Annotated in this window: 116 protein-coding genes and 1 pseudogene (1 of these 117 only partly in view); 43 read left to right on the forward strand and 74 right to left on the reverse strand. The window is 66.2% G+C overall.

The window, feature by feature from the left end; genetic code table 11:
• Window positions 1–175 precede the first annotated feature (175 nt).
• The 14 genes from NFW30_RS09120 (at window position 176) to NFW30_RS09185 (ending at window position 15,540) form a co-directional block, all read left to right on the forward strand.
• Window positions 176–1,924 carry a flagellin gene (locus NFW30_RS09120; RefSeq protein WP_295354482.1) on the forward strand — a complete coding sequence of 583 codons (1,749 nt, stop codon included), beginning with the start codon at window positions 176–178 and terminating at the stop codon, window positions 1,922–1,924.
• An 88-nt stretch (window positions 1,925–2,012) separates the two neighbouring features.
• Window positions 2,013–2,384 carry a flagellar protein FlaG gene (locus tag NFW30_RS09125; RefSeq protein ID WP_295354484.1) on the forward strand — a complete coding sequence of 124 codons (372 nt, stop codon included), beginning with the start codon at window positions 2,013–2,015 and terminating at the stop codon, window positions 2,382–2,384.
• Between the two features lie 40 nt (window positions 2,385–2,424).
• On the forward strand, window positions 2,425–3,852 hold the full coding sequence (fliD, locus tag NFW30_RS09130) for a flagellar filament capping protein FliD (RefSeq protein ID WP_295354487.1): 1,428 nt from the start codon (window positions 2,425–2,427) through the stop codon (window positions 3,850–3,852).
• Window positions 3,853–4,266, forward strand: a complete 414-nt coding sequence (gene fliS / locus NFW30_RS09135) for a flagellar export chaperone FliS (protein ID WP_295354490.1) — start codon at window positions 3,853–3,855, stop codon at window positions 4,264–4,266. It begins immediately after the preceding gene.
• Complete coding sequence (locus NFW30_RS09140; RefSeq protein ID WP_295354493.1) at window positions 4,263–4,577, forward strand: flagellar protein FliT; 315 nt, start codon at window positions 4,263–4,265, stop codon at window positions 4,575–4,577. The genes fliS and NFW30_RS09140 overlap by 4 nt, the downstream gene beginning before the upstream one ends.
• A 12-nt stretch (window positions 4,578–4,589) precedes the next feature.
• A complete protein-coding gene (locus NFW30_RS09145) occupies window positions 4,590–5,726 on the forward strand; it encodes a flagellar hook-length control protein FliK (protein ID WP_295354496.1) in 1,137 nt (378 codons plus the stop codon).
• Window positions 5,716–8,661, forward strand: coding sequence for a tetratricopeptide repeat protein (locus tag NFW30_RS09150; protein ID WP_295354499.1), 2,946 nt, complete (start codon window positions 5,716–5,718; stop codon window positions 8,659–8,661). The genes NFW30_RS09145 and NFW30_RS09150 overlap by 11 nt, the downstream gene beginning before the upstream one ends.
• Before the next feature lie 16 nt (window positions 8,662–8,677).
• Window positions 8,678–9,400, forward strand: coding sequence for a WbqC family protein (locus NFW30_RS09155; protein ID WP_295354502.1), 723 nt, complete (start codon window positions 8,678–8,680; stop codon window positions 9,398–9,400).
• A complete protein-coding gene (locus NFW30_RS09160) occupies window positions 9,397–10,500 on the forward strand; it encodes a class I SAM-dependent methyltransferase (protein WP_295354504.1) in 1,104 nt (367 codons plus the stop codon). The genes NFW30_RS09155 and NFW30_RS09160 overlap by 4 nt, the downstream gene beginning before the upstream one ends.
• 4 nt (window positions 10,501–10,504) lie before the next feature.
• Window positions 10,505–11,518, forward strand: a complete 1,014-nt coding sequence (locus tag NFW30_RS09165) for a methyltransferase domain-containing protein (RefSeq protein WP_295354507.1) — start codon at window positions 10,505–10,507, stop codon at window positions 11,516–11,518.
• Complete coding sequence (locus NFW30_RS09170) at window positions 11,519–12,310, forward strand: TylF/MycF/NovP-related O-methyltransferase (RefSeq protein ID WP_295354510.1); 792 nt, start codon at window positions 11,519–11,521, stop codon at window positions 12,308–12,310. It begins immediately after the preceding gene.
• Window positions 12,311–12,324: 14 nt separating this feature from the next.
• Window positions 12,325–13,272 carry a hypothetical protein gene (locus tag NFW30_RS09175; RefSeq protein ID WP_295354513.1) on the forward strand — a complete coding sequence of 316 codons (948 nt, stop codon included), beginning with the start codon at window positions 12,325–12,327 and terminating at the stop codon, window positions 13,270–13,272.
• Between the two features lie 27 nt (window positions 13,273–13,299).
• Entirely contained in the window at window positions 13,300–13,977 is a 678-nt protein-coding gene (locus NFW30_RS09180; RefSeq protein ID WP_295354515.1) for an acetyltransferase, read from the forward strand.
• Between the two features lie 9 nt (window positions 13,978–13,986).
• Window positions 13,987–15,540: an amino acid adenylation domain-containing protein gene (locus tag NFW30_RS09185; RefSeq protein WP_295354518.1), complete on the forward strand. Its 1,554-nt coding sequence runs from the start codon at window positions 13,987–13,989 to the stop codon at window positions 15,538–15,540.
• A gap of 13 nt (window positions 15,541–15,553) precedes the next feature.
• Here NFW30_RS09185 and NFW30_RS09190 read toward each other — a convergent pair whose 3' ends face one another.
• Genes NFW30_RS09190 through NFW30_RS09200 form a run of 3 tightly spaced genes read right to left on the reverse strand, consistent with a single transcriptional unit; the run spans window position 15,554 to window position 17,700 of the window.
• A complete protein-coding gene (locus tag NFW30_RS09190; protein ID WP_295354520.1) occupies window positions 15,554–16,297 on the reverse strand; it encodes an SDR family oxidoreductase in 744 nt (247 codons plus the stop codon).
• Window positions 16,287–16,526 (reverse strand): acyl carrier protein, encoded by a 240-nt coding sequence (locus NFW30_RS09195; protein ID WP_295354523.1) that lies wholly within the window; start codon window positions 16,524–16,526, stop codon window positions 16,287–16,289. Before NFW30_RS09195 ends, NFW30_RS09190 begins: the two co-directional genes overlap by 11 nt.
• 22 nt (window positions 16,527–16,548) lie before the next feature.
• Window positions 16,549–17,700: a DegT/DnrJ/EryC1/StrS family aminotransferase gene (locus tag NFW30_RS09200; RefSeq protein ID WP_295354525.1), complete on the reverse strand. Its 1,152-nt coding sequence runs from the start codon at window positions 17,698–17,700 to the stop codon at window positions 16,549–16,551.
• 222 nt (window positions 17,701–17,922) lie between these two features.
• Here NFW30_RS09200 and NFW30_RS09205 point away from each other — a divergent pair, with 222 nt between their 5' ends.
• A complete protein-coding gene (locus NFW30_RS09205) occupies window positions 17,923–18,252 on the forward strand; it encodes an EscU/YscU/HrcU family type III secretion system export apparatus switch protein (protein WP_295354528.1) in 330 nt (109 codons plus the stop codon).
• A gap of 122 nt (window positions 18,253–18,374) precedes the next feature.
• Window positions 18,375–19,178 (forward strand): flagellar brake protein, encoded by an 804-nt coding sequence (locus tag NFW30_RS09210; RefSeq protein ID WP_295354531.1) that lies wholly within the window; start codon window positions 18,375–18,377, stop codon window positions 19,176–19,178.
• Between the two features lie 63 nt (window positions 19,179–19,241).
• Here the strand turns inward: NFW30_RS09210 and frdD are convergent, their stop codons facing one another.
• The 11 genes from frdD to gmk form a co-directional block, all read right to left on the reverse strand.
• Window positions 19,242–19,610, reverse strand: a complete 369-nt coding sequence (frdD, locus tag NFW30_RS09215; RefSeq protein WP_295354534.1) for a fumarate reductase subunit FrdD — start codon at window positions 19,608–19,610, stop codon at window positions 19,242–19,244.
• Window positions 19,607–20,005: a fumarate reductase subunit C gene (locus tag NFW30_RS09220; protein ID WP_295354537.1), complete on the reverse strand. Its 399-nt coding sequence runs from the start codon at window positions 20,003–20,005 to the stop codon at window positions 19,607–19,609. The genes frdD and NFW30_RS09220 overlap by 4 nt, the downstream gene beginning before the upstream one ends.
• On the reverse strand, window positions 20,002–20,757 hold the full coding sequence (locus NFW30_RS09225; RefSeq protein ID WP_295354540.1) for a succinate dehydrogenase/fumarate reductase iron-sulfur subunit: 756 nt from the start codon (window positions 20,755–20,757) through the stop codon (window positions 20,002–20,004). The genes NFW30_RS09220 and NFW30_RS09225 overlap by 4 nt, the downstream gene beginning before the upstream one ends.
• The gene (gene frdA, locus NFW30_RS09230; protein WP_295354542.1) at window positions 20,750–22,537 is read right to left on the reverse strand and encodes a fumarate reductase (quinol) flavoprotein subunit; all 1,788 of its coding nucleotides are present in this window, start codon (window positions 22,535–22,537) and stop codon (window positions 20,750–20,752) included. The genes NFW30_RS09225 and frdA overlap by 8 nt, the downstream gene beginning before the upstream one ends.
• Window positions 22,538–22,642: 105 nt before the next feature.
• Window positions 22,643–23,386: a rhodoquinone biosynthesis methyltransferase RquA gene (rquA, locus tag NFW30_RS09235; RefSeq protein ID WP_295354545.1), complete on the reverse strand. Its 744-nt coding sequence runs from the start codon at window positions 23,384–23,386 to the stop codon at window positions 22,643–22,645.
• A 203-nt stretch (window positions 23,387–23,589) separates the two neighbouring features.
• The gene (locus tag NFW30_RS09240) at window positions 23,590–24,378 is read right to left on the reverse strand and encodes a TatD family hydrolase (protein ID WP_295354548.1); all 789 of its coding nucleotides are present in this window, start codon (window positions 24,376–24,378) and stop codon (window positions 23,590–23,592) included.
• Between the two features lie 9 nt (window positions 24,379–24,387).
• Window positions 24,388–25,182, reverse strand: a complete 795-nt coding sequence (locus NFW30_RS09245) for an enoyl-CoA hydratase-related protein (RefSeq protein ID WP_295354551.1) — start codon at window positions 25,180–25,182, stop codon at window positions 24,388–24,390.
• Window positions 25,183–25,197: 15 nt separating this feature from the next.
• Window positions 25,198–26,433, reverse strand: a complete 1,236-nt coding sequence (locus tag NFW30_RS09250; RefSeq protein ID WP_295354554.1) for a D-amino acid dehydrogenase — start codon at window positions 26,431–26,433, stop codon at window positions 25,198–25,200.
• A 52-nt stretch (window positions 26,434–26,485) separates the two neighbouring features.
• Window positions 26,486–28,588, reverse strand: a complete 2,103-nt coding sequence (locus NFW30_RS09255) for a bifunctional (p)ppGpp synthetase/guanosine-3',5'-bis(diphosphate) 3'-pyrophosphohydrolase (protein ID WP_295354813.1) — start codon at window positions 28,586–28,588, stop codon at window positions 26,486–26,488.
• A gap of 365 nt (window positions 28,589–28,953) precedes the next feature.
• Window positions 28,954–29,160, reverse strand: coding sequence for a DNA-directed RNA polymerase subunit omega (gene rpoZ, locus NFW30_RS09260; RefSeq protein WP_287463122.1), 207 nt, complete (start codon window positions 29,158–29,160; stop codon window positions 28,954–28,956).
• 16 nt (window positions 29,161–29,176) lie between these two features.
• On the reverse strand, window positions 29,177–29,785 hold the full coding sequence (gene gmk / locus NFW30_RS09265; RefSeq protein ID WP_295354561.1) for a guanylate kinase: 609 nt from the start codon (window positions 29,783–29,785) through the stop codon (window positions 29,177–29,179).
• 178 nt (window positions 29,786–29,963) lie between these two features.
• On the opposite strand from gmk, the gene NFW30_RS09270 reads away from it, so the two are divergent.
• Window positions 29,964–30,320: a hypothetical protein gene (locus NFW30_RS09270; RefSeq protein WP_295354564.1), complete on the forward strand. Its 357-nt coding sequence runs from the start codon at window positions 29,964–29,966 to the stop codon at window positions 30,318–30,320.
• Window positions 30,321–30,456: 136 nt separating this feature from the next.
• Window positions 30,457–30,936 (forward strand): DUF456 family protein, encoded by a 480-nt coding sequence (locus NFW30_RS09275; RefSeq protein ID WP_295354567.1) that lies wholly within the window; start codon window positions 30,457–30,459, stop codon window positions 30,934–30,936.
• Between the two features lie 56 nt (window positions 30,937–30,992).
• On the opposite strand, the gene mobA is transcribed toward NFW30_RS09275, so the two are convergent.
• Window positions 30,993–31,631 (reverse strand): molybdenum cofactor guanylyltransferase MobA, encoded by a 639-nt coding sequence (gene mobA, locus NFW30_RS09280; protein ID WP_295354570.1) that lies wholly within the window; start codon window positions 31,629–31,631, stop codon window positions 30,993–30,995.
• Window positions 31,632–32,031: 400 nt separating this feature from the next.
• On the opposite strand from mobA, the gene NFW30_RS09285 reads away from it, so the two are divergent.
• Window positions 32,032–33,195 (forward strand): CaiB/BaiF CoA-transferase family protein, encoded by a 1,164-nt coding sequence (locus NFW30_RS09285; RefSeq protein ID WP_295354573.1) that lies wholly within the window; start codon window positions 32,032–32,034, stop codon window positions 33,193–33,195.
• 155 nt (window positions 33,196–33,350) lie between these two features.
• On the opposite strand, the gene NFW30_RS09290 is transcribed toward NFW30_RS09285, so the two are convergent.
• Window positions 33,351–33,584 carry a hypothetical protein gene (locus tag NFW30_RS09290; RefSeq protein WP_295354575.1) on the reverse strand — a complete coding sequence of 78 codons (234 nt, stop codon included), beginning with the start codon at window positions 33,582–33,584 and terminating at the stop codon, window positions 33,351–33,353.
• A gap of 432 nt (window positions 33,585–34,016) precedes the next feature.
• On the opposite strand from NFW30_RS09290, the gene NFW30_RS09295 reads away from it, so the two are divergent.
• Window positions 34,017–36,758 carry a M16 family metallopeptidase gene (locus NFW30_RS09295; protein ID WP_295354578.1) on the forward strand — a complete coding sequence of 914 codons (2,742 nt, stop codon included), beginning with the start codon at window positions 34,017–34,019 and terminating at the stop codon, window positions 36,756–36,758.
• 66 nt (window positions 36,759–36,824) lie between these two features.
• On the opposite strand, the gene mscL is transcribed toward NFW30_RS09295, so the two are convergent.
• On the reverse strand, window positions 36,825–37,265 hold the full coding sequence (mscL, locus tag NFW30_RS09300; protein ID WP_295354581.1) for a large conductance mechanosensitive channel protein MscL: 441 nt from the start codon (window positions 37,263–37,265) through the stop codon (window positions 36,825–36,827).
• Between the two features lie 362 nt (window positions 37,266–37,627).
• The gene (locus NFW30_RS09305; RefSeq protein WP_295354584.1) at window positions 37,628–38,785 is read right to left on the reverse strand and encodes a pyridoxal phosphate-dependent aminotransferase; all 1,158 of its coding nucleotides are present in this window, start codon (window positions 38,783–38,785) and stop codon (window positions 37,628–37,630) included.
• 177 nt (window positions 38,786–38,962) lie between these two features.
• Between NFW30_RS09305 and NFW30_RS09310 the strand changes: the two genes are divergently transcribed.
• Complete coding sequence (locus NFW30_RS09310; RefSeq protein WP_295354587.1) at window positions 38,963–40,033, forward strand: poly(3-hydroxybutyrate) depolymerase; 1,071 nt, start codon at window positions 38,963–38,965, stop codon at window positions 40,031–40,033.
• Window positions 40,034–40,081: 48 nt separating this feature from the next.
• On the opposite strand, the gene lysM is transcribed toward NFW30_RS09310, so the two are convergent.
• Entirely contained in the window at window positions 40,082–40,594 is a 513-nt protein-coding gene (gene lysM, locus NFW30_RS09315; protein WP_295354590.1) for a peptidoglycan-binding protein LysM, read from the reverse strand.
• Between the two features lie 40 nt (window positions 40,595–40,634).
• Between lysM and NFW30_RS09320 the strand changes: the two genes are divergently transcribed.
• Both NFW30_RS09320 and NFW30_RS09325 read left to right on the forward strand, forming a co-directional pair.
• Window positions 40,635–40,811 (forward strand): hypothetical protein, encoded by a 177-nt coding sequence (locus NFW30_RS09320; protein WP_295354592.1) that lies wholly within the window; start codon window positions 40,635–40,637, stop codon window positions 40,809–40,811.
• Window positions 40,812–40,864: 53 nt separating this feature from the next.
• Complete coding sequence (locus NFW30_RS09325; RefSeq protein WP_295354595.1) at window positions 40,865–42,730, forward strand: 5'-nucleotidase C-terminal domain-containing protein; 1,866 nt, start codon at window positions 40,865–40,867, stop codon at window positions 42,728–42,730.
• 24 nt (window positions 42,731–42,754) lie between these two features.
• Here the strand turns inward: NFW30_RS09325 and NFW30_RS09330 are convergent, their stop codons facing one another.
• The 15 genes from NFW30_RS09330 to NFW30_RS09400 all read right to left on the reverse strand — a co-directional run bounded on the left by NFW30_RS09330 (window position 42,755) and on the right by NFW30_RS09400 (window position 55,134).
• Window positions 42,755–43,924 (reverse strand): VWA domain-containing protein, encoded by a 1,170-nt coding sequence (locus NFW30_RS09330; protein ID WP_295354598.1) that lies wholly within the window; start codon window positions 43,922–43,924, stop codon window positions 42,755–42,757.
• 56 nt (window positions 43,925–43,980) lie between these two features.
• A complete protein-coding gene (locus tag NFW30_RS09335; RefSeq protein ID WP_295354601.1) occupies window positions 43,981–44,823 on the reverse strand; it encodes a MoxR family ATPase in 843 nt (280 codons plus the stop codon).
• 93 nt (window positions 44,824–44,916) lie between these two features.
• On the reverse strand, window positions 44,917–45,345 hold the full coding sequence (locus NFW30_RS09340) for a DUF1841 family protein (RefSeq protein WP_295354604.1): 429 nt from the start codon (window positions 45,343–45,345) through the stop codon (window positions 44,917–44,919).
• Window positions 45,326–46,459 (reverse strand): FIST C-terminal domain-containing protein, encoded by a 1,134-nt coding sequence (locus NFW30_RS09345; RefSeq protein ID WP_295354607.1) that lies wholly within the window; start codon window positions 46,457–46,459, stop codon window positions 45,326–45,328. The genes NFW30_RS09340 and NFW30_RS09345 overlap by 20 nt, the downstream gene beginning before the upstream one ends.
• Window positions 46,456–47,142: an endonuclease III gene (gene nth, locus NFW30_RS09350; protein ID WP_295354610.1), complete on the reverse strand. Its 687-nt coding sequence runs from the start codon at window positions 47,140–47,142 to the stop codon at window positions 46,456–46,458. The genes NFW30_RS09345 and nth overlap by 4 nt, the downstream gene beginning before the upstream one ends.
• Complete coding sequence (locus tag NFW30_RS09355; protein WP_295354614.1) at window positions 47,135–47,833, reverse strand: electron transport complex subunit E; 699 nt, start codon at window positions 47,831–47,833, stop codon at window positions 47,135–47,137. The genes nth and NFW30_RS09355 overlap by 8 nt, the downstream gene beginning before the upstream one ends.
• Complete coding sequence (rsxG, locus tag NFW30_RS09360; RefSeq protein ID WP_295354617.1) at window positions 47,830–48,498, reverse strand: electron transport complex subunit RsxG; 669 nt, start codon at window positions 48,496–48,498, stop codon at window positions 47,830–47,832. The genes NFW30_RS09355 and rsxG overlap by 4 nt, the downstream gene beginning before the upstream one ends.
• Window positions 48,495–49,514 carry an RnfABCDGE type electron transport complex subunit D gene (locus NFW30_RS09365; RefSeq protein ID WP_295354620.1) on the reverse strand — a complete coding sequence of 340 codons (1,020 nt, stop codon included), beginning with the start codon at window positions 49,512–49,514 and terminating at the stop codon, window positions 48,495–48,497. Before NFW30_RS09365 ends, rsxG begins: the two co-directional genes overlap by 4 nt.
• A complete protein-coding gene (rsxC, locus tag NFW30_RS09370; protein WP_295354816.1) occupies window positions 49,514–51,301 on the reverse strand; it encodes an electron transport complex subunit RsxC in 1,788 nt (595 codons plus the stop codon). Before rsxC ends, NFW30_RS09365 begins: the two co-directional genes overlap by 1 nt.
• Window positions 51,302–51,311: 10 nt before the next feature.
• On the reverse strand, window positions 51,312–51,854 hold the full coding sequence (gene rsxB, locus NFW30_RS09375) for an electron transport complex subunit RsxB (protein WP_295354623.1): 543 nt from the start codon (window positions 51,852–51,854) through the stop codon (window positions 51,312–51,314).
• Window positions 51,851–52,435 carry an electron transport complex subunit RsxA gene (gene rsxA, locus NFW30_RS09380; RefSeq protein WP_295354626.1) on the reverse strand — a complete coding sequence of 195 codons (585 nt, stop codon included), beginning with the start codon at window positions 52,433–52,435 and terminating at the stop codon, window positions 51,851–51,853. The genes rsxB and rsxA overlap by 4 nt, the downstream gene beginning before the upstream one ends.
• A 97-nt stretch (window positions 52,436–52,532) precedes the next feature.
• Complete coding sequence (locus NFW30_RS09385) at window positions 52,533–53,579, reverse strand: quinone-dependent dihydroorotate dehydrogenase (RefSeq protein ID WP_295354819.1); 1,047 nt, start codon at window positions 53,577–53,579, stop codon at window positions 52,533–52,535.
• 88 nt (window positions 53,580–53,667) lie between these two features.
• Complete coding sequence (locus tag NFW30_RS09390; protein ID WP_295354628.1) at window positions 53,668–54,141, reverse strand: DUF2846 domain-containing protein; 474 nt, start codon at window positions 54,139–54,141, stop codon at window positions 53,668–53,670.
• Window positions 54,138–54,572, reverse strand: a complete 435-nt coding sequence (locus NFW30_RS09395) for a hypothetical protein (RefSeq protein ID WP_295354632.1) — start codon at window positions 54,570–54,572, stop codon at window positions 54,138–54,140. The genes NFW30_RS09390 and NFW30_RS09395 overlap by 4 nt, the downstream gene beginning before the upstream one ends.
• A gap of 136 nt (window positions 54,573–54,708) precedes the next feature.
• Window positions 54,709–55,134: a c-type cytochrome gene (locus NFW30_RS09400; protein WP_295354635.1), complete on the reverse strand. Its 426-nt coding sequence runs from the start codon at window positions 55,132–55,134 to the stop codon at window positions 54,709–54,711.
• Between the two features lie 293 nt (window positions 55,135–55,427).
• On the opposite strand from NFW30_RS09400, the gene NFW30_RS09405 reads away from it, so the two are divergent.
• Together NFW30_RS09405 and NFW30_RS09410 are read left to right on the forward strand one after the other, a co-directional pair.
• Window positions 55,428–56,315, forward strand: coding sequence for a substrate-binding domain-containing protein (locus tag NFW30_RS09405; RefSeq protein ID WP_295354639.1), 888 nt, complete (start codon window positions 55,428–55,430; stop codon window positions 56,313–56,315).
• Window positions 56,293–56,454, forward strand: coding sequence for a hypothetical protein (locus NFW30_RS09410; RefSeq protein WP_295354642.1), 162 nt, complete (start codon window positions 56,293–56,295; stop codon window positions 56,452–56,454). Before NFW30_RS09405 ends, NFW30_RS09410 begins: the two co-directional genes overlap by 23 nt.
• On the opposite strand, the gene truB is transcribed toward NFW30_RS09410, so the two are convergent.
• From truB to NFW30_RS09470, 12 genes are all read right to left on the reverse strand, one after another.
• A complete protein-coding gene (truB, locus tag NFW30_RS09415) occupies window positions 56,444–57,370 on the reverse strand; it encodes a tRNA pseudouridine(55) synthase TruB (protein WP_295354645.1) in 927 nt (308 codons plus the stop codon). The two genes, NFW30_RS09410 and truB, sit on opposite strands and share 11 nt — an antisense overlap.
• A gap of 1 nt (window position 57,371) precedes the next feature.
• Window positions 57,372–57,767, reverse strand: a complete 396-nt coding sequence (gene rbfA, locus NFW30_RS09420) for a 30S ribosome-binding factor RbfA (protein ID WP_295354648.1) — start codon at window positions 57,765–57,767, stop codon at window positions 57,372–57,374.
• The gene (gene infB / locus NFW30_RS09425; RefSeq protein WP_295354650.1) at window positions 57,768–60,563 is read right to left on the reverse strand and encodes a translation initiation factor IF-2; all 2,796 of its coding nucleotides are present in this window, start codon (window positions 60,561–60,563) and stop codon (window positions 57,768–57,770) included.
• A gap of 2 nt (window positions 60,564–60,565) precedes the next feature.
• Window positions 60,566–62,056, reverse strand: a complete 1,491-nt coding sequence (gene nusA, locus NFW30_RS09430; protein ID WP_295354653.1) for a transcription termination factor NusA — start codon at window positions 62,054–62,056, stop codon at window positions 60,566–60,568.
• Window positions 62,053–62,538, reverse strand: coding sequence for a ribosome maturation factor RimP (rimP, locus tag NFW30_RS09435; RefSeq protein WP_295354656.1), 486 nt, complete (start codon window positions 62,536–62,538; stop codon window positions 62,053–62,055). Before rimP ends, nusA begins: the two co-directional genes overlap by 4 nt.
• A gap of 139 nt (window positions 62,539–62,677) precedes the next feature.
• Entirely contained in the window at window positions 62,678–63,565 is an 888-nt protein-coding gene (locus NFW30_RS09440; RefSeq protein WP_295354659.1) for a pseudouridine synthase, read from the reverse strand.
• A 55-nt stretch (window positions 63,566–63,620) separates the two neighbouring features.
• Window positions 63,621–64,229 (reverse strand): SMC-Scp complex subunit ScpB, encoded by a 609-nt coding sequence (gene scpB, locus NFW30_RS09445; RefSeq protein WP_295354662.1) that lies wholly within the window; start codon window positions 64,227–64,229, stop codon window positions 63,621–63,623.
• The gene (locus tag NFW30_RS09450) at window positions 64,207–65,052 is read right to left on the reverse strand and encodes a ScpA family protein (protein WP_295354665.1); all 846 of its coding nucleotides are present in this window, start codon (window positions 65,050–65,052) and stop codon (window positions 64,207–64,209) included. Before NFW30_RS09450 ends, scpB begins: the two co-directional genes overlap by 23 nt.
• A gap of 26 nt (window positions 65,053–65,078) precedes the next feature.
• Window positions 65,079–66,281 carry a tryptophan--tRNA ligase gene (locus NFW30_RS09455; protein ID WP_295354668.1) on the reverse strand — a complete coding sequence of 401 codons (1,203 nt, stop codon included), beginning with the start codon at window positions 66,279–66,281 and terminating at the stop codon, window positions 65,079–65,081.
• Window positions 66,282–66,296: 15 nt separating this feature from the next.
• A complete protein-coding gene (locus tag NFW30_RS09460) occupies window positions 66,297–66,950 on the reverse strand; it encodes a site-2 protease family protein (RefSeq protein WP_295372024.1) in 654 nt (217 codons plus the stop codon).
• A 10-nt stretch (window positions 66,951–66,960) separates the two neighbouring features.
• The gene (locus tag NFW30_RS09465; RefSeq protein ID WP_295354674.1) at window positions 66,961–67,587 is read right to left on the reverse strand and encodes an L-threonylcarbamoyladenylate synthase; all 627 of its coding nucleotides are present in this window, start codon (window positions 67,585–67,587) and stop codon (window positions 66,961–66,963) included.
• A gap of 17 nt (window positions 67,588–67,604) precedes the next feature.
• Complete coding sequence (locus tag NFW30_RS09470) at window positions 67,605–68,435, reverse strand: 3',5'-nucleoside bisphosphate phosphatase (RefSeq protein WP_295354677.1); 831 nt, start codon at window positions 68,433–68,435, stop codon at window positions 67,605–67,607.
• A 216-nt stretch (window positions 68,436–68,651) separates the two neighbouring features.
• On the opposite strand from NFW30_RS09470, the gene NFW30_RS09475 reads away from it, so the two are divergent.
• From NFW30_RS09475 to NFW30_RS09515, 9 genes and pseudogenes are all read left to right on the forward strand, one after another.
• Window positions 68,652–72,092, forward strand: a complete 3,441-nt coding sequence (locus NFW30_RS09475) for an NERD domain-containing protein kinase family protein (RefSeq protein WP_295354680.1) — start codon at window positions 68,652–68,654, stop codon at window positions 72,090–72,092.
• A 151-nt stretch (window positions 72,093–72,243) separates the two neighbouring features.
• Window positions 72,244–72,747, forward strand: a complete 504-nt coding sequence (locus NFW30_RS09480; protein ID WP_295354683.1) for a hypothetical protein — start codon at window positions 72,244–72,246, stop codon at window positions 72,745–72,747.
• Window positions 72,744–73,700, forward strand: a complete 957-nt coding sequence (locus NFW30_RS09485; RefSeq protein WP_295354686.1) for a hypothetical protein — start codon at window positions 72,744–72,746, stop codon at window positions 73,698–73,700. The genes NFW30_RS09480 and NFW30_RS09485 overlap by 4 nt, the downstream gene beginning before the upstream one ends.
• Window positions 73,672–74,703 (forward strand): hypothetical protein, encoded by a 1,032-nt coding sequence (locus NFW30_RS09490; RefSeq protein ID WP_295354688.1) that lies wholly within the window; start codon window positions 73,672–73,674, stop codon window positions 74,701–74,703. The genes NFW30_RS09485 and NFW30_RS09490 overlap by 29 nt, the downstream gene beginning before the upstream one ends.
• Window positions 74,704–74,787: 84 nt before the next feature.
• The gene (locus tag NFW30_RS09495) at window positions 74,788–75,345 is read left to right on the forward strand and encodes a nucleotidyltransferase domain-containing protein (RefSeq protein WP_363322086.1); all 558 of its coding nucleotides are present in this window, start codon (window positions 74,788–74,790) and stop codon (window positions 75,343–75,345) included.
• Window positions 75,299–75,725, forward strand: a pseudogene (locus NFW30_RS09500) (DNA-binding protein). The gene NFW30_RS09495 and the pseudogene NFW30_RS09500 overlap by 47 nt, the downstream one beginning before the upstream one ends.
• Window position 75,726: 1 nt before the next feature.
• Entirely contained in the window at window positions 75,727–76,635 is a 909-nt protein-coding gene (locus NFW30_RS09505) for a hypothetical protein (RefSeq protein WP_295354694.1), read from the forward strand.
• 102 nt (window positions 76,636–76,737) lie between these two features.
• Window positions 76,738–78,582: an IS1634 family transposase gene (locus NFW30_RS09510; protein ID WP_295372027.1), complete on the forward strand. Its 1,845-nt coding sequence runs from the start codon at window positions 76,738–76,740 to the stop codon at window positions 78,580–78,582.
• Window positions 78,583–78,700: 118 nt separating this feature from the next.
• A complete protein-coding gene (locus NFW30_RS09515; RefSeq protein WP_295354699.1) occupies window positions 78,701–79,477 on the forward strand; it encodes a hypothetical protein in 777 nt (258 codons plus the stop codon).
• Here NFW30_RS09515 and pssA read toward each other — a convergent pair.
• The 5 genes from pssA to NFW30_RS09540 all read right to left on the reverse strand — a co-directional run bounded on the left by pssA (window position 79,461) and on the right by NFW30_RS09540 (window position 84,501).
• Complete coding sequence (gene pssA / locus NFW30_RS09520; RefSeq protein ID WP_295354702.1) at window positions 79,461–80,852, reverse strand: CDP-diacylglycerol--serine O-phosphatidyltransferase; 1,392 nt, start codon at window positions 80,850–80,852, stop codon at window positions 79,461–79,463. The genes NFW30_RS09515 and pssA overlap by 17 nt on opposite strands.
• 89 nt (window positions 80,853–80,941) lie before the next feature.
• Window positions 80,942–81,130, reverse strand: a complete 189-nt coding sequence (locus NFW30_RS09525; RefSeq protein ID WP_295354705.1) for a DUF5668 domain-containing protein — start codon at window positions 81,128–81,130, stop codon at window positions 80,942–80,944.
• 84 nt (window positions 81,131–81,214) lie between these two features.
• Window positions 81,215–82,657: a bifunctional 2-methylcitrate dehydratase/aconitate hydratase gene (locus NFW30_RS09530; RefSeq protein WP_295354708.1), complete on the reverse strand. Its 1,443-nt coding sequence runs from the start codon at window positions 82,655–82,657 to the stop codon at window positions 81,215–81,217.
• Window positions 82,658–82,690: 33 nt separating this feature from the next.
• On the reverse strand, window positions 82,691–83,866 hold the full coding sequence (gene prpC / locus NFW30_RS09535) for a 2-methylcitrate synthase (protein ID WP_295354711.1): 1,176 nt from the start codon (window positions 83,864–83,866) through the stop codon (window positions 82,691–82,693).
• Between the two features lie 146 nt (window positions 83,867–84,012).
• Window positions 84,013–84,501 carry a septal ring lytic transglycosylase RlpA family protein gene (locus NFW30_RS09540; protein WP_295354714.1) on the reverse strand — a complete coding sequence of 163 codons (489 nt, stop codon included), beginning with the start codon at window positions 84,499–84,501 and terminating at the stop codon, window positions 84,013–84,015.
• Window positions 84,502–84,735: 234 nt separating this feature from the next.
• Between NFW30_RS09540 and NFW30_RS09545 the strand changes: the two genes are divergently transcribed.
• On the forward strand, window positions 84,736–85,254 hold the full coding sequence (locus NFW30_RS09545) for a hypothetical protein (protein WP_295354717.1): 519 nt from the start codon (window positions 84,736–84,738) through the stop codon (window positions 85,252–85,254).
• Between the two features lie 28 nt (window positions 85,255–85,282).
• Here NFW30_RS09545 and lipA read toward each other — a convergent pair whose 3' ends face one another.
• Genes lipA through NFW30_RS09565 form a run of 4 tightly spaced genes read right to left on the reverse strand, consistent with a single transcriptional unit; the run spans window position 85,283 to window position 88,364 of the window.
• A complete protein-coding gene (gene lipA / locus NFW30_RS09550; protein WP_295354720.1) occupies window positions 85,283–86,263 on the reverse strand; it encodes a lipoyl synthase in 981 nt (326 codons plus the stop codon).
• The gene (lipB, locus tag NFW30_RS09555; protein ID WP_295354723.1) at window positions 86,260–86,874 is read right to left on the reverse strand and encodes a lipoyl(octanoyl) transferase LipB; all 615 of its coding nucleotides are present in this window, start codon (window positions 86,872–86,874) and stop codon (window positions 86,260–86,262) included. The genes lipA and lipB overlap by 4 nt, the downstream gene beginning before the upstream one ends.
• 38 nt (window positions 86,875–86,912) lie before the next feature.
• Window positions 86,913–87,182: a DUF493 domain-containing protein gene (locus NFW30_RS09560; RefSeq protein ID WP_295354726.1), complete on the reverse strand. Its 270-nt coding sequence runs from the start codon at window positions 87,180–87,182 to the stop codon at window positions 86,913–86,915.
• Window positions 87,183–87,230: 48 nt separating this feature from the next.
• Window positions 87,231–88,364 (reverse strand): D-alanyl-D-alanine carboxypeptidase family protein, encoded by a 1,134-nt coding sequence (locus tag NFW30_RS09565; protein WP_295354728.1) that lies wholly within the window; start codon window positions 88,362–88,364, stop codon window positions 87,231–87,233.
• Between the two features lie 253 nt (window positions 88,365–88,617).
• Between NFW30_RS09565 and NFW30_RS09570 the strand changes: the two genes are divergently transcribed.
• Window positions 88,618–89,481, forward strand: coding sequence for a GAF domain-containing protein (locus NFW30_RS09570; protein ID WP_295354731.1), 864 nt, complete (start codon window positions 88,618–88,620; stop codon window positions 89,479–89,481).
• Between the two features lie 3 nt (window positions 89,482–89,484).
• On the opposite strand, the gene NFW30_RS09575 is transcribed toward NFW30_RS09570, so the two are convergent.
• The 6 genes from NFW30_RS09575 to NFW30_RS09600 form a co-directional block, all read right to left on the reverse strand.
• Window positions 89,485–90,549, reverse strand: coding sequence for a septal ring lytic transglycosylase RlpA family protein (locus tag NFW30_RS09575; RefSeq protein ID WP_295354734.1), 1,065 nt, complete (start codon window positions 90,547–90,549; stop codon window positions 89,485–89,487).
• Entirely contained in the window at window positions 90,546–91,649 is a 1,104-nt protein-coding gene (rodA, locus tag NFW30_RS09580) for a rod shape-determining protein RodA (protein ID WP_295354737.1), read from the reverse strand. Before rodA ends, NFW30_RS09575 begins: the two co-directional genes overlap by 4 nt.
• A gap of 3 nt (window positions 91,650–91,652) precedes the next feature.
• On the reverse strand, window positions 91,653–93,548 hold the full coding sequence (mrdA, locus tag NFW30_RS09585; protein ID WP_295354740.1) for a penicillin-binding protein 2: 1,896 nt from the start codon (window positions 93,546–93,548) through the stop codon (window positions 91,653–91,655).
• A gap of 81 nt (window positions 93,549–93,629) precedes the next feature.
• A complete protein-coding gene (gene mreD / locus NFW30_RS09590; RefSeq protein ID WP_295354742.1) occupies window positions 93,630–94,154 on the reverse strand; it encodes a rod shape-determining protein MreD in 525 nt (174 codons plus the stop codon).
• A 4-nt stretch (window positions 94,155–94,158) separates the two neighbouring features.
• The gene (mreC, locus tag NFW30_RS09595; RefSeq protein WP_295354745.1) at window positions 94,159–95,082 is read right to left on the reverse strand and encodes a rod shape-determining protein MreC; all 924 of its coding nucleotides are present in this window, start codon (window positions 95,080–95,082) and stop codon (window positions 94,159–94,161) included.
• Between the two features lie 48 nt (window positions 95,083–95,130).
• Window positions 95,131–96,174 (reverse strand): rod shape-determining protein, encoded by a 1,044-nt coding sequence (locus NFW30_RS09600; protein WP_034937949.1) that lies wholly within the window; start codon window positions 96,172–96,174, stop codon window positions 95,131–95,133.
• Window positions 96,175–96,277: 103 nt separating this feature from the next.
• On the opposite strand from NFW30_RS09600, the gene gatC reads away from it, so the two are divergent.
• From gatC to gatB, 3 genes are all read left to right on the forward strand, one after another.
• Window positions 96,278–96,574: an Asp-tRNA(Asn)/Glu-tRNA(Gln) amidotransferase subunit GatC gene (gene gatC / locus NFW30_RS09605; protein ID WP_295354822.1), complete on the forward strand. Its 297-nt coding sequence runs from the start codon at window positions 96,278–96,280 to the stop codon at window positions 96,572–96,574.
• On the forward strand, window positions 96,571–98,040 hold the full coding sequence (gatA, locus tag NFW30_RS09610) for an Asp-tRNA(Asn)/Glu-tRNA(Gln) amidotransferase subunit GatA (RefSeq protein WP_295354751.1): 1,470 nt from the start codon (window positions 96,571–96,573) through the stop codon (window positions 98,038–98,040). The genes gatC and gatA overlap by 4 nt, the downstream gene beginning before the upstream one ends.
• Before the next feature lie 109 nt (window positions 98,041–98,149).
• Complete coding sequence (gatB, locus tag NFW30_RS09615; RefSeq protein WP_295354753.1) at window positions 98,150–99,604, forward strand: Asp-tRNA(Asn)/Glu-tRNA(Gln) amidotransferase subunit GatB; 1,455 nt, start codon at window positions 98,150–98,152, stop codon at window positions 99,602–99,604.
• Window positions 99,605–99,639: 35 nt separating this feature from the next.
• On the opposite strand, the gene NFW30_RS09620 is transcribed toward gatB, so the two are convergent.
• Together NFW30_RS09620 and pyrE are read right to left on the reverse strand one after the other, a co-directional pair.
• Window positions 99,640–100,266 carry a hypothetical protein gene (locus NFW30_RS09620; RefSeq protein ID WP_295354756.1) on the reverse strand — a complete coding sequence of 209 codons (627 nt, stop codon included), beginning with the start codon at window positions 100,264–100,266 and terminating at the stop codon, window positions 99,640–99,642.
• Window positions 100,256–100,903, reverse strand: coding sequence for an orotate phosphoribosyltransferase (pyrE, locus tag NFW30_RS09625; protein ID WP_295354759.1), 648 nt, complete (start codon window positions 100,901–100,903; stop codon window positions 100,256–100,258). Before pyrE ends, NFW30_RS09620 begins: the two co-directional genes overlap by 11 nt.
• Window positions 100,904–100,945: 42 nt before the next feature.
• Between pyrE and NFW30_RS09630 the strand changes: the two genes are divergently transcribed.
• From NFW30_RS09630 to NFW30_RS09645, 4 genes are all read left to right on the forward strand, one after another.
• On the forward strand, window positions 100,946–101,746 hold the full coding sequence (locus NFW30_RS09630) for an exodeoxyribonuclease III (RefSeq protein WP_295354761.1): 801 nt from the start codon (window positions 100,946–100,948) through the stop codon (window positions 101,744–101,746).
• Between the two features lie 95 nt (window positions 101,747–101,841).
• Window positions 101,842–102,162 carry a DUF883 family protein gene (locus NFW30_RS09635; protein WP_034894649.1) on the forward strand — a complete coding sequence of 107 codons (321 nt, stop codon included), beginning with the start codon at window positions 101,842–101,844 and terminating at the stop codon, window positions 102,160–102,162.
• Between the two features lie 14 nt (window positions 102,163–102,176).
• Complete coding sequence (locus NFW30_RS09640) at window positions 102,177–102,587, forward strand: phage holin family protein (protein WP_295354768.1); 411 nt, start codon at window positions 102,177–102,179, stop codon at window positions 102,585–102,587.
• Entirely contained in the window at window positions 102,568–102,888 is a 321-nt protein-coding gene (locus NFW30_RS09645) for a YqjK family protein (RefSeq protein WP_295354770.1), read from the forward strand. The genes NFW30_RS09640 and NFW30_RS09645 overlap by 20 nt, the downstream gene beginning before the upstream one ends.
• A 76-nt stretch (window positions 102,889–102,964) precedes the next feature.
• On the opposite strand, the gene NFW30_RS09650 is transcribed toward NFW30_RS09645, so the two are convergent.
• From NFW30_RS09650 to NFW30_RS09700, 11 genes are all read right to left on the reverse strand, one after another.
• Window positions 102,965–103,696 carry a uracil-DNA glycosylase family protein gene (locus NFW30_RS09650; protein WP_295354773.1) on the reverse strand — a complete coding sequence of 244 codons (732 nt, stop codon included), beginning with the start codon at window positions 103,694–103,696 and terminating at the stop codon, window positions 102,965–102,967.
• A complete protein-coding gene (locus tag NFW30_RS09655; RefSeq protein ID WP_295354825.1) occupies window positions 103,663–104,925 on the reverse strand; it encodes an AmpG family muropeptide MFS transporter in 1,263 nt (420 codons plus the stop codon). Before NFW30_RS09655 ends, NFW30_RS09650 begins: the two co-directional genes overlap by 34 nt.
• A complete protein-coding gene (metW, locus tag NFW30_RS09660; protein WP_295354776.1) occupies window positions 104,925–105,548 on the reverse strand; it encodes a methionine biosynthesis protein MetW in 624 nt (207 codons plus the stop codon). The genes NFW30_RS09655 and metW overlap by 1 nt, the downstream gene beginning before the upstream one ends.
• Window positions 105,545–106,672, reverse strand: coding sequence for a homoserine O-acetyltransferase (locus NFW30_RS09665; RefSeq protein ID WP_295354779.1), 1,128 nt, complete (start codon window positions 106,670–106,672; stop codon window positions 105,545–105,547). Before NFW30_RS09665 ends, metW begins: the two co-directional genes overlap by 4 nt.
• Before the next feature lie 13 nt (window positions 106,673–106,685).
• The gene (gene ptsP, locus NFW30_RS09670; protein WP_295354781.1) at window positions 106,686–108,428 is read right to left on the reverse strand and encodes a phosphoenolpyruvate--protein phosphotransferase; all 1,743 of its coding nucleotides are present in this window, start codon (window positions 108,426–108,428) and stop codon (window positions 106,686–106,688) included.
• 7 nt (window positions 108,429–108,435) lie between these two features.
• The gene (locus NFW30_RS09675) at window positions 108,436–108,705 is read right to left on the reverse strand and encodes an HPr family phosphocarrier protein (RefSeq protein WP_295354784.1); all 270 of its coding nucleotides are present in this window, start codon (window positions 108,703–108,705) and stop codon (window positions 108,436–108,438) included.
• The gene (locus NFW30_RS09680) at window positions 108,706–109,119 is read right to left on the reverse strand and encodes a PTS fructose transporter subunit IIA (RefSeq protein WP_295354787.1); all 414 of its coding nucleotides are present in this window, start codon (window positions 109,117–109,119) and stop codon (window positions 108,706–108,708) included.
• 75 nt (window positions 109,120–109,194) lie between these two features.
• A complete protein-coding gene (locus NFW30_RS09685; RefSeq protein WP_295354790.1) occupies window positions 109,195–110,235 on the reverse strand; it encodes an FAD:protein FMN transferase in 1,041 nt (346 codons plus the stop codon).
• Window positions 110,217–111,170, reverse strand: a complete 954-nt coding sequence (gshB, locus tag NFW30_RS09690; RefSeq protein ID WP_295354793.1) for a glutathione synthase — start codon at window positions 111,168–111,170, stop codon at window positions 110,217–110,219. Before gshB ends, NFW30_RS09685 begins: the two co-directional genes overlap by 19 nt.
• Window positions 111,161–112,471, reverse strand: coding sequence for a glutamate--cysteine ligase (gene gshA / locus NFW30_RS09695; protein ID WP_295354796.1), 1,311 nt, complete (start codon window positions 112,469–112,471; stop codon window positions 111,161–111,163). Before gshA ends, gshB begins: the two co-directional genes overlap by 10 nt.
• Before the next feature lie 50 nt (window positions 112,472–112,521).
• A protein-coding gene (locus tag NFW30_RS09700) for a class I SAM-dependent methyltransferase (protein ID WP_295354798.1) crosses the window boundary here: on the reverse strand, window positions 112,522–112,569 show its final stretch. Its footprint extends 1,185 nt past the window's final position; the window shows 48 of its 1,233 coding nt (coding positions 1,186–1,233); the start codon falls outside the window, past its right edge; its stop codon occupies window positions 112,522–112,524.

Genomic DNA, 112,569 nt, shown 5'->3' on the forward strand with positions numbered 1-112,569 from the left:
CCGTGACCAGATCTGCTCAGGAAATGTAAAGATCTGAGTCATAAGTGACTAAAGTTCCTTCGCGGCACGTCGTTACAGGAAATGTCAGCGGGCAAAACTCGCTACCGGGGATGAGCCGGAAGACGTAGAGGTCACCGGCAACCGAAGTCAATCTGATCTCGACAGGAGAAGGAAAATGCCGCAAATCATCAATACCAACGTCGCGTCGCTCAACTCGCAACGCAGCCTCAACAGCTCGCAGAACTCGCTGGCCAGCTCGCTGCAGCGCCTGTCGTCGGGCCTGCGCATCAACAGCGCCAAGGACGACGCCGCCGGCCTCGCCATCTCGGCGCGCATGACCTCGCAGATCAACGGCCTCAACCAGGCCTCGCGCAATGCCAACGACGGCATTTCGCTGGCGCAGACGGCCGAAGGCGGCCTGCAGAGCGTCACCGAGTCGCTGCAGCGGATGCGCGAACTGGCGGTGCAGGCGTCGAACGCGACCAACACCGCGACCGACCGGGCCGCGCTGCAGCAGGAAGTCGATCAGCTCGTGCAGCAGATCAACACGGTCGCCAGCCAGACCGCTTTCAACGGCGTCAAGCTGCTCGACGGCACCTTCAACTCGCAGTCCTTCCAGATCGGCGCCAACACCGGCGAACAGATCTCGATCAACACCATCGCCAGCGCCAAGGCGGATTCGTTGGGTGTCGGTACCAACTCGTCGTACGTGACCTCGCTGTCGGCAACGGTCAGCAACGGCGCCATCTCGACTGGCGGCATCACCGTCAACGGCTACGGCGTTGGCCCGTCGCTGACCGACGGTGTGTCGAGTTCTGTGAGTTTCGCAGGAGCCCTGGTCACCGCCACCGGCGGACTGGCGGACGGCGACCTCAAGATCAACGGGACCTCGGTCGGTTCCGTCACCGCTGGCGCGGATGCCACCGCACAGGCCGCCGCCGTGGCAACGGCGATCAACGGCCAGACGGGAACCACCGGCGTCGTCGCATCTGCCAGTGCCGGCGTCCTCACGCTCGCTTCGCTCGACGGCCGCGACATCAAGGTCGAGCTCACCGGCACCGCCACCGCCACCGAAACGGGGCTCACCGCCGGAACGACCAAGGTCGGTTCCGACAGCGCGATCGCCAAGGCGGCCGCGTTCAACACCGTCACGGGGCAGACCGGCGTTTCCGCGGTCGCAACGGCGACCACCGTCTCCGGTGGCGCGATTGCGGCCCAGGCCGCAATCGCCGGCGACGGGACGGACTACATCAAGATCAACGGCGTCAAGCTCGGCGCCATCGCCGCCGGCGCTGACGATTACGCCCAAGGAAACAACGTCGTCGCAGCGATCAATGCCGTGTCGAACCAGACCGGTGTCACCGCCACCTTCGACACCAGCAGCAAGAAGGTCAACATGACGGCCGCCGATGGGCGCACGATCACGGTCCAGGCTGCGGGTACGGCGGACACGACCAACTTCGGCTTCGCCACCGGTTCGGTCACCAATACGTACGGCGGCATCAAGCTGAGCTCGACCAGCAGCAGCGGCATCAACCTCGGTGGCGCCAACATCGCGGCGACCAACCTGACAGCCGGCTACACGGCGGCAACGGCGACCTTCGGCGCCGGTGTCGCGAGCGTTGATCTGCGCACCGCCAGCGGCGCCCAGAACGCGATTTCGACGATCGACTCGGCCCTGGCCAACATCAACTCGAGCCGCGCGAACCTGGGGGCAGTGCAGAACCGCTTCAGCAGCGTCGTCAGCAACCTCGCCGCGACGTCCGAGAACCTGTCGGCATCGCGCAGCCGGATTCTCGACGCCGACTTCGCGACTGAAACCGCCAACCTGTCGCGGGCGCAGATCCTGCAGCAGGCCGGCACGGCGATGCTGGCACAGGCGAATGCCCTGCCGCAGAACGTGCTCTCACTGCTGCGCGGCTAAGCATCCACCGTCAATTGGGGGTAAGATCGGGGGCGTGGACGTGGCAACACGACGACGCCCCCGAAGTCACTTGCCGAAGGAGTGAAAGATGAACATCCAGCCTAGCGGCGCTTCGCTGCCCACCCAGGCACAACCGATGCTCAACCTGGCAGAACGTGAAACGAGGAGGGCCGGCGAGCGCGCCGGCATCGGCGTCGACCGCGCGCGGTTGCCGGTGGAGAAACTGCAAGCGACGACACGCGAGCAACTCGAGACGGCAACCGCGAGCGTGCGCAGCTTCGTTCAGCCGATCAACAGAGACATCGAGTTCAGTGTGAACGATGACACCGGGCAACTGGTGGTGAAGATCATCGACCGCAGCACCAAGGAAGTGATTCGGCAGATGCCGTCGGCCGAGATGATCGCCATCGCCAAGACGCTCGACAGCATCAAGGGGCTCTTCGTCAAGCAATCGGCCTGAACGCGCTTCGGGCAGCCACTGAGCAGCACGGGAGAAACCGATGGCGATTTCATCACCGGGTCTGGGCTCGAATCTCGACGTCAACACCATCGTCAGCCAACTGATGGCGCTCGAGCAGCGCCCGCTGACCGCATTGGCAAAGAAGGAAGCGGGGTTCCAGGCCAAGATCTCGGCCCTCGGATCACTGCAGAGCGCCGTCGCGGCGCTGCAGACGGCGGCCGGCAATCTCGTCCCGGCGACCGGCTCGACCGCGTTGCAAAAGTTCTCGCTGCTGCGCACGGCGCTCAGCGACACGACGATCGCTGCGGCGAGCGCTTCGTCCAGCGCCGTCGCCGGCACATATCGCATCGAGGTGACGCGCCTCGCCAGCCAGCACGTCATCGCCAGCGCGACCGGCGCGGCGAGTCCTTTCTCCGGCGCAGGCACGACGCTGCCAACCGGCGGCACGTTGACGATATCGCTCGACAGCGCCGGCGGCAGCAGCCCTCACAAGAGCACGGCGATCACGATCGCCGACGGCGCCACACCCGAAAACGTCCGCGACGCGATCAATTCCGCCAGTGCCGGCGTCGCGGCGGTCGTCATCAACGGCACCGCCGGCAAGCAACTGGTGCTCACCAGCGATGCCGCGGGCAGCAACCAGATCATCACGTTGGCCGGGGTTGCCGGCCTCGCCTACGACCCGAATGCGACGCCGGTACCGGCCACCGATCCCTTCGCCCAGACGCAGGCCGCGCAGGGTTCAGCGTTCAAGCTCAACGGCATCGCCGTCGAGGCCAGCAGCAATACCGTGACGACGGCCCTCGACGGCGTGACGCTCAACCTGCTCAAGGGTCCCGAGCTGCCGGCGACTTCAGTCAGCACGACGCTGACGATCAGCCGCGACACCACCAGCATCAGCAGTGGCGTCAACGCGCTCGTCAAGGCCTTCAACGAATTCCACACCACCGCCAGCAGCCTCGGCAGTTACGACGCAGCAAGCAAGAGGGCTGGCGCGCTCAATGGCGACAGCACGCTGCGCACGGCGCAGGAGAGCGTCCGTGCGGCACTCGGCAAGGTGCCGAGCGAACTGGCGAGCGCCAGCCTGCAGCGCCTGACCGACATCGGCGTCACGCTGCAGAAGGACGGCAAGCTGAGCATCGACTCGACAAAGCTCGGCAAGGCGATCGGCGATGATCTGGCCGGCGTCGCCAACCTCGTCTCTGCGTATGGCAAGGCGTTTCGCACGGCCACCGAAGGGCTGACCGGCAGTGGTGGCCTGATCGCCGCGCGCAGCGAGGGACTGAGCGCTTCGATCAAGGGTCTCGGACAGCAATCCGAGATCATCTCGGCCCGTCTGACGCAGATCGAGGCCCGCTACCGCAAGCAGTTCACCGCGCTCGACACGCTGATGGCCGGAATGACCAAGACCAGCAGCTTCCTGCAGCAGCAACTCGCCAACCTGCCCACCTATAACCAGGGGTCCTGAATGTTCGCCAATGCCCGCACTGCGATATCCGCCTACCGCAAGGTCGGCGTGGACGCCGCCATCGAGGTTGCCGATCCGTATCGCCTGATCCTGCTGCTCTTCGCTGGTGCCCAGGCGGCGATCGGCAACGCGCGCGCCGCGATGCAACAGCAACAGATCGCCGCCAAGGGCGAAGCCATCTCGAAAGCCATCGACATCATCGGCAACGGCCTCAAGCTGAGCCTCGATCTGGAAAAGGGGGGCGAGATCGCCGAGCGGCTGGACGCTCTTTACGACTACCTGGTCCTGCGCCTGCTGCGCGCCAACATCGAGAATGACCTGCCGGCGCTCGAGGAAGTCGCCAGCCTCCTCGAGGAGATTCACAGTGCCTGGCGTGAAATCTCGCCCGATCGCCGGCAGCAGTCGGTGGCATGAACCCCGATCTGGGAGCCCTGCAGCAACTGTCCTCACTCTCGCAGGTGATGCTGGCAGATGCCCGGAGCAGTGACTGGGAGTCGCTGCTGCAGCATGAGGCGCAGCGGCGGACGCTGATCGAGGCTCTTCCCACCGACCTCGCCGCCAGACTGCCGGCGGCTGCCGCGGACGAGGCCCGGACGCTGATCGAAAGCTGCCAGCGATGCGACACCGGCATCCGCGCTCTCGTTGCCTGCCGGCAGGCCGAACTGCGCGTCGTGCTCCGCCAGCCGGCAGGCGTGATGAGCGGCCCGGAACACTCCGAACCCTGACTCCCGGCGGCGATGATTCGCACTGATTTCGCCAACCGCCTGCAACCGGCAGCCGACCTGGCGCTGCGGCCGACGCCACCGGCGCAGGAGATCGCCGACCGGCTCACCGGGCTGGTCGTCGGCCAGAGGCTGCTGGCCGAGATTCAAGCGCTGCTGCCGAACGGTAGCTACCGCGCCATGATCAACCAGCGCAGCGTGACGCTGGCGCTGCCCTTTGCCGCCCAGACCGGCGACGCGATCGAACTCGAGGTGGCCGAGACCGATGGCAGGCTGACGCTGGCAGTCGTGGCCGGCGGCAGGACGGCGGCGGCCGATGGCGAATCGGCGGCAACCACGCTCAGTCGCACCGGGCAACTGATCGGCAACCTGCTGGTCGACGGCAGCCGCTCCGGCAGGAACGGTGGTTCGCAACCTCTGCCGCTGAACGAGAACCAACCGCTTGCTCCGAGTCCGCCGCGCCAGGGCCAGGACTTGCTGCCGCTGCTGCAGCAGGCGATCAGCCGCAGCGGGATGTTCTACGAGGCACACCAGGCACAATGGATCGACGGACGCCATGCGAAGGCACAACTGCTGGCCGAGCCGCAGGGCCGGCTCAGTCCGTTGCAGGCCGACACGGCCACACCGGCGCATGTTGTGCTCGCCGAGGAACCTGCCATGCGCACCGCCAGCGGCATCCCGCCGGCCCTGCCGGCACGCGAGGCAGGCAATGCGCCCCCGCTCGGCCAGGCATCGACGCCCGCACCGTCGCCAGTGGCGCCACAGGCGCAGGCGATCGTGCAGCAGCAACTCGAGGCCTTCGCCACCCAGGTCTATTCGTGGCAAGGCCAGGTCTGGCCCGGGCAGGACATCCGCTGGGAGATCGGGAACCCGCCTGAGCGTCAGGGCGCCGCCGCTGCCGATGACGATGCCCCCTGGCAGACCCGCCTGCTGCTCAGCATGCCCCTGCTCGGCGAACTGGATGCCCGGCTGTCCCTCGTCGGGGAACGACTCAGCATCGCCGTCACCGCCGCCAGGCCCGAGGCGATCGCCCTCCTGCGCGACGGATCGACCGTCCTCCGGCAGCAGATGGAGCAAGCCGGCATCGCCCTCACCGGGGTTTCCTTCGCCGAGCGGACGGCGACTGGCGAGGATGCAAGGCTTGTCCGCTGAACCGGACAGCACGGCGCCAGCGGCCATCGGCCTCGACGAGACGCTGTCACGAGCCCTGGCAAAGGCCCACCAGTGTCATCAGTCAGGGCTCCTGCCTGAAGCCGAGGAGCTTTACCGTGCGATCCTGCAGGCGCAACCCGCGCATGCAGCCGCCAACCACGGGCTTGGCGTCCTGCTGGTCGAACGTGCGCAGCCAGCTGCGGGTCTGCCACACTTCATCGCTGCGCTGACAGCGGACCCGCAGTCCCGCCACCACTGGCTGAGTTACATCGACGCACTGCTGCGCAGCGGCCAGGCTTGCCAGGCGCGCGAGGTTCTCCGGCTCGGTGAGCAGCATGGACTCGAGGGCGCCGAAGTGGAGGAGCTGCGACGGCAACTGGCGACAACCCCGGTCAGCGGTGGCGAACGAAAGGAAGCCCGGCGCGGGCGAGGCGAAGCGACCGCAGCGCGCGCTGTCGCACGGTCACCAGCCGGATCAGACGCCGCCGACGGGTCGAGCGCGAGGCTGGCCGATGCGGCGATCGATCTCTACCAGCGCGGCGAGTACGCCGCCGCCGAGGTTGCCGCACGCCGTCTGACGGAAACCCATCCGCAGGATGGTCCCGGCTGGAAGATTCTCGGCGCCCTGCTCAAGGCGCAGGGCCGCGATGCGGACGCATTGGTCGCGATGCAGTGCGCGGCCGATCTGCTGCCGGCAGACGCACAGGTTCTCAGCAATCTCGGTCTGGTGCTCGCTGATCTCGGCCAGCTGGCGGAGGCCGAAGGCTGCCAGCGGCGCGCGCTCGCCGTCAGAGACGACTTCGCCGAAGCGCACTACAACCTCGGAAATGCCCTCCTGGCGCAGCGGCGCTACGAGGATGCCGTGATCAGCTACCGGCGCGCAACGGAGTTGCGCGCCGACTTCGCGCTCGCCCACTGCAACCTGGGCAACGCCTTGATGGAAATCGCCCGCCCGCAGGATGCCGAGGGGGCGTACCAGCGGGCACTGGCGCTGCAGCCGGATCTCGCCGAGGCGCACAACAACCTGGGTCGCAACCTGAAGGCACAGGGCCGCCTGCAGGAGGCGGAAACCTGCTACCGGCGCGCGCTGGCACTACAGCCGGACTATCCCGAAGCGTACTGCAACCTCGGCGAAGTCCTGACCGTCCAGGGCCGGCTCGGCGACGGTGAGGCCGCACTGCGCCAGGCATTGCTGCTCAGGCGGGATCTCGCCGCCGCCCACTACAACCTAGGCAACAACCTGGACGAGCAGAAGCGGACCGAAGAGGCGGAAAGCGCCTGGCAATCGGCAATCACCTGCCAGCCGGACTTCGCCGAAGCCATGGTCGTCCTCGCGGCGTCACGGCGCGCACGGAATCGGCTCGAAGACGCCGAAGCGGACCTGCGACGAGCGATCGCCTGCCGTCCGGACTTCGCCGTGGCGCATTACAACCTGGGCAACGTACTCAACCAGGCCGATCGACTCGACGAAGCCGAAGCGAGCTTCCGCTCGGCGATCGCCCTCGCACCCGACCTCGCGCATGCGCATCTCAATCTGGGCGTCGTCCTGACCGCACTCGGACGCTACCCCGAAGCCGATGCCGCGCTGCGGCAGGCGATTCAGCTCAAACCCGATTCGCTGCTGGCACGCAGCAACCTGCTCTATACCCTGAGTCACCATCAGGCGATCGACGCCGCAGCACTGTTCGCCGAGCACCGGCAATTCGGCGAGATGATCGAGGAACCCCGGCGTGACAAACGCCGACCGCACGACAACCGGCGCGACCCTGACCGCTGCCTGAACATCGGTCTGGTCTCCGCCGACTTCCGCAACCACGCCGTCGCCAGCTTCATCGAGCCGGTTCTCGTCGAGCTGTCCGGCTACCCTGGCCTGGCGCTGCATGCCTACTACAACCATGCGCAGGAGGACCACGTGACGCAGCGGCTGCGCCGGCACTTCGCGCACTGGCAACGGGTGGCCGACCTGGGCGACGCCGATCTGGCGGAGCAGATCCGCGCCGATGGCATCGACATCCTGATCGACCTCAGCGGGCACACCGCGCACAATCGTCTGCTCACCTTCGCCCACAAGCCGGCACCGATCCAGGCGAGCTGGATCGGCTACCCCGGGACCACCGGCCTGCAAGCGATCGACTATTTCCTCGCCGACCGCTTCTTCCTCCCGCCCGGCGAGTTCGACGACCAGTTCACCGAGAAGATCGTCCGCCTGCCGGCCAGCGCGCCCTTTCTGCCATTCGCCGAGGCGCCGGACATCGCGCCGCTGCCCGCGCTCACACGCGGCCACCTCACCTTCGGCAGCTTCAATCGGCCGACCAAGATCGGTCCGCCGGTCGTCGCTCTGTGGAGCGCCCTGCTGCGCGCCCTGCCCGACGCCAGCATGCTGCTCGCCGCAATGCGGCCGGACCGGAATGCCGAGCGTCTGGCGGACGAGTTCGCCAGCAATGGGATCGCCCCTGATCGACTGGTCTTCCACCCGCGTTGCGAGATGCGTACCTATCTCGCGCTGCATCAGGAAGTCGACATCTGTCTCGACACCTTCCCCTACACCGGCGGCACGACCACCCTGCACGCCTGCTGGATGGGCGTGCCGACGTTGACCCTCGCCGGCACGACGGTTCCCGGACGCGCCGCGGCCTCGACTCTCGGACATGTCGGGCTGCACGGTTTCATCGCCCACGACGCCGACGACTTCGTCAGACGCGGCTGCGAATGGGCAGGCCAGCTCGAGCAACTGGCGGATCTCCGGAGCGAACTGCGCACGCGACTGCGGCAGTCGGCACTCGGCCGGCCGGCGCTGGTTGCCGCCGGCCTCGAGCGCGCCTGGCGGACCATCTGGCAACGCTGGTGCAAGGGGCTGGCACCGTGCTCCTTCTCTGTCGACACGCAGGACCTGTCGCTTCGCGCCGCGGCACGAGACGCAAGGCGGCCGCACTGAAGAGGGCAAGAGCGACGTGCGACTGGCGATAATGCAGCCCTACTTCATGCCCTACATCGGCTACTGGCAGCTCGTCGCCGCGGTCGACCGCATGATCGTGCTCGACGATGTCGCCTTCATCCGTGGTGGCTGGATCAACCGCAACCGGATACTCGTCGCTGGCGCGGCACATCGCTTCAGCCTGCCGCTCCGGCTGGCGTCGCAGAACCGCCTGATCAATCAGATCGAGCTCGCCACCGACGCCGGCTGGTGGCGGCGCTTCCGCTCGACGCTCGCGCAGAGCTATCGCCGTGCCCCTTTCTGCGAGGAGACGCTGGCCATACTCGAGCCGATCGTGAGCGAGGGGCGCGGTCCCCTGCTCCCCTTCCTGTTGCACAGCGTCAGATCGGTCAGCGCCCACCTCGACATCCGCACGCCGCTGATTGCCTCGTCGGAGGTCGATCCCGAGCATCGCCAGCGTGGCCAGGAGCGCATCCTGGGCCTCTGCCGACACCAAGGTGCGGCGGAGTACCTCAACCTTCCCGGTGGTCGCACGCTGTACGATCCGCTCCGGTTTCGTGACGCCGGCATGGAGCTGCGTTTGCTCGTGCCGCACGAACGGCCCTATTCCCAGCTGGGCGGCGGCTGGCGCCCGTGGCTGTCGATCATCGACCTGTTGATGCACCTGGGACGACAGGCGACGCGCGCGGAACTGGCACGATGCGACATCGAGACGCCGCTCGCGACACGTCCATCATGAACACGCCGACTGCTCGACCGTCAACACTGCTCTTCCCGGCCGTCAACGGTCTGGCGTCCGAGTACTGGCGCACGGCGCGACAACTTGGCGAACCTCTGGTCCTCGCCGCCTCGGTGGCCTGCGATCCGGCGGATTTCGGCGGGGAGGCGGTATTGCGCCTGCCGATGGTTCATGACGACAGCTTCACCAGGGCGTTTCTCGCCCTCATCGAGCAGTGCTCGATCCGCCGCATCTTCTGCCCGGTGGCCAGTGTGTACAGCCATCTTCAGGCCTGGCTTCCCGGGCACGCGGCAGGCGTCGAGCTGGTAGGCGATTCACCGATACGCCGGCAGGTCGAACAGCACCGTGAACTCATGCTGCGGGCCCGCTCCCTGCGCGCCTGGATGTCCACGTGTGCGGGCGCCGAGGTCCTGCCCGAGATCGAAGTCGCCGCACTGCTGCGCCAGGCGGGTCTGGTACACGGCGAGTCAAGCGATGAGAAGCTGGCAGCCATGATCGCGATTGCCGCCAGTGCGCCAGCCGGCGACCTGGTCGAGATCGGCGCTCTGATGGGGCGGACGGCACTGGTGCTGTTGTACCTTGCCCGACGCTACCAACTCGGCCCGCTGTTGACCGTCGACCCCTGGCTGGCGGCGCACGCGATCCATCAGGAATCGCCGGCAAACATCGGCCGGCTGGTTGACGAGTGGGACTACGAGGTGCTTGCCGAGTCCTTCTTCGTCAATCTGGCGCCGTGGCCCGGCGATGATCACGCGCATCTGCGCCTGCCTTCCGCGCAGGCGCATGCGATCTACGCGGCAGGATTGCCGCTCGCCAACCGCGAGTCGGTGGTCGTGCCATTTGCACGTCGAATCGCCATCCTGCATGTCGACGGCAACCATGATCACGCCGCTGTCAAGCAGGACTGCGAACTGTGGCTCAGCCACATGCTGCCCGGTGGCTGGCTGGTTCTCGACGACTACCAGTGGGCACATGGGGATGGCCCGCAGCGTGTCGGCGACGATCTGCTTGCCGCCTGCAGCCAGAGGATCGAACGGGCGTTCGTCTGCGGCAAGGCGCTGTTCATCAGGCTGGGCAGCGACCCGGCACGCGAGGAATGAGTTGATGAGACCTGAGGAAGCTGAAGTGTATGTCTGTCCCGCCTGCAAGCGACCGATGCAGTTGCGGATCAGGCAGCAACGAGACGACGAAATCGTCGACGGGGCGCTGGCATGCCCCTGCGGCGAGGAATTCCCGATCGTGGACGGCATCCCCGATCTCGTCTTTCCGCGTCAGCTCGCTGCCAGCGACCTCGAGGCGAAACTCTGGTACGACGCCAACGCCGACACCTACGACGAGAACCTGCACCTCACCTTCGACACCTTTCGCGAAGACGAGAGCCGGGTACGCAGCCGCCTGGTCGACCGGCTCGAGTTGCAGCCGACGCACCGAGTTCTCGAACTGGGTGCCGGCTCCGGTCGCGATTCGATCCTGATCGCCGACCGTCTGGGCGCGCAGGGTCGTCTCTACCTGCAGGATCTGTCGCTCGCCATCCTTCGCCACAGCTTTCCCAAGATGATGGCGAAGTCGGTGCCAAGCGAATTCCATGTCGGCAACGCCTGCCATCTCCCGTTTGCCGATGGCGTCTTCGATGCGGTCTTCCATTTCGGCGGTCTGAACACCTTTTCCAACATTGGCGCTTTCTTCAGCGAGATCAACCGGGTGACCAAGGTCGGCGGCAAGGTCGTTGCCGGCGACGAGAGCATGCCGGTCTGGCTGCGCAACAGTGAATTCGGCCGCGTGCTGATGAACTCGAATCCCCTCTACCGCTACGAACTGCCGCTGCAACACCTGCCCGTCTCGTGCCGTGAAGTGAAGCTGGAATGGATCATCGGCGGCGTCTTCTACGTCATCGAGTATCGTGTCGGCGTCGGTGAACCCTTCGCCGACCTCGATTTCGAGATCCCCGGCATCCGCGGCGGAAGCCATCGCACGCGCTACTACGGACTGCTGGAAGGCGTCACTCCGCAAGCCAAGGCGATGGCGCAGGCGGCCAGCGCGAACAGCGGCAAGAGCCTGCACCGCTGGCTGGACGAAGCCGTCCGCCAGGCAGCGGTGCGCGACCTGGAAGGAAAATGAGTGGCAACGCAGATGAATGCCCGCCCGGAAATCGACGAAGACTGCCGCGCGCGTTACGAGGCGTACGAACGCGAGCACTGGCAGGAACTGGAGCAATGTGTCAGCCTGGCCAACCTGAGTCTCAAGGATGTCATGCTGCACGCGCCCGCGTTCATCCGCCGGCGGGAAATGGCGCGCCTGCTGGCGCACTACGAACTGTTCAGGCTGATCGCCGAGATGCCTGGATCGATCGCCGAACTCGGGGTGTACCTCGGTGCCGGCTTCTTCACCTGGAGCAAGCTCCTGGAAACCTTCAACCCGGGTGATCGCGGACGCAAGGTGTATGGGTTCGAAAGCTGTGCCGGCTACGAAGGCTTCACGGCGCCGGACGGCGCGTGTCGTCCCTGGGTCAACCGCCTGATCGGCAGCATGCAGCCGGGCGAGGAGTACCTGCAGCGGATGGTCGCGCTGCACAACAACGACAACTTCCTGCGCGGGGTCGAGCGCTGCAAGCTGATCAAGGGCGACATCTGCCGCACGGCCGAGGAGTTCGCCCGCAACGCACTGGGCACCCGCCTGAGTCTCCTCTACTTCGATGTCAACCTTTTCGAACCGACACTCGCCGGCCTGCACCATCTCTACCCACTGGTCCTCAGTGGCGGCGTCGTCGCCTTCAACGCCTACGGTTCACCACCCTGGGAGGGCGAGGGCCAGGCCATCGAGCGCTATTTCACCGAGATCGGCCAGTCCGTACCGAAAATGCGGAAGTTTGCCTTTTCGATCTATCCCAACGCCTACTTCGTCAAGCCCTAGGGAGGTGCCACAGAATGTTGCAGTGGCGCAAGCTGGGAATGCTCTTTCGGCCTGCCGGCCGGCTGCCCTGGATGCACGAGTTCGCGCAGGTACCAACGACCCTGCTGCTGTCCGACCGCCTGCGCGTCTACTTCAGTTGCCGACCGCAACGCGCGGCGGATGGCTCGTGCCTGAGCTACAGCGGCTTCGTGGACCTCGACCGCAACGATCCGCAGAGCGTGCTCGAAGTCTCGCCGCAGCCGGTCCTCGATCTGGGGGCAACCGGCTGCTTCGACCAGTTCGGAATCATGGCCGGAACAGTGGTCGCGGTCGGCGACGAGTTCTGGCTCTACTACTGCGGCTGGTCACGCCGGGTCGCCGTCCCCTACGACTGGGCCATCGGGCTGGCCGTCAGTCGTGATGGCGGCCGCAGCTTCATCCGTCGCGGGCAGGGACCGGTCGTCGGCCCCTCGCTGGACGAGCCGTACCTGCAGGCCTGCCCGATCGTCCGGCGTCTGGCCGACGATGACTGGCACATGTGGTATCTGTCCGGCACCCGCTGGCTGCAGCCGGCGGCGCAGCCGGAGTCGGTGTATGTCATCATGCACGCCACTTCGCGCGACGGGCTCAACTGGCTGCGCAACGCGCAAGCCGTGATCCCGACCCGCGTCGCCGACGAGTGCCAGACCAGCGCCGCGACCTTCGCCTGGCAAGGCCACCACCGGATGCTGTTCTCCTACCGGCATGGCCTGGACTTTCGCAACTCCGATCGCGGCTACCGCATCGGTCACGCCGTATCGGACGACCTGATCCACTGGCAGCGCGACGACAGTGAAGCCGGAATCGTGCCGTCGGCTGCCGGCTGGGATTCGCAAATGATCTGCTACCCGCACGTCTTCGAGCTGGACGGCCGGACGCTGCTGCTCTACTGCGGCAACGAATTCGGCCGCGAGGGATTCGGCTGGGCGGAACTCATCGCCTGAGCCGGCAAGAGGCACGAGGATGGAGGGATGATGAAGAAGCTGCTGCTCTTTGGTGCCGGCAAGATTGCCGACGTGATGTCGGATTATTTCCTCCGCGACAGCGATTACGAGATCGTGGCCTATACCTGCGAAGCGGGTTTTGCCCACGGTGACTCGTACCGCAGCCTGCCACTGCTCCCCTTCGACGAGGCGACCCGCCTGTTTCCTCCTGCACAGCATGAACTGCACATCGCCGTGGGCTACCACGAACTGAATCGCGTGCGGCAGAGACTGTTCGATGCTGCCAGGAGCAGGGGTTACCGTCTCGCCAGCTACATCAGTTCGCATTCGTGGCCGGGACCCGACGCGGTCGTCGGCGAGAACTGCTTCGTCGCCGACGGTGTATCGCTCGAGGCAGGTGCGCGAATCGGCGACAACGTCGCGCTCTGGAGCAACGTCGTCGTCGGCCACCATGCGCAGGTCGGCGACCATTGCTGGATCGCGGCGGGAACGGCGATCGGCGGCGGTACGATCATCGGCGATCGCTGTTTCGTGGCGCTCAACGCGACCATCGGCAACGAAGTGGTCGTCGGCGCCGACAGCATACTCGGCGCACGCACGCTGCTGACGAAATCGGTTGGCGACAAGAGCGTCCTCGTCGAACGGGATACCGAGCTGTTCCGGCTCGACAGTGAGCGCTTCCTGCGCATGTCGCGACTGCGCTGACCGCCGCCGATGGGCTACCTCTACAACCTGGGCCTGGCGTTCGAAGACGTCGTCGCGAGCGACCCCGAGCGACCGGCCCTGATCCTCGCCACTGGCCGCTCCACTTCCTTCGCCGCTCTCGACCGCTTGACGAACCAGTTCGCTCACTGGCTCGGTTCGCTCGGGCTCGGCCACCGCGATGTCCTGGCACTGTTCAACGCCAAGTCGGTCGAGGGCCATGCCCTGATGCTCGCCGCCCTCAAGATCGGCGCGGCGTACGTCAACCTCGACGACCAGAATCCGCCGCAGCGTCTGGCGATGATTCTCGCGTCCTGTCAGCCGCGACTGGTGGTCAGCGATCACCCGCTGCCGGCAGCGATTCTGCGCTGCTGCCGGGAGGCAAGTGTTCATCTGCTGATGCTCCCGGAAGACGCCGTCGTCAACCGCCTGCCGGCGGCGCGCCCGCCATCGACCGACCTGGTCACGGGCAGCGATCCGGCCTACCTGATGTTCACCTCCGGCTCGACGGGCACCCCGAAGGGAGTCGCCGTCGCCCACGCCAGCGTCCTCAACTTCATCCGCTGGGCACGGACGGAATTCGGCATCGCTGGCGGCGACCGCCTGAGCGGAGCGAATCCCCTGCATTTCGACAACTCCGTCTTCGACTTCTACGCATCGCTGTTTTCCGGAGCAGCACTCGTGCCGCTCGGGCGCGAGATCGTCAGCGTTCCGGCCGAGCTCGTGCGGCAGGTTGGCGAACGCGGCTGCACCCTGTGGTTCTCGGTCCCTTCGCTGCTGATCTATCTGATGACCATGCGCCAACTGAGCGCAGACAGCTGGCCGACGATGCGCTGCCTCGTCTTTGGCGGCGAGGGTTACCCGAAAGCCGAGCTGAAGAGACTGTTCGACCTCTTCCACCCGCGCGCGCGTCTGGTCAACGTCTACGGGCCAACCGAATGCACCTGCATCTGCTCCGCCCACACACTGTCCGCAACAGACTTCGAGCAGTTGCATGGTCTGCCGCCGCTGGGCAGACTGGCGCCGAACTTCTCGTCGCTGATCATCGACGACGAAGAACGGCCAGTCAGCGCCGGGGAGGTCGGCGAATTGTGTCTGCTCGGCCCGCAACTGGCGCTCGGCTACTACCGCAACGCCGACAATACCCGGCAGCGCTTTGGCTGCAATCCTCACTGCACCGGCTTCGCCGAACGCTTCTACCGGACCGGCGACCTGGTGCGGCAGGACGAGAACGGCCTGCTGTGGTTCGTCGGGCGCAGCGACAATCAGATCAAGCACCTCGGGTATCGCATCGAGCTCGAGGAGATCGAGGCCGCTCTCGAGTCGCTGCCGCAGATCCGCCAGGCGGTCAGTGTCTATCACCGGCTGCGCCAGCAGCACGGGCGGATCGTTGCTTTCGTCAGTTGCCACTCGCCGGTCGACGAGGCGACCCTGCGGCAGGCGCTACGCGACCGCCTGCCCGCCTACATGATCCCGGCGCAGATCGAGGTCCTGGCCGAACTGCCGAAGAACGCCAACGGCAAGCTCGACCGCAGACAGATGCAGCAGCGAGTGGACGGGAGCTGACGCGCACCGGGTGTCAGAGCTTCAGGCCACCGTCGAGTTCGATCACCGTTCCCGTCAGGTAGTCGTTGGCGACCGCGAAGAGCACGGTATGCGCCACTTGCTCGGCTGTACCAAGGCGGCGCAGCGGAATCCTGCCCACCCATTCGCGCAGGCGTTCCTCGCTCATCGCGGCATGCGTCGATGAGGTGTCGATGAAGCCGGGCGCGATCGCCAGGGAGCGAATCCCGAGCCCGCCCAGTTCCTTCGCCCACGACAGCGCGAGCGCGTTGACACCTGCCTTGGCAGCGGCGTACGCACTCTGGCCGGCGTTGCCACGGGCGGCGACCGAGCTGATGTTGATGATCACACCGCGCGTGCGCTGGCGCAGCATCCTTTCGGCGACGCAGGAACCCATCACCAGCGTCGTCGTCAGGTTCATGCGCAGGGCCTTCTCCCACAGGCCGATGTCGTGACGACCGGCGGCGCGATCGAGCAGGTTGTACAGTGGCGCACTGCAGATCCAGCCGGCCGCGTTGACCAGGATGTCGATCCGTCCGTGCTGGCCGTTGACGGTGTCGACGATCCGCGCCGCCTGCTCGGGGTCGGCAGCGTCACCGGCATGGACGTCGATGCGCTCGTCCGCCAGCGCCGCCAGCCGCTCGCCGTCGAGGTCGAGTGCCGCCACCCGGCAGCCTGCCTCCGCCAGTGCCAGAGCAATGCAGCGGCCGATGTTCTGCGCCGCCCCGCTGACGATCGCCACCGCTCCGTCAAGCCGCATCGTCGACCAGCCCGCGTCTGGCGAGTTGCCCGATGATGCGGGCAACCGAGGTCATGTCGGCAATCTCGTCGGCATCGAGAATCACCTGATAACGCTCCTCGATGCCGATGATCAACTCCATGTGCGCCAGCGAGTCCCAGCCCGGCGTGTTCTTCATCGAGGTTGCCGGCCCGATGGCAGCCGGCGGCAGCTTGAGCGCCGCCGCGATCAGGGCGAAGAGTTCATTCATGCGAGTCCTTGAGAACGGTACTTCATGGCGGCGATGAAACGATGTCGATGATGCGATCGACAATCTGTACATCGAGATCGGGATAGATCGGCAGGCAGAGGATCTGGCGGGCGATGGTCGTCGCCACCGGCAGGTTGGCGGGGGCCGCCGAGGCGATCGCGCGGTACATCGGCAGATCGCTGATCAACGGAAAAAAATAGCGACGGACATGGATTTGCTGCTGCCGCAGCCGGTCGTAGAGCTGGTCGCGCGACAACGGATGATCGGCGCCGATCAGCACCGGAAAGTAACCGGCGTTGCGCCGCACCCCATCGGCTACCGGCAGGCATTCGACGCCGGCAACGCCAGCCAGTGCCTGCCGGTAGCGCTGATCCAGGGCCAGCCGCGCGGCGATCGCCTGATCGACGTGTTCGAGTTGCAGCAGACCGAGTGCCGCCTGGAACTCGTTCATCTTGCCATTGATCCCCGGCGCGACGACGGTGACTTCGTCGGCAAAGCCGAAGTTCTTCAGGTAATCGATGCGGTGCTTGAGTTTCGGATCATGGCAGACGATGGCGCCACCTTCGAAGGTATTGAACACCTTCGTGGCGTGGAAACTGAGCACCGCCAGATCACCCTGCGCCAAGAGCGAGGTGCCGTCGACGGTGACGCCAAACGCGTGCGCCGCGTCGTAGATCAGCTTCAGCCCGTAGGTGTCGGCGATCTGCTGCAGGCGCCCGCCGGCGCAGGGCTGCCCGTAGCAATGCACGGGCAGGATGGCGGTGGTTCTTGGCGTGATCGCGGCCTCGACGAGTTCCTCGTCGAGGTTGCAGGTATCACGACGGATATCGACGAAAACCGGCTTGATGCCGTTCCACAGCAGGGCATGCGTGGTTGCAGCAAAGGTGTAGGGCGTCGTGATCACCTCGCCGGTGATCCGTAGCGCCTGCAACGCCGTCATCAGCGCGAGGGTGCCATTGGCAAACAGCGACACGTGCCCGACGTCGAGGTAGCTCCGCAGCTTCTCTTCGAACTGCTGGTGAAAGGGACCACCGTTGGTCAGGAGACGGCTGTCCCAGATCCTGGCCAGATAGGGGAGAAAGTCCTCCAGCGGGGGCAGATACGGCCGAGTGAGGAAGGTTGGTCGGTCTTCCATGAAAACCAGGGGCGGCAGGTGATGGTTCGTGGCCGACATTATGCCCCAGCGGAGTGCGCCGCGGCGCGCCGACGGGCCAGCGGACCCGGCCGACGGTCAGCGCGCGGCAATGCTCGCGTCCGCCACACGGCGATCTGCGGCAGCCCGGCCTTGCGCGACTGACGGGCGAGGGCTAAGATCAAGCACGCCGGTCGGTACGGCCGACGACCTTGTCCCGGTTCGCTGCGCCTCGCGCAACGCGCGGGATGAAAGCGAGCAAGCATGCCCCTGCCAGCCGATGACCCGCGCAAGACCGCCGTCGCGCTCGCCTACAATCAGGCCGATGCGGCGCCGCGCGTGCTCGCCAAGGGGCGTGGCCTGGTCGCCGAGCAGATCATCGCCCGCGCCCATGAGCACGGGGTCTACGTGCATGAGTCGGCGGAACTGGTGTCGCTGCTGATGCAGGTCGATCTCGACCAGCACATCCCGCCCAACCTCTACGTGGCGGTCGCCGAACTGCTCGCCTGGCTCTATCAGCTGGAGAGTGGTCAGGCCGGATCGCCCGCACCGCCGTTCAGCCCCTTGCCGAAAGCAGGCGGCAGCACCGCTTGAGCGGCGAAAGCCGACTGCAGGCGCACGCTGCATGCACCCATGGCGGCATGGCGGCGCTGGCTCCAGCCCGGCAGCGCTTTCTGCGTTAAACTGCCGGCTGCAGATGACGCGCAGGAATGACCATGCACGAAGCGGATTCCCGGATGCTGACCGATGGGCAGCCCGTTCGCCTGGAGATCGAGCGACCCGACGAGCACGCCCGCTTTCTCCTGAGGTCGAGGATCGAGATCATCGCCGTCCTGCGCAGCCTGGTGCAACGCCGGTCGCTGGTCACGGCCTATTTCGACCAGGGGCGCTCGTTCTTGCTGACCTCGATCGTCGACGTGGATGCCGATGCCAGCCGGATCGTCATCGACAGCGGTCGCGAGGAGGCGGTCAACCACGCGGTATTGCTCGCCGAACGAGTGTTCCTCGTCAGTACGCTGGACAAGGTCAAGATCCAGTTCAGTCTCGGCAGACTGTCGCCAACGCAAAACGGCGGCCTGGCGGCGTTCGCCGCGGCACTGCCCGGCCAGTTGCTGCGCCTGCAGCGGCGCGAGTACTTTCGCCTGACGACGCCGGTGACCAGGCCCGTGCGCCTGGTCGCCACGCTCCGGCGCACCGATGGCAGTGCCCTGCCGGTGGACACCTCGATCCTCGACATCAGTGGCGGAGGTGTCGGCCTGATGGCGACGCCCAGCCTCGCCGCGCTGCTGCCACGTGGCCAGCGCCTCGACGACGGCAGGATCAGCCTGCCCGAAGAAGGCCTGCTGACCGCCAGCCTGCTGGTCTGCAACAAGGGGGAAGAGGCAACCCGCGGCGGCGCCCGCTATTTCCGCGTCGGCTGCGAGTTCATCGGCCTCACAGGGGCGCGGATGAACATGCTGCAGCGTTACATCACGCGCATCGAGCGCGAGCGCAAGGCCAGACTCAGCGGCATGGCCTGAAGAAGAAGGCAGTGGGCGAGAGGCCGGGCGCAGCGCCCGGCCTCTCGCCCACTGCTGGTGCCGCTAGAAGCCAATGGCCAGCAGAGCGTAGGCAGCGATCAGCGTCCCGAGCATTGCGCTGCCATAACACAGCAGCTTCGCGCCCGTACCGGCGTGAATGCCGATATCGTGCAGGCTGTGAAAGATGCGGTGCGCCGCATGCCACAGGAAGAGCGCGATGATGGCGAAGATGAAGCCCTTGCCGATGATGTTCTGGGCAAAGGCAAGCATTTTCGGATAGCTCATCGTATCCGCCGGCAGCAGCAGGCCGAGCGGCAGAGCGAGGCCGGTGATGAAGACCAGCATCGGCCCGAACAGCGCCGACAGCATGCCGCCGGCGCCGAACAGCGCCCAGAAGATCGGTGCGTTGGAGCGTTTCAACGGAGCTTTCATCGTGCCATCCCCCATACCAGAGCGAGCAGACCGAGACAGGACGCGGCGGCGGCCGCGAGGCCGCCGGCGGTGATCACCCAGCCCGGCAGGCGCTCGCCGCCGACTACCACCGGCGGCATGGTGCGCGGCATGATCTTGAACCAGGTGTAGCTGTGGTAAGTCAGCGCCGCCAGCGCCGCCAGGTGAAAGGCGATGTACCAGGGGTTCTTCAGCGCAGCCAGCCAGGCATTCCAGGCGGCCTCGCCCTGCGACAGGCGATACAGCCCGGTGAGCAGGACGCCGGCGTAGGCGGCGACGAAGAGGGCGGTACCTTCGTGGATCATGTACTCGACGAAGAACGGGTTCTTGCGCCACCACCCGTCCATCGAGCGCACATAGGGACGTCGCTTGCTCACTTGGCACCTCCTTTCGGAGCGAGGAAACGCAGGAAATAGTCGGCTGCGCTGTTGGTCTTGTTCTGGTTGACGGCGTTCGCCGGGTCCACGTGCTTCGGACAGACCTCCGAACAGTAACCGACTGCCGTGCAGTTGAAGACGCCTTCCTCGGAATTGATCAGTTCCATCCGTTCAGCCTTGCCGCCATCGCGTGAATCGACGTTGTAGCGGTGCAGCAGCGCCGTCGCCGCCGGTCCGATGAAGCTCGAATTGAGACCGAACTGCGGGCAGGCGGCGTAGCACAGCAGGCAGTTGATGCACGAGCTGAACTGCTCATAGGCATTGAGTTGCTCCGGTGTCTGCAGATACTCGCCCTGCGCCAGCGTGCGCTCCTCCTTCGGGATGATGTAGGGCTGGATGCTCTCGAGCTTCTCGATGAAGCCTTCCATGTTGATCACCAGGTCGCGCTCGATCGGGAAGTGCGCAAGCGCTTCGACGCGCACGCGCGCCGGGTAGTAATCGCGCAGGAAGGTCTGGCACGACAGGCTCGGAATGCCGTTGATCATCATGCCGCAACTGCCGCAGATGGCCATCCGGCACGACCAGCGAAAACTCAGCGAGCCATCGAGGTAATCCTTGATGTACTGCACGCCCTGCAACACCGACATGTCGTCGGTGAACGGCACCTCGAACACCTGCCGGTGCGGCTCCCTGTCCTTTTCCGGGTGGTAGCGAAGGACCTCGATTTCGATCGTCTTCTGCATCTCAGACATTGGACGCCTTCCTTTCCTGCTCGGCCTTTTCTCCTGCGGCCCCATAAGCCCTTGTACCCGGCTGCGACTTGGTGATCCTGACCGGTCCGTAATCGATCCGCGGCGGACCGCCGGCGACGTAGTGCGCCTGCGAGTGCGCCAGGAAGTTGACATCGTCGCGCTGCTCGAAACCGTCGAGGCGCTGGTGGGCGCCGCGCGACTCGCGCCGCTTGATCGCCGAACACGCCATCGACTGCGCGACGTCGAGCTGGTACTCGAGCTCGATGGCGAGCAGCCATTCGGTGTTCCAGACGCTCGACTTGTCCTCGACATTGACGTTGCGGAAACGATCCTTGAGTTCGTCCAGCTTGTCGCAGGTCTTCTGCATGGTGTCGGCGAGACGGTAGATGCCGCAGCCGTCCTCCATCGTCTGCGCCATTTCCTTGCGCAGCGTGGCGATGCGCTCGCTGCCGCCGCTCTTCGTCTTCAGCCCCTGGACGCGCTGTTCGACCGCCTGCGCCTGCTTCAGCAGCCTGGCGGAATCACCAGCCGGCACCGAGCGTGCATGCCGGGCGGCTTCGACGCCGGCGACCTTGCCGAAGACGAGCAGTTCCGACAGCGAGTTGGAACCCAAACGGTTGGCACCGTGGATGCCGACGCTGGAACATTCACCGGCGGCATAGAGCCCCGGCAGCGGCGCTGCGCAGCGGCCGTCGACGAGAATGCCGCCCATCGTGTAGTGCACCGCCGGGCGCACCGGGATGGGCGCATGCGCCGGGTCGACGCCCATGAACTGTTCGGCCAGCTCATAGATCTGCGGCAAGCGCTCGCGCAGCTTCTGCTCACCGAGGTGGCGCAGATCGAGGTGCACCACCGAGCCGTGCGGCCCCTCGATCGTGCGGCCCTTCTGCTGCTCGTACCAGAAAGCCTGGCTCAGGCGGTCGCGCGGTCCGAGCTCCATCGCCTTGTTGCGCGGCGTCGGTTCGGCCGGCCCCAGCCCATAGTCCTGCAGGTAGCGATAGCCGTCCTTGTTGACCAGAAAGCCACCCTCGCCACGACAGGCCTCGGTAAACAGCAGACCGGTTCCCGGCATGCAGGTCGGATGGTACTGGACGAACTCCATGTCGCGCAGCGGCACGCCGTGCCGATAGGCCAGCGCCATGCCGTCGCCGGTGACGACGCCGCCGTTGGTGTTCTCGCGGAACACCCGGCCGGCACCGCCGGTCGCGATCACCACCGAGCGCGCCTCGACCAGCGTGAATTCGCCGGAAGCGATCTCGATCGCGACGACACCCTGGACACGCCCGTCCTCGACGATCAGGTCGACGCAGAAATGCTCGTCGAAACGCTTGATCGAGGGATACTTGATCGACGTCTGGAACAGCGTGTGCAGCATGTGGAAGCCGGTCTTGTCGGCGGCGAACCAAGTCCGCTCGATCTTCATGCCACCGAAGGCACGGACGTTCACGTGGCCGTCAGGCGTCCGGCTCCACGGGCAACCCCAATGCTCGAGTTGCGTCAGCTCCTCGGTACAGTGGGCGACGAAGTACTCGACCACATCCTGCTCGCAGAGCCAGTCACCACCATGCACGGTATCGTTGAAGTGATACTCGAGACTGTCGCTCGCCTGCTTCACCCCCGCTGAACCACCCTCGGCGGCGACGGTGTGGCTGCGCATCGGATAGACCTTCGATACCAGCGCGATCCGCAGCGCCGGGTCTGCCTCGGCGACGGCGATTGCCGCCCGCAGGCCTGCCCCGCCGCCACCCACGATCACCACGTCTGCCTTGTATATCTCCATGCTTGATCCTTTCTCGCACCGGACCGGAGCCGGTGACGATCATCGTGCGGAAAGCCGCGACAGCACGGTGCGCCGCGGCCGGTCGATTGCGTGTCCGCCAGCCCGCTACCCGCTGGCACCGGCGACGACGCGGAGTGTCAACATCTGGTACATGCCCCCGAAGAAACGTTGCTTGCTGACCATGATCGAGCGGCCGTCGCGCGGCAGCCAGGCGGCCACCTCCTCGCTGAAGAGATCGTGCGCAAACGGCTCCAGGCGGTCGAGAACCGGCTTCCAGAAGTAGCGCAGCGGATTCAGGCGGCTCGGCGGCGCATAGTCCACGATGGTCAGCGTTCCGCCCGGTCGAACCACGCGCAGCGCCTCGGCCAGCGTCCTCTCGCGAACCGCCTGCGGCTGCTCGTGCAGGAGAAAGAACAGCAGGGCGCGATCGAAAGCGGCGTCGGCAAAGCTCAACGCCGCCGAATCCATGCAATGCATGCGTACCGGCGCCGCGGAAGCCAGCTTGCCAGCGAGGTTCTCGAGCTGGATCGGCAGGATATCGACGATCTCGAGCAGGCCGCCCGGCGCCACGCATTCCGCCAGGCGCGGCGTCAGATCGCCATAGGCACAAGCGACCTGCAGCGTGCGCCCGGGCAGATGATGCCCGTACTCCTGCAGCAACGCATTGCAGAGGCGCTTGTAGTTGCCCCAGAGAATCAGGTTCACCAGCCACTGCCGCTCGAAGACGCGGATGGCGCGCGGGTGGACGTAGGCCCACCAGTAATGCGCCTGCAGGTACTGCGGGATCGCAGGCACGACTTTCTTCAGTGCCACGGTCGTGGCAACAGGTCGATCGAAGCTGTTTTTCATGATGGAAAACGCCAACGTTTGCGCTCGCAGAGCAGTCCGTCGAGATCGACGACACAGCCGCCGCAACCGACATGGCAAGCGCTGCACCAATCCCGGAATGCCACCCGCGCCATCAGATCAATGTGCTGTCAGATCGTTCCTCGCCCCGCCCCCGACACGCACAGGGAGGACAGCCCGACGCCCTCAGGCCGTACCCTAACCGATCAATCGTCCGAAAGCAACCGAGGCAGCACGGCGCGCGCGTTGTCGCTGGTGACGCGCGCCAGTTCGTCGACGCCGATATCGCGCAGTTCGGCCAGCAGGGCGGCGATCCGTGGCAGTTCGGCCGGCGAGTTGCGTCCTCCCGCCAGCCAGGCTGGCGGCATGTCCGGCGCATCGGTCTCGAGGACGATCGACGACAACGGCAGGGTCGCAGCCAGTTGCCGGATGTGTCGCGCGCGGTCGAAGCTCAGCACCCCGCCGAAACCGAGCCTGAAGCCGAGCGCGATGAACTCGTCCGCCTGCTGCCGGCTGCCATTGAAGGCATGCGCGATACCACCCGGCAGCGGCACACGCCGCAGGTACTTGAGCACCCGATCCACCGCACGGCGCACATGCAGCAGCACCGGCAGGCCAAAGTCACGCGCAATCCGCAGTTGTTCGACGAAAAAGTACTCCTGCCGCTCGACATCGACGCCGGCAACATGGAAGTCGAGGCCGATCTCACCCAGTGCGATCACCGACCGGGGCGCCGACATCGCCCGCTCGAGCCATTCGCGCAGCAGCCGCAGATCGCCGTCGCCCACCTGCGGCACGTACAGCGGATGGATGCCGTAAGCGGCGGCGCAACCCGGGACGGCCGCGCAACAATCGCTGACGGCAGCGAAGCTTGCCAGATCCACCGCCGGCACGACGATCGTCGCCACCCCGGCGGCACGCGCCGCCGCGGCCACCGCTGCGCGATCGTCGGCGAACTCCCGGGCAGCGAGGTGGCAGTGCGTGTCGACCAGCACCACAGGGCGCTACGAACGGGAGTACGCAGCCGGCCGCCGTTCGAAGAAGGCTGCCAGTCCCTCGCCAAAGTCCGTCTCGGCGGCGCAGGCGGCAAAGGCCCGCTGCTCGGCATGCAACTGTTCGACCAGCGGCGTTGCCAGCGACTGGTTGAGCAGCGCCTTGGTCCGCGCCAGCGCGCCGGTCGGGCCGCTCGCCAGTCGCTGCGCCAGCGCCATGGCCGCTGCCGGCAACTCCGTCGCCGGCACGACCCGGTTGAGCAGGCCGAGTTCGCACGCGCGCGCAGCAGCGAAGCGATCGCCCAGGAGGGCGATCTCCATCGCCTGCTTCAGGCCCACCTGTCGCGGCAGCGACCAGGTCGCGCCGCCATCGGGGGAGAGCGCGATGTTGCTGTAGGCGAGCGTGAAGTAGGCATCGTCCGCTGCCACGACGAGATCACAGGCCATCATCAGCGACATCCCGAAACCGGCGACCGCGCCCTGCACGGCGGCGACGACCGGCTTCGGCATGCTCTTCAGGTTGATGATCGCGAAGTGCACGTCGGCGATCACCCGCTCGAAGCGCATCTGTCTCTCCCCGGCAGGCTGCGCCACCTGCTCGCGAAACCACCGGAGGTCACCGCCAGCCATGAAGTGCTCCCCCGCTGCGCGCAGGAGCACGCTGCGCACCTCGGGCGCGAAGGCGGCGCGTGCCGTCGTCTCGCGCAGATCCTGGATCATCGCCAGGTCGAGCGCGTTGAGCGCCTGCGGCCGGTTGAGGGTGAGGATGGCGACATGGTCGCTGACTTCGTAGCTGACGCTGCTCATGCTGTCTCCAGGCGTTCACAGGAAGTGGAATGGCGGCTCGGGCGAGCGGCCGCTGATGATGTCGGCGAGGGCGGCGCCGGAGCCACAGGCCATCGTCCAGCCGAGCGTCCCATGGCCGGTGTTGAGATACAGATTGGCGATTGGCGAGCGCCCGACAAGCGGCACGTTGGACGGTGTCGCAGGCCGCAGACCGGCCCAGAACTCGATCTCGCCGGCCGGCCGCAGGTCGGGAAAGAGTTGCCTCGCACGTGCCATGAGCGCCTGGCAGCGCACCGGGTTGAGCGCGGTGTCGTAGCCATTGAACTCGGCCGTGCCGGCGATTCGCAGGCGCTGCCCGAGGCGGGAAAAGACGATCCTGTGCGCGTCGTCGATCAGGCTGACGGTCGGGGCGACACTGTCCACCGCCAGCGGAACGGTCGCCGAGTAGCCCTTCGCCGGGTAGACCGGCAGGCGCAGACCGAGCGGCCGCAGCAACAAGGGCGTGTAGCTGCCGAGAGCAGCCACGTAGGCGTCCGCCTGGTGCTGCTCGCCGCCGGCAAGAACGCACTGTACCCTGCCGCCAGCAGTACGCAGCGCAGCAACGGTGACCCCGTAGCGGAAGACCACGCCGGCCGCCGCGCAGTGTTCTGCCAGCTGCTGCGTGAATCGGTGCGCGTCACCCGACTCGTCGGCGGCCGTGAAGTCGGCACCGACCAGCAGCGGGCGCGCTGACGCCAGTGCGGGCTCGACGGCGACGCACTCATCCACGCTCAGGGGACGACGATCGCAACCGTGCCCGCGCATCATCGCCGCGGCACCGAGCGCCGCCGCGAAATCGCGACGATCGGTGTACAGGTGCAGGATTCCCCGTTCGAGCTGATCGTAGGCCAGTGGCAGTTCGGCGCGCAGCGCCTGCAGCTGGCGTCGGCTGTAGAGCGCCAGGCTGACGATCTGGCGCGTGTTGGCGCGCGTGCGCCGTGGCGAGCACTCGCGCAGGAAGCGCAGCGCCCAGTCGAGCAGGGCGGCATCACGGCGCAGCCGGAAGAGCAGCGGCGAATCCTCGCGCCACATCCAGGCGAGCGCACGCAGGGGAGTATGCGGATTGGCCCACGGTTCGGCGTGCGACACCGAGATCTGGCCGCCGTTGGCAAAGCTGGTTTCCATCCCTGCCGCCGGCTGGCGGTCGAGGACGCAGACCTCGTGGCCAGCGCGGGAGAGATACCAGGCCGTGCAGACGCCGACGACGCCGGCACCGAGGATAAGCACTTTCAAGGCGGCGAGCGCCGCTGCTCAGGCGTCGTCGAGCGGCCGGAACGGCGCGACTTCAAGCGGCCTGCCCCTGCTCACGGGCAATGCGGATCACCTCTGGCAGGCGGCGAAGACTGCGCATCAATCGCGCCAGAGCGGTGCGACCGGCCACCTGCACAGTGAAGTTGATCGTGGTATACAGGCCGGGATGCTTCTCGTCCATGTTGACATGGACGATGTTGATCCCCGACTGCGAGATTTCGGTCGCGATTCGCCCCAGGGCACCGACGGTGTTCTGCACCGTCAGGCGCAGGCGCACGCTGAACAGCCGGCCCGGCTCCGGCTCCCACTCGACGTCGATCCACTTCGCCGGCTTGGCGCTGCGCAGCTTGCGAATCGCCGGACAATCATGGGTATGGATCACCAGACCCTTGCCCTTCCAGATCGAACCGATGATCGGGTCACCGGGGATCGGTTGACAGCACGGGGCAAACTGCACGGCCATTCCCTCACTGCCGCGAATGACCAGCGATGCGGGCGCCCTGGCCTGCGCCGGTGACGAATCCTCGCGCGCCAGCAGACGACGGGCAACGACCCCGGCGAGACGAAAACCGAGTCCGATATCGGTATACACTTCCTTGATCAGCTTGTTGCCGGAATCGCGCAGGACGTTCTTCCAGCTCGACACCGGCAGTTCGGAAGCGGCCACACCGAGTGCCCGCAGCTCCTGATCGAGCATCTTCTCGCCCAGCAGCGTCGACTCGTCATGCTGGACGCTCTTGAGGTAGTGGCGGATCTTGCTGCGCGCACGACCGGTCTTGACCGTATTCAGCCACGCCAGGCTTGGATGCGCATCGGCTGCCGTGACGATCTCGACCCGGTCGCCGTTGGTCAGCTCGGTGACCAGCGGCATTGGCTGGAAGTTGATGTTGGCGGCGACACAGTGGTTGCCGATGTCCGAATGCACCGCGTACGCGAGATCGATCGCCGTCGCGCCGCGCGGCAGCGCAATGATCCTGCCCTTCGGCGTGAAGACGTAGATCTCGTGCGGAAACAGGTCGACCTTGACATGCTCGAGGAAATCGCCCGACTCGTCGCTGGTACTCTGCAGGTCGAGCAGCGAGTGGAACCAGGTGGAAGTCTTCTGTTGCAGTTCAGCGCCAAAGTGCTCGCTGTCCTTGTACAACCAGTGCGAGGCAATGCCTTCCTGCGCCAGGTTGTCCATCGCCTCGGTGCGAATCTGCAACTCGAAGGGGGTGCCGTGCGGGCCGATCAGAGTCGTGTGCAGCGACTGGTAACCGTTCTGTTTCGGGATCGCGATGTAGTCCTTGAACTTCCCCGGCACCGGCTTGTAGAGCGCGTGCAGGACGCCGAGCGCAACGTAGCAGGTCGTCTCGTCGCCCACCAGCACACGAAAGCCGTAGACGTCGAGCACTTGCGAGAACGACAGCCGCTTGTCGAGCATCTTGCGGTAGATCGAATACAGGCTCTTCTCGCGACCAGAGGTGCGTGCCTCGATGCCCGCCTCCTGCAGCCGCCTGCTGATGCCGTCGAGGATGCGCGACAGGAGTTCGCGCCGGTTGCCGCGCGCTGCCTTCAGTGCACGCGCCAGGACGCGCGCGCGCAGCGGATAGATGAGCTGGAAGGAGAGATCCTGCAGTTCGTGGTAGAGCTTGTTGAGGCCCAGCCGGTTGGCGATCGGCGCGTAGATCTCCAGTGTCTCGCGGGCGATGCGGCGGCGCTTGTCCGGCCGCACGGCAGCCATGGTCTGCAGGTTGTGGTGGCGATCGGCGAGCTTGATCAGGACGACGCGCAGATCACGCGCCATCGCCATCAGCATCTTGCGGAAGTTCTCGGCCTGCGCTTCCTCGGCCGACTGGAATTCGAGCTTGTCGAGCTTCGACAGGCCATCGACGAGATCGGCAACCGGCTTGCCGAAGCGTTCGGCGATGGTGCTCTTGCTGACCGGGGTGTCCTCCATCACGTCGTGCAGAAGAGCGGCGATCACCCCCTCGACGTCCATCTGCCATTCGGCGATCTCGCCGGCGACTGCCAGCGGGTGCGTGATGTAGGGCTCGCCCGACTGCCTCTTCTGCCCCCGATGCGCAGCCTCGCTGAAACGATAGGCCTCCTCGACGAGTTCAACCTCTTCCGGTGGCAGATACACCAAGCTGTCGATGAAGACCCGGTAGGCGGGATCGTCCTCGGCGGAAAGAGGCGCTTCGGGGGTTTCCTGCAGCACGGGTTCCGCCTCCGCAGCAGCGTCGACGCTGGCTGGTGCAGGTGGCGCGAGTGCCGCCTCGTCACTCACCGAAACCACCGGCTTGCTCTCGACAACGGGTGCGTCAGGCACGCCGGTCGCCGCTTCCTGCGACACATCCGGCCGCAGCGGCCGCCCGTCGCCGCATCCGGGCCCGCCAGGTTTGCCGACGACAGGCTCTGCCGGCCCACCTGCCGCGTCGAGAGCAGCCGCCGCGGCAGCGGCCACTTCGCTCCGAGCACCGGCGTCCATGGCTGCGCCTTGGCAAATGGGTATGCGAAGGCTCAGGCCTGGCCGCGGTTGAGCACTTCCAGGCCGACCTTGCCGAGCGCGATCTCGCGCAGGGCCGTGACGGTCGGCTTGTCACGGTTGGCATCGATCAACGGCGATGCGCCGGCGGTGATCTGGCGCGCCCGGTAGGTGGCAGCCAGCGTCATCTGGAAACGGTTCGGAATGCGGTTCAGACAGTCGTCTACGGTCACTCTTGCCATGCGTATCTCCGGGGGCTCAGATCATGGTTGCGAACAGGGTGGAATGTCGCCGACGCTGCGTGGCGCAGCGCAGTCGCGCCGCACGGGTCACCGCCAGCAGATCGTGCAGCGCACGTTGCAGGTCATCATTGATGATAACATAGTCGAAATCGCCGACATGCCGCAACTCTTCCCGCGCCGCAGCCAGGCGACGCCTGATCGTGTCCGCGCTGTCGGTGGCGCGCGCGCTCAGCCGTCGCTCCAGTTCAGCCAGCGATGGCGGCAGGATGAAGATGCCGATCGCCTCCGGAAAGAGCCGCCGAACCTGTTGCGCGCCCTGCCAGTCGATCTCCAGCAGCAGGTCGCGACCGCCAAGCAGTGCGGCTTCGACGACACTTCGGGCGGTGCCATAGTAGTTCCCGTGGACTTCGGCCCACTCCAGGAAGCCGCCTGCAGCCACCAGGGCGCGGAACTCCGTAGCGCCGACGAAGTGATACTCTCGTCCGTCCTGTTCACCGCTGCGCGGTGCGCGGGTGCAGTGCGAGACGGAGACGTCAAGCGCCGGGTCGTGGTCCCGCAGCAGTCGCACCAGGGTCGTCTTGCCGGCGCCCGATGGCGCGCTGACGATGAAGAGCTGTCCGGTCATGGGCTCGCTTCGATGAGGGATGCAGACCGTCCATTGTACTCGCCTGCCCGGGCTGTCGGAGCCCGCCAACAAACGGCAGGCGTTTCCGGTGTCCGCCTTCGACAGGCGTGGACTCGCTCCCGGCAACCGACGAAAATGGCGCTGTCTACTCTCGGTTCAATCAGCACGGAGCCACTCGATGTCCCGCTGCCACCCGCCGGCAAACACCGCCCTGCTGCTTGCCGCCCTGGCGACGCCATACGCGCATGCGGCACTGCCACTCAAGATCGTCGGCTTCGACGACATGTCCTGCCGCGCCTGGGTGGCGTCAAGGAACGATACGGAGCAGCGCGCGGTCTATGTCGCCTGGATCCGGGGCGTCCTCACCGGACACAATTACGCCAATCCGGGGCAGCAGGTATCGGCCATATCGAGCAACACGGTGGAACAGCATGTCGATCGCCACTGCAGCGAGAAACCGCAGGGCAGCTTCAGCGATGCCGCCCTGCGCCTGAGTGACCGCCTCTCCGGTCGCAACGCGCCGATCACCAAGTAGGGCGGGAAACGACGGGGCGACAGACCACCACCGATCGGGAGAACGAGCACATGAACACCACTGGCAGCAGCGGCACGTGGGCACCCTGCGCGCCATCCATGGCCTTGCCACGTCATTGGCCGGGCGGAGCGGACCGATGAACGAAATCCTGTGGATCGTCGCCTTCGCGGCCATGCTGCTCGGGCTGCTCGGTGTCTTTCTGCCGCTGCTGCCCGGCGTACCGCTGCTCTTCGGCGGCATGCTGCTGGCCGCGTGGCTCGACGACTTCGCGCGCATCGGCGTGCCAACGCTGATCCTGCTCGCCGTGATGACGCTGGCCGCGTGGCTGGGCGAGACGCTCGCCTCCGTCTGGGGCGTCAAGCGCGCCGGCGCCAGCGGCATGGCGATCGCCGGTGCCGGCGTCGGAGCGCTGCTCGGCTTGTTTCTCGGCCTGCCGGGCCTGATCCTCGGGCCGATCCTCGGTGCCGTCTGCGGCGAATACCTCGCGCGCCGCGATCAGCGCCGCGCCGCCCGCGCCGGCGTCGCCGCCGGCATCGGTTTTCTCGTCGCCATCGTCGCCAAGCTGGCGATCGCCGTGACCATGCTCGCCGTCTTCGTCTTCGCCTGGTTTGCCTGACTCCGCGGAGAGCCGAGGCGGCGATCACGCGGCCTGGTGAGCCACGCTGACTGGCGTCACCGCCTGCCTGTGTCGCTGCACGGACTGCCTTGCGTGCATCGCCGTGGCGCCGCCAGACGGGCGCTGCCTTGCAGGTCTGCGCTGCTGTTGATGTTGGCAAAGGCTGCCGGCTGATCTTCGAAGCCCACTTCGACCAACGGCAGCGAATTCAGCCAGCGCTCGATCCGCCGCCCGCCAGCGGCAAGATGCTCGCTCAGCGCGGGCAGGACGGTGCGCCGGCACAGGCAGAAGACCGGCTGCACCCGCCCCAGGCTGCGCGCGACCGCCAGTTCGGCGCCGCTCTCGTCGAGCGCGGCGCGCAAACGTGCGACCAGATCGCTTGGCAGGAACGGCGAATCGCAGGGAACCGTCGCGACCAGGGGATGTCGGGCGACCGACAGCGCCGCATGCAGCCCGGCCAGCGGGCCGGCAAAGCCGGCCATGCGGTCGGCCACGACGCGATGACCGAAGGCGGCGTAGCGTTCGGCGTTGCGGTTGGCGTTGATCAGCAGTTCGTCCACCTGCGGCGCCAGACGCTCGATCGCCCAGCCTGCCAGCGGCCGGCCTTCGAACTCCAGCAGCCCCTTGTCGACGCCACCCATCCGCCGCCCCAGACCGCCGGCGAGGACGACGCCACTGATCCCGCAAGTGTTCATGCGCGCGATTCTACGGCAGCTTGCCGCTCGCCACGGATCCTTGTCGGCAAGCACGGGCGCCAGCGCGAGGGCCACAGAGGTTGTGAATAAATCTACTGCGCGACCCATCTGCTGCGTTGCTCAGTCGCTCACTCCTCGCCTATCCACTTGATATGTCTCGTCGTTCGCTCCATCGCGCCTTGCATCTCGGCCTGCTCGCGACGATTTCTTCACAACCTCACAGCGGCGCCACGGCCGGATGCCGCCAGCCCGACCGGCATGTGGCCGGCAGAAATCCACCAGCCGGTCTAGAATGAGGCTGCCGCATCCGCGTGCCCGTCCGGGAACTGCTGCCTGCCGGTCGGCCAGCCGACGCCGCGGACTCCTGCCGTATCGACCCTCTCTCCGAAAGCTCACAGCCATGCGACCCTCCCCTCTCGCCGGCCTGCGCGTGCTCGATCTGACGCGCCTGTTGCCGGGCCCGCTTGCCAGCATGCACCTCGCCGATCTCGGCGCCGACGTGATCAAGATCGAAGACACCGGAGCCGGTGACTATGCGCGCAGCGCCGGCGCGGTACACGGTGCCGTCAGCTACTTCCAGCTGGTCAATCGCAACAAGCGCAGCCTCAGGCTCGACCTCAAGCAGGCAGCTGGCGTGAACGCGTTCATGCGCCTGGCGACGACCGCCGACGTGATTCTCGAAGGCTTCCGACCCGGCGTGGTAGACAAGCTGGGGATCGGCTACGCGGCGGTGGCGGCGATCAACCCGCGCATCGCCTACTGCGCGATCACCGGCTACGGCCAGGACGGCCCCTACCGGGACCGCGCCGGGCACGACCTCAACTACCTCGGCTACTGTGGTCTGCTCGACCAGATCGGCACTGTCGGCGGTGCGCCGGCGATCCCCAACTTCCAGATCGGCGACCTGCTCGGCGGTTCGCTGAGCGCGTTGGTCGGCGTCCTCGCCGCAGTCATCGACGCGCGCACGACGGGCCACGGTCGCTACGTCGATGTTTCGATGACCGACGCCGTCTTCGCCCACACGCTGTTCCCGCTGCTCGCCGTCCTCGGTCTCGGGCATGCCGTGCCACGCGGCGAGGACGTCCTCTCGGGCGGCATGCCGAGCTACGGCGTCTACGCGACGAGCGACGGCCGCCATCTCGCGGTCAGCGCGATGGAGCCCAAGTTCTGGCAAACGCTCTGTACCACCATCGGACGTCCCGATCTCGCCCCCTTCGCCTTCGCCTCCGGCAGCGAAGGCCAGCGTGTCCGCCTCGAGCTCGAGGCTGCATTCGCCAGCCGCAGCCTGGCTGAATGGAGCACCGTGTTCGACCGGGTGGACTGTTGCGTGACCCCGGTCCTGCGCTTCGAGGAGAGCATGGAGAACGAACACCTGCAGGCCCGCGGCATGCTCGTCGACGTCGATGGCGTGCGCCAGTTCGCGCCGCCGTTCAAGCTCAGCGAACTGCCCTTCGCCGTCCGCCTGCCAGCACCCGAGGCCGGCGAGCACAGCGACGAGATCCTTTTGGCAAACGGATTCAGCAACGACGAGATCGCGGGCCTGCGCGCGCAGAAGGTGATCTGATGCCGCCGCCGGCAGCGGTTCGGGGTTCGCTTCGGCGACACGACCCGTGTCGGCGGGCCCTCTCCGCTCAGGGTCCGCTCGCAGCAAGATCCCGCCGAGGGACGCTACGACGGCTGCGCCTTCTCATTCTCGAGGCCCTTGGCGGTGATCTCCTCCTAAAGGTTCGCCATCTTGGCCGCCAGTTCCAGGTACTCGGGATGCTCGCAGACGACCTTTTGCGCCGCCTGCATGTCACCAAAGACCCGCTCGAGAAAGGCGATGTCGAGTTCGTCCAGTCTCTCTCCGCCATCGACTTTTGCCTTGAGGTCGAGTGCTCGAGGTAGACGCTCCCGTTCCAGTCGTTCCAGAATGACTGTCGCAAGGCCCAGACTATCGGATTCCTGACTCATCGCACCCTCCTCTCGGGTCATGGCAGCGAACCGAACGGCGCGGTTGCACGCCGCTCCGCTGCCGGGATCAACAAAGCTCGAGCGACGAATCATGCCAGCTTCCGGTAGCCGCAGGCAATAGGACTCCTTCGCCGCGGCTGAGGCGATCCCTGAAGGCACGTCACATGCCGTTACAGAAGGGAACACAGCGGCAACAGACGGCCCTGCCGGCAGTTGCTACTCTTCGTCCCGTCGCTGCCACGCTCTCCTCCCCCCTCCTCCGCATGGCGGCGATGCAGCACCCGGCCCGCGCAGCCCTCCCTCTGTGCGGGCCTTTCCACGTTCTGGCAGGAGAAAATCTGCCAATCCCGACAACCTGCGAGGCCATTTGCCGGCCACGGCGCGCCACTGCGAGCCGCCAGCCCGGCAGCCATGAGCCGGATGGAGCGCGCAATGAACAACTCGAGCACGATGGTGGGCGGCTTTCTGGCGTGGCTGACGCTGGCGCTGCTGCCGCTCGCAGCGTTCGCCGAACAGGCGAAAGTCGTCCGCCTCCCGACCGGCGTCACGCACGTCGCCACGGTCGAGGGGATCAGCGAGTACCGACTGGCCAACGGCTTGCGCGCGGTCCTGTTCCCCGACGCCGGCAAACCGACCGCCACCGTCAATGTCACCTACCTCGTCGGATCCCGGCACGAAAACTATGGCGAGACCGGCATGGCCCACCTGCTCGAGCACCTGATCTTCAAGGGCTCGAAACGCTTCCCGGACCCGGCGCGACAGTTCCAGGCACGCGGCTTCGACATCAACGGCTCGACCTCGCTGGACCGCACCAACTACTACCTCACCTTCCCGGCGAACGACGGCAACCTCCGCTGGGCCCTCGACTGGAGCGCCGACGCGATGGTCAATTCGTTCATCGCGCGCAAGGACCTCGACAGCGAGATGAGCGTCGTCCGCAACGAGTTCGAGATGGGCGAGAACGAGCCGGCGAGCGTGCTGTTCAAGCGCATGCAGTCGCTGCTCTTCGACTGGCACAACTACGGCAACAGCACGATCGGCGCGCGCAGCGACATCGAGAACGTGCGCATCGAGAACCTGCAGGCATTCTATCGCCGCTTCTACCAACCAGACAACGCCGTGCTGACGGTCGCCGGCAGGTTCGACGAGCAGCAAGTGCTCGACCGGATCGCCGCCAGCTTCGGCAAGCTGCAACGACCGAAACGGCAGTTGCCGGAACAATGGACGGTCGAACCGACGGCCGACGGCGAGCGCCAGTTCGTCATCCGGCGCAAGGGCGAGGTACAACTGTTGACCGTCGCCTATCGCACGCCGGCGAGCCTGCACCCCGATTCCGAGGCGATCGCCATCGCCAGCGACGTTCTCGGCGACACACCGAATGGTCGTCTCTACCGCGCCCTGGTGCAGACCGGCATGGCGACGCAGGTGTTCGCGTCGCCGGTCGAAACCCGTGAACCGGGCTTCGTCCTCTTCGGTGCCGTCCTGGCCAGGGATCAGTCGGTCGACCGCGTTCGCGAAGCGATGATCGAGGCGATCGAAGGCGGGCTGGCACGGCAACCGACGACCGCCGACGAACTCGAACGTGCGCTGGCGGAAGCGCGCACCTCTTACGAGCGCGCGCTCACCGATCCCGAGTCGTTCGCCGTGATGCTGTCCGAATACATCGCCCTGGGTGACTGGCGGCTGTTCTTCCACGCCCGTGACCAACTGGACCGGATGACGGTGGAACGGGTGGATGCGGCCGCTGCCCGCTACCTCGTGCGCGACAACCGCGTCGTCGGTGCCTTCATCCCGGACGATTCGCCGCAGCGTGCCGTGCTGCCCAAGGCGCCGACCGCCGCCGAATTGCTGGCCGGCTATCGGCCCGCGACGCGCGGCGACGCCAGCGAGGCTTTCGACCCCGGCTACGAAAACCTGTCCAGGCGGACACGGTTGAGCCGCTTTGGCGATCTGCAGGTCGCCCTGCTGCCGAAGCAGAACCGGGGCCAGACCGTCAACGTCGCGATGAGCTTCCGCTGGGGCGACGAGCAGTCGCTGCGCGACCGCAAGATGGCCGGTGCGCTGGCGATCGCCATGCTGCCGCGTGGTAGCCGCCAGTTGAGCCGGCAGCAGATCGCCGACGAAATGACGCGGCTGAAGGTTCGTGGCGGACTGACACAGTTCGAGACGACGCGCGACCGGCTGCCCGAAGCGCTTGCCCTGGCGGCGCAACTGCTCGCCGAGCCGAGCTTCCCGCCGGCCGAGTTCGAGGAACTGCGGCGGGAATACCTGACCGCCCTGCAGGCGCAGCTCGACAACCCCGAGGACCTCGCCAGCGACGCCCTTGCCGCGCATTTCAACACCTACCCGCCCGGCGACCCGCGCCACCACACGCCACTGCCGGAGCGGATCGAGCAACTGCGCCGGCTGCAACTCGCCGAAGTGGTCGACTACCAAGACCAGCTCGTCGGCACGGCGCGCGGCGAGATCGCGATCGTCGGCGATTTCGATGCACAGGCCATCGAGGACGAACTGCGGCGACTGTTCGCCGACACCCGCTCGAGATCTCCCTACGAGCGCCTTGAGCGGGAGTTCCGCCCGGTGCCACCGGCGAGGATCGTCATCGACACGCCCGACAGGGAAAATGCCGTCCTGCGGGCGCGGCTCGACATCGACCTGCACCGCGACGATGCCGACGCGGCCGCACTGTTCGTCGCCAATTACATCTTCGGCAACAGCGGCGGCCTGACCAGCCGACTGATGGACCGCCTGCGGCAACAGGACGGGCTCAGCTACAGCGTCGCTTCGAGCCTGTCGATCGGCCAGCGGCAACGCCTGACCACGTGGACGGTGGCCGCCATGGTCGCACCGCAGAACGCGGCGCGCGCCGAGCAGGCACTGGGCGAGGAAATTCGCCGGGCGCGCGACAAGGGCTTCACCGCCGCCGAAGTGGCTGCTGCCCGCAAGGGCATCGTCGAGGCCAGCGCGGTCGCGCGTTCGCAGGACGCGACGATCGCCTCGCGCTGGACATCGCTGCTCGATCTCGGCCGCGACTGGCGAGATTCGCAGGCCTTCGAAACCCGGATCATGGCAGTCAGCGCCGAGCAGGCCAGCGCCGCATTCCGCAAGTACATCGATCCCGGGCGGATGACCCTGGTGCTCGCCGGTGACGCCAGCAAGGGTCTCGGCAAGTGAGTGCTGAATCCCTGCGTCACTGAGTCGCTTGCGGCAGCGGCGAACGAGCCCGGCGGGAATGCGAGCCTACTTCTTGAGGCTGTCGCGGATCTCGCGCAGGAGCAGGACATCTTCGGGCGTTTCGGGAACGGCGGCCGGTGCCGCCGCGGGCTCGGGCTCCGTCCGCTTGAGGCGGTTCATCTGCTTGATCATGATGAAGATGATGAACGCTAGGATGATGAAGTTGACCAGGATGGTGACGAAGTTGCCGTAGGCGAAGACCGGGACCTGCGCCCTGCGCAGCGCGTCGAGCGTCATCGCCGTGCCTTCCGGCACCTTGCCAAGAACCAGGAACATGCCCGAGAAATCGAGCCTGCCGCCCATGATCCAGGCAATGAACGGCATGATCAGGTCGCCGACCACCGAATCGACGATCTTGCCAAAAGCACCGCCGATGATCACGCCGACGGCGAGATCCATGACGTTGCCCTTCATGGCGAATTCCTTGAACTCCTGCAGCATGCTCATCGCATCTCCTTTCATCGTGCTTGGTATGGTTGGGGAACAGTGCATCAGAATTGCCGAAGTCGCTGCAGCGGATCGGCTTCGACGCACCAGCCGGCAGACAGCAGTGGTCGGCAGGCAGAGCGACCCAGGCTCGACAGACAGCCGTTCGCACCGACACCCGCGGCAAAGTCGATCGATCGCCTGCCGCAACGTGCCGTGTGGTCGGTGCGGCGCGGATACTACACTGTCCCGGCGAGATTGTCCCCAGAGAACTTGCAGGAATTCACTCTCGCCGCGCAAACGGCGGCAAGCGGCGTGCCGGATCGAAGAATTGAGTATAGCGTCACCGAATCTCACCCGTCGCTGGCTGCCGGGCGCCGACGCTACAGGCGGCGCAGCCGCTCGCCGGCGGCGGCGAGCGTCGCCTCCTGCTTGGCGAAACAGAAGCGGACGACGCGATCATCGGCACCGTCGTGGCGGAAGACCGACACCGGGATCGCCGCGACGCCGGCCTCGCGCGTCAGCCAGCAGGCGAACTCACCGTCCGGCAGGTCGGAAATCGCCGCGTAGCGGGCGAGCTGGAAATAGGTTCCGTGACAGGGCAGCAGCTCGAAGCGTGAGGTTGCCAGCTGCTCGCGGAAGAACTCGCGTTTCGCCTGATAGAAGCGCGCCAGCCCGAGGTGGCGCGACGCATCCTGCATGTACTCGGCGATGCCGAACTGGCACGGCGCATTGACCGTGAACACGTTGAACTGATGCACCTTGCGAAACTCGGCCATCAGTTCCCGCGCGGCGAGGACGTAGCCGACCTTCCAGCCGGTGATGTGGTAGGTCTTGCCGAATGACGAGACGACGATGCTGCGCGCGGCGAGTTCGCCGTGCGCGGCGACGCTCGCGTGCTGGCGCCCATCGAAGACGATGTGCTCATAGACCTCATCGGCGAGGACGACGATGTCGCTGCCGCGCGTCAGCTCGGCAAGCCGATCGAGATCCTCGCCACGCAGCAGGCTGCCGGTCGGGTTGTGCGGCGAGTTGATGATGATCATCCGCGTGCGCGGCCCGAGCAGCGAGCGGACCTGATCCCAGTCAGGCCGGTAGTCGGGAAAGCGCAGGCTGGCGAACACCGCGCGCCCGCCGAGCGTCTCGATCGCCGGAACGTAACTGTCATAGACTGGCTCAAGGACGACGACCTCGTCGCCAGCGCGCACGAAGGCGGCAATGGCGGTGAAGATCGCCTGTGTCGCGCCGGCGGTGACGGTGATCTCATCCTCGACGTCGTAATCGGCGCCGTAGAGCGCGCGCACCTTGCCGGCGATCGCCGTCCGCAGTTCGGCGATGCCGGCCATCGGCGGATACTGGTTGCGGCCGGCGCGCATCGCCCGGCTGGTCGCGTCGAAGAGCGCTTCGTCGGCCTGGAAATCGGGGAAGCCCTGCGACAGGTTGATCGCGCCGCAATCGGCGGCAAGCCGCGACATGACGGTGAAGATCGTGGTCCCGACCCGGGGCAGCTTCGAGTCCACGGCAACGGCGGAATTCGGCATGGCGATCCGCGCCCGGCGCGGCCGAGAGTGAGCAAGGGCACAGTTTAAAGGCGCGCCAGCCGGGCAACAAGGCTGGCCGATCGACGCCGCTGCCGCGGCAGCGGCGAGCCCGGCCGCAGGCAGTATCTGGTAGCATCGCCGCTGCCACTTGCACCCTTCTTCCTGGAACTCGGCCCGATGAAAACGCACCCCGGCTCGTGCCGCGGCCTCGCCGCCTTGCTCGTCTTCGCCGTCGTCGCCGGTTTCCGGAGCGTGCTCGCCGCCCCGCCGCTGCCGGCACTGGCAGCGGATCTCGGTCAGCTGACCGTGTCCGGGATTTCCTCCGGCGGCTACATGGCGGTCCAGTTCCAAGTGGCTCATTCGCGCCTGGTGCGCGGCGCCGGTGTCCTCGCAGGCGGACCGTACGATTGCGCCGACGATTCCATCTGGCGGGCACTGACGCGCTGCATGTCGCCTTCCTGGTGGGCACCGCTGCCGCTGGTCGGCGAACTGCGCGAGCGCGCCGAGGCACACGCACGCGCCGGACGCATCGACCCGCCGGAGCATCTGCGCGATGACCGGGTGTGGCTGCTTTCCGGCGGTCAGGACGACAAGGTGAGGACCGCGGTCGTCGAGCGACTCGCCGCCTTTTACGGCGAGTGGCTGCCGCCGGCGGCGATCCGTTTCGTGCGCGTGCCCGAGGCAGCGCACGCGATGATCTCGGTCACCGACCCGCAAGCCGCCAGCTGCGGCAGCACGGCATCGCCGTTCATCAACCGCTGCGGCGACCTCGATCCAGCCGGGGAAATGCTCGGCCACATGCTCGGCCCGTTGCAGGCCCCCGCGGCCACCGACCGCGGCGAGATGCTGGCCTTCGACCAGCGCCCCTTCGCAGCCGGTGCGGCGATCGATTCCGGTCTCGCCGACGAAGCCTATCTCTACGTTCCGGCCGCCTGTCGCGAATCCCCCTGCCGCGTCCATGTCGCCTTTCATGGCTGCCGCCAGAGCGCGGCGCAGATCGGGCGACGCTTCGTCGACGGCGCCGGCTACAACCGCTGGGCCGAGAGCAACCGCCTGCTCGTCCTCTACCCGCAGACCGCGCCGCGCCACGGCCTGGCGTCGGGTTCGCGGAGATGGATCAGCAATCCCTTCGCCTGCTGGGACTGGTGGGGCTACACGGGCAGCGACTACCCGACCCGTGACGGTCTGCAGATCAGGGCGGTACGCGCCATGCTGGAGCGGCTGGCGGCGCCGCGCCAGCCCGAGTAGTCGGGGTAGGCGCCTGCGAGTCCGCAGCGCGCGCGACGCGCAAGCCCCTCAGAGGGGCGGAATGCGCAGCACCTGGCCGGGGTAGATCTTGTCCGGATGGCCGAGCATCGGCTTGTTGGCCTCGAAGATCAGCATGTACCTGTTGCCGTCGCCATAATGTGCCTTGGCGATCTTCGACAGGTTGTCACCCGCGACGACGGTGTAGAAGCTCGCTTCGGCAGAGCCTTGATCGACCGAGAGCATGTCGTTGACCTGCGCCACGCCGGCAACGTTGCCGCAGCAGAGCAGGATCTTCTCCTTGCTTGCCTGGTCGCCGGCGACACCGAAAACCGTCGCCGCGCCGCTGGCGCCATCGAAGCTCACGGCCAGACCGGTCACCGGCAGATCCTGCGTCCGGATGTAGGCCTCGATCGCATCACCGGCGGTCCGGTTCAGTGCTTCGAGGCGGTCCCTGGCCGCCTGGTCGTCGGGTGCAGCCGCCGCTGCGGCCGCTGCCGACTCGGTGTCTCCGGCACGAAACAGCTTTTCGCCAGCTGCCCTGACGAAATCGAACAATCCCATCTTCGCTCCTCCTTGATTGCCCCGCGCCGACCGGCGCTGCGTGAACCCGCGCGCCAGCGGACACGGCACGGACCGCTGGCCGCGCGCGAGTCTAGCAGCCGGCCGCGCAATCACCAAGACCGTAGCTGGCGAAGTGGCGGCGTCGTCGTACAACGCCGGCGGCACGATCGCCGAAGCGCTGGCAGACGCGGGCGGCAGGGTCTATGCTGTCGGCTGATCCCGCGACAAACCCTGCCGGCTCACCCCACCTGCCTCCGGACCACCCTCGTCATGCGCCAGACATTCCACCCCGCGTCGCTGCTCGCCACCCTGCCCGCCATCGGCTGCCTGCTCGCCGCCTGCCAGGGCGTGCCAACACCGGCACCCGGCCCGGCAACCGGCATCGAGATCCACATCGCCCACATCAACGATCACCACTCGAACCTGGAGCCGCAGCCCGACTTCGAGCTGCGGCTCGACGGCGTGCCGACACGCGTCGCCGCCGGCGGCTTTCCGCGCCTGACGGCGTTGTTCAAGGCCAGCTCGGAGCTGCCGAACCTGCTGAAGATTCACGCCGGCGACGCCATGACCGGAACTCTCTACCACACGCTGTACAACGGCGAGGCCGACGCAGCGCTGATGAACACCGTCTGTTTCGACGTCTTCGAACTGGGGAACCATGAATTCGACGAAGGCGATGCCGGACTGCGGCGCTTTCTCGATCACTTGCGCCGGGGACCGTGCCGGACGACCGTCCTCGCCGCCAACGTCGAGCCGGCAATCGGCTCACCACTCGCGCCGGTGAGCGCCAACGACTACCTGCAGCCCTACCTGCTGCGGCAGTTCGGCGACGTCCGCGTCGGCATCATCGGCATCGAGGTGCGCGGCAAGACGATGAACTCGTCGCGTCCGCTGCCCGGCACGCGCTTCCACGACGAGGTCGAGACCGCCCAGAAGCTGATCGACGAGTTGCGCGCGATGGGCATCCGGCACATCATTCTCGTCACCCACCAGGGCTACGAGGCCGATCGGGCCATGGCGGCACGCCTGAGCGAGGTCGATGTGATCATTGGTGGCGATTCGCACACACTGCTCGGGGACTTTTCGGCGATCGGCATCGCTGCCGCCGGCCCCTACCCGACCGTCGTCCGCAATCGCGATGGTGATCCAGTGTGTATCGGACAGGCCTGGGAATACGCCAGGATCTTCGGCTTGATGCGGGTCCGTTTCGACCCAGGCGGCGCCGTCGCGAGCTGCGGCGGCTCGCCGACTCTGCCGATCGGCGACGACTTCCGGCAGCGGGACGGCAGCGGCACCTTCGTCGCCGTCGACGCGACGACGCGCGCCCGCATCCTCGGTGCACTGCACGGCACGAACGCCCGCCCGGTCGTTCCCGATCCCGTGGCGCAGGCCGAACTCCTCCGCTTCGCCAGTCGCCTCGACGACATGAAGCGACAGCGGATCGGCACCGCCAGCGACTCGCTGTGCCTCGTGCGCGTCCCCGGTGAAGCGACCAACCGCAGCGCTGGCGTCAGTGGCTGTGAAGACGCCAACCGGCTGGCGCGCGGCAGCGACATCGCGCAGGCGGTTGCCGAGGCCTATCGCCAGGCGAGCAGGCTTGCCGACATCGCCCTGCAGAACGGCGGCGGCATCCGCACGCCATTGCCCCGGGGCGAGGTCACCTATGGCACGGCCTACACCGTCCTGCCGTACACCAACGTCCTGTACGAACTGCAACTGACCGGTCGCCAGGTCACCGAGGTGCTCGAAGACGCGGTCGCCAACTACCTCGACAACGGCGGCTCGGATGGCTCGCACCCGTACGCCGCCGGCCTGCGCTGGCACCTCGACCTGCGCCAGGCACGCGGCAGCCGCTTCAGCCGCATCGAGGTGCGCGCCAGGGATGGTGGTGGCTGGCAGGCACTCGACCCGGAGCGCGGCTATACCGTCGTCACCAGCGACTACCTGGCAACCGGCGGTGACGGCTACGCCACTCTCGCCCGGATCAATCAGGCCGGCCACAGCGTCAACACCTATCTCAGCTACACGCAGACCTTCGTCGACTACCTGCAGGCGCGCGGTACGGTCGAACGGCCGCCGGCAGCCGAATACAGCCACCAGCGCGTGATCGCGCGTGACGGCAGGCCGCTGCCGTGACGCAGCCGCCGTGGCGACTGGCCACTACTTGCTGAGCAGGCGCATCGCGCGCTCGAGGCCATCGAGCGTCAGCGGGAACATGCGGCCGCCGAGGAGGTTGTGGATCAGCGAGGTCGACTGCCGGTACTGCCAGGAGTGCTCGGATTCCGGGTTGAGCCAGACGGTGTGCTGCCAGGTGTCGGCCAGGCGGCGCAACCAGACGGCGCCCGGCTCGGCATTGTTGAACTCGATGCTGCCGTTCGGCTGCAGCAGTTCGTAGGGGCTCATCGCCGCGTCGCCCACGAAGATCAGCTTGTAGTCGCTGCCGTACCGGTGCAACACGTCGTGCGTCGCGACGCGCTCGCTGTGCCGCCGGCGGTTGTCACGCCACAGGTAGTCATAGACGCAATTGTGGAAGTAGTAGTGTTCAAGGTGCTTGAACTCGCTGCGGCAGGCGGAAAAAAGCTCCTCACAGACGCGGACGTGATCATCCATCGAGCCGCCGATGTCGAGCAGCAGCAGCACCTTGACGGCGTTGTGCCGCTCCGGCCGCAGCTTCAGGTCGAGCCAGCCGGCGTTGCGCGCGGTACCCGCGATGGTGCCCTCGAGATCGAGCTCGTCGGCTGCGCCCTCGCGCGCGAAGCGGCGCAGGCGGCGCAGCGCGACCTTGATGTTGCGCGTGCCGAGCTCGATGCTGTCATCGAGGTTGCGGTACTCGCGCCGCTCCCAGACCTTGACCGCGGCGCGGTTCTCGCTCCGTCCGCCCAGCCGGATGCCTTCGGGATGAGTGCCGCCGTGGCCGAAGGGTGAGCTGCCGCCGCTGCCGATCCACTTGCTGCCGCCGGAGTGGCGCCCCTTCTGTTCGGCCAGCCGCTGCCGAAAGGTCTCCATCAGCTTTTCCCAGCCAAGCTTCTCGAGCCGCGCCCGCTCGGCGTCGCTGAGATGTTTCCTGACCGCCCGCCGCAACCATTCCTCCGGGATCAGCACCTCCATCCCGGGCAGCGCCTCGACGCCCCTGAAATACTCGCCGAAGGCCCGGTCGAACTTGTCGAAGTGGCTCTCGTCCTTGACCAGCACGGTGCGCGAGAGCAGGTAGAAGTCGTCGATGCTGTGCTCGATGACGTGCTGCCGCAACGCCTCGAGCAGCGTCAGGAACTCCTTGATCGACACCGGCAGGCGGCTCGCCTTGAGGTGCAGGAAGAAGTCGATCAGCATCGTCGGCGGTCGTCGGCACCACTCACGACGCAGGCGCGAGCGGGTTCACGATCGGCTCAGCGATTGTGCCGCGCCATGAAGATCAGGCGCTCGAACAGGTGCACGTCCTGCTCGTTCTTCAGCAGGGCACCGTGCAGCGGGGGTATGGCGGCCTTCTGCTCCTTGCTGCGCAGCACCTCGGGCGGAATGTCCTCGGCCAGCAGGAGCTTGAGCCAGTCGAGCAGTTCCGAGGTCGATGGCTTCTTCTTCAGGCCCGGAATCTCGCGCAGTTCGAAGAAGACTTCGAGCGCCTCGCGCAACAACGCCGGCTTGAGGCCGGGAAAATGGACATCGACGATCGACTTCATCGTCTCCCTGTCGGGAAAGCGGATGTAGTGGAAGAAGCAGCGGCGCAGGAACGCGTCGGGCAGTTCCTTCTCGTTGTTCGAGGTGATGACGACGACCGGCCGCTGGCGGGCGCGAACCATCTGCCGCGTTTCGTAGACGGAGAACTCCATGCGGTCGAGTTCGCGCAACAGATCGTTGGGAAACTCGATATCCGCCTTGTCGATCTCGTCGATCAGCACCACCGACGCCGTTTCGCACTCGAAGGCCTGCCACAGCACCCCCTTGACGATGTAGCTGCCGATGTCGGCGACCTTCGCCTCGCCCAGTTGCGAGTCGCGCAGGCGCGAAACCGCGTCGTACTCGTAGAGGCCCTGCTGCGCCTTGGTGGTCGACTTGATGTGCCACTGGAAGAGCGGCAGGCCGAGCGCGGCCGCCACTTCCTCGGCGAGCATCGTCTTGCCGGTGCCCGGCTCGCCCTTGATCAGCAGCGGCCGCTGCAGGGTGATGGCGGCATTGACCGCCAGGTTGAGGTCGCGGGTGGTGACGTAACTGGCTGATCCGGAGAAGCGCATGGTGAAGTTCCTCGGCAAGTGCCGTCGATTGTACGCGCAATCGCGCCGCGCGGACTGTGCCGTGCGGCAGCCGGCCCCCTGCCGGACGCCACCTCAGCTGGCAGCAGCCCGCCGCACGCAGTCGAGGTAGGCGTTCGCGTCCATCGCCTGGCGATGGCGTTCGGCACGCCAGATCGTCTCACCGAGGCACTCGAGGATGGCGTGCGCCGCCTCGTGATCGCCGACGCGGGCGCGTAGCGCCTGGTAGGCGGAGCGAATCCCCGGCGGCTGGTCGATGCTGATCTGCTCGGCGACGGCCAGATGCAGCGAGAGATGCAGGAAAGGATTCATCTGCCCGCTCTCGGGACTGAACTCCTGTTCGATCGCCGTTGCCGGGTCTTCGAGCAGCGCATGGTACTCGGGGTGCTCGAGGATCAGGTCGGCGGCCGTCACCTCGGCGCCTTCGAGGATCAGGCGCTGGCGGTGCTTCTGCCACGCCTGACAGAAGAACTGCCGGACCTGTTCACGCGTCGGGTTGAACATCGCTCCTCCTTGCTGGTTGCCTGATCAGGGCGGTGACGACGGCGTTCTGCAGCAGCCGGTTGCCGCCATGCCGAACCGGCGCTATCTGCCCGGTGCCGTAGGCGCCGATCAGCGGCAGCTGCGGCAGGAGTTCGTGCAGGCAGGCCAGATCCTCGTCGGCACTGCCATAATGATAGGGGCCGCGACCGATGCACGAGAAGGCGATCGCCGCCAGCGGCGGCGGCACGAGCGGCAGGAGGGGGGACAGGCTGCGGCGCATGTCGGCGACGCTGGCTTCCGGCAACCGTATCGCCCACAGCAGGTGGGTGCCGGGAACGACATGCTGCGCCAGCGTCAGCGATCCGTCGGCGTTGGCGGCAATGATCGCCACCGGCCGCAGCAGACCATCGGCGAATGCCTGCTGTCGCAAATCGTCGCCGACAATGCCCGGACCGTCGAGCAACACTGCGCACAGTGATGCGAGCGGCAGCCGCTCGGTGCACCGCTGTTGTGGCGGCAGGCTGCGCCGCAGATGAGCGAGCGCCGGCTCGCCCTGCAGTTCCAGCAGGTCGAGCGCCCGGCTGCCGGTCACCACCGTCGGCCGGCCAAGCAGTCGCCAGCCCCTGGAAACGGCGAGATCGACTCGCGCTCCCTGCAGTTCGACCGCACACTGGCGCACCAGGCGACTCTGCTGCCAGGCGATCGCTTCGGACCTTCCCGGACGGCCGGCAAAGTGGCCGCCGAAACGGTCGCGGCCGGGATCGCTCCAGGCGCGCGGCAGGCTGCCGTCGCCGTAGGTGAGGATCGGCCCGGTATCCGCGACAGCGGCCGGCCGCTGCGTCACCAGCGCCAGGTCGCCGGCAAAGACCATCACCGCCGCCGCCGGACGGTCGAGTACCCAGCCTGCATCGCTGAAGACGCCCGCGGCGATGCCGCCGGCGACCTCGGTACAGCGCAGCGCGCGGGCGACGGCAGTCACCGCTGCCTGCGCCTGCGCGGTGAACTCGGCCGAGAGAAACAGCAGGGCACCGCGTGCGGGGCAATTGCCCATCTTCTCCAGGGCCGCGCTGGCGGCAGCTACCGCCAGCTCCGGCACGGCGTCGTTGCCCGCCAGCAGCGCACTGGCAACGCTCATCGGCGAGCGCCGCCCGGCGCCGCGCTACCTTTCTCCGGATAATCACAGAGATCGGCGATGCCGCAACGCCAGCACTCGGGCTGCCGCGCCTTGCAGACGTAGCGCCCATGCAGGAGAAGCCAGTGGTGGGCAGACCGCCGGAACTCGGGCGGCACCACCCGCAGCAACTCGTGTTCGACTGCCAGCGGCGTCTTTCCCGGTGCCAGGCCGGTGCGGTTGGCCAAGCGGAAGATGTGTGTGTCGACGGCGATCGTCGGCTCGCCGAAAGCGGTATTGAGAACCACGTTGGCGGTCTTGCGACCGACCCCTGGCAGCGCCTCGAGCTCGGCGCGCTGCCGCGGCAGTTCGCCGGCATGCCGGGCCAGCAACTGGCGGCAGGTGGCGATGACGTTTCTCGCCTTGCCCTGCCAGAGCCCGATGCGGTTGATGTAGGGCGTCAGCCCGCTCTCGCCGAGCGCCAGCATCTCCTGCGGCGTCGGCGCGTCGACAAAGAGCCTGCGGGTGGCGAGATTGACGCTCCGGTCGGTCGCCTGCGCCGACAGGATGACCGCGATCAGCAACTGGAACGGGGTGGCGTACTCGAGTTCGGTCGTCGGCTGCGGATTGCCGGCGCGCAGCCGGCTGAAGATCGCCGCGGCTCGCCCGCCGTGCGACCCGTCCCGGTCCAGCGGCGGCTCAGACACGGTCCGTCAGTGGCGCTGGCGGCGTCGGCAGCGAGCGCTGAGCCGAATGGCGCGCGGCGGCACGTGCCTCGACCCAGTTCTTCCAGGCGATCAGGCAGCCGAGCAGGATGAAGGCGCCTGGCGGCAGCATCGCGAGCAGCAGTCCGGGGTAGTCGCCGGGCAGCAACTGCAGCGGCTGCAACCCCGGAAAGACCATGTCGATGCCGGCAAAGAGCGTGCCACCGCCGAGGAGTTCGCGCAGTCCGCCGAGCAGCGCAAGGGTCCACAGCATGCCGACGCCCATGAAGACACCATCGAACACCGACTGCAGCGGCGGGTTCTTGTTGGCGAAGGCCTCGACCCTCGCGAGGACGATGCAGTTGGTGACGATCAGCGGAATGAAGATGCCGAGCACCAGGTAGAGCTCGTGCAACTGCGCATTGAACAGCAGATCGACGACCGTCACCAGCGCGGCGACGATCAGGATGAACACCGGAATGCGAATCTCGTGCGGAATCAGGTTGCGCAGCGAGGCGACGGCAAGGTTGGCGACCGCCATGACAATGATCGTCGCCAGCGACAGCATGACGCCATTGACGGCGTTGGTCGTCACCGCCAGCAGCGGGCACAGGCCAAGAATCTGCACCAGACTCGTATTCTGCTTCCACAGACCGTTGTCCCTGATCTCGATGAACTCGTCGCGACCGATCATTTCCCCATCCCTTCGACCGTGAACAGCTGTTGCCGGTTATCCGCCACGTACTGCAACGCGCGATGGACGGCCTTGATGACCGCCCGCGGCGTCACCGTAGCCCCGGCCAGCGAATCGAAGCGGCCACCATCCTTGCGCACGCGCCACTCGCGCTCGCCGACCGTCGCCAGCGACAGCCCGTCGAACTGCCTGATCCATGGCCGCTCCTTGTTGCGGTCCTTGCGCGGCTCGATGTAATCGCCGAGGCCTGGCGTCTCCTTGTGCTGCGTCACCCGCACGCCGAGCAGGGTGCCGTCGGCCGCAACCGCGAGCAGCAGCCGGATGCGGCCCGAATAGCCATCGGCAGCGACGGCCTCGAAGACGATCGCGCTCGCCTCGCCGCCCTGGCGCGCCAGATAGGCCGTCGATTCCTCGTCCAGCCCGAGCCCGGCGGCCGGCGCCAGGCGCCGGCTGTCGGCCAGCAGGTCATTGTCGTAGAGGTCGCGCGGCAGCACCTCGCCGATCAGCTTCATCTTCTCCGCTGCCGCCGCCTCCTCGATCGCTGGCCGCGTCCACAGGTAAGCGGCAGCCAGCAGGCCGGTGAAGGCAACGACGAAGACCAGCAGGATGAGTGCCGTTCGCAGGGCCATCGCCGGAGCCGTCGGCGTCCGCACCGGTGGCGTCATTTCGGATTCTTCATGCCGAAGATCGGCGCCTGCGTGTACATGTCGATCAGCGGCACACAGAGGTTCATCAGCAGCACGGCAAAGGCGACGCCGTCGGGATAGCCGCCGAAGACGCGGATGACGTAGGCGATGGCACCGGCCAGGAAACCGAAGATCAGCTTGCCGCGGAAGGTCGTTGACCCGGAGACGGGATCGGTGACGATAAAGAAGGCGCCGAGCAGCGAACCGCCGGAGAAGAGATGGAACAGCGGATTGGCGAACTGCTGCGGGTTCCACGCCCAGAGGATGCCGGCCAGCAGCGAGAGGCCACCGACGAAGGCGGCCGGCGCCTGCCAGGTGATGACCTTCCGCTGCCACAACCACAGACCACCGAGCAGATAGCCGGTACTGACCCACTCCCAGCCGCGGCCGGCGAAATTGCCGAAGACCTCCTGCGTCGCCAGCAGCGTCGGCACGTCGACCGCCCCGTCGCCGAGCTTCAGCGCCGTCTTCAGCGCATCGAGCGGCGTCGCGCCGCTCATCGCATCGACGCGCGGCGCCAGTCCGGCGATGATCCCGAACTGCTCGGCGAGGCTCAGCCTGAGACCCAGCGCCGGCCATTGCGACATCAGTGCCGGGAAGGAGACGATGCATGCGGCGAAGGCGATCATCGCCGGATTGAAGGGGTTCTGGCCCAGCCCCCCGTAGAGGTGCTTGGCGACGACGATGGCGAAGAGGACGCCGACGACCGTCAGCCACCACGGCGAGAGCGGCGGGAAGGCGAGGGCGACCAGCCAGGCGGTGACGATCGCGCTGCCGTCGGTGAGAAAGAGGAGCAGTGGCCGGCGGCGCAGCCGGAGCATCAGCGCTTCGCCGAGCAGCGCCGCCAGCGTGGCGATCAGCAACTGCAGGATGATCGCCGGGCCGATCAGCCAGACGTAGGCGGCGATCCCCGGCAGCAGGGCGACGAGGACCTGCAGCATGACTCGGCGCACGCTGACGTCGGCCAGCAGGTAGGGCGGCGTCGACCAGGACATCAGTCGTCCCGCCGCGACCCGGCCGGCGGCACGGCAGCACCTCCGGAATCGGTCGCTGCTGCCGTCCCGCTCGCCGCTGCCGTCGCCGCCGTCGAGCGTGCCGCGCGCCGCGCCTCGACGGCGGCAATCTCGCGCTGCTGGCCTGCGCTGAGTCGATCGGTATTCCTCGGCTGCGCCGACTCGCGCTGGCTGCGGGCGCGCTCGATCGCCGCTGCAATGGCGGCCTTCCTGATCGCTTCGGCGTCGCCCGCCGTCATTGCCACCTCGCCCGCTGCCGCGGGTGGCTGGTCAACGGCCGGCGCCGACTCGGGCGCTGGCTTGTTCCCTGGATCGGGTGGCGCCCTCTTCTCGCTCGCCTTGGCGCTGGCGGCCCGGGCAAGACGCTCGGCCTTCTCGGCCTGCTCGCGCTCGGCGCGCGCGTTGCGCAGCTCGAAGCGCTCCTTGGCGGCGTCGGCCGCCTGCTTCTCGCGCTCGCGCGCCCAGATTTCGCTCTTCGCAAAGCGGAAGTACTGTACCAGCGGAATGTGCGACGGGCAGACGTAGCTGCAGCAACCGCACTCGATGCAGTCGAAGATGTAGTACTCCTGCGTCTTGCCGAAATTCCTCGCGCGCGCAAACCAGTAGAGCTCGAAGGGCTGCAACTCGTGTGGACAGGCCTCGGCGCAGGCGCCACAGCGGATGCAGGGCATTTCCGGCGGCGGCGGCGGAAAGAGCGCCGGCGAAGCAGCGATGATGCAATTGGTCGCCTTGACTACCGGCGCGTCGAGGTCGGGAATCTCGAAACCCATCATCGGGCCACCCATCAGGAAGCTGCTGCTGTCGGCCCGAGGTCGGGCGAGGGCCACCACCTCGCGCATCGGTGTTCCCAGCCAGACCTCCCAGTTGCGCGGCCGCTCGACGTTGCCGGTCAGCGTGACGATGCGCGAGAGTACCGGTTCGCCACAGGCGAGCGCGCGATAGGCAGTGTAGACGGTGGCGACGTTGAAGCATTGCACGCCAAGCTCGGTCGACCGGCGGCTGGCCGGGACTTCCTTGCCGGTGAGCACGCGAATCAGCTGCTTCGCGCCGCCGGCCGGATAGCGCGTGGGCACGGCGACGACGCGATAGTCCGGAGCCAGGCGAAGGACAGCCTCCTGCATGGCGGCGATCGCTTCCTGCTTGTTGTCCTCGATGCCGATCAGCACCTCGCGCGCTGACAGCAGCTCGCGGAAGATGGCGATGCCGCGCACGATCTCGTCGGCACGCTCGCGCATCAGCATGTCGTCGCAGGTCATGAACGGTTCGCACTCGGCGCCATTGATGACCAGATGCTCCATCGCCACGGCGCGTGCCGGAGTCAGCTTGGCGTGGCTGGGAAAGGCGGCGCCGCCAAGACCGACGACACCGGCATCGCGTAGGAGTTCGCGCACGCGCTCGGGAGGCAGACTGTGATGGTCGACCGGCCGCCGCTCGATCCACTCGTCGCGCCCATCGGGTTCGATGACCACGCAGAGCGTCGGCAGGCCCGATGGATGCGCAGCGACATGCTCTTCGACGGCCAGCACGCGGCCGGATGTCGGTGCATGCACCGCTGCCGACACCCAGGCGTCTGCAGCGCCGATCAACTGTCCCTTGAGCACCGAGTCGCCAGCCTGCACCAGCGGATTCGGCGCGCCGCCGATGCTCTGGTGCAGCGGCACGAACAGGCGCGCGGGCAGCGGCGCCCGGCCGATCGGCTCGTGCACCGAGATCGCCTTGTTGGTCTGTGGCTTGACTCCGCCCTTGAAGCGGAACAGTTTCGCCAGCACCGCTGCTGCCTCAGGCTGCACGCTTGATCTCGAACACCGGATACTTCCACTTCCAGTTGTCGATGTTCTCGGCGATCGGCTGCATGCTGATGCACTCGACCGGGCAGGGCTTGACGCACAGTTCGCAGCCGGTACACAACGGCTCGATGATGGTGTGCATCTGCTTCGCGGCGCCAACGATCGCGTCGACCGGACAGGCCTGGATGCACAGGGTGCAGCCGATGCACGTTTGCTCGTCGATGATCGCGATCTGCTTCGGCTTCTCCTCGGCTTCCAGCGGCTTCACCTCGCGCCCCAGCAGGTCGGCAAGCTTGCGCACACCGTCCATTCCCCCTGGCGGACACAGATTGATGTCCGCCTCGCCGGCCGAAATCGCCGCCGCGTAGGGCTTGCAACCCGGATAGCCGCACTGTCCGCACTGCGTCTGCGGCAGGATGGCCTCGATCTTCTCGACCAGCGGGTCGCCCTCGACCCTGAAGCGGATCGACGCATAGCCGAGTGCCGCGCCGAGGACGACGGCGCCCAGTGCCATGATCGCCAGCGCGCTGATCATTGGTACCGGTCCAGACCGGCAAAGCCCATGAAAGCGAGGCTCATCAGACCGGCGGTGACCATCGCGATCGCCGCGCCGCGGAAGTGCGGCGGCACGTCGGCGCCCTCGACGCGCTCGCGGATGCCGGCAAACAGCACCAGGACGAACGAGAAACCGATGGCGCTGCCGGCGCCGAAGAGCAGCGACTCGACGAAGTCGTGCCGATTGGCGATGTTCAGCAGCGGCACGCCGAGGACGGCGCAGTTGGTGGTGATCAACGGCAGGTAGATACCGAGCACCTGATGCAGCAACGGACTGGTCTTCTGGATCACCATCTCGGTCAACTGGACGATGGCGGCGATGGTGACGATGAACGAGAGCGTGCGCAGGTACTCGAGGCCGAAGGGCAGCAGCAGGTAGCGGTCGATGATGTAGCTGGCGCCGGTGGCGACGGTGAGCACGAAGGTCGTTGCCGCGCCCATCCCGAAAGCGGTCTCCAGTTTCCTGGAGACGCCCATGAAAGGGCACAGCCCGAGGATCTTGACGAGGACGACGTTATTGACGAGAACGGCGCCGACGAGCAGGAAGATGTAATGGGTCACGGTTGCTGGCGGTGAAGGGCTGCGCAATCGACAGCCGCGGCATTATCACCCTCTGCCCGGACGCATTCAACCACAGGCGCGACGCCGGCATCGCTGCTCATGCCTGCCGCTGCCGGGCAATTGCCGCCGCCGCCTCGCCGACGAGATCCGGTCCGCGATAGATGAAACCGGTGTAGAACTGGACCAGCGAGGCGCCGGCGGCGATCCGGGCGGCCGCGTCGGCGCCGCTCATGATGCCACCGACGCCGATGATCGGCAGTTCACCGGCCAGCGCCACCGCCAGTTGCCTGACGATGGCGGTCGACAGTGCGAGCAGCGGCGCCCCCGACAGGCCACCGGCCTCGTCGGCGTGCGGCCTGCCCTCGACACCGACCCGCGTCACCGTCGTGTTGGTGGCGATGACGGCATCGATGCGGTGCCGGCGAAGCAGGTCGGCAATCGCCCGCACCTGGCTCTCGTCGAGGTCGGGGGCGATCTTCAGCGCCAGCGGAACGTAGCGGCCATGCCGGTCGGCAAGCCTCGCCTGCGCCACCTTCAGGCTGCCGAGCAGCGAATCGAGCGCCGCATCCTGCTGCAGGTCGCGCAGGTTGCGGGTATTCGGGCTCGAGATGTTCACCGCGACGTAACTCGCCGCGCCATAGACGCGCTCGAGGCAGAACAGGTAGTCGTCGGCTGCGCGCTCGATCGGCGTGTCGAAGTTCTTGCCGATGTTGATGCCGAGAACCCCGCCCTGGCGCGGGAAACGCGCCGCGGCGACGTTGGCCAGCAAGCGGTCGACGCCGTCGTTGTTGAACCCCATGCGGTTGATGATCGCCTGCCGATCAGGAATGCGGAACATCCGCGGCCGCGGATTTCCCGGCTGCGGTCGCGGGGTGACGGTGCCGATTTCGATGAAGCCGAAGCCCAGCGCCGCCAGCGCATCGACGTGCTCGCCGTTCTTGTCGAGCCCGGCGGCCAAGCCAACGGGATTGGGAAAGCTGAGTCCCATGACCGAGACGGGATCAGGTGGCACCGGACTCGCCAGCAGGCAGCTTGCGCCGGTGGCCCGCAGGAGCTCGACGCCGGTCATCCCGATGCCGTGCGCAACTTCCGGATCGAGCGCGAAAAAGAACTGGCGGAGAAGCGGATAGAGCATGGGCACGATTCTACCGCATCGCAGCAACGAGCGTGTGCGGCGCACGCCGGCTGCCACCCTGATCGCTGCGACCGTGGCGGCAGGCTGGCCCCGATCCCTATTGCCCTTTCGCCTCGACCTTCCCGCCGTGTCCAGGCAGCGGCGGCCCGATGTAGCTCGCTTCTTCGAGCTCCTTCTGCCCCGTCGCGTCGTCGACCAGTTCGGGGTAGACCCGTCCGACGAAGAAGCCGAGGCCAATGACGGTCCGGACGTACCTCGTCTGACCAGGATCAAGCGTGAAGGACAGCTTCTTCTCGACCTCGGTCGAGGTGCTGACCTCCTTGTTGCCGGCAGCCTGATCCACGAAGAAGAATCCCCCCGGTTTCGATTCGCCGACCACGACCCCGTTCAACAGGATCGATGGCTGGACCGCCGCGCCAAACGCACTGCCGCTACGATAGAAATAGACTCGACCTTGCTCCGCACTGAGGGTCGGAATCGAAGATTTCATGTCCGGGTACTTTGGCCCCGTGGCACAGGCGGCCAGTACGACCGGCAACAACCAACTGACACACAGACGATTGACCTTCACTTGCGCAACTCCTTGATCTCAAGTGGCAGGGCGACTGGAATCGCCAACGGCGAGAACGCCTTCTCGACAGGAAGATAGAACCCCACGAGACGGCCCATGTGCACCACGAGGTAGGCCTCGTGCATATGCGCGCCCTCGACGGTGAAATTGGCGTTCGTAGGTTTCAGTATGTCGCCTTGGGCGATTCCGCCGGCGTCGACAAACTCGGTGCCGGCTCTGATGCTCCGATCGTATCCGGAATCAAGGCGCACCGGTACCGTTTGCGAAGCGACAAAGAGCCTGTCAGGCGGCTGCCTCGCCCTTTGCAGATCAGCCGGGTGACGGGTGACCTCGCTCGCACATCCGAAGACAGCCAGCACCATTGGCAACAAGACACACACTGCCTTCATCTCATCTCCCCGCCAGCCGTTCGCGGCAGCTTTTCGCAGCATCAGTCGTCCCGGATTCCACTCAGGCCGACTGCCTGCCGACACTTCGACTACCTCTCACGGGTGGACCGTCAGCACCGGACCTTGCATCCACCAGAGCGGTGCACGAGCCGCCCGACCAGTTCTTCAAGAGACACGATCACTTGACCTGCAGGCGATTCAGGTAATCGACCAGAGCCAGCAGCCGTGCCCAGACGAAGAGCTTGGCGTTGTATCCATAGTCATCGAACTGCGGCTGTGCCTGGGCATCATAGATGTCGCCCCAGATCGGCATCTCGCGTGTCCCGTGACCCTTCACCAACGCGCGACCGTCGATCGACTCGAGCACGCGATTCACCGGAAACAGCCCGCCGTTGTTCCTGGTCAACACGCTCAGGTCCGTTGGCCTGACCGACAGGAACTCGACGAACGGGCCGTCACCCTTGCCCTTGGCGCCATGACAGACGACACAGTTGGCCTCGTATTCGCGCTTGCCGATATCCAGTCGTTCTGCAGCCGCCGCGCTGCCGGCGAGCGCTCCGGCAGTAGCTGCCGCAACGCAGATGTGAAACCACTTCCCGCTCATCGTCGCTCTCCTTGATCAGTTCCGGGCCACGGAAAAATCCCTGTCCCAGAATCAGTTTAGACCCTGATGCACGCTGCGCAAGCGCTTTCTGCAGAGCGACTTCGAGGCCTGGCCGGCGCCACGGGCGGCACCGGGACCACCTGCCCGCACGACGCCGGCACGCTCGGTTGCTGGCCAGTAGCGGCGTCGCCCGGCAGCCTGCGCGGGGTTGGTCGCAGACCGATTTGCCACTGGACTGCGCTTGCTTCGGCCGCCGCTGCGACTGGCCGACCGCTTGCCAAGGAGTGACCGAAATGGATCGGAGATCATTGCGTCTGCTGCTTCCGCTGCACTTGGGCTGCCTGCTCAGCGGCAGCTGGCTGCCGGTTCTTGCGGCCGACGTGCTGCGGCTCGCGACGACCACCAGCACCGACAACTCGGGGCTGCTGCGCGCCATCCTGCCGCAGTTCGAACGCCAGCACGGCATGCGCGGCCACGTCATCGCGGTCGGCAGCGGCAAGGCGCTCAAGCTGGCGCAGAATGGTGACGTCGATGTCGTCCTGGTGCACGACCGGCGCGCCGACGACGCCTTCGTCGCCGCCGGATACGGTGTCGAGCGCCGCGACGTGATGTACAACGATTTCGTTCTCCTCGGGCCGCGCAGCGACCCGGCGGGCGTCGGCCGCAGCGGCGATGTGCTCGACGCCCTGCGGCGGATTGCCGACAGCCAGACGCGTTTCGCATCACGCGGCGACGATTCGGGAACCGATCGCGTGGAGGAGAGCTACTGGCAGCTTCTGGCGATGCCGGCCAGCGGCCGGCCATGGTACATCTCGGCTGGCCTCGGCATGGGTGAGGTGCTGATGATGGCGGGCGAAATGCAGGCCTCTACGCTGTCGGATCGCGCCACGCACGCCACCTACAGCGGGCGCACCGGTCTCGAGATCGTCTTCCAGGGCGACCGCAGGATGTTCAATCCCTACGGCGTCATCGCCGTCAACCCGCGCAACCATCCGCTGGTCAATCACGCCGGCGCGCTGGCACTGATCGACTGGCTGACCGGCCCCGCCGGCCGTAGCGCGATCAGCGCCTTCCGCCCGCAGGGCGAGCAGTTGTTCTTCGTCGCGGCCGGCAACTGTGGGGCGCCGCTTGGGACTCCTGGAAGCCACCCGGTCCGCCTTGCTGCTGCTCGTCTCTGGTGATCCCGAACTCTGGGGCATCGTCGGCGTGTCGCTGTCGGTGACCCTGCGCGCCATGCTCGTGGCGACGCCGCTCGGCATCGCCGCCGGCTACCTGCTGGCCACCGTCGCCTTCCCCGGACAAGGATGCGTCAGCGACTGACGTCGGGCAGCGCGGGCTCCTCCGGCAGCCCGCCGACGACACGCCGTGGCTGCAGGCTGCCCGCGGCGTCGACCTCTCCGAGACCGAGCAGGCGGCTGCCGCTGTAGACCCGGCAGCGGCCGAGCGCCGCCCTGACGCCGACGCGGTTGCCGTGCAGGAAGCGCTCGCCACCGACCTCGTCGAGCTGGACGGGGGGCAGGCTCTGCAACAGGGCATCGGCAGGCAACAGGCACGCCAGGCGTCCGTCGGCGCTCATTGCCGACAGCACATCGAGGGAGAGGGCATCGGCGATCCGCAGCGGACCGACGGCGACCCGGCGCAGGGCGCCGAGATGCGCGCCGCAGCCGAGAACGGCGCCCAGATCCATCGCCAGGCTGCGGACGTAGGTGCCCTTGCTGCAGCGAACCAGCAAGCGACAACGGTCACCGGAGAAATCGCGCAGCCGCAATTCATGGATGCTCACCGCGCGCGGCGGGCGCTCGACCTCGATCCCCTGCCGCGCCAGCTCATGCAATGGCCTTCCTGCCCTCTTCAGGGCCGAGTACATCGGCGGCACCTGAAGCATCGGGCCACGAAACGCCTGCAGGGCGAGCTCGAGTTCACCGGCTGAAAAGCCCACCGGGGACCGCGCCAGGATGCGGCCATCGGCGTCGCCGGTGTCGGTCGTGACGCCGAAGACGAACTCGCACTCGTAGCTCTTGTCTGCCGTCAACAGGTCCGCCGAGAACTTGGTCGCCTCACCGAAGCACAACGGCAACAGGCCGCTGGCGAGCGGGTCGAGGGTCCCGGTATGCCCGGCCTTGGCTGCCGAATAGAGGCGGCGGGCAGCCTGCAGCGCCGAATTCGAAGTCATGCCGCCGGGCTTGTCGAGCAGCAGCACGCCGTCGACGCGACGCCAGCTCTTCCTTGCCGTCACTTCAGGATCGCTCTGGATGCCCGGGCTGGTCGCCGTGATCGGAGATCGCCGCAGCCTCGCTGATCAGGCGCGAGAGCTGCGCGCCGCGTTCGAGCGACTGATCGAAAACGAAATGCAGTTGCGGCGTCATGTGCAGGCTGATCCGCTTGCCCAGCTCGGTGCGCAGAAAGCCGGCCGCATGCTCGAGGCCGGCCATCACCGAATCGAGATGGTCGCTGCCGCCAAGGCTGCTGAAGAAGACCTTGGCATGCGCGTAATCGGGGCTGACCGCGACCTCGGTCAGGCTGATCATGCCGACCCGCGGATCGCGCAGCTCGCTGTGGATCAGGTCGGCGAGTTCGCGCCGAATCTGCTCGGCAACCCGCTCACGACGGGAGAAACTCCTGTTGCCTGCCACTCAGAGCGTCCTCGCGACTTCCGTCACGTCGTAGACTTCGACCTGGTCGCCCTCGACGTAGCCGTTGAAGTTCTTCAACGACAGACCGCACTCGAAACCGCTGCGCACCTCCTTGACATCCTCCTTGAAGCGCTTCAGCGACTCGATCTCGCCGTCCCAGAGGACGATGTGATTGCGCAGGAGGCGGGCACGCGAAGTCCGCTTGACGACGCCCTCGAGAACATAGCAACCGGCGATGGTACCGATCCGGGTGGCGCGGAACACTTGCCTGATCTCTATCAGGCCGGTGATGTCCTCCCTCTTCTCCGGCGCCAGCATGCCCGACAGCGCCGCCTTCACCTCGTCCACCGCATCGTAGATGATGTTGTAGTAGCGGATATCGACCCCGGCCGCTTCTGCCGCCTTGCGGGCACCAGCGTCGGCGCGTGTGTTGAAGCCGATGATCACCGCCTTCGAGGCCTGCGCCAGATGGACGTCGGACTCGCTGATGGCGCCGACTGCGGCGTGGATGACGTTGACCTTGACTTCGCCGGTCGACAGCTTCTGCAGCGACTGCACCAGCGCCTCCTGCGAACCCTGGACATCGGCCTTGATGATCAGCGCCAGGACCTTCGCTTCGGCCTCGGTCATCTGCTCGAGAATGCTCTCGAGGCTCGCTGCCTGCTTCGTCGCCAGCTTGACGTCGCGATACTTGCCCTGTCGGAACAGAGCGATCTCCCGCGCCTTGCGCTCATCCGCCAGAACGACCGCTTCCTGCCCGGCAGCCGGAACGTCGGAGAGCCCGAGGATCTCGACCGGGATCGACGGACCCGCCTCCTTGATCACCTTGCCGTTCTCGTCGAGCATCGCCCGCACGCGTCCGAAGACCTGTCCGGCAAGCAGGACATCGCCCTGGTGCAGGGTTCCCGACAGCACCAGCATCGTCGCCACCGGACCACGACCACGATCCAGGCGGGCCTCGATGATCAGCCCCTTGGCCGGCGCCTGTCGGGGAGCCTTGAGTTCCAGAACTTCCGCCTGCAGCAACACGTTCTCGAGCAGTTCGTCGATGCCGGCACCGGTCTTCGCGGATACCGCGACGAAGGGCGCGTCACCGCCGTACTCCTCGGGCACCACCTGCTCGCCGACGAGTTCCTGTTTCACCCGCTCCGGCTGGGCAGCCGGCTTGTCGATCTTGTTCACCGCGACGACGATCGGTACGCCCGCAGCCTTGGCATGGTGGATGGCCTCGCGAGTCTGCGGCATCACACCATCGTCGGCCGCCACGACCAGGATCACCAGATCGGTGGCCTTGGCGCCGCGCGCCCGCATGGCGGTGAAGGCCTCGTGACCCGGTGTATCGAGGAAGGTCACCATGCCGCGATCCGTCTGCACGTGATAAGCGCCGATGTGCTGCGTGATGCCTCCTGCCTCGCCGCTGGCGACGCGGGTGCGACGGATGTGGTCGAGCAGCGACGTCTTGCCGTGGTCCACATGGCCCATGACGGTGACCACCGGCGCGCGCGGCTCGAGCACGACGTCCTTCTGATCGGCCGCGCTCTCGTCGAGGAACGCATCCGGGTCGTCGAGCTTGGCGGCAAGCGCCTTGTGCCCCATCTCCTCGACGATGATCATCGCCGTTTCCTGATCCAGAACCTGGTTGATGGTCACCATCGTGCCCATCTTCATCAGCGCCTTGATGACCTCCGTCGCCTTGATCGCCATCTTGTGGGCCAGATCGGCAACGGAAATCGTCTCGGGCACGTAGACCTGATGGATCACCGGCTCGACCGGCAGCTGGAAGGAGGAATGCTGCTCGTCCTCGTCGCTGCCGCCACGCGGCCGCTTGCCGTGCTTGGTGTCGCGCCATCCCGTGGCACCGGTGGCGCCACGCGTCTTCAGCCCCGGGCGCTTGCTCGCGCCTTCGCTCTTCCACGTGCCCTTCTTGTCCGCTACCTTCTTGTCCGGAGTCTTCTTGTCGGCCGCCTTCTTGTCGGTCGTCGCCGTCTTGCCAGCTGGCTTGTGCAGGGTCTTGTCCTCGGGCGGCCGATCGCTTGCCGTCTGCGCTGCGGCGACCTTGGCCGCACCAGCTGCCTTCGCCGCCACCGCCTTTTCTTCGGCTTCCTGCTTCAGTCGCAGCAGGTCGGCGCTGCGCTGCTGCTTGCTCTTGAACTCGGCTTCCTGCCGCGCCCGCAACTCGGCATGGCGGCGCTCTTCCTCGGCGCGCAGCCGCTGCTGCTCCTCGCCAATGATCGAAGCGCGCGTGACGACCTTCTTCGCGCCCGGTTTGGCTTCGACCGCCACGGGCTCGGCCTTCGGCTGCTCGACGAGTGGCGCTGCCGCCTCCACCGGCGGCGCCTGCTCCGGCTCGGCAATGGACACCGGCGGCAGGGGCTCGGCCACCACCTCGACGACGGGCTCCGGCGCCAGCGTGACGACCGGCTCGAGCACCGGCTCGACGGCCGCCACGGCGGCCTCGGCTACCACTGCCGGAACCTGCCTGGCAGCCGCATCGGCGACGTCACGCTTGACCAGTACACGCTTCTTGCGCACCTCGACCTGCACCGTGTGCGACTTGCCGTGCGAGTCCTGCTGCCGAATCTCGGAGGTCTCCCGGCGCGTCAGGGTGATCTTGGTCTTGGCCTCGACCGGCCCGTGCGAGCGTCGCAAGTACTCGAGCAACCGCGACTTGTCCTGCTCCGACAGCAGGTCATCGACCTGTTTCTTGGCAACGCCCGCCTTCTGCAACTGCTCCAGCAGCGACCCAGCCGGCATTCGCAGCTGACTGGCGAATTGGGAAACACTTGTCTGCGCCATTCTTACCCCTCTTTTCCCGCTTGCTCGAACCAGTGCGCACGCGCCGTGGTGATCAGTTGTGTGGCCTGCGGCACGTCGATGGCGGTGATCTCGACGAGTTCATCGACCGACAGGTCGGCCAAATCGTCGCGCGTCTTGATCCCGCCACCTGCCAGCTTGCCGGCCAGCGCCTTGTCCATCCCGTCAAGGCTGAGCAGATCGTCGGCGACCTCGGCCAGCGTCTCCTCGGTGGCGATCGCCTCGGTCAGCAGGACGTTGCGCGCCCGCTCGCGCAGTTCCTGCACGGTTTCCTCGTCGAAAGCCTCGATCTCGAGCATCTCGTGCAACGGCACATAGGCAACCTCCTCAAGGGTCGAGAAACCTTCCTCGATGAGGATGTTTGCCACCTCCTCATCGACATCGAGTTTCTCCATGAAAAGGACGCGAATCGCTGCCGCCTCGGCTTCGACGAGTGTCTTCGACTCTTCCTCGGTCATCAGGTTGATCGACCAGCCGGTCATCTCGGAGGCGAGGCGAACGTTCTGGCCGCCGCGACCGATCGCGATCGCCAGGTTCTGCTCGTCGACCACCACGTCCATGCTGTGTCGTTCCTCATCGACGACGATCGAGCTGACCTCGGCCGGCGCCAGCGCGCCAACCACGAACTGCGCCGGATCCGCCGACCAGAGGACGATGTCGACCCGCTCGCCGGCGAGCTCGTTGGTCACCGCGGTCACCCGCGAGCCGCGCATCCCGACACAGGTGCCGATCGGATCGATGCGCTGATCGTTGGACTTGACGGCGATCTTGGCGCGCATGCCGGGGTCGCGCGCCGCTGCCTTGATCTCCAGCAGCCCGTCATCGACTTCCGGAACCTCGAGCGCAAAGAGCTGGATGATGAACTCCGGAGCCGTGCGCGAGAGGATCAACTGCGGCCCGCGCGCCGAACGGTCGATGCGCAACAGGAAAGCCTTGACGCGATCGCCGATGCGCAGGTTCTCGCGCGGAATCATCTGGTCGCGCGGCAGCAGTGCTTCCATCTTGCCGGTCTCGACGATCGCGTTGCCCCGCTCCATGCGCTTGATCGTGCCGGAGACGAGGTGCTCCTTGCGCGCCAGGAAGTCGCTCAGGATCTGTTCCCGCTCGGCGTCGCGAATCTTCTGCAGGATCACCTGCTTCGCCGCCTGCGCGCCGATGCGGCCGAAGTCGATCGGCTCCAGCGCCTCCTCGAGGTAGTCGCCGACCTCGACATCGGGATCCTGGGTCTGCGCCTCCGACAGGGGGACCTGCTGCTCCTCGTCGAGAAAATCGGCATCGGCCACCACTTCCCAGCGACGAAAGGTCTCGAAATCACCCGTCTCGCGGTCGACCGCCACTCGCACGTTGGCATCGTCGTGCACACGCTTCTTGGTCGCCGACGCCAGCGCCAGTTCGAGGGCGCCGAAAACGATCTCCCGCGTCACGTTCTTTTCGCGCGCCAGTACATCGACCAGCAGCAAGATCTCGCGGCTCATTTCCTCATTACCTCCTGGACCGGCTTCCCGCCCGATTTCCCTGTTTCAAATCTGGGCACCAGACGTGCCCGGTCGATGTTGTCCAGCTCGACATCCATGTCACCCGCGTCGATCCGCAGGCGCACCTTGCCGTCGATGACGCCGCCCAGGACGCCGCTGAAGTTGCGCCTGCCAGCCGCCGGCAGCCGGAGCTTGAGCGTGATCTCGCAGCCGGCGAAGCGCGCGAAATCGGACTCCTTCTTCAGCAGCCGGTCGAGCCCCGGCGAGGAGACCTCCAGGCGCTCGTAGTCCACGTCCTCGACCGCCAGCACGCGCGAGAGATGGTTGCTGACCAGCGCACAGTCGTCGACATCGATGCCGCGCGGCTTCTCCGGCTTGTCGATGAAGACGCGCAGGACGCGCCCACGCGGGCTGCGCTCGAAATCGACCAGCTCGTATCCGAGACCGGTCAGCGTCTTCTCAAGTAGTTCGTGTACATCCATGGCTGCAAACAAAAAATGGGCAAAAAGCCCATCCCCGGTTGGATGCCCCGCAAGGGGCGAGCGGAAAACCGTTGGATTATAACGAAAAAACCGGCGCGGGTAAATCGGCCCGCGGTCGCAACAGAACGGCGGCGGCCGATCAACCGGGCCGCGGACGCGGCGGCGGGCGCCTCGGCGCCGACGGTGCCATGCCGAAATCGATCAGCAATCGCCGCACTTCGGGCTCGGCCAGTTCCTGCACCCTGCCGCGCTTGAGGCCCGGCGGCAGCACGAAAGGGCCGTAGCGAATGCGGATCAGGCGACTGACCACCACCCCGACGGCCTCGAAGAGCCGCCTCACCTCGCGGTTGCGGCCCTCGAACAGGGACACGCGGTACCAGCGGTTGGCGCCCTCACCGCCGGCATCCTGGAAGGTGCCGAAGCTTGCCAGCCCATCCTCGAGCTCGATGCCGTCGAGCAGGCGCTGCCGTGCCTCGTCGGGCAGATCGCCGAGGATGCGGACGGCGTACTCGCGCAGCAACTGGTAACGCGGGTGCATCAGGCGGTTGGCGAGATCGCCGGAAGTGGTCAGCAACAGCAAGCCGCTGGTGTTGAAGTCGAGACGGCCGACGGCCACCCAGCGGCCTGCCGCCATTCGCGGCAGCGAAGTGAAGACGCTCGGGCGGTGCTGCGGGTCGTCGCGCGAAACGATCTCGCCTTCCGGCTTGTGATAGAGGAGCACCCGCGGCAGGCGGTCGGCAGAACGCAGTCGCACCAGCTTGCCGTTGATCTTGACGCGGTCGTCCGGGTTGACCGACTGTCCGATCTGCGCCGGTTCGCCGTTGACCGTGATGCGACCGGCAGCGATCAGCGCCTCCATCTCGCGCCGCGATCCCAGGCCGCTGTTGGCCAGCAGCTTGTGCAGCCGCTCAGGCTTGCCCGCAGGCTCGGTGCTGAAGCGGCGGTGCGGCGCGTCGGTCGGGCGCGCGCCGCGCCCCGACGGACGGCTGCCGGCAGCCGGCACGAGCGGTGCTTCCGGGCTCGCCACGGGCCGACGCCGCGTTGCTGCCACGCCGGGGGATGAGCGCGATGGGCGAGCGGAATCAGCCGGCGGACGGCGCTTGTGGTTGGGCATCGGAGAGGTCCAGAGTCGGGTTGATCTGTTCGAGTGTCGGCAACTCGGCGAGGCTGCGCAGACCGAGGTCGTCGAGGAACTTCTTCGTCGTCGCCAGCAGCGCCGGCCGCCCCGGGGTGTCGCGATGGCCGACGACGTCGACCCAGCCACGTTCCTCGAGGACCCGGACCACCTGCGTGGCAACCGTGACGCCGCGGATGTCCTCGATGTCGCCACGGGTCACCGGCTGCCGGTAGGCGATGATCGCCAGCGTCTCGAGGACGGCACGCGAGTAGCGCGGCGGCTTGTCGGGGTGAAGACGTTCGAGATAGGGCATGTACTCGGCGCGCGTGCGGAAGCGCCAGCCACTCGCCACGGGCAGCAACTCGAGCGGGCGCCCCTGCCACTCACTGCGCAGCGCCTCGAGCAACGGACGCAGCACGTCGGCGGTGATTTCATCATTGAACACCTTGCGCAATTCGGGCAGAGAGAGCGGCTCCCGCGCACTCAGCAGCACCGCTTCGAGCACTCGCTTGAGTTCATCCGGAGTGGCCGGCAGCTCGGCACTGGCGGAATTATCGGACGGCACCGTGTTCATCGACCAGTCTCAGGTAGATCGGGGCAAATGCCTCGGCCTGCGTCATTTCCAGCAGATGTTCGCGCGCCAGTTCGAGCAGGGCGAGAAAATGGACGACCAGCACCGGCGCGCCGAGACCGACGTCGAAAAGATCGACGAAATCGACGAACCCTCCGGCGGCCCGCAGGCGGCGCAGGATGACGCCCATGTGCTCGCGCACCGACAGTTCCTCGCGCTGCACCAGGTGGTGCGTGTGCAGTCTCGCCTGTTGCAGGATGCCACGCCAGGCACTCTGCAGGTCGGCCACGCTGACCTCAGGCAGGCGCCGCAACAGGGCCTTCTCGACCCAGACCTCGACCCAGTCGAAATCGCGTTCTGCCTGCGGCAGCTCGTTGATGGCATGCGCCGCGCGCTTCATCTGCTCGTACTCGATCAGGCGCCGCACCAGTTCGGCGCGCGGATCCTCGACCTCCTCGCCCGCTGGCGCCTTCGGCCGCGGCAGCAGCATGCGCGACTTGATCTCGATCAGCATCGCCGCCATGACCAGATAGTCGGCGGCCAGTTCGAGATTTCGTGACCGCATCGCCTCGACGTAGAGCAGGTACTGGTCGGTCAGCGGCGCCATCGGGATATCGAGGACGTCCACGTTGGCCCGGCGGATCAGGTACAGCAGCAGGTCGAGCGGCCCCTCGAAGGCGTCGAGCATGACCGCCATCGCGTCCGGCGGGATGTAGAGGTCGTGCGGCAACTCCGCCAGCGGTTCACCGTAGATCCGTGCCAACGGCCCGGCCGCATCCTCCGCCAGCGAAGGGCCGTCCTCGGGGACGGCAGCAATGTCGCCCATCACTGCTCCGGAACTGGCGACACCGCTCAAGCGTAATCCAGCCCGATCGCCTGCCGGACCTCGCGCATCGTTTCACGGGCCAGGTGTCGCGCGCGACCGCTGCCGTCGGCAATGATCTCGTCGACCAGTCGCGGGTCGTCGAGGTAGGGTTGCGCCCGCTCGCGCATCGGTTCCTGCTCGCGCAGGATGCCGTCGATTACCGGCTGCTTGCACTCGAGGCAACCAATGCCGGCGCTGCGACAGCCCTGCTGCACCCAGGCACGGCAGCCCTCATCCGAGTACACCTGATGCAACTGCCAGACCGGGCAGTTGTCCGGTTCGCCGGGATCACTGCGCCGGACGCGCGCGGGATCGGTCGGCATGCGGCGCAGCTTGTTCGTCACCGACGCCGCATCCTCGCGCAGCGTGATGGTGTTGCCGTAGGACTTGGACATCTTCTGGCCATCCAGCCCGGGCATGCGCGCCGCCGCCGTCAGCAGGGCGCCTGGCTCGACGAGGATCATCTTGCCAGTCCCCTCGAGATGGCCGCACAGCCGCTCGCGATCGGCATGCGAGAGATCGTGCACCTCGGCGAGCAGACGCTGCGCCGCCTCGATCGCCGCCTGCTCGCCGCGCTCCTGATAGTGCGTGCGCAGTTCCTCGTAAAGCCGCGCGCGTTTCGCGCCGAGCTTCTGCAGCGCCTCGCGCACCTTGTCCGCGAAACCGGGCTCGCGACCGTACAGGTGGTTGAAGCGGCGCGCGATCTCGCGCGAGAACTCGATGTGCGGCACCTGATCCTCGCCGACCGGCACCTTGCCGGCACGATAGATGAGAATGTCGGCCGCCTGCAGGAGCGGGTAGCCAAGGAAGCCGTAGGTCGAGAGATCCTTGTGCTCGAGCTTTTCCTGCTGATCCTTGTAGGTCGGCACGCGCTCGAGCCAGCCGAGCGGCGTCATCATCGACAGCAGCAGATGCAGCTCGGCGTGCTCGGGTACCTTCGACTGCACGAACAGGGTCGCCCGCCGCGGGTCGACGCCTGCCGCCAGCCAGTCGATGACCATGTCGCGGGCGGCGCCGACTATCCCGTGCGGATCATCGTACTGGGTCGTCAGCGCGTGCCAGTCGGCAACGAAGAAGAGGCAGGGATACTCGTGCTGCAGCCGGACCCAGTTCTTCAACACGCCGTGGTAGTGACCGAGATGCAGGCTGCCCGTCGGGCGCATCCCGGAGAGGACTCTTTCTGCGTACATTCTGTCTGCCATCGCTCAGGAGGGAAGTTGGAAAAGGAATCCAACGAGTCCGCCGACGAGTTGCATCACCGGCGTCAGCAACGAACTGAGGATGCCGGTGAACAGCAACAGCAGCAGGATCGGGAAACCGAAGCGCTCGATCTGCGCGAAGCGCCAGGCGGCCGCCGGCGGCAACAGGCTGACGGCGATGCGACCACCATCGAGCGGCGGCAGCGGAAACAGGTTGAGCACCATCAGCACGAGGTTGATCGTCATGCCGACCTCCGCCATGCGCGACATCGGCAGGCTGAAGAAGTTGAGCGGCAGAAGCCAGGCGAGCTTGAGCAGCGCCGCCCAGAAGAGCAGCATGGCGAGGTTGGCCCCCGGCCCGGCGGCCGCCACCCACAGCATGTCGCGCTTCGGGTGCCGCAGGCGCCCGAAGTTGACCGGCACCGGCTTCGCCCAGCCGAACAGGATACCGCCAGTAGACAGCAGGAGGATGATCGCCGGCACCAGGATCGTTCCCACCGGATCGATGTGCTTCAGGGGATTGGCGGTGATGCGGCCCTCCTGCCACGCAGTCGGATCGCCGAAATGCAGCGCGGCGTAACCGTATGCCGCCTCGTGCAGGGTGATCGCCAGGATTACCGGCAAGGCAGCGATGGCGATCGTCTGGATCAGGGAATCCATGCGGCTCCTCTCAGTCGAGACCGAACGGCGCCAGCGCGCCGCGGCCTGCGCGAACCAGCAGCGGCAGCGCCGCGGTCAGATCGATGACGGTCGTCGGCTCGATGCCACAGCGACCGCCATCGAGGATCAGCTCGATCTGCGCATCCAGCCGGTCCTGGATCTCCCAGCCCTCGGTCAGCGGACCCTCGTCGCCGGCGATGATCAGCGTCGAGGTCAGCAGCGGCTCACCGAGTTCCTCGAGCAGTGCCAGGGTGACCGTGTGCGCCGGCACGCGCAGACCAATCGTCTTGCGCTTCGGGTGCAGGACGCGCCGTGGCAGCTCGCGCGTTCCTTCGAGAATGAAGGTGTAGCTGCCGGGAGTCGTCGCCTTGAGCAGGCGGTAACGGGCGTTGTCGACCCGCGCGAACTGGCCGATCTGTGACAGGTCGCGGCACATCAGCGTCAGGTGGTGGCGTTCGTCGACGCCGCGCAGACTGCGGATGCGCTCGACTGCCGCCTTGTCGCCGAGATGGCAGCCAAGTGCATAGCTCGAATCGGTCGGCAGCGCGATAACGCCGCCCCGACGGACGGCCTCGGCCGCCATGTGCAGCAGGCGCGGCTGCGGGTTGTCGGGGTGAATCGTGATGTACTGGGCCATTGCCGCATCCTGCCCGTTCAGAACAGTTGCCAGACGGGCCGCAGTCCATCGGGCAGCGGCGGCAGCCGCCCGAGATCGACGTAGCTCTCACCCGGGCCATGGAAATCCGACCCCCGCGAGGCGGCGAAGCCGTATTCCCTCGCCAGCCGCGAATAGAGGTCGACGTGCTCCGGCGTGTGACTGCCCGACATGACCTCGATCGCCTGCCCACCGAGGTCGCGGAACTCGCCGAGGAAGCGCCGCATGTCGCTGCGCGACAGTTTGTAGCGCCCCGGATGCGCCACCGTCGCGACGCCGCCGGCACCATGAATCCAGCGCAGCGAGTCGGCCAGGGTCGCCCAGCGATGATCGACATAGCCCGGCCGCCCGGGAACCAGGTACGACTCGAAGACGCTGCGCAGATCCTTGCACACCCCGCGCTCGACCAGATGACGGCCGAAATGCGCCCGACTGACTAGGTTCGGATTGGCGGCCAAGCGCATCGCGCCGTCGAAAGAGCCGTCGATACCGACCTTCTCCAGCTCGGCCGCCATCCGCCGCGCGCGCTCGATGCGGCCGCAGCGAACCGTCTGCAGGCCGGCGTTGAGCGCGGCATCGGCGGCGTCGAAGGCGAAGCCGAGGACGTGGATCTGCAGGCCCTCCCACTCGATCGAGATCTCGACCCCGTTGACCAGACTCAGGCCAACCTCGCACGCCGCCGCGCGGGCCAACGGCAACCCGGCGATGTCATCGTGATCGGTCAGGGCCAGCATGTCGACGCCATTCTCCGCTGCCCGACGCACCACTTCCGCCGGCGCCAGGAGGCCGTCCGAACAGGTGGAATGGCAGTGCAGGTCGCAGTTGGGCACGGCGGGAAAGGTCCTTGGGGCACGGCAGGACTGCGCATGATAGCACAGCCGCCGCCGCGCCCCGGCGGCAGGCGCGCCCGGTGGGCGATCGGCCGCGCCCGATGGCAAGCCGATGCGTCGGCGAAAGCGGCTCTTGCCCAGCCAGGCTGGTTGACCTCGCGCCAACGCGACCGGCTACGATCCTGAGGAAACGAACATCAAGAATGGGGAAATGCCATGACGACATCCAGCTTCCGACATGTCCCCTGCGGAGTGCCGGTCAATGCGAGCGAGGCACTCGCCATCGCGAAAGTCAAGGGCAGGCTGCAAGGCATTCCGGGTCCGTGGGTGCTGTTGTCGAATATCAGCCATTCCAGCCATTCGACGCGGCTTTCCGATGAGATCGACCAAGTCATCATCGGCCCACAGGGAGTCTTTGTGGTCGAGGTCAAGCATTGGGACGCGGCGTGGATGAAGCAGAACGCAGCGGTCGTCGACAACGAGGCCGAACGCATCAACGACAAGGCCAAGCGTGTCGCCGGAAAGTTGAAGACCGCCTTCGACCCCGGTTTCGTCGCGCCACGTCTTCTGCTCACGCGCGGCGGAACAGGCGTCCAGGCGGGGAAGCGCATGCAGAGTCGCGGCGTCCCGATATTCGGACCTGGCGAGTGCCGCGACTTGGTCGACGCGGAAGGTGCCGTGTGCTTGTCTGCCGCTCAGGTCGAGCGCGCCGCCTTGTTGCTGGAACCGGCGGCCCGGACCACACTGACCTGCGACTTGCGCAGCTTCGCCGGGCTGATCAATCTCGAGCGAATGCCGACGCCCGATGCACCCTTTCACCGAGCCTATCGCGGTCAGCATCCGACGCGGCGCGACAAGGTCGTTCTGCATCTCTACGATCTTTCCGCCACTGACGAGAAGGATGGAGGGAACCGTGCCAGGCGCGAATACGAAGTCATGCAGCGCTGGCAGAAGTCACCGTATCTGCCCAACCTGCTCGACTCCTTCCAGGAAGCCGAGCGGTATCCGGGCGAGCTGTACTGGTTCTCCCTGGTCGACCCTGGCGCGCCAACGCTCGCCGAACGTGTCAAGGACGCCAACTGGGGTCTGGACGACCGCCTGCGCTACGCGCGCCAGGCGCTCCTGGCGCTGGCGGAATTTCATCAGCCGCACGAGCCAGGATTGCAGCGCATCGTTCACCGTCACATCACGCCGCATACCCTGCGGGTTCGCCACAACGGATGCCCGCTGTTCCCCGACTTCAGCCTGGCCCGCCTGGACCAGGCGCTGACGATTTCGCTTGCCCCCACGGATTTCGGGCAGGACTCCCCTTATGTTGCCCCGGAGGTTCGTCAAGATGGCTTGGCGGCTGCGGATACGCGGTCGGACGTGTATGCCCTGTGCGCCAGCCTGGTCACCGTTTTCCCTGGGGACGAACCGCGCGCCCGCGAAGCGCGCCAGTTCCTGGAACAAGGTTGCGCCCATAATCCGGAGGGGCGTGAGTCGCTTGCCGAACTGGCCGCCGTTCTGGAGCGGAACACCGCGCCGCTTGCCAGGCCGACGCTCGACCTTCCGGCGCCGGAGTACTGGGACGAAGACACCGTAGTGCCCTTCCAGCGGGCGCACTTCAAGATCATCAGCCGCCTCGGCCGTGGCGGCGTCGGCCAGACCTTCAAGGTCGTCGAAGTCGATGCGCGCTCCGATGAAGTCTTCGGCAGCTACGTTGCGAAACTGATCCACCACCAGAGCGACGCCGACGTCGCGCTGCGCGCCTATCGTCGGGTGCGCGCCTACACGATCCACCCGCACCTTTCGGCGATCCACGAAATTGCCCCCGAGTGGCAGGCGGATCGCTTCGTCGCCCTGATGAAATGGGTCGAGGGAACCCCCGTGTCGGACCTGACCGGCGTGCTTGCCTTGCAGGCAGATGATTTGGGCGAGGCCAGCCTGCAGGACCTCTTGTTGCGCTGGCTGCGAGACCTGAGCGACGCGCTCTGGGCCTTGCATCAGGTTGGCCTGGTACATGGCGATGTCAGCCCGCGCAACATCATCGTCCAGGGCGGGGAAGTGGTTCTGACCGATTACGATACGGTGACCGAAGCCGGCAAGCCGGTACGCAACCGCAACCCGCTGTACGCGAGCCATGGCGTCGACAACGGTGCGCCGATCCAGCCTGGCGATGATCTCTTCGCCCTGGCCGCCAGTTTGTTCCATGTGCTGTTCGACCGTTATCCCTTCGACTTCGCCGGGCAACGCAGCAAGAATCGTGGCTTGAATTGGCAAGGAGTGGAAGACAAGGGGCTCGAACGGGTGGTCGAATTCATGAAGCGTGCGACCTCGCCCGTCGACGGCGAACGGTTCGCGGATGCCCATGCGGCGTTCGCGTTCCTCAAGGCTGCGACGTTCGAAGGCGCAGCCGTTGGCGAGCCGGTCGTGTCGCCGCTTTCGGCCAACACCGCACCGCGGCTGACCGAACTGCTCTCGGCCTACCCGGGGTCGCGCCATGGCAACAGCGAAACCCGCGGCCTCGATTCACCGGTCGCCGCGACGACCTACGTGGAGACCCGCCTGGATGGTGTCTTGCGGCGGGAGGTTGAGGACGATCAGGTGCACCTGGCGATCCTGTTTGGCAATGCGGGCGATGGGAAGACAGCCTTTCTGCAGCATCTACTGGCCGCGCTGGGGGTTCCCGATGTCCATTCTTCGCAGCGCGTGCAGGAGCGTCGCCTGGCCAACGGGCGCATGTTGAAGGTCAATCTCGATGGGTCGGCAGCCTGGCGGGGCCAGTCGGCCAACACCCTGCTCGACCAGTTCTTCCAGCCTTGCCATGACCTCGATTTCGCCGGCGCCGCACCCCATCCGCGGATTCTCGCGATCAACAGCGGCAAGCTGCTCGAGTGGTTGGACGCGCAGGAAGATACCCCGCTCTGCGAAGGACTTTATGCTGCCCTGTTCGACAGCGAAGGCGACGAGCAAACGGTGCTCGACCCGCGAATTCGCCTGATCGACCTCAACCGGCGTTCGCTGGTGGGAGGTCTTGCCGACGGCGAGCTTCGCACCGATTTTCTCAATGCGCTGCTGGACCGATTTCTCGGCATTGGCGACGAGACCGATCCATGGGCGGACTGCGCCACCTGCACCGCGCAGCACCGTTGCACCGCGTGGGGTTCGGTAAGCAGTTTGCGCGACCGGCATACCGGCCCGCGCCTGCGACTCCGGTTGTCCGATGCGCTGCAAGCCTGTCACCTGCGCGGCGAGATCCACATCACGGCGCGCGAACTGCGGGCAGCGCTGGTTTTCATCTTCTTTGGCGTGCATGACTGCGGCGAACTCCATGCCGACCCGGAATTGATGCCAATCCGCTATTGGGATCGGGCGTTCGCCGCCGAGGCGCCGCAACGGCAGGGAGAGCTGCTGGCTGAACTGGCTCGTTTCGACCCGGCGCTGGACAGCAACCCCTCGTTGGACCGGCACCTGCTCCGAGACACCCCCCACCGCGCGGACGAGATCGGCGCCGCGCTGGCCTCTGCTCGCCGCCGCGCCTGGTTCGAGTGGGATGATGCTCGTTACGCGGCCCTGCAGCTTCCCACCGATGCCCTGCCGTTGTTCGGTGGCCGGCATCTCGATCGCTTCCGCCGCGTACCGCTGATGAACCTAGATTCCTCTGTTAAGCCTTGACCGGATTTGATGAACGCCAGATTTGGCAAGGCTTTGCGGCCGATTTTGGCAACTGCGCCACAGTTCCTTTTGGGTGTCCCAGAGACATTCGAAAAATCCAATCTTCATAGCAACTTAGCTGCCATTCCTGGCTTCAACTGAGGAATCTAGGATGAACGACGACGATCGCGCCGTCCTGTGCCGTGACCTGTGCCTGGGTGTCGCCCGGCTGGAGGATCTGCCCGAAGCCGCGTTCTCGCGCGACTCGGGTCTGCCGCTGCGCATCCAGCCACGAACCCCGACCGAAAGCACCTACTGGGTGGTCAAGCCCTGGCAGCGTTTTCGCCTCGAAGCACGCCTGCCACGGACCGCCGAAGGTCTGGAAGCGCTGCATACGCACTTGCTGCTGATCTATGCCTACGCGGCCGGTGGCGAAGAGCGGTTGCCAGTCGGCCTGGAACTGTTCCATCTGCTGCTGGGGCTGAAAGAGGGCGCCCAGCTTTCCGGCGCCGGCCAGGAAGGTGTGTTCGCGCATCTCGAAATCTTCACCCTGCGCCTGGCGCAGGAGGACGCCCGCGAGCTGTACGGCTGGCATCCCGGTGATGAGGCCGGCGTGTTCAGGGTGTGCGTCGAAGCGCGGAGTGGGCGGCAGATTCTGGTCAGGGAGGCCGCATGAACGCCCGAACCATCGTCGAGAATGTGCTGACGCCAGCGCGCGCCAAGGCTTTGTGGACTGCCAACTATTTGCCGGCCCTCCCTTTCACGCCGCAGGACTTCCAGGTGGGCAGCCTGCTGCCGGCGATGCTGTACATGGCGCGCTGGGGCCACCGGCGCGGAAAGGGGCGTTTTGTCGAGACCTTCGGCCGACCAGACTCCAAGGGAAGAATTCAGCCGCCTTGGCTGATCGATGTGGCGAGGGGATTGCTGACTCGCTGTAGCGGCGATTTTTGTGGCTTTTCCGACGAGCATGGCCCTGCCATGCTGGCCGATCTGCTCCTGACCTATTGCCTGGAGAACAGGCAGCATGAGTTGGGGCATCATGAGGTGGTGCAGCGGGTTTTCCCAACCCATTACTTTGCGAGCTGGATCGATCTACCTGATGTGGTGGTCAACTTGCGCGGTGTTCCGGAACTGCTGACCACCGTGCTCGCTTGGCAGGACATGGGCGAAGCGCTGGTGCCCGAGGCCGGTCGCAGCCGTTTTCCGGTCGGCGTCGGCTTCGCCGAAAACCACTTGCTGAAGCAGTTTGCCCGGCACATGTCGGTACGTGGTCCTGCTGCCAATCTGGGCTCCGACCAGTTCCAAGAGGAGAGCGCCGACGACCTCGGGGTAGACGAACTGCTCGCCGTGCGCCTGGCGGAGAGCTGCGGCCACGCACCCGACCGACTGAGGGGCAGGGAACAGGCACTGATCGCCAATCGCTGGCCCATCGCCAAGGCTGCCGCCAGAAGACTGCGCGACGATCTGGCGACCTTCATCGAAGTCTATGGCACGGCACTGCCGCGTCAAGCCTTCCTGCCGATGCTCGAAGCAGGGATTGGCCTTGGCATGGTCAACCTGCTGTTGTCTACCGCGGTCTGCCTGTTGGGTGCAATTGAAAGTGCGACTGGCGCCGGCGCGAGGCGCTAGTGGCCACGGTAGACTTGTTCTGGCGCCAACGCATGGGGCTACCGTCATTCCGGCGCAGGCCGGAATCCAGCTCGTTCGTCAAGCTTCTCTCTTAGCAGTCGGTCGACAGTCGCACTTTCGATTGCACTCCTGCCTGTTCGAATGGGAACGAACCGGCGGCATACCGGAAGACCGGAAGCCGATGCCCTTGTTGGTGGACTGTTCGCACGGCATGGACACGAAGCTGCGCAACGCTTCTGAAGCCGCAATGAGCGAATGCCGGGCCCGCTACGAGCGGCTACCGGTGCTCATGATGCTGGCGCGACTGCTGGATGACCGTATCAGCCACCACCCGAGGCTGCACCGCGAACTGCCTCCACGGCAGCCTGATCCGACAGTCTGGTTCAATCTGCTGGGCGATATCTACCACGAACGGCATCCTCGGGCGGAGTCGATCAGGGAGCGACTCGACGAAGATTCCCTGCGTCTGGCCGATGATCTGGAGCAGGCGGGTGAGGCGCTGGAAGTCGCACGAGCGTTGCGAAACGACCACAACAATCCGGCGTTGCGCCTGGCGGAAGCACTGGTCGAGTTGCACGGGCATCAGCAACAGGGCGGCCAGTTCGCGAGGGCATTGGACAGCAGCCTGATGCCCAACCGCCCCAACGGCCTCGCCTTCAAACGCCGCGTTACCCGGAGCGAGGCCGGCATCAGGAGGGCGGCGGACCTGCGATCGATCGTGCTCTCGCACGCCCTGCTCGACTTTCTCGTCCATCGCCACCTGCGCAAGGACGGCGAAGGCAAAGCCGCGCGTCCACTCACCCTGCGCAGCTTCCTCGACATTCTGCGCGCGCACTATGGCCTTTACGTGGACCGTGAGCCACCGGGAATGTCCGTTCCCCAGGACCTGCTGCGTGCCAACAAACAGTGGCTCGAACGGCGCCTGCGCGACCTCGGGTTGCTCGTCGGGGTGAGCGACGCGGAATCGATGAAACAACTGCGCGCACGCTTTGATGTAGCATGATCGGCTTCGATCGTATCGCAGACGGCTACGACCATGCTCGCATCACTCCTCTTCGGCGATTACCGCCAGAAAGTCCTCGCCCGCTTGCTGCTGCACCCGGAACAGAGCTATCACGTCCGCGAAATCGCCCGCCTGACCGGCACCAGTGCCGGTACCTTGCACAGGGAACTGGCGCGGCTCGCCCAGGCGGGCGTGCTGACACGCGAGGAGATTGGCAACCAGGTTCGTTACGGCGCCAATCGGCGGTGCCCGATCTACCCGGAGCTGGCCGGCATCCTGCGCAAGACGTCCGGCCTCGCCGATGTGTTGACGGAAGCCTTGTCCACCTTGCGCGAACGCCTCACGCTGGCACTGGTGTTCGGTTCCGTCGCGCGCGGGGACGAGGGGCCAGGCAGCGATGTCGACGTCCTGCTGGTGGGGGATATTGGCTTCGCCGAGGTGGTGCGGGCCCTTCACGAAGCGCAGCCGAGCATTGGCCGGGAGATCAACCCGGTGGTCCTGTCGTCTGCCGAGTTCGACGACAAGCTGAAGGGCGGCGACACCTTTCTCGCCGCGATCCTGAGCGGAAAGAAGATACTCCTGATCGGAAACGAGGATGAGTCTGGAAAACCTGCTGGCAATCCAGCGCCTGGTTCGGCATGAGGCGGGGCGCTCCGTCGTCCTGAAGCTGCTCGCGGCGGCGGAACGGAACCTCGCCGATGCCAGGGTCACGGCGATCAGCGCGGAGAACCGCTTCGATGCCGCCTACAAAGCCATCCTGCAATGCGCGCTGGCGGCCCTCGCGGCCAGAGGCTATCGCAACCTCGACCAGCCAACCCGGGCACCACCAGACCGCCATCCAGACGCTCCCGCTGACCCTGGCCGTGGACAACGGCACCGTGATCGTCCTTGACGCGCTGCGCAAGCAACGCCATCTGACCGACTACACAGGCGACGGTGTCAGCGAAGCGCTGCTGGCGGAATGCATCGCCCAGGCCGAGTCCCTGTTGCGCCACGCTCGAGCCGCCCTCGGAGATCCCTGACATGCCTCTCACCGAAAACGCCGCGCCGATCCTGTCGCTTGCCCTGAGCGATCTGTTGGGACCGGCACTTCCCGGCAGCATGGCGTTCATTCGCTGCCTGCCGGGCGAGGTCGCGCGCGAACTGGCTGCCGACGAACGCTTCGCGGTTCGCGGCTGGCAGATTGCCGTGGTCAGCCAGGCTGCCGACGCGGCCATCCGTTCGATCACCGCCGACCAGGCCGTGGAGTGGCGCGAGGACAAGGCGGGGGCGGTGCTTCTGCTGGTGGATACCGTCCACGCCGGCGCCGGCATGGACGGCATCTACAGTGCGGCACGCGAGATCGCCGAGGCGGAGCTGTTCGCCACGGCAAGATCTCGGGCGCGTGACAAACTGCCGCACGGCGGCAAGAGTTTCGCCGACAAGGCGCTGTCCAAGGCACGCCGACTGGCGCGCAACAAGGCGCAGTCGCCCTGGCGTGAATTCGCCTATCTGTGCCGCGCGGCTCGGGGTCTGCAGGCTCTGGGCGCGGCGCTGCCCGAAATCGGGCTGTGGCCCGTGGCGGTGGACGACAGGCCGGACGACGGCGACCTCGAGAAGTCCGCCCTTCTGGTCGAACGTCTGCTGGCCCGCCAGGGTAACCGAAAGTCGGCCGAAGCACGGGTCGTCAGTCTGCAACTGCCGGAAGCGGATGCGGCGGTCGAGCGCACTCTGGCAGAATTCCTGCGGGCAGCGGAGAGTGTGTCACGGCTGGATGCACTGGCGCGCCTCGAAGGACAGGAATCGCTCTGGGTCAATCGTCTGCGCCCTGGTCTGTTCGATAGCCAGGCCTTGCAGGCGATTCGGTGGGTCAATTGGCGCCAAAAAAACACTAGCCCATCTTTAACATCCCATACGCATGTTTTGAGCTTTCTGGGCAGGGCTCAATCGTAAGCTGTTGATTTTGCGTAGGGTGAATTTTTCTTGCGTTGTGTAGTGCCATAATAGTTCTCGCTTGGTGGGTCGACCTCTTGCTTTTGCGGTACGATCGGGTGCATGTTCATCCGACAAACGAGAACCGGCAACAAGGCGACGGGCGAAAGCTACGTCACCTACCGACTGGTGCGCACCGAGCGGATTGGGGGCAAGGTCCGTCAGATCACGGTGTTGAACCTCGGCCGCCACTTTCCGATCAAGCAGGAAGACTGGCCGATCCTGTGCAGCCGCATCGAGCAGTTGCTGAATCCGCAGGCGTTGCTCCTGCCGCTGCAGTGCTCGGAGCATGTCGAACGTGCAGCGCAGCGTTACCATGCGCAGCTGGTTGCGCGCGCACCGGTTGTCGCGTCGGCGACGGAGGGGGGTACGGCCGGATTGGCCGGCAAACCTTGCTCGCCTGCGGACTTCCAGGAAGTCGACGTGGACTCGCTGCAGATGACGCAGCCGCGGTCGGTGGGCGTCGAACACGTCGGTCTGCATGCGGCAAACGAACTGGGTTTGATCGAGACGCTGAATGAACTGGGCGTCAATGGGGTGATGCGGGCATCGATCCTGGGCAATCTGATCGGGAGAATGGGGCAGCCGGGGTCGGAACTGGCGACCTGGAGCTGGCTGCAGCGGCAGAGCGCGCTGGGCGAGTTGATTGACGTCGACTTCTTGTCGATGTGGCACATGAGCCTGTATCGCGCCTCGGACGTCTTGATGAAACATCGGGAGGTGATCGAGACGCGTTTGTTCAGTACCGCCCGGACGCTCTTTGATCTGCAGGAGACGGTCACGCTGTACGACCTGAGCAACACCTATTTCGAAGGCGAAGCCAAGGGGAATGGCAAGGCTAGGCGAGGGCGTTCGAAGGAGAGGCGCAGCGACTGCCCGTTGGTGACGCTCGGATTGGTTCTGGACGGCAGCGGCTTCGTGCGGCGCTCACAGACCTTCGCCGGCAACGTTTCCGAGCCCGGCACGCTGGCGTCCATGCTCGCCGGACTGGGGACCCCGGCGGGCGCGCTGGTGGTGATGGATGCCGGCATTGCCACCGAGACCAACGTCGCCTGGCTGGTCGAGCACGGCTATCGCTATCTGGTCGTGCGTCGCGGGGGGGTGCGCCAGTTTGATGAGACCCGCGCCGTGACCATCGAGACCGCTGGCGAGGAGTGGCTGCATCTGCAGAAGGAACTGAGCCCGGATGGCCAGGAGCTTTGCCTGTATTGCCACTCACCGAGTCGGCAACTCAAGGAAGAGGCGATGCTCGCGCAATCCTGTGGGCGTTTCGAAGCCGGCCTGCAGCAAATGAGTGCCGGCCTGCAAAAGCCCAGGAGTGAAAAGAACCACGACAAGCTGCTGGAACGTCTCGGCCGACTCAAGCAGAAGAACCGCGGCGCCAGCCAGCACTACCAGGTCCATCTCGTCACCGAGGAGAGTGGCAAAACGGTGACGGCGATCACTTGGCAGAAGGTGCCGGTTCCCGGCACGATGGCCACGCATCCCGGCGTCTATTGCCTGCGAACCAACGAACTCGCCTGGGATGAAGAGAAGCTCTGGCGTACCTACACGATGCTGACCGACCTGGAGAGTGTGTTTCGCAGTCTGAAAAGCGAACTCGGCTTGCGACCCATCCATCACCACAAGGAGCTTCGCTCGGACGGACACCTGTTCATCACGGTAATCGCCTACCAGTGCGTTCAGTTCCTGCGCGTGAAACTCAAGGCCGCGGGAATCACCGACAGCTGGGCGACCCTGCGGGACACCCTCTCCGTACAACGCCGGGTGACCGCCACTTTCAATCAGCGTGACGGCCGCTCCCTGCATGTGCGCAAAGCCACCGTCGCCGAGCCCGACCTGCTGGCGATCTATCGCGCGCTGGGCATCACCGCCGCACCCGGAGGAACCAGAAAACTGATCAGCTGAATCAGAAATTGCGGGCCTGTAGTGCCACTGGAGATTTTCTTGGCGCGCAAGCAATTGATTCGGATGAAGGTTTTTCTTGGCGTGTTAAACTTGGGCTAGGCCTTACCAATGGTCCGGCTTGGCTGTGGATACCGACAACCGCCTGACATTCAAGCTGGCGCTCGAAGACAACCCGCAGCAGCGAGTCAGGCTGGAAGTGCGGTGGGATGCCGAGCCGGCCACCTTGGCCAAGGGCGCCGTCGACTACATCGTTGAAGTCCGCGCCGGTGGCGACGCGCTGGCGGAGAAGACCGTCACGCATGTCGCCCGAGGGCCGCAGAAGTGCGTGTTTACCCAGGATGACTTCGGCGATCTCGAAGGAAACGAGCGCTTCGAGGCGGAGGTCGTCATTCGAGCGCTGACGGAGGAAACCCTGCCGGACAGCGATGCTGCGGGCAGCACGCACCACGCGGTCAGCGAGGACTTCATCCTGTGCTTCGGGGTCAACGAGCAGCCGGCCAGGTCGAGCGCCGGCAACGTCTTCCCCAGCCTCGCGTTGGCCGCGATTCAGGTGGCGAGAGACGCCGAAACGTTCGACCGGCTGGCAGACAACCCGGGCAACCGACAGGCCTTCAGCGCCGACAAGAGGGGCTATATCGCCTGTCGCGTGGAGGGCAAGGCGGCGCGCGTGCTCTGCCCCAACCTGCTGCTCGACTTGGCGGCCGATTGGGCAGTGCATCAGGGCGACCCGGGCGGCCACGGCCGCCCTGCACCCTGTCTGCCAGAGTCGGAACGGCGGCGGGATGGTTGCGCCGGCGCCGACCGCGGCCAAGGGAAATCATCGGCCTTGTGGCTACCCGCGCGCGGCGAGCTGCAGGTGTCCTGGTTCCGCAGGCGACTCACAGCACCTGGTTGAGCAGCCGGTCAGCGCGCGTGCGCGCCAGGCGTGCCAGAATGCGCTGCACCGGCTCAGGGTAGCTGGCGGTCGAGTCGAGAGAACGGTGATGGTCGAGGCGGCGGCAATGCTGCAGGATGCGCTCGATCTCCTGCCGGTGCTGGCCGACCAGGCTGCCCCGCGGATCATGGATCAGTAGCCCGTTTTCGAGGTCGAGACGCCAGGCACGCGGGTTGAGGTTGCTGCCGGTGAGCAGCGCGTAGTCGTCGTCGACGAGCAGCCCCTTGAGGTGGTAGCTGTGCCGGTCGTGCCGCCAGAGGTGCAGGTCGAGCAGGCCGCGGTCAACGGCCTGCTGGTGCTGCTTGCAGAAACGACGCAGGTTGGCCTCGTAGAGGTAAGGCAGTGCGCCGATCGTCGTGAAGGGTTCTTCGGGCGGGATGTAGAAATCGTTGGCCGTCTTGTCGCCGACGATGATCGTCACCCGGCAACCCTGTCCGATCTTGGCCTCGATCGCCCGGCGCAGCGGGCCCGGGAGATTGAAATAGGGAGTGAACAGCAGCAGCTCCCGCCGCGCCCGCTGCACGAGTTGCAGGATCGTGCGATTGAGTTCGTTGTCGCGGGCGCCGAAGCCGAGCAGCGGCGTGACGCGCAGCTCGTCATCGGCCGCCGCCGGAGCGCCGATGCTGTAGCGGGCTTTCGCCAGCACGCGACGAAAGCGGCCGATCGCCGGACGCAGCGCAGCAGTCTTCTGTCGCGGCTCGCAATCGAGGGGCGACACCGCCGAGCTGCCGCCGAGGACGCGCGTCATCAGCGCCGCCATGCTGTCGGCCAGAGCGCGGCTGCTGATCAGGTGGTAACGATCGAGCCGGTAGCGCTCGCCCCGCTGCAGGTAGACGTCGTTGAGACTGGCGCCGCTGTAGAGCACGCAGTCGTCGATGACGAAGCCCTTCAGGTGCATGACGCCCATCCACTCGCGCGTCTGCACCGGAACGCCATGGATCGGCACCCCCGGCCCATGCCGGCGCGCCATTTCGGCATACAGGGCGGCGTTGCCGGCACTGGCCACCTTGCCGATCAGTCCGCGCTGGGCCCGATGCCAATCGACGAAGACGGCGACCTGCAACTCGGGGTGCGCCGCCCTGGCGGCGTGGAGGGCCGCGAGCACCTCGCGCCCGGCTGCATCATCCTGCAGGTAGAGGGCTGCGAGGACGATCCGCCGCCGTGCCAGCGCGATGTGATCGAGCAGCGCGCTGCGGAACTCGGCCGCACCGGCCAGGGTGCGCACGTCTGCCGCCGCCACCGCGAAACCAGGCAGACCGGTGAGCGCCAGCGGGCGGTGCCTGCCGCGCAGGCGCTGCATGGCGGACGCGAGCGTCGATCGCACGGCCAATTGCATGCTGACGGCTCAGCCCGGCGACAGCGGCAATGGCAACGACGCCTGCGCACCGCTGGTGGTGCCGCGGCCGCCCTGCGCCCGTCGCGCCACTAGCGCTGCCCTCGGCCGCGATCGCTGGTCCCCGGGGCGAGAAACATGCCGACCCCCAGCAGGATCAGCAGCAGGGGCCACCAAGTGCTCAGCAGGCGAGCGAAATCGACCTGCAACAGACCAAGATTGATCGCCAGGGCGAGTACGCCGATCAGGATCAGTGCGATGGCGCCAAGGTTTCCTCTCATCTTCGATTCTCCGGTAGCAATCAGACGGCCACTGCCGCATGCACGACCAGGCCGTTCATTCGCCAGCGACGCCGCGACGGCCGCTCAGCGCACATACTGGTCGAGGTAAGCGTTGACCGCCATCTCCCCAAGTTGCCGAACATCCCGCGAGGACTCCTCGATGCGCGCCTGCTGCGCAGCCGGGAAACGGCGGGCGAGGTTAGTCCTGAACTTCTCGACGAGCACCGGAATGCCTTCCGTACGCCGGCGGCAGTGGCCGAGCGGGTATTCGATCGTCACTTCCGGCGTCCGGCTGCCGTCGGTGAAAAAGACCTGCAGCGCGTTGGCAATCGAACGTTTGCCCGGGTCGAGATAGTCGGCTGAAAACCTCGGCTCCTCGCTCACGACCATTCTGGCCCGCAACGGGTCGATGCGTGGATCAGCGGCCGCGTCGTCCTCGTAATCGGCGGCCGTCAGGCGGCCCCTGAGCAGGGCGACGGCGACCATGTACTGCAGGCAGTGGTCGCGGTCGGCGGGATTGTGCAATGGGCCCTGCTTGTCGATGATGCGCAGCGCCGACTCGTGCGTGCGGATGAACACGCGCTCGATGGTCTGCCAACGCCCCGCGACCTGCGGGTGCAGCTCGAGCGCACATTCGACCGCCGTCTGCGCATGAAACTCGGCCGGGAAGCTGATCTTGAAGAGGATGTTCTCGATCACGTAACTGCCGTATGGGCGCAGCAGGCGAAACGCCTGGCCACGGAACAGCACGTCATAGAAGCCCCATTTCGGCGCCGTCAGGACCGCCGGGTAGCCCATCTCGCCCTGGCACGACAGCAGGGCGAGGAAGACGCCGCGGGCGGTCGCGTCGCCGGCCGCCCAGGACTTGCGTGAACCGGTATTCGGCGCGTGGCGGTAGCTGCGCAGCGGCTGGCCATCGACAAAGGCCTGCGAGAGCGCATTGATGACCTGCCCGCGATCGCCCCCGAGCAGCCAGGCACAAACGGCCGCCGTCGCCAGCTTGACCAGCACCACGTGATCGAGCCCGACGCGATTGAAGCTGTTCTCGAGTGCCAGGATACCCTGGATCTCGTAGGCCTTGACCATCGCCTCGAGCACCTGCCGCATCAGCAGCGGCGCCTCGCCCTGCGCCACGCGGCTGCGCGACAGCCAGTCGGCGACGGCGAGGATGCCGCCGAGGTTGTCGGAAGGGTGGCCCCATTCGGCTGCCAGCCAGGTATCGTTGAAATCGAGCCAGCGGATCATGGTGCCGATGTTGAAAGCCGCCCGCACCGGATCGAGCCGGTAATCCGTACCGGGGACGCAGGCGCCGTTCGGCACCACGGTGCCGGCAACCAGCGGTCCGAGCAGCCTGCTGCAGGCTGCATACTCGAGTGCTTCGAGTGCGCAGCCGAGGGCATCGATCAGGCAGTAGCGCGCCGTCTCGAGGGCAGCGCGCGAGTCGACCCGGTAGTCGAGGACGTAGTCGGCGATGTCCACCAGAACGCGATCTGGATCGGGTCGGCTGGCGGAAACTCGCGTGCTCATGGCGCGGCCTCGTCGGGTCCGGGTCGCTGGCGCTCAACCACGCCGGGCGAGGGGGACGAAGTCCTGCACCTCCGGCCCGACGTAGTTGGCCGACGGCCGGATGAGCTTGCCGTCGATCCGCTGCTCGATGACGTGCGCCGCCCAGCCGCTGGTGCGGGCAACGACGAAGAGCGGCGTGAACATCGGCGTCGGCACGGCCAGCATGTGGTAGGCCACCGCAGAAAACCAGTCGACGTTCGGAAAGATCCGCTTCTGCTCCCACATCACCGCTTCGATGCGGCTGGCGATGTCGAACAGGACGAGGTTGTCACCATCGGTGCAGAGCTGCTGCGCCACCGAACGGATGACCCTGCTGCGCGGGTCGGCGATGGTGTAGAGCGGATGACCGAAGCCGGTGATGATCTCCCGGTTGTCGAGACGGCGACGGATGTCCTGTTCGGCCTGTGCGGCGTCGTCGTAACGACTCTGGATCTCGAACGCCACCTCGTTGGCACCGCCGTGCCGGCGGCCGCTCAGCGCGCCGATGGCGCCGCTGATCGCCGCATAGAGGTCGGCGCCGGTACCGGTGATCGTACGCGCGGTGAAGGTCGATGCGTTGAACTCGTGTTCGGCGTACAGCACCAGCGAGGTGTCGAGGCTGCGGGCATGCAGCGGTGGTGGCGCCTTGCCGCGCAGGAGGTGGAGAAAATGGGCGGCAATCGAGTCGTCATCGGTCTCGGTATCGATGCGCCGGCCGTTGTGCGACCAGTGATACCAATAGAGCAGCATCGATGCGAAGCTGGCGATCAGCCGGTTGGCGATCTCGCGTGCCGCTCCCGGGTTGTGATCCTGCGCCTCGGGCAGGATGGTTCCCAGGGCCGAACAGCCACTGCGCAGGACATCCATCGGATGCGCGGAAGCGGGCAGACTCTCGAGCATCGGTCGCAGCATCACCGGCAGACCGCGCAGCGTCTTCAGTTTCCTGCGGTACTGGTTGAGCTGCGTCGGACTCGGCAGGCGCCCGTAGAGCAGAAGGTAGGCGACTTCCTCGAAACCCGCGTCTTCGGCGAGGGCAATGACGTCGTAACCACGGTAGTGGAGGTCGTTGCCCGTGCGTCCGACCGAACAGATGGCGGTATTGCCGGCCACCACACCCGACAGCGCGACCGACTTCTTGGCTTTGGGAAGGTCCGCCTGCAGCGCCTGGTCCATCGTCTTCGCCCCTTTCATCGACCGCGGCACCAAGAAGTGCCGACCGTCCGCGCGAGTATTCCCGACTTTGCCAAGTCAGGTCAACTGCACGGCTGCCCGCGCCACGGCGCCGCAGCCTCGCCGATCCCGAGCTTCGCACGCCCTCATCAACGGCACCGCTCGTCTCACTTCCCGGGAGCCCGCAGGCCCGCGCCGTCCACCGCCTGCAGGTGCGCCGGCGGCTGGAACGCCAGCAGGCAGGCGTGCTCATGACCAACGAGGTACTTCGGCAGGGGAGTCACCTCGACGTCGACCACGCCGGCATCGATCATCCCGAGCGCGACCGCCGCCTCGCGCGAGAGGTCGATCACCCGCTTGCGGTGCCCCATCCGGTCGTTGATCCGCACGACGACGCAGCGCGCCGACGGCACCCGGCGCACGGCCACCAGTGTTCCCATGGGAAAGCGGTTGCTCGCCGCCGTGATGACATGATGCTCGTAGGTCTCGCCCGACGCCGTGCGGCGGCCATGGAAGGCGGTGGAATAGAAGCTCGCGCGGCCGGAGACGATCGGCGCCGCCTCGACGACCCGGCTGTGCGGCCCGAGCGAAGGAAAGTCCTCCGCCATCGCGACAGCCGGGAGCAGCAGAAGCAGGGCAGCGAACGGCAGCCTCACGATTGCCTGCTTCGCGCCACTGCCGACCCGGGCGCCAACCTGCGGCGGCGCACGGGAAGCGTGGCAGGACACCGCATTCGGCCTACAATTCCCGTCGTCGGTGACTCGGTATGCATGATTGATGAAGATGGACCCAGCGGACAGTCGGCGAGGCGTCGCGCCTCATTGGCGCAAGAATAGCGTGCCTGTGGCCACGCGCACAAGCCAGCGGCAAAGAGGCCGCTTGAACCCCGGATGAAGACGCATGTCCTGCCAGACTGGCTGCGCCGGCTGCTGCTGCGCAGCGTCAGCCATCGCTACTACACGGCGGTGGTGGCGGCGATCGCCTTCGGCGCGACGGTGACCTTCGCATTTCCCTTCGTCGCCGTGCTGATCCCGGCCGTCATGCTCTCACCCCGCCGCTGGCGGACTCTCGGTCTCAGCTGTGGCGTTGCCAGCGGCTTCGGCGCCGCGGTACTGGTCGAGATCTTCAGCTTTCTCGGCTCGGAACTCGTTCTCTCGCGCTACCCTGACCTGGTTGCGAGCGCCGCCTGGCAGACCGCCAGCGAATGGATACAGCAATGGGGCCTGTTGGCGATGATCGTGATTTCCGGTGGGCCACTCCCGCAGACACCGGCATTGCTTTTCTGTGCCCTTGCTCAGGTGCCGACACTCGGCATCCTGGTCGCCGTCGCCATCGGCAAGACGACGAAATACCTCTTTCTGGCCTGGGCGACTGCCCTCTACCCGGCGCGCTTCGTGCGCTACAACTGAGGCCTCGCCGATCTCGCTGCGGCGGCGCTCAGGCGACCCCGGCGGAGTGCGCCTGCTGGTCCGCCCAGTAACTCGAGCGCACCATCGGTCCACAGGCGGCGCCGCTGAACCCCATGGCCAGTGCCGCCTCCTCGTAGCTCCTGAAAACGTCCGGGGGAACGTAGCGCTGCACAGGCAGGTGGTGCAGCGATGGCGCCAGATACTGACCGATGGTCAGCATCTCGACATCATGGGCGCGCAGGTCGCGCAGGACCTCGATGATCTCGTCGTCGGTCTCGCCGAGGCCGACCATCAGGCCCGACTTGGTCGGCACCTGCGGATGGCGCGCCTTGAACGCCTTGAGGAAGGCCAGCGAGTGCGCATAATCGGCGCCGGGCCTGGCTTGCCGATAGAGCCGCGGGACAGTCTCCAGGTTGTGGTTGAGGACGTCGGGCAGCGACTCGCCGAGAATTGCCAGCGCGATCTCCATGCGACCGCGGAAATCGGGCACCAGGGTTTCGATGACGGTTGCCGGCGAGCGCCGACGGACGGCGGCGATGACCTCGACGAAATGCCGTGCGCCGCCGTCGCGCAGGTCATCACGGTCGACGCTGGTGATCACGACGTAGCGCAACTGCAGCCGCGCGACGCTGTCGGCGAGACTGTCCGGTTCGCCGGCATCGGGCGGCAATGGCTTGCCATGACCGACGTCACAGAAGGGACAACGGCGGGTGCAGATGTCGCCGAGGATCATGAAGGTCGCCGTACCACGACCGAAACATTCGCCGATGTTCGGGCAGGCTGCTTCCTCGCACACGGTATGCAGCTTCTGCTCGCGCAGCATCCGCTTGATCTCGCCGAAGCGACCGCTGTCGTTGCCGGCCTTGACCCGGATCCAGGCGGGCTTGCGCTGTGGCGCCTGGGAAACGATCTTGATCGGGATGCGGGCGGTCTTCAGTTCGCCCTTTTCCTTGACGCCGGCGACCGCCGTCGATCCGTTGCCGGCCTGTCCGGCGTTGCCTGTGCTCATTGCTTGCCCTCCAGTTGTCTCGCGAGGTGGCCCGCCAGAGCCGTCGCCGCCTGCGCAGGGGTCAGCGCGATGCCGAGATCGCTGGTCTGCGTCACCGGCAAGCCCGGGAAGCCGCAGGGGTTGATCGCCGCAAAGGGCGACAGATCCATGTCGACGTTGAGACTGACGCCGTGGTAGCAGCAGTTCCGTCGCACGCGCAGACCGAGCGCGGCGACCTTGGCCGCGCCGACGTAGACTCCGGGGGCGCCGGCATGACGTCTGGCGGCGACGCCATTCTCCGCCAGCAGTTCGATCACCGCCTGCTCGATCATGACCACCAGCGCACGCACCTTCAGCCGGCGTCTTGCAAGGTCGAGCAGGAGGTAGATCACGACTTGGCCGGGACCATGATAGGTGATCTGCCCGCCGCGATCGGTTCGCAGCAGCGGGATCCCGGGGTCGAACAGGAGGTGCTCGGGCCGGCCGGCCTGGCCCAGAGTGAAAACCGGAGGGTGTTCGCAGGACCAGAGCTCGTCGCCGGTCGCCTCGTCGCGCGCGGCCGTGAACGCCACCATCTCCTGCCATGTCCGCGGGTAACTGCGGCACCCGAGGTGACGCAGCAGCAGCGGCATCTGACCGACCGCTGAAAGCTGCCGCGCTTCGCCGTCGCTCACAACACCAGCTTTACCAGCGGATGCGCACCCAGTTCGCGATACAGCAAGTCCAGCTGTTCGCGGCTGATGGCGTTGATCGTGCACGTCAGGCCCAGGTACGTGCCGGCGTTCGAGGCGCGCATCTCCATTGTCGCCGCGTCGAAATCCGGTGCATGCCGCAGCACCATGTCCAACACCGCCTGGGCGAATCCGTCCTCGGACCGGCCCATGATCTTGATCGGAAAGGCACAGGGAAACTCGAGCAGGCTCTGGCGTTCCTCAGGCATCGGCACCTGCCTCGCGGCGACGGCGCGTGCCCTGACGACCGATGCCCATCAGTTCAACCACAGGCGGATCGTATCGACCATTCGCCCGATGATACCCGCCGCCGGGACGGCTTCGAGCGCCAGCACCGGGTACTCGCCAAAGGGTTTGTCGTCGAGGCTCAGCTTTAGGGTGCCAAGTGCCTGCCCGGCGGCAATCGGTGCGATCAGGGTCTGCGGCGAGACGAGTTCACTGCGAATCCGCGGCCCGAAGCCCTTCGGGACGGTCAGCACGAGATCGCTGGTGAATCCGACCTTGACCGTGCTCTGCTGGCCCTTCCAGACCTTCAAGGTGGCGACGGCCTCGTTCCTGGCATAAAGCTGCACCGCGTCGTAGAACTGGAAGCCGTAGTTGAGCAGCTTCAGCGACTCCTGGGTGCGCGTGCTGTCGGATGCGGCACCCAGAACGACCGACAACAGTCGCCGGGGGCCCCGTTTGGCCGACGACACGAGGCAATAGCCAGCGGCCTCGGTATGGCCGGTCTTCAGGCCGTCGACGCTCGGATCGATATGCAGCAGCCGGTTGCGATTCGGTTGCGTGATGTTGTTGTAGCGAAACTCCCTGAGCGAGTAGTACCTGGCGTAATCCTCGGGAAAGTCGCGAATCAGTGCGGCAGCCAGGAGCGCCAGGTCGCCCGCCGTGGTGAAGTGTTGTGGGTCGGGCAGGCCGCTGGCGTTGCGAAAGTTCGAATTCTTCATGCCAAGCCGTTGCGCCTCGCGATTCATCATCTGCGCGAAGTTCTCCTCGTCACCGGCAATCGCCTCGGCGAGTGCGACACAGGCGTCATTGCCCGACTGAACGATCATCCCCTTGAGCAGGTCGTCCACCTTCACCTGCGTCCCGACCTGGATGAACATCTTCGAACCACCGGTCTTCCAGGCCTTCTGCGATACCGGGACGGTCTGCTCCAGTTTCAGCGTACCCTGTCTGATCGCGGCGAAAGTCAGGTAGGCAGTCATCAGCTTGGTCAGCGAAGCCGGTTCCAGGCGCAGGTCCGGTGCCTGCGCGGTGAGCGTCTGACCGGATGCGACGTCGACCAGCAGCCAGGACCGGGCAGCGAGCGAAGGCGGCGTCGGCAGTTGCTCGGCAACCGCCAGCAGCGGCAGACAGAGGATCAGCAGAAGCAACGAGCGAAGCTTGCACATGGCTTGGTCCGGGAAAAAGCCGCGATTATAGCAACGCCGTCGCAACCGCCTGTACGCCTTTTGTAAGCGACCGCCGTCGCTCGATGCGGGCTGCCGTGACTTACTCCACAGCCCGCGTGATGGCCCGGGACGTACGATGGCGGCACTTTTCCAGCCGCGCCCGGCAGGACCGACCGCCACCAGTTCGACATTGATGCAACCCCCCTTTCAACCGCTAGCGAGCCCACTTGACCTGCAAGGTGTCTTCGCTCAATTGGCAAGGCGCGGGTTTCAGGACAACCGTCTCGACGAAGTGTTGCGCCAGCTCACCGCCACCACCGCCCAGACCCTGAACATCGAACGCGTCAGCCTCTGGGGACTGTGCGAGCAGCGGCAGCAGCTGGAGTGCATCGACCTCTACGAGCTGTCGCACGACCGCCACAGCAACGGCTTCAAGCTGCAGGCCAGACACTACCCAGAGTATTTCCGGGCACTCAGCCGTGGGGAACCGATCGTCGCCGACGACGCACTGAAGCATCCGTCGACGCAGGAATTCCTGCGCGATCATCTGCTGATGCATGGCATCAGTGCCCTCATCAACTCGCCCATTCACGCCGATGGCGAGTTGCAGGGCGTCCTCTCGATCGAGCGCGTCGGCGAGCATTCGGCCTGGACTTCCGTGCAGAGGTTGTTCGTGCACGCCGTCGCCAGCCTGGTCAGCCTCGCCCTGCTGCAGCACGAGCTGCTTTCACGCGAAGAGGAACTCCGTGATGCGCTCAACCTGCGAGAGGCCCTGTTCAACGGCGCCCGCGACGCCATCCTGATTGCCGACGCGCGCACCGGCGAGATCATCGACGCCAACCCGCAGGCGGAGAAACTGTTCGGGCGGCGCTGCCAGGAACTCCTCGGTGCCCTGCACGGCGAGCTCTGGCGGCGCCACGAGGCAGTCGAGCTACGCGACCTCTGCCGCCAAATCGGCAGCAAGGGCGAGATCGAGGTGCTGCGCAGCGCGGTGGTCGCCGACGACGGCACGCTGGTACCGGTGGAGATCAGCAGCCGGCTCGTCCAGCTCGGACGGGGCCAGGAGATCGTACAGGGGATGTTCCGGCCGCTCGGTCGCGGAAGCGACGAAGGCTGATGCTCAGCGAACGACGAAGGTGGGTTTGTAGCCCAGGGCGAGACGAATCCTTTCGGCGACCTTGTCAGCGTCTACCCGACTGGGGTATGGTCCAAGATGGACGCGGTGCAGGCCACCCGCGGAGCTGACCTGAACACTCTCGGTGAGCCAGTCGAGTTCGCGCAGCAGGTGCAGGCGCAGGCTGTCGGCATTGTCGGCGCTGGCGAAGGCGCCGAGCTGGAGAAAGATGCCGCCGCCTGGGGGAGCTGCGGCCGGAGTCACCGCCACTGCCGCCGGCGCCGCCGGCCGCTGCATCTCGCGCGCCGGCGCCCGGGTGGTATCGAAGCCGAGGCGAACCGCGAGCAACTCGATCTCGTCGCGCTCGGCGGCACCACCGGTGGCAGCGGCCGGCGCTGGCGCCGCCATCACCTGCGCATAGCTCATCGTCGTCGCGCCCTCGGGCAGGATCGCCTCGACCTGCACCAGGGTGCTGCCATCATCGACGTAGCCGAGACGGTGCGCGGCGGCGTAGGAAAGATCGATCACCCGGTCGGCGTGGAAGGGTCCGCGGTCGGTGACGCGCACGACCACCGACTTGCCGTTGCCGATCCGTGTCACCCGGACATAGGAGGGGATCGCCAGTGTCGGATGCGCCGCCGTCATCGCGAACATGTCGTACGGCTCGCCGATCGACGTTTTCAGGCCATGGAACTTCTTGCCATACCAGCTGGCAACGCCGCGCTCCTGGTGCGGTCGCAGGCTGACATGCGGCTCGTAGGCCTTGCCGAGAACCACGTACGGCCGGTTGGCGAAACGGTGCAGTGGCTCGAGGCGCGGCTCGGCATCGGGAATGTCGTCGAGATTGTCCGGAATCTCCTCACCCGGGCCGTCGTCCTTGTAGTAGGCGCCGCCACGCTTGTGGACGACGTTCGACTTGCGCAGAACCTTCGCCGGCGGCCTTGTCTGCTCCGGGGGGCGGGCGACCTGCTCGGGCGGCCGTGCCGGTTGCCCGCCGCAGGCAGCCAGCAGCAGCGCCAGCGAGCAGCCAATCACCGGCCAGCACAGCGACCTGAAGATGCCGCGCTTCATGGCCGCACCAGCATCCGGTGCGTGTGGATGCTCATCAGGATGCCGATCCCCACCGACAGGGTGACGAGCGCCGTCCCTCCGTAGCTCATGTACGGGAGCGGCACCCCGACCACCGGCAGGATGCCGCTGACCATGCCGACGTTCACGAAGACGTAGGTAAACAGGCTGAGCGTGATCGAGCCGGCGAGAACGCGCGCAAAGAGCGTCGAGGCATTGGCGGCGATCATCAGCCCGCGTCCGATCAGCAGCAGGTAGAGCAGCAACAGTACGGTGTTGCCGAGCAAACCACGCTCCTCGGCATAGACGGCGAAAATGAAATCCGTGTGGCGTTCCGGAATGAACTCGAGGTGGGTCTGTGTCCCCTCCAGCCAGCCCTTGCCGAAGCTGCCACCGGAACCGATGGCGATGGTCGACTGGATGATGTGATAGCCGGCTCCGAGCGGGTCGCTGCTCGGATCGATCAGCGTCAGGATGCGCTTGCGCTGGTAGTCGTGCAGCATCGTCCAGGCGAACGGTGCCGCCGCCGCGCCGGCCGCCAGCAGGCCGAAGATCACCCTCCAGGGCAGACCGGCGAAGAAGATGACGTAGAAGCCGGCGGCACCGACCAGGATCGCCGTCCCCAGATCGGGCTGCTTGGCGATCAGTGCGAAGGGAAGCAGCAGCAGCAGGCAGGCGACTGCGTAGTGACGCGCCTTCAGTGCCGCCTCGTGCTTGTGGAAGTACCAGGCGAGCATCAGCGGCACGGCGATCTTCAGCACCTCCGCCGGCTGGATGCGCGTGAAACCAAGCGACAGCCAGCGCCTGGCACCGTTCACCTTGATGCCGAAGAAGAAGACGAGGATCAGCAGGACGACGCCGGCAAGGTAGAGCGGAACACCGAAGCGCATCAGCTTCTGCGGTGGCAACTGTGCCACGGTCCACATCACGGCCACGCCAACACTCATGTTCAACGCTTGCGCGAGAAGGCGGCTGCCGCTGTCGGCCGTGGCGCTGTAGACCGTCGCCAGACCGGTTGCCATCAGCGCCAGCGTCAGCAGCAGGAGCGGTCCGTCGACGCGCGCGACGAGGCGTACCCAGGCGCGCTGCAGCAGCTGCGACATCAGTCAGTCTCCCTCGACATCGTCTTCCCTCGCCGCCCCCTTCGGCAGCTTGCCCAGCAGATAGTAGTCGAAAACCATGCGCGCGATCGGTGCCGCCGACTGCGCGCCAAAGCCGCCATTCTCGACCAGCACGGCGACGGCGATCTTCGGTTGCTCGGCGGGCGCGTAGGCGATGAACAGGGCATGGTCGCGCAGTTCCTTCTTCACCCGCGAGGCCTTGTAGTCGGCGCCCTTGAGGCTGAAGACCTGCGCCGTTCCCGTCTTGCCGGCCGAGGTGTAGCCGGCGCCGGCAAAGGCACGCGCGCTGGTGCCAGCGATGTTGACCCCGACCATCGCCCGCTTGATGACCTCGACGTTCTGTCGCTTCCACGGCAGCACGCGCAGCGGCTCGGGCTCGATCATCGTCTTCTCGCCGGTGCGGCTGTCGGTGATGTACTTGACCAGATGCGGACGGTACATGATGCCATTGTTGGCGATCGTCGCGGTGGCCTGCGCCAGCTGGATCGGCGTATAGGAATTGTAACCCTGGCCGATGCCGATCGAGATCGTTTCACCGGCAAACCACTTCTGCTGCTCCGGCCGTCGGAAGCGGCGCTTCTTCCACTCGGGTGAAGGCAGGACTCCCGGCGACTCGCCCTCGATGTCGACGCCCGTCCTCTGCCCGAAACCGAGCTGGCCCATGAAACGGGCGATCGCGTCGATACCCATGTCATTGGCAAGAAGATAGTAGTAGGTATCGCAGGAAACGACGATCGACTTGTGCATATCGACCATGCCGTGCCCGCCCTTCTTGTCGTCACGGAACTGGTGCCCGCCGAAGTTGAAGAAGCCCGGATCGGCGATCGCCTGCCCGGGCGTCCGCTTGCCGGTCTCCAGCGCCGCCAGCGCCATGAACGGCTTGAAGGTCGAACCCGGCGGATAGGCGCCATTCAGTGCGCGATTGAGCAAGGGCTTGTCGGGAGAGTTGTTGAGCTGATCCCAGTCGTCGCTGCGAATGCCGTCGATGAACAGGTTGGGGTCGAAGGTCGGCACCGACACCAGCGCGAGGATGCCGCCGGTCGCCGGCTCGATCGCCACCAGCGCGCCACGGCGGTCGCCGAAAGCCTTCTCGGCCATTTCCTGCAACCTGATGTCCAGCGTCAAGGTCAGGTTGTTGCCTTGCACCGGAGCACTGCGCGACAGGCTGCGCACGGCGCGACCGCCAGCGTCGATCTCGACCTGTTCGTAACCGGTCTCTCCGTGCAGCTGGAACTCGTACTTCTGCTCCACCCCCGACTTGCCGATGTGGTCGGTTCCCTTGTAATTGTTCGTCTGTTCGTTATCCTCGATGACCTCCAGGTCGCGCCTGTTGATCCGGCTGATGTAGCCGATGGCATGGGCACCAACCGAACCCTCGGGATAGTGGCGGAAAAGACGCGCCTTGACCTCGACGCCGGGAAAGAGGTAGCGATTGGCGGCAAAGCGCGCCACTTCCTCCTCGCTCAGCCGCGAGCGGATCGGCAGGCTCTCGAAAGTCTTGCTCTCCTCGAGCAGTCGGCGGAAGCGCTTGCGGTCCTTCGGCAGGATTTCGATCAGCTTGCCCAGGCCGTCGATGGTGGCATCGAGATCGTCGACCCGCGACGGCGTGATCTCCAGGGTGAAAGCCGAGTAGTTGCGCGCCAGAACGATCCCGTTGCGATCGACGATGACCCCACGGTTCGGAACGATCGGCACCAGCGAGATGCGGTTGTCCTCGGCGCGGGTGGAGTAGTAGTCGTGCTGCACCACCTGCAGGTGGAAGAGACGTGCGGCGAGGAGGGCGAAGGCGGCGAAGACGGCAAATCCCGCGAGGCTGACGCGAAAGCGGAAGCGCTCGAGTTCGCGATCGGGAGCAACGAGCTGCGACTGACGAGCGAGCACGCCTGGCCCCTTCAGCGCAGCGGCAACGCCGGTACCGCGGACGTTCCCCGTGGCGACCGCAGCAGAACTTCGAGCCCTTGCTCAGAGCGGGCGATTGGCATCATGGTCGACCGGCTGATGTTGTGGCAACAGGAGGACAAAAGTCAGCACAGGCCAGAGCAGGGTCGCCAGCAGCGGCCCCAGGAGGTAGCCGATGCCGGGGAATTCCCCGCCAGCGACGGTACGGACGGCAACCTGCACCAACGGCACCAGCAGCAACAGTGGCAGGACATGCAGCGCCTGCTGCGCGAGCGGGAACCAGAGGATCCGTCGCGACAGTGAGCCGCCACCATAGACCGCCAGGACATAAGCCAGTGCGTGCTGTCCCAGCAGTCCGGCATCGGCCACGTCCATCGCAATGCCACAGAGAAAGGCGAGCCCCATCCCGACGCGGCGCGGCTCGCGGACGCTCCAGAAGACCAGGACGAGTGCCAGCCAGTCAGGCAGACCGGGCGAGGGAGCGGTTGGCAGCAGGTTCAACAGCAGCGCCGCGGCGAGACTGCAGGCGATGAACCACGGACGAACCGGCAGAAGGATGCGGGCGGACGAACGATAGCTGGTCTGCATGCGCCTACTCCCTCCTGAATCGCTTCTTGCGTGCCGACGGCGACTTGAGCGCCTTCGCCTCACGGCCCGGCTGCGCAAGTTCCGCGGGCAGGGCAACCGGCGGCCGCTGCTCGAGAACCATCACCTCGCTGAAGTTCTCGACGCCCGCCAGCGGCATGCAGAAGATGCGGGCGAAGGAATACGAGGTGTCACGCTCGACATGCACCACCCGGGCAACGGGAAAGCCCGGCAGAAAGATGCCGTCGAGACCGGAAGTCACAAGTTCGTCGCCGTTCTGCACGTCGGCGTTGGCCGGCAGGAAGCGCAGCTCGAGCTGTCCGTTGCCAAGCCCGAAGACGACAGAGCGCTGACCGGTACGAACGATCTGCACCGGTACCGCCTGCTCCTTGTCGGTGATCAGTGTCACCTCGGCGACGAAGGGGAAGACCCGTGTCACCTGACCGACAACGCCGGCGTCGTCGATCACCGGCAGGCCGGCGACAACCTGATCCTGTTGTCCCCTGTCGATGACGATGCGTCGCGTGTAGGGATCCCGCGCCGTATACAGGATCTGGGCCACCTGGCCCCTGGCGTGCTGCCGCTCCTTGACGCCAAGCAGCTTGCGCAGACGTTCGTTCTCGGCCTCCAGTTGCTGCGTGCGCAGCACGGTCGTCGCCTTTTCCATGCGAGCCTGCTGCAGGCGGGCATTCTCCTCGCGCAGGTGGGTCAGGCTGACGAAGTAATCGCCGGCGCTGGCAACGGAATGCGCCGGCAGGTGCGCCAGTTGCTGCAGCGGCTGCGTGAACAGGGACAACGCCTGGCGAACGACCTCCAACGCCTGCAGGCGCGCATCGACGACCAGAAGGGCGAGCGCAAGCGCGACGTAGAACGAAAGCAGCGCCAACGGTGCCGGGCCGCGCTTGAAAAAGGGTGGCGGCTGGTTTTCCATCGCTCAGGCCTGGCAACTGGCAGCGCACGGCAGGGCCGCCGCCACGGATCAGTCGGAAGCGAAGATGCTGCCGAGATTGTCCATCTTCTCGAGCGCCAGACCGCAGCCGCGCGCGACGCAGGTCAGGGGCTCCTCGGCGACGATCACCGGCAGACCGGTTTCTTCCATCAGCAGCCGGTCGATGTCGCGCAACAGCGCTCCGCCTCCGGTCAGGACCATGCCCTTCTCGGCGATGTCGGCACCGAGCTCGGGCGGGGTCTTCTCGAGCGCCGACTTGACCGCCGAGACGACGCTGTTCAACGGCTCGGTCAGTGCCTCGAGGATCTCGTTCGAGGAGATGGTGAACTTGCGCGGAATGCCTTCGGCCTTGTTGATTCCCGACACTTCCATCTCGCGCACCTCGGCACCGGGAAACGCTGACCCGATCCGCTTCTTGATGTTCTCGGCGGTGTTCTCGCCGATCAGCATGCCGTAGTTGCGACTGATGTAGTTCATGATCGCCTCGTCGAGCTTGTCACCACCGACGCGCACCGAACCCGCATAGACCATGCCGCCAAGCGAGATGACGCCGACTTCGGTCGTCCCGCCACCGATGTCGACGACCATCGATCCGGTCGGCTCGGAGACCGGCAGACCGGCGCCGATGGCCGCTGCCATCGGCTCCTCGATGAGGAAGACCTGGCTGGCACCCGCCCCGATTGCCGACTCGCGGATTGCCCGCCGTTCGACCTGGGTCGAACCCGACGGCACACAGATGATGATCCGTGGCGACGGTGACAACAGGCGCGAGTCATGCACCTTCTTGATGAACTGCTTCAGCATCTGCTCGGTGACCGTGAAGTCGGCGATCACGCCGTCCTTCATCGGCCGGATGACGGTCAGCGCCCCCGGCGCCTTGCCGAGCATTTCCTTGGCCGACTTGCCGACCGCCTGGATGGTCTTCTTCGAGCTTGGCCCGCCCTCGGTCCGGATGGCGACGACCGACGGTTCATCGAGAACGATCCCTTTCGAGCGCACGTAGATCAGCGTGTTGGCGGTACCGAGATCGATCGCCAGATCATTCGAGAAGTAACTGCGCAGAAAACTGAACATGCTTGCGAAATCCGTGATGGCCCCAAGCCGGGGCTGCGGTGGGAAAAACTTTTATGATACCTTATATGGCTCGCCCTTTTGCCACCTTAGTGATTTCGTAACCATGTCGCTCACCCTCGACCAGGTCCACCGCATTGCCCACCTGGCCCGCATCGAAGTCGACGAGACCGAGGCGCGCCGCACCCTTGGCCAGCTCAACGGGATCTTCGGCCTGATCGAGACGATGCAGGCAGTCGACACGCAAGGCGTCGAACCGATGGCGCACGCCCAGGACCTGGCGCAGCGCCTGCGGCCCGACTGCGTGACCGAGAACGATCAGCTGGCCTGGCGCTCTGCCTTCCAGGCAATCGCGCCGGAAGCCGAGGCTGGCCTCTACCTCGTGCCAAAGGTCATCGAATGATCGAACACAGTCTCGCCGACATTGCGCAGGCCCTCGCCAACCGACGAATATCGAGCGTCGAACTGACGGCGCTCTACCTCGATCGCATCGCCCGTCACGACCCGCAGCTGAACGCCTTCATCACCGTCGACCCCGAGCGCAGCCTGGCCCAGGCGCGGGCCGCCGACGAGCGGCTGGCGCGAGGCGACACGCAGCCGCTGACCGGGATTCCGATCGCGCACAAGGATATCTTCTGCGCCAGGGACTGGCTGACGACCTGCGGCTCGAAGATGCTGGGCAACTTCGTCAGCCCCTACGATGCGACGGTGATCAGCCGCTTCCAGCAGGCCGGCGCGGTGCTGCTGGGCAAGACCAACATGGACGAGTTCGCCATGGGCTCGTCGACCGAAACCTCGTTCCATGGTCCAACGGCCAATCCCTGGGCACTCGATCGCGTTCCCGGTGGATCGTCCGGTGGCTCGGCAGCGGCGGTGGCGGCCCGTCTGGCGCCAGCGGCAACCGGCACCGACACCGGTGGATCGATTCGTCAGCCTGCCGCCCTGTGCAACCTTTCCGGGATGAAGCCGACCTATGGCGTCGTCTCGCGCTACGGCATGATCGCCTTCGCCTCGTCGCTCGACCAGGCGGGCCCGCTCGCCCGTTCCGCAGCCGACTGCGCCTTGCTGCTCAACTGCATGGCCGGCTTCGACGAACGCGACTCGACGAGTCTCGACCGCCCACGCGAGGACTTCGCCCGCGAACTCACGGCTACCACCGCTGACAGGCCACTGGCCGGACTGCGCATCGGCCTGCCAGAGCAGTTCTTCGGTGAAGGCTGCAGCCCGGAAGTCATGCACTTGGTCGAAGCCGCCATTGCCGAATACCGCCAGCTCGGCGCCGAGACCGTGCCCGTCAGCCTGCCGAGCATGAGTCTCTCGGTCGCCGCGTACTATGTGATCGCACCGGCAGAGGCGAGCTCGAATCTGGCACGATTCGACGGCGTGCGCTACGGCTACCGCGCACCCGCCTACGACGACCTGACCGACATGTACTGCAAGACCCGTGCGCAGGGCTTCGGCGCCGAGGTCAAGCGGCGCATCCTGATCGGCACCTATGTCCTCTCGCACGGCTACTACGACGCTTACTACCTGCAGGCGCAGCGTATCCGCCGGCTGATCGCCGACGACTTTGCCGAGGCGTTCCGGCAGTGCGACGTCGTCCTCGGGCCGACCAGCCCGAGCACCGCCTTCAGGCTGGGCGAGAAGGCTGCCGATCCGGTTCAGATGTATCTCTCCGACATCTACACCATCGCCGTCAATCTGGCGGGACTGCCAGCGATCTCGATCCCCTGTGGCTTTGCCGGTGGCCTGCCGGCCGGCCTGCAGTTGATCGGCAACTACTTCACCGAGGCTCGGCTGCTCAATGTCGCCCACCGCTATCAGCAGGTGACCGACTGGCACCGGCAGTGCCCGCCCGGTCATGCCTGAGAGGTCAAAGCTTTCGCTCGGGCAGGCTGCCGGCCCGGCGACCCCGTTCCGCCCGGTCGTGACCGTCGCCGCCCGGCGGCTGCGGCCCTTGTAGAGTGAGCAAGCAGAGATGAAACACTGGGAAGTCGTCATCGGCATTGAAACGCATGTACAGCTGTCAACCGCGTCGAAGATCTTCTCCGGCAGTTCAACCGCCTTCGGTTCCGCCCCCAACCTGCAGGCCAATGCCGTGGACATCGCTCTGCCCGGAGTGCTGCCGGTACTCAACAGGGCAGCGGTCGAATGCGCCATCCGCTTCGGCCTCGCGGTGGGCGGCGAGGTCGCCGCGAGATCGGTCTTTGCGCGCAAGAACTACTTCTACCCAGACCTGCCCAAGGGCTACCAGATCAGCCAGTACGAGCTGCCCGTGGTGTGCGGCGGCAGCCTGCCGATCCAGTGCGGCGAGAACGAGAAGCTCATCTCCCTGACTCGTGCCCACCTCGAGGAGGATGCCGGCAAGTCGCTGCACGAAGGACTCGGCCCAACCGCCCAGGGCAGATCGGGAATCGACCTCAACCGGGCTGGCACACCGCTGCTCGAAATCGTCAGCGAGCCCGACATGCGCTCCGCCGCGGAGGCTGTCGCCTATGCCCGCGCGCTGCACGCCCTGGTTCGCTGGATCGGTATCTGCGACGGCAACATGCAGGAAGGCTCGTTCCGCTGCGATGCCAACGTTTCGGTCAGGCCGGCCGGCGAAGTGCGTCTGGGCACCCGGCGCGAGATCAAGAACCTCAATTCCTTCCGCTTCCTGCAGCAGGCGATCGACTACGAGGTGCAGTGGCAGATCGCCACCATTGAGGATGGCGGCAGCATCGAGCAGTCGACGGTGCTGTTCGACCCCGCCAGCGGCGAGACGCGGGCCATGCGTTCGAAGGAGGACGCGCACGATTACCGCTACTTTCCCGACCCGGACCTGCTGCCCCTGATCGTCGACCGGCAATGGGTCGAGCAGGTACGCGCCGAATTGCCCGAACTGCCGGCCGCCAGGCGCGCGCGGCTGATCGCCGACTGCGGGCTGTCCGCTTACGACGCCGGCGTGCTGACCGCTTCACTCGATCTGGCGAACTACTACGAAGCGACGCTTGCCACAGCGGGCAAGGAGAACGCCAAGATCTGTGCCAACTGGGTCATGGTCGACCTGGCGGCGCGACTGAACCGGGAAGACCGAGAGATTGGCCAATCGCCGGTGTCGGCGACGCAGCTCGGGGGGCTGATTGCCCGCATCGCCGACGGGACGATCTCGACCAGCATGGCCCGCAAGGTCTTCGATGAACTCTGCAACAGCGGACACACCAGCTCTGCCGACGAGATCATCGCCCGCCAGGGTTTGCAGCAGATCAGTGACGACAGCGCCCTGACGGCGTTGATCGACGACTTGCTGGCCGCCAATCCGGGAATGGTTGCCGAGTTCAGGTCGGGCAAGGAGAAGGCTTTCAACGCCCTGGTTGGCCAGGTGATGAAGGCAACGCGCGGCCAGGCCAACCCGCAGCGGGTCAGCGAACTGCTGCGTCGCAGGCTCGGCTGACCGGGGCCGCCCGCAGCCGCCTTGCGGAGCGATCGTCACGGCCGTCCAGAAGGCGGCCGCTTCGACAGCTCGACGAAGCGCCGCAGATCGTCGTCGTACTTCAGACGGATCGTTTCGCGATCCTTCCTCTTCGATTCGATAACCGACTCCTGCGCCCTGATCTCCTGGTCTGCATCGCGCAATCCCTTGGCCACCTCGACCGGCAACTGCCGATTCTTGTAGAACTCGGCCTCGTCCTCGAAGCGCTTGCGCTGACGCCGTATCTCGGCAATCCGCTCCTCGGCCGCCTTGATGGCGGCGGCGACGTCCCTTTCGGCGCGCGCCCGCATCAGCTCGATGTCCTTCTCGCTGCCGTAGGTGTTGAGCAAGGCCTGGTCCTTGCGTCTCTGCTCATTCAGCACGCGCTCCTGTTCGCGGCGGCGCTGCTCGTCGGCCGCCCTCTGGGCACGTTGCTCGGGAGTCAGTGGCGCCTCGACCGTACGTACCGGCCGCCCCGAGACGCCGATCTCGCGATACGCGCGACCAACGCAAACCGGCGGCAGGATATCGCCGCAAACCTGTTTGCCGGAGTCATCATGACAACAGAAGATCGTCACGCCGGCCAGTACCGGTTGGCTACCGGCCAGCGCCGCCAGCAAGAAGAGACTGCTTCTAGGCAGCACGTGCAATGCCATACTGGCGCCGATAGACAGCGACCGCCGCCTCGTTGCGTTGCAGTTGCGGACTGTTGCGGAGGAAACCCATCAGGTCATCGAGTGTCGCAACGGCGACCACCGGCATTCCGTAATCGCGCTCGACCTCCTGCACGGCGGACAACTCGCCCTGGCCCCGCTCCATCCGGTCGAGTGCGATGACGACACCGCACGGCGAAGCACCCGCGGCGCGGATCAGTTCGACCGACTCGCGAATCGAGGTTCCGGCAGTGATCACATCGTCGACGATCAGGACGCGACCGGCGAGGGGCGCACCGACGATGCTGCCGCCCTCGCCATGATCCTTGACCTCCTTGCGATTGAAGGAGAACGGCAGGTTGCGCCCGCCCAGCGCCAGCGCCACCGCCGTCACTGCGACCAGCGGAATACCCTTGTAGGCCGGGCCAAACAGGCCGTCGGCAGCGATCCCGCTGGCAATGATCGCCTTGGCGTAGAATTCGCCCAGTCGACCGAGGGCAGCGCCATCGTTGAACAGGCCGGCATTGAAGAAGTAGGGCGACAGCCGGCCCGCTTTGGTCCTGAACTCGCCGAAACTGAGCACATTCTGCGCCACCGCGAATTCCATGAACTGCTGTCGGAAATCCATTTGCGTTGCTTCACTGAAAGCCGGTCCCGGCGCCGGACAGCTATGTTACGCATCATTACGCTGAACCTCAACGGCATTCGCTCGGCCTGGCGGCGAGGTCTCCTGCCCTGGCTCGACCGGCAGGACGCCGATGTCGTCTGCGTCCAGGAACTGCGAGCCGACGCGGCGGACCTCGACGAGCAGATGCGGTCACCCGCCGGCCTGCATGCTTACTACCGCCATGCGGCGAGGAAGGGCTACAGTGGCGTCGGCCTGTGGTGCCGCACGAAACCCGACCGGGTGGTCGATCACCTCGGCAGCACCGAGTTCGATGCAGAAGGCCGCTACCTGCGCGCCGATTTCGCCCGACTGTCGGTGGTATGCCTCTACCAGCCATCCGGGTCGAGCTCGGCTGAACGGCAGCAAGCCAAGTACCGATTCATGGCGCTGATCGGTCCACACCTGAAAGGCCTCGCCGGCAGCGACCGCGAGATCATCGTCTGCGGCGACTGGAACATCGCACACCAGGAAATCGATCTCAGGAACTGGCGCGGCAACCGTGGCAACTCGGGCTTCCTCCCCGAGGAGCGAGCCTGGGTCAGCGGCCTCCTGAACGAGGACGGTTGGTGCGACGTCTACCGCCGACTGCACCCGCAGGCCACCGGTGAGGCATACACCTGGTGGTCAAACCGCGGACAGGCATGGGCAAAGAACGTCGGCTGGCGACTGGACTACCAACTGGCAACGGCAAACATCGCCGCTACCGCGCGACGCGCCGCGATCTACAGGGAGGAGCGCTTCAGCGATCATGCTCCTCTGACGATCGACTACGAGTACACGCTGGCCACTGCGGACAAAGATTGATCTTCGCCGGCGTTTTCTATAATGTGAAGGTCTCGCCGAGAGGTCCCCTAGCAGTTGTGTCCTTCCTGTCACCACCTTCCACCGTGAGGCCCACAATGTCCGAAGTCACCGATCTTTCCACCGCCAACAAACAGAAACTCGTCTCCGACATGAAGGTCGTCGTCGCAGACGCAGAGGAGATCCTGCGCGCCACCGCCGGCGTTGCGGGCGACAAGATGGGCGATCTGCGCGAGCGCTTCGGCGAACGGCTGCGCGACGCCCGCATCCGTCTGGCCGACGCCGAAGCTGCCCTGGTCGACCGTACCAAGGCAGCCGCACGCGCCACCGACGACTACGTCCATGAGAACCCCTGGCGCGCGGTCGGCCTGGCTGCAGCCGTCGGTCTGCTGCTCGGCGTGATCATCGGCCGTCGCTGACCAGCGCGGACGCGATGAGCGACCGCTCCAGCGGTGTCAGCGGCGGCATCCTGGCGGCGACGAAGAACGGCGCCGCGACACTGCTGGCAACCGGCCGCACACGCCTCGAGCTGCTCGCCAACGAGTTCGCCGAGGAGAAGCTGCGCGCACTCCGTCTGCTGTTTCTTGCGCAGGTGGCGGCCTTCTGCCTGATCGTCGGCACGATCCTCGTTCTTGCCGTGTTGACCGTTCTCTTCTGGGAGCAACGGCTGCTGCTGCTGAGCATCCTCAGCGTCGGCTTCCTGCTCGCCGGTGGCGCGGCGTTGCTGGCACTGCGCCGCGGCGCGCTTGGTCGCCGGCACCTGTTCACCACCAGCATCGCCGAGCTCGAACACGACATCAGCCTGCTGCAAGGCGCTGCGCGTGGTGAATCAAGAGCTGATTGACCTCGCTGTCGAGCGCGGCCGGCTGCTCGAGCGCATCAGCAGCCAGCGCCAGCTGCTCGCGCAACAATTGCAACCGCTGGGCGCGGCGATGGGGACGGCCGACCGGGTCGTCGCCGGCGCACGGCAGTGCGGCGACTACCTCAAGCGGCATCCGGAGTGGGTCGCGACGGGTGTCGTCGTGCTCGTCATCCTGCGGCCGAGCCGCATCTGGCGGTGGAGCAGCCGCGCCTTCCTTGCCTGGCGTACCTGGCGCATGCTGCGCCGGGAGCTGTCGGACCTCGGCATCGTCGACCGCGAGTGAGTGGCGCGGCAGCCAGCCTCGACACACCCCCGGCAAGTCGCCGCAACAGCCAGAGCAACGGGGGAATCGCGCACAGTCAGCTCCAGACTCCGAGTGCCTGCATCTGCCGCGTCGCCGCTGCCGCCCAGCCACGATTGGCGGCCGGACTCGCGGGGCTCGGATGCAGTACCCGACCGCTTCGCACCGACATCCCGGCGAGAGCCGCGACTGCCTGCTGCCCGGCGAAGGCGCCGATGCCGATTACCCAGGCAGGCTGCAGGACCGAGACCAGCAGCCTGAGGTGATCGTCGCAGGCGGCCAACAGCGGCGCCGCCTCAGCTGCCGGCAGCTTGTCGGGCGTCAGGTTGCGGCCACGATCGAAAAAGGCGAGTGGGCAGTAGTTGGCGACGAAATGCTCGGCGAAGAAAGACTCCGGACTGCCGAAGCGCTCGCGGAACAAGCCCCACAACCGTCGCCCGCTGACCTCCGAGCGGGCACAGGCGAAGCCTTCGATCGGTCGCCACGGATTCTCCCGTACGGGTTTCGCGACGTCCACGCTGATCCCGAGCCAGTCCCGCACCGCCGCCACCTCGCCGAACGGAACGCCCGTCTGCACCATCCCGAAAGGCCCCGGGTTCATGCCGAGAAAAAGGATCCTGCGGGCGCTTGCCGCATAGCGGAGCAGGTAGCACTCGTAGCCGGACCAGGCATAGGTCAACGGGTCGTAGACGTGGCTGACCGGCGGCCCGAAGCTGAGCCGCGACAGCCGTAGCGACAGCTCCCGGGCGGCTGCGATCAGCGCCGTGGCGACGGCGGCGTCTCGTTCCACGGCGCGACCTTGAGCAGCAGGGCCATGCCCGGTGCGGCAAGCACGAAGCAGATGATGAAGAAGCTGAACCACCCCACTGCCTCGACGAGCACCCCGGCACCGGCATTGATGAAGGTGCGCGGTACGGCGGCCAGGCTGGTGAACAAAGCGAACTGGGTGGCGGTGAAGGCCGGGTTGGTGGCGCGCGCGATGAAGGCGGTGAAGGCTGCCGTCCCGAGCCCGACGCCGAGGTACTCGGCGGCGATGACACCCGCCAGAGCGGCCCGGTCGACGCCGTCGATGCTCGTCTGCACTCCACGCCAGGCGAGCCAGGCGAAGCCCAGGATGGTGACCCACTGCACGACGCCAAACAGCCAGAGGGCGCGGTTGATGCCCAGTCGCACCATCCACAGTCCGCCGAGCAGGCCGCCGAAGACTGCCGGCCAGAGCCCGGCGTGCTTGGCGATGACGCCGATGTCGGTCTTGCTGTAACCGAGATCGAGGTAGAAGGGCGTCGACAGCGCCGTCGCCAGCGAATCGCCGAGCTTGTAAAGGAAGATGAAGCCAAGCACCAGCAGCGCACCCGACCAGCCCTTGCGGCCGATGAACTCGTGGAAGGGTTCGACCACCGCCTGGCGCAGGGTCTTCGGCGCACCGGAGACAGCCGGCTCGGCAACCAGCAGCGCCATGATCATTCCCGGCAGCATGAAGGCGGCAGTGATCCAGAAGACCTGCGCCCAGGGCAGCAGGTCGGCAAGAATCAGCGACAGGGACCCCGGCACCAGACCGGCGACGCGATAGGCATTGACATGCACCGAGTTGCCGAGGCCGAGTTCCTCGTCACTCAGGATCTCGCGGCGAAACGCATCGAGGGCGATATCCTGGGTTGCCGACAGAAAGGCCAGAGCCACCGACAGCCAGACGATCGCCGTCAGGTTGGCCGCCGGCGACAGCCCGCCCAGCAGACCGATCGACAACAGCAGGCCGATCTGCGACAGCAACATCCAGCCGCGCCGGCGACCGAGTGGCAAGCGGTAGCGGTCGAGCAGCGGCGCCCAGACGAACTTCCAGGTGTACGGAAACTGAATCAGCGCAAACAGGCCAATGGTCTTCAGGTCGACACTCTCGCTGCGCAACCATGCCGGCAGCAGGTTGAGGAGCAGGTAGAGCGGCATCCCGGAACTGAAGCCGGTCAGCACACAGATCAGCATCCGCCGCGTGAGCAGCAGGCGCAGCCAGCCGGGCAGCATCAAGCGACGCGTCCGAGACGGTAGAAAGCCAGGCTGCCGTTGAGGTTGGGATCGTCGCTGACCGCGCGACCTGCCTCATCGAAGGCCAGGCGCTCGCGAATCTGGATGCCAAGCCGTGCACACAGATCCTCGAAATCGGCGATGGTGAAGAAGCGTACGTTCGGCGTATCGAACCAGTCGTATGGCAAGTCCTCGGAAACCGGCATCCGCCCGGCAGCGATGGCAGCGCGATTGCTCCGGTAGGCGAAGTTGGGGAAGCTGACCACCGCCTCGTCGGCGACACGCAGCATCTCGTTGAGGATGCCTTCCGTGGCATGCATCGTCTGCAGCGCCTGCGAGATGATGACGTGATCGAAGGACCTGTCCTCGAAACCGGACAGCCCGCACTCGATGTCCATCTGGATGACGTCGACGCCGTTGCGGATGCAACCGAGCACGCTGTCACCATCGATCTCGACCCCGTAACCGCTGACGTCGCGCGTCTCGCTGAGGTAGCGCAGCAGCCTGCCGTCACCACAACCGAGATCGAGCACACGCTCGCCCGACGGGATCCAGCCGGCAATGACGGCGAAGTCGAACCGCTCCCGCTGTTCCGCCTTGACCCTTCTCTCGTGCTCGGTCATACGGTGATGTTCTCCAGATAGGCGCGCAGCAGGGAATGATAATGCGGATCGTCGAGCAGGAACGAGTCGTGTCCGGCGTCGCATTCGATCTCGGCATAGGCCACGCGGAGTCGATTGTGCAGCAGTGCGAAGACGATCTCCCGTGAGCGCGCCGGCGCGAAGCGCCAGTCGGTCGAGAAACTGGCGACGAAGAAGCTGGCTTGCGCACGCGCCAGGGCAGCCGCCAGATTCCCGTCGTACTCATAGGCGGGGTCGAAATAATCGAGCGCCTTGGTCATCATCAGATAGGTGTTGGCGTCGAAGAAACGTGCGAACTTGTCGCCCTGGTAACGCAGGTAGGACTCGACCTCGAAGTCGACGTCGTAGCTGAAGTTGTGCGCTCCATGGCGCAACTGGCGACCGAATTTCTCGCCCATCTGGCTGTCCGACAGGTACGTGATGTGGCCCACCATGCGCGCCAGGCGCAGTCCACGCGTCGGAATGACGCCATTCTCGGCGTAGTGACCGGCGTGAAAGTCGGGGTCGGAGACGATCGCCTGCCGCGCCACCTCGTTGAAGGCGATGTTCTGTGCCGACAGCTTCGGCGCCGAGGCGATCACCAGGGCATGCCGGATGCGTTGCGGAAGCTGCATCGACCACGCCAGTGCCTGCATTCCACCCAGGCTGCCGCCGACGACGGCGGCCCAGGTTGCGATGCCGAGGTGATCGGCGAGGCGTGCCTGTGCCGCGACCCAGTCCTCGACCGTCACCATCGGAAAGTCGGCGCCGTAACGCCTGCCCGTTGCGGGATTGACCGACAGCGGTCCGGTGGAGCCATAGCAACCGCCCAGGTTGTTGACGCCAACGACGAAGAATTTCCGCGTGTCGAGCGGCTTCCCCGGACCGACCAGATTGTCCCACCAGCCGACGTTTTCCGGATCGTCGGCGTAGTGGCCGGCGATATGGTGACTGCCGGAAAGCGCATGGCAGACCAGGACCGCGTTCGAATGCTCGGCGTTGAGCGTGCCATAGGTCTCGAAGACCAGTTCGAAGCCAGGCAGTTCGGCACCGCTCTTGAGCAGCAAGGGCGAGGCGAAGCGTACGCGTTGCGCGGCGACGACGCCGACGGAATTCTCTGAGGACATCACTGTTTGATCGCTACCCGTTGAGCTTCGCCAGCTGCTCCCGAATCTTCGCCGGCTCCTCATGGCGCAGCAGGCGGCGGACAATCGGTGCCAGCTCGGTACAGTTGCTTTGCATGATCGTCTGCTTGACCGCGAGAATCTGCGCCGGATGCATCGAGAACTGCCGCAGCCCCATGCCCAGCAGCAGGCGTGTCAGCGACGGGTCCCCCGCCAACTCACCACAGATCGAAACCGGGATGTTGACCTTCTCGGCACTGGCGATGGTGTGCGCGAGCAGCATCAGCACGGCCGGATGCAGTGGATCGTAGAGCGGCGCAACCTGTTCGTCACTGCGATCGATGGCCAGCGTGTATTGGATCAGGTCGTTGGTACCAATCGACAGGAAGTGCATGCGGCGCAGGAACAGGCCAACGGCCAGAGCCGCCGCCGGAATCTCGATCATCGCGCCAACCTCGATCGCCTCGTCAAAAGCGGCCCGTTCGCCGCGCAGGCTCGACTTCGCGCGCTCGATCGCCGCCAGCGTATGGTCGATCTCGTGGGCCTGCGAGAGCATTGGAATCAACAGCCTGATCCTGCCGTACTTCGACGCGCGCAGGATGGCACGCAACTGCGTCTGGAACATCTTTGGTTCGGCCAGCGACAGGCGGATCGCGCGCAGGCCGAGCGCCGGGTTGCTCTGCAGGCGTTCGCCGAGAACCTTCTCCGGATGCAGGTCCTTGTCGTAGCCGAGATCGAAGGTGCGAATGGTCACCGGCCGTCCCCCCATCCCCTTGACGACCGTGCTGTAGGCCTCGAACTGCTCTTCTTCGGTCGGCATGTCGCCCCGGTCGAGGAAGAGAAATTCGGTGCGGAACAGGCCGATGCCCTCGGCACCACCATCGAGTGCGTTCGCCACATCGCCGGGCAGCTCGATGTTGGCGTGCAGATCGATGTCGACGCCGTCGAGCGTCACCGAGCGCGCCGTCTTCAGACGCCTCAGCTTCGAGCGCTCGAGTTCGATCTGCGTCTTGCGCAACCGGTATTCGTCGAGTATCCGCGCATCGGGATTGACGATCAGCACGCCACGCGTGCCGTCGACGATCAACACTTCCTTGTCGCGAATCAGCTGCCGGGCATTGTGCAGGCCGAGAACTGCGGGGATGCGCAGGCTGCGGGCGAGAATCGCGGTGTGCGAGGTCGAGCCGCCGACGTCGGTGACGAAGGCGGCAAAGTGATGCTCCTTGTAGGCGATGACGTCGGCCGGCGAGAGATCGTGCGCGACGACGATCAGGTTCTCCTCCTTCAACCCCTTGCTCGACTTCAGCGCCATGCGACCCGGTTGACCGACGAGTTCCTTGATCACCCTTTCAACTACCTGGCGGACGTCGTAGCTGCGCTCGCGCAGGTACTGATCGTCGAACTTCTCGAACTGGTCGACCAGCACCTCCATCTGCTGCACCAGCGCCCACTCGGCGTTGCAGCGACGCTCGCGGATCAGATCCTTCGGTACCTCGGCCAGCTCGGGGTCGGACAGGATCATCGAGTGCAGGTCGATGAAAGCGCCAAACTCCGCCGAGCTGTGCTGCGTGCGGCCCTTGAGTGCCGCGAACTCATCGCGCACGCGCGCCAGCGCTGCTTCGAAGCGGGCAACCTCCTTGTCCACCATGCGTGGCGAGATCACCAGATGCGAAACCTCGAGCGTCGCGTGCGACATCAGGTGCGCCTGGCCGATCGCGATACCGGCCGACACCGGCAGGCCATGCAGGGTAAAACTCATGCCACGTTCACTCCGCCTCTCCGAAGCGGCTGGCGATCAGATCGAGAATCGCCTCGTTCGCCGCCTGTTCATCCGCACCATCGGTCTCGACGATCACCGTGGAACCCTTGCCGGCCGCCAGCATCATCACGCCCATGATGCTCTTGGCGTTGATCCGGCGACTCCCCTTCTCCATCCAGACCTCGCTGGCAAACCCACCCGCAAGCTGAGTCAGCTTGGCTGAAGCGCGCGCGTGCAACCCGAGCTTGTTGCGGATTTCGGCTTCGGCTCGTACCATTCAACCCTCCTCCACACCACTGCCCAGCGCCGGCGGCAACCTGACCACGCCGTCACGGGCGCCGCTGATCGCCTTCTGGACCATGGTGTCCATCCCGCGCTCGCGATAGGTCAGTGCCCGCAGCAACATCGGCAGGCTGAGCCCGGAGACCCCTTCGACACGACCCGGCGCGAGCAGCTTGAGGGCCAGGTTGCCGGGCGTCGCTCCGAAGACATCGGTCATCACGAGAACACCCTCGCCACCATCGACCTCCTGCAGCAACAGGCGCGCCAGTGGCAGGATGTCGAGCGGGTCGTCCTGCGCCGCAACACCGAGCTGCGCGATCAGTGGCGGCCGCTTGTTGAGCACGTGACAGACGTTCTGGATGAGGCTCTCGCCGAAGGTCCCGTGCGTCACGAGAAATATACCGATCATTGCAGCATCCTTTGCGACAGGCCGCCATTCTAAGCCATTCCGCCGCGCTCTCGACGGCGATCGCAGCGAGGGGCCTCAGGGCACGACTTCGAGCGCCCGCGGCCGCTCACCGACGAACTCCAGGCGACCCAGCATCGCCTTGCTGACCTGCCAGCGCCCGTCGCCGTCGACACGCAGGACATGCGCCACCTGCAACCGGCGGGCGAGGGCCGGCCAGTCGCTACCGGCTATGAACAAAGGCTTCGAAGCAGCGTCGGAAAGCGCTCCGGCCGCCGGGCGCGCCGTGATCAGCACCGTCAGGGCCTGCGTACCGGACGCCGGCCGCCCGCTGCGCGGATCGAGGAGATGCGCGTAACGCGTGCCCGCGACCTCGAAGTAGCGCTGGTAATCACCCGAGGTGCCGACCGCCTCGCCATCGTCGAGTTCGACCGTCGCCATCGGCCCGGGCTGCCGCGGGTGCTGGATTCCCACCCGCCAGCGCTGGCCATTGCGGCTACCGAGCACCATGACGTTGCCGCCAATGTTCACCAACGCATTGCCAACCCCCTGCGCGCGCAGGATGCCCGTCGCGCGATCGAGCGCAACCCCCTTGAGGTAACCGCCGAAATCGATTGCCAGCTCGCGCTGCCGGCTGCTCGCCTGCAGCCCGGTGAGGCGCAGATCGGCAATGCCCGGCTGCACGCTGCACCAGGCCGCCAGCGCCGCCCCATCCGGCAGGCCAGCCGGCAGCTCGTCCGACTGAAACCCCCAGAGTTCGATCAGGCGACCGATGCCGGGGTCGAACAGCCCATCGCCGAGCCGCGCCAGACGCTGCGCATCGGCCAGCAGTTCTGCCATCTCCTCGCTCACCGTCTGCACGCTGCCAGCCGCCAGGGCGGCGTTGAGCGCACTCAGCTCGGATGGCTTCCACGCGTGGTAGGTGCGGTGCAGGCGATCGAACTCGCGCAACACCGCGGCCGCTGCCGGCCGTGCCTGCGCTTCGGGCAGACCGGCGATCAGCACTTCGACGCGGGTGCCGAAGACGAAGGATTCCTGCTGGTACATCGGCGCCCTGTTGCAGGCGGCAGCGAGAACCCAGAGCAGAACGCCGGCGAAGACTAGGCAGCGGCCACGCACCGACGCTCCAGCGCGGCGACGAACAGGGCCGCGGCGTCGAAACCTGTCTGCTCGGCGATCTCCACCATGCACGTCGGGCTGGTGACGTTGATCTCGGTCAACCAGTCGCCGATGACGTCGAGGCCGACCAGCAGCAGACCACGGGCGGCGAGTACCGGCGCCAGCGCGCCCGCGATCTCGAGGTCACGCGAAGTCAGAGGCCGCGCCACGCCCTTGCCGCCGGCAGCCAGGTTGCCACGTGTCTCGCCGGCCTTCGGGATCCGCGCCAGACAGTAGGGAACCACCTCGCCGGCGACGAGCAGGATACGCTTGTCACCGTCCGCGATCTCGGGAATGTAGCGCTGCGCCATGATCGTTCGCGCACCAGAGTGCGTCAGCGCCTCGACGATCACGTTGCGGTTGGGGTCGTCGTGGCGCACGTGAAAGACCTCGCTACCGCCCATGCCGCCGAGCGGCTTCAGGATCACGTCGCGCTCGGCATCGATGAAGGAGTGGATGATGCCGCTCTCCCGGGCGACCGTCGTCGGTACCGCGAAGCGGGCGAACTCGGTGATCGACAGTTTTTCCGGGTGATCGCGCAGGGCACGTGGCCGGTTGAAGATGCGCGCACCCTCGGCTTCAGCCCGCTCGAGCAACCAGGTGGTGGTGACGTACTCGATATCGAAGGGCGGATCCTTGCGCATCAGCACGGCGCGAAAATCACGCAGGGCGACGACGTGCCGATCGACCTCGACGAACCACTCGGTGTCGTCGGCGAGCATTTCAAGGTGCACCGCTTCCGCACACACGCCATGCAGCGCCGACCAGTGGATCGCCTCCTGCTGGATCGTCCACACGGCGTGTCCCGCCGCCTGGGCGGCACGCATGATGGCGATGCTCGTATCCTTGTAGGCCCGCAGCGACTGCAGGCGGTCGACGATGAATGCTAGGCGCACGGCAGCGGCTCCTTGATGGGGGCAGTACGTTCGAGCTCGACGGAGGCAGCCAGCTGCGCCAGGCGGGCGACGACGCCGTAGGCATAGAAGCGGTTTGGCGCCGCGTCCGGGTTCTGGCAATGGTCGGGCAGCGAGCAGCTGGTCGCGAAGGCGAGAGGCTGGAAATGCATTCCCGGCGCATTCAGGTTCTCGTCCGGACCCCGCCCGCTGTGCACCCGGTAGAAGCCGCCGACGACGAAGCGGTCGATCATGTAGACCACCGGTTCGGCGACCCCCTCCTCGCTGCCGCTGCCGACCCGTTCGAAGCTGTGCACACCTTCCTGGATGATCACCTGGGACACCGCCAGGCCCTCCTTGATCACCGACATCTTGTTGCGCTGCCGGCGGCTGAGGCCCGTCACCTGCGCCGCATCCTTGACCGTCATCACCCCCATGCCGTAGGTTCCGGCGTCCGCCTTGACCACGACGTACGGCGTTTCCTCGATCCCGTACTGGCGGTACTTCTCGCGAATCAGTTCGAGCACCGCGTCCACATTCGCAGCGAGACACTCTTCCCCCTGCCGCTGATGAAAGTTGACACTGCTGCAGACCGAAAAGTAGGGATTGATCCGCCACGCGTCGATGCCCGTCAGCCGCGCGAAGTCGCTCGCCACCGTGTCGTAGGCGGCGAAGTGGTTCGACTTCCGGCGCAGCGCCCAACCGGCGTGCAGCGGTGGCAGGACGAACTGCTCGTCGAGGTCGCGCAGCACCTCCGGAATCCCCGCCGAAAGGTCGTTGTTGAGCAGAATGGCGCAGGGCTCGAAGCCGCCCAGCCCAAGCCGCGACCCGTTGCGCTGCAGCGGCTCGAGCAGCAGCGTCGTGCCATCGGCAAGCTCCACCGGCGTCGGCCGCTCGATCCCGGGCAGCAACGATCCGAGACGAACCTCCAGTCCGGTCAGGCGCAGGAACTTCGCGATCTGGGCGACGTTCTGCAAGTAGAAAAGGTTGCGCGTGTGGTTTTCCGGGATCAGCAGCAGGCGCTTGGCGTCCGGGCAGATGCGGTCCACAGCCGTCATCGCTGCCTGGACGCAGAGCGGCAGGAAGGTCGCTTCGAGGTTGTTGAAGCCGCCGGGAAACAGGTTCATGTCCACCGGCGCCAGCTTGAAACCCGCATTGCGCAGGTCGACCGAGCCATAGAAAGGCGGCGTGTGCTCCTGCCATTGGGCGCGGAACCAGCGCTCGATCTCGGGCATCAGGTCGAGGAAACGCCTTTCGATCTCGAGCAGCGGACCATCAAGTGCGGTTTTCAGATGTGGGACCATGGGCTCCAGTTTTCCTCGCCGATGCGCTCATCCGGCTGCGCGGCAATCTTTCATTCTACACCGCGAGCCGGCAGCAGGTCTCGCAGCGGGCCGGGAAG

The sequence above is a fragment of the Accumulibacter sp. genome (genome assembly GCF_023806635.1).
Classification (GTDB): Bacteria; Pseudomonadota; Gammaproteobacteria; order Burkholderiales; family Rhodocyclaceae; genus Accumulibacter.

Bases quoted from the DNA above. Each gene is read 5' to 3' on its own strand.
- NFW30_RS09290 (WP_295354575.1), bottom strand. From the start codon at position 33,584: ATGAGTCAGGAATCCGATAGTCTGGGCCTTGCGACAGTCATTCTGGAA.
- rquA (WP_295354545.1), bottom strand. From the start codon at position 23,386: ATGAAAAACAGCTTCGATCGACCTGTTGCCACGACCGTGGCACTGAAG.
- NFW30_RS09665 (WP_295354779.1), bottom strand. From the start codon at position 106,672: ATGTCCTCAGAGAATTCCGTCGGCGTCGTCGCCGCGCAACGCGTACGC.
- gatA (WP_295354751.1), top strand. From the start codon at position 96,571: ATGATCGAACACAGTCTCGCCGACATTGCGCAGGCCCTCGCCAACCGA.
- NFW30_RS09270 (WP_295354564.1), top strand. From the start codon at position 29,964: ATGTCCCGCTGCCACCCGCCGGCAAACACCGCCCTGCTGCTTGCCGCC.
- NFW30_RS09285 (WP_295354573.1), top strand. From the start codon at position 32,032: ATGCGACCCTCCCCTCTCGCCGGCCTGCGCGTGCTCGATCTGACGCGC.
- mreD (WP_295354742.1), bottom strand. From the start codon at position 94,154: ATGCAGACCAGCTATCGTTCGTCCGCCCGCATCCTTCTGCCGGTTCGT.
- NFW30_RS09480 (WP_295354683.1), top strand. From the start codon at position 72,244: ATGAACGACGACGATCGCGCCGTCCTGTGCCGTGACCTGTGCCTGGGT.
- NFW30_RS09680 (WP_295354787.1), bottom strand. From the start codon at position 109,119: ATGATCGGTATATTTCTCGTGACGCACGGGACCTTCGGCGAGAGCCTC.
- NFW30_RS09305 (WP_295354584.1), bottom strand. From the start codon at position 38,785: ATGCCGAATTCCGCCGTTGCCGTGGACTCGAAGCTGCCCCGGGTCGGG.
- NFW30_RS09275 (WP_295354567.1), top strand. From the start codon at position 30,457: ATGAACGAAATCCTGTGGATCGTCGCCTTCGCGGCCATGCTGCTCGGG.
- NFW30_RS09120 (WP_295354482.1), top strand. From the start codon at position 176: ATGCCGCAAATCATCAATACCAACGTCGCGTCGCTCAACTCGCAACGC.
- scpB (WP_295354662.1), bottom strand. From the start codon at position 64,229: ATGAACACGGTGCCGTCCGATAATTCCGCCAGTGCCGAGCTGCCGGCC.
- mreC (WP_295354745.1), bottom strand. From the start codon at position 95,082: ATGGAAAACCAGCCGCCACCCTTTTTCAAGCGCGGCCCGGCACCGTTG.
- NFW30_RS09655 (WP_295354825.1), bottom strand. From the start codon at position 104,925: ATGCTGCCCGGCTGGCTGCGCCTGCTGCTCACGCGGCGGATGCTGATC.
- infB (WP_295354650.1), bottom strand. From the start codon at position 60,563: ATGGCGCAGACAAGTGTTTCCCAATTCGCCAGTCAGCTGCGAATGCCG.
- NFW30_RS09325 (WP_295354595.1), top strand. From the start codon at position 40,865: ATGCGCCAGACATTCCACCCCGCGTCGCTGCTCGCCACCCTGCCCGCC.
- gatB (WP_295354753.1), top strand. From the start codon at position 98,150: ATGAAACACTGGGAAGTCGTCATCGGCATTGAAACGCATGTACAGCTG.
- NFW30_RS09140 (WP_295354493.1), top strand. From the start codon at position 4,263: ATGAACCCCGATCTGGGAGCCCTGCAGCAACTGTCCTCACTCTCGCAG.
- pssA (WP_295354702.1), bottom strand. From the start codon at position 80,852: ATGCAATTGGCCGTGCGATCGACGCTCGCGTCCGCCATGCAGCGCCTG.
- NFW30_RS09545 (WP_295354717.1), top strand. From the start codon at position 84,736: ATGAAGACGCATGTCCTGCCAGACTGGCTGCGCCGGCTGCTGCTGCGC.
- NFW30_RS09510 (WP_295372027.1), top strand. From the start codon at position 76,738: ATGTTCATCCGACAAACGAGAACCGGCAACAAGGCGACGGGCGAAAGC.
- NFW30_RS09675 (WP_295354784.1), bottom strand. From the start codon at position 108,705: ATGGTACGAGCCGAAGCCGAAATCCGCAACAAGCTCGGGTTGCACGCG.
- frdA (WP_295354542.1), bottom strand. From the start codon at position 22,537: ATGGAGATATACAAGGCAGACGTGGTGATCGTGGGTGGCGGCGGGGCA.
- nusA (WP_295354653.1), bottom strand. From the start codon at position 62,056: ATGAGCCGCGAGATCTTGCTGCTGGTCGATGTACTGGCGCGCGAAAAG.
- NFW30_RS09465 (WP_295354674.1), bottom strand. From the start codon at position 67,587: ATGGCCCAGTACATCACGATTCACCCCGACAACCCGCAGCCGCGCCTG.
- fliD (WP_295354487.1), top strand. From the start codon at position 2,425: ATGGCGATTTCATCACCGGGTCTGGGCTCGAATCTCGACGTCAACACC.
- NFW30_RS09125 (WP_295354484.1), top strand. From the start codon at position 2,013: ATGAACATCCAGCCTAGCGGCGCTTCGCTGCCCACCCAGGCACAACCG.
- NFW30_RS09630 (WP_295354761.1), top strand. From the start codon at position 100,946: ATGTTACGCATCATTACGCTGAACCTCAACGGCATTCGCTCGGCCTGG.
- NFW30_RS09340 (WP_295354604.1), bottom strand. From the start codon at position 45,345: ATGTTCAACCCGACGCGTGAACAGGTCCGGCAGTTCTTCTGTCAGGCG.
- NFW30_RS09565 (WP_295354728.1), bottom strand. From the start codon at position 88,364: ATGTGCAAGCTTCGCTCGTTGCTTCTGCTGATCCTCTGTCTGCCGCTG.
- NFW30_RS09505 (WP_295354694.1), top strand. From the start codon at position 75,727: ATGCCTCTCACCGAAAACGCCGCGCCGATCCTGTCGCTTGCCCTGAGC.
- NFW30_RS09455 (WP_295354668.1), bottom strand. From the start codon at position 66,281: ATGTACGCAGAAAGAGTCCTCTCCGGGATGCGCCCGACGGGCAGCCTG.
- NFW30_RS09330 (WP_295354598.1), bottom strand. From the start codon at position 43,924: ATGCTGATCGACTTCTTCCTGCACCTCAAGGCGAGCCGCCTGCCGGTG.
- gatC (WP_295354822.1), top strand. From the start codon at position 96,278: ATGTCGCTCACCCTCGACCAGGTCCACCGCATTGCCCACCTGGCCCGC.
- lipB (WP_295354723.1), bottom strand. From the start codon at position 86,874: ATGCCGCTGCTGCTGCGTCACCTCGGGTGCCGCAGTTACCCGCGGACA.
- NFW30_RS09635 (WP_034894649.1), top strand. From the start codon at position 101,842: ATGTCCGAAGTCACCGATCTTTCCACCGCCAACAAACAGAAACTCGTC.
- NFW30_RS09575 (WP_295354734.1), bottom strand. From the start codon at position 90,549: ATGAAGCGCGGCATCTTCAGGTCGCTGTGCTGGCCGGTGATTGGCTGC.
- NFW30_RS09335 (WP_295354601.1), bottom strand. From the start codon at position 44,823: ATGCGCTTCTCCGGATCAGCCAGTTACGTCACCACCCGCGACCTCAAC.
- NFW30_RS09600 (WP_034937949.1), bottom strand. From the start codon at position 96,174: ATGTTCAGTTTTCTGCGCAGTTACTTCTCGAATGATCTGGCGATCGAT.
- NFW30_RS09450 (WP_295354665.1), bottom strand. From the start codon at position 65,052: ATGGGCGACATTGCTGCCGTCCCCGAGGACGGCCCTTCGCTGGCGGAG.
- NFW30_RS09640 (WP_295354768.1), top strand. From the start codon at position 102,177: ATGAGCGACCGCTCCAGCGGTGTCAGCGGCGGCATCCTGGCGGCGACG.
- pyrE (WP_295354759.1), bottom strand. From the start codon at position 100,903: ATGGATTTCCGACAGCAGTTCATGGAATTCGCGGTGGCGCAGAATGTG.
- NFW30_RS09245 (WP_295354551.1), bottom strand. From the start codon at position 25,182: ATGAGCAGCGTCAGCTACGAAGTCAGCGACCATGTCGCCATCCTCACC.
- NFW30_RS09160 (WP_295354504.1), top strand. From the start codon at position 9,397: ATGAACACGCCGACTGCTCGACCGTCAACACTGCTCTTCCCGGCCGTC.
- gmk (WP_295354561.1), bottom strand. From the start codon at position 29,785: ATGACCGGACAGCTCTTCATCGTCAGCGCGCCATCGGGCGCCGGCAAG.
- NFW30_RS09525 (WP_295354705.1), bottom strand. From the start codon at position 81,130: ATGAGAGGAAACCTTGGCGCCATCGCACTGATCCTGATCGGCGTACTC.
- NFW30_RS09190 (WP_295354520.1), bottom strand. From the start codon at position 16,297: ATGCGGCTTGACGGAGCGGTGGCGATCGTCAGCGGGGCGGCGCAGAAC.
- NFW30_RS09185 (WP_295354518.1), top strand. From the start codon at position 13,987: ATGGGCTACCTCTACAACCTGGGCCTGGCGTTCGAAGACGTCGTCGCG.
- NFW30_RS09210 (WP_295354531.1), top strand. From the start codon at position 18,375: ATGCACGAAGCGGATTCCCGGATGCTGACCGATGGGCAGCCCGTTCGC.
- NFW30_RS09345 (WP_295354607.1), bottom strand. From the start codon at position 46,459: ATGAGCGTTGCCAGTGCGCTGCTGGCGGGCAACGACGCCGTGCCGGAG.
- NFW30_RS09195 (WP_295354523.1), bottom strand. From the start codon at position 16,526: ATGAATGAACTCTTCGCCCTGATCGCGGCGGCGCTCAAGCTGCCGCCG.
- NFW30_RS09180 (WP_295354515.1), top strand. From the start codon at position 13,300: ATGATGAAGAAGCTGCTGCTCTTTGGTGCCGGCAAGATTGCCGACGTG.
- NFW30_RS09175 (WP_295354513.1), top strand. From the start codon at position 12,325: ATGTTGCAGTGGCGCAAGCTGGGAATGCTCTTTCGGCCTGCCGGCCGG.
- NFW30_RS09295 (WP_295354578.1), top strand. From the start codon at position 34,017: ATGAACAACTCGAGCACGATGGTGGGCGGCTTTCTGGCGTGGCTGACG.
- gshA (WP_295354796.1), bottom strand. From the start codon at position 112,471: ATGGTCCCACATCTGAAAACCGCACTTGATGGTCCGCTGCTCGAGATC.
- NFW30_RS09310 (WP_295354587.1), top strand. From the start codon at position 38,963: ATGAAAACGCACCCCGGCTCGTGCCGCGGCCTCGCCGCCTTGCTCGTC.
- metW (WP_295354776.1), bottom strand. From the start codon at position 105,548: ATGACCGAGCACGAGAGAAGGGTCAAGGCGGAACAGCGGGAGCGGTTC.
- NFW30_RS09355 (WP_295354614.1), bottom strand. From the start codon at position 47,833: ATGATCGGTCGCGACGAGTTCATCGAGATCAGGGACAACGGTCTGTGG.
- NFW30_RS09475 (WP_295354680.1), top strand. From the start codon at position 68,652: ATGACGACATCCAGCTTCCGACATGTCCCCTGCGGAGTGCCGGTCAAT.
- NFW30_RS09200 (WP_295354525.1), bottom strand. From the start codon at position 17,700: ATGTCGGCCACGAACCATCACCTGCCGCCCCTGGTTTTCATGGAAGAC.
- NFW30_RS09145 (WP_295354496.1), top strand. From the start codon at position 4,590: ATGATTCGCACTGATTTCGCCAACCGCCTGCAACCGGCAGCCGACCTG.
- lysM (WP_295354590.1), bottom strand. From the start codon at position 40,594: ATGGGATTGTTCGATTTCGTCAGGGCAGCTGGCGAAAAGCTGTTTCGT.
- NFW30_RS09365 (WP_295354620.1), bottom strand. From the start codon at position 49,514: ATGTCCTGGTCGACGCCGCCCTACCTGCTGGCCGACGTCAGCGTGCGC.
- rimP (WP_295354656.1), bottom strand. From the start codon at position 62,538: ATGGATGTACACGAACTACTTGAGAAGACGCTGACCGGTCTCGGATAC.
- prpC (WP_295354711.1), bottom strand. From the start codon at position 83,866: ATGAAAGGGGCGAAGACGATGGACCAGGCGCTGCAGGCGGACCTTCCC.
- NFW30_RS09405 (WP_295354639.1), top strand. From the start codon at position 55,428: ATGGATCGGAGATCATTGCGTCTGCTGCTTCCGCTGCACTTGGGCTGC.
- NFW30_RS09205 (WP_295354528.1), top strand. From the start codon at position 17,923: ATGCCCCTGCCAGCCGATGACCCGCGCAAGACCGCCGTCGCGCTCGCC.
- frdD (WP_295354534.1), bottom strand. From the start codon at position 19,610: ATGAAAGCTCCGTTGAAACGCTCCAACGCACCGATCTTCTGGGCGCTG.
- lipA (WP_295354720.1), bottom strand. From the start codon at position 86,263: ATGAGCACAGGCAACGCCGGACAGGCCGGCAACGGATCGACGGCGGTC.
- rodA (WP_295354737.1), bottom strand. From the start codon at position 91,649: ATGTCGCAGCTGCTGCAGCGCGCCTGGGTACGCCTCGTCGCGCGCGTC.
- rpoZ (WP_287463122.1), bottom strand. From the start codon at position 29,160: ATGGCAAGAGTGACCGTAGACGACTGTCTGAACCGCATTCCGAACCGT.
- NFW30_RS09460 (WP_295372024.1), bottom strand. From the start codon at position 66,950: ATGGATTCCCTGATCCAGACGATCGCCATCGCTGCCTTGCCGGTAATC.
- NFW30_RS09530 (WP_295354708.1), bottom strand. From the start codon at position 82,657: ATGAGCACGCGAGTTTCCGCCAGCCGACCCGATCCAGATCGCGTTCTG.
- NFW30_RS09225 (WP_295354540.1), bottom strand. From the start codon at position 20,757: ATGTCTGAGATGCAGAAGACGATCGAAATCGAGGTCCTTCGCTACCAC.
- rsxG (WP_295354617.1), bottom strand. From the start codon at position 48,498: ATGACGCCACCGGTGCGGACGCCGACGGCTCCGGCGATGGCCCTGCGA.
- ptsP (WP_295354781.1), bottom strand. From the start codon at position 108,428: ATGAGTTTTACCCTGCATGGCCTGCCGGTGTCGGCCGGTATCGCGATC.
- rsxB (WP_295354623.1), bottom strand. From the start codon at position 51,854: ATGATCAGCGCGCTGGCGATCATGGCACTGGGCGCCGTCGTCCTCGGC.
- mscL (WP_295354581.1), bottom strand. From the start codon at position 37,265: ATGAGCATGCTGCAGGAGTTCAAGGAATTCGCCATGAAGGGCAACGTC.
- NFW30_RS09400 (WP_295354635.1), bottom strand. From the start codon at position 55,134: ATGAGCGGGAAGTGGTTTCACATCTGCGTTGCGGCAGCTACTGCCGGA.
- NFW30_RS09560 (WP_295354726.1), bottom strand. From the start codon at position 87,182: ATGCCTGAGGAACGCCAGAGCCTGCTCGAGTTTCCCTGTGCCTTTCCG.
- NFW30_RS09485 (WP_295354686.1), top strand. From the start codon at position 72,744: ATGAACGCCCGAACCATCGTCGAGAATGTGCTGACGCCAGCGCGCGCC.
- mobA (WP_295354570.1), bottom strand. From the start codon at position 31,631: ATGAACACTTGCGGGATCAGTGGCGTCGTCCTCGCCGGCGGTCTGGGG.
- fliS (WP_295354490.1), top strand. From the start codon at position 3,853: ATGTTCGCCAATGCCCGCACTGCGATATCCGCCTACCGCAAGGTCGGC.
- NFW30_RS09165 (WP_295354507.1), top strand. From the start codon at position 10,505: ATGAGACCTGAGGAAGCTGAAGTGTATGTCTGTCCCGCCTGCAAGCGA.
- NFW30_RS09395 (WP_295354632.1), bottom strand. From the start codon at position 54,572: ATGCTGCGAAAAGCTGCCGCGAACGGCTGGCGGGGAGATGAGATGAAG.